Source organism: Paenibacillus litoralis, assembly GCF_046244365.1.
Classification (GTDB): domain Bacteria; phylum Bacillota; class Bacilli; order Paenibacillales; family NBRC-103111; genus Paenibacillus_V.
In genome coordinates, this window is the sequence record NZ_CP176395.1 from 4457839 (window position 1) to 4573181 (window position 115343).

At 50.7% G+C, this 115343-nt stretch carries 94 protein-coding genes and 6 pseudogenes (2 of these 100 only partly in view); 22 read left to right on the forward strand and 78 right to left on the reverse strand.

Annotated features, from left to right (window positions below; translation table 11 throughout):
• On the reverse strand, nt 1-98 hold the 5' end (the start) of the coding sequence (locus ACKGJP_RS18560; protein ID WP_409340313.1) for a PolC-type DNA polymerase III. It extends 565 nt beyond the left edge of the window; the window shows 98 of its 663 coding nt (coding positions 1-98); it begins with the start codon at nt 96-98; its stop codon lies beyond the left edge, outside the window.
• A gap of 365 nt (nt 99-463) precedes the next feature.
• On the opposite strand from ACKGJP_RS18560, the pseudogene ACKGJP_RS18565 reads away from it, so the two are divergent.
• Nucleotides 464-1585 (forward strand): annotated as a pseudogene (locus ACKGJP_RS18565) (IS110 family transposase).
• Between the two features lie 214 nt (nt 1586-1799).
• Here ACKGJP_RS18565 and ACKGJP_RS18570 read toward each other — a convergent pair.
• The 4 genes and pseudogenes from ACKGJP_RS18570 to ACKGJP_RS18585 form a co-directional block, all read right to left on the reverse strand.
• Nucleotides 1800-4271, reverse strand: a complete 2472-nt coding sequence (locus ACKGJP_RS18570) for an excinuclease ABC subunit UvrA (protein WP_409340314.1) — start codon at nt 4269-4271, stop codon at nt 1800-1802.
• 210 nt (nt 4272-4481) lie between these two features.
• The gene (locus ACKGJP_RS18575) at nt 4482-4946 is read right to left on the reverse strand and encodes a VOC family protein (RefSeq protein WP_409340315.1); all 465 of its coding nucleotides are present in this window, start codon (nt 4944-4946) and stop codon (nt 4482-4484) included.
• 79 nt (nt 4947-5025) lie between these two features.
• A complete protein-coding gene (locus tag ACKGJP_RS18580; RefSeq protein ID WP_409340316.1) occupies nt 5026-5457 on the reverse strand; it encodes a pentapeptide repeat-containing protein in 432 nt (143 codons plus the stop codon).
• A gap of 442 nt (nt 5458-5899) precedes the next feature.
• Nucleotides 5900-6664, reverse strand: a pseudogene (locus tag ACKGJP_RS18585) (extracellular solute-binding protein); the annotation flags it as partial.
• Between the two features lie 168 nt (nt 6665-6832).
• Between ACKGJP_RS18585 and cntA the strand changes: the two are divergent.
• Genes cntA through ACKGJP_RS18625 form a run of 8 tightly spaced genes read left to right on the forward strand, consistent with a single transcriptional unit; the run spans nt 6833 to nt 14111 of the window.
• Entirely contained in the window at nt 6833-8440 is a 1608-nt protein-coding gene (gene cntA / locus ACKGJP_RS18590; protein WP_409340317.1) for a staphylopine-dependent metal ABC transporter substrate-binding lipoprotein, read from the forward strand.
• Between the two features lie 46 nt (nt 8441-8486).
• The gene (opp1B, locus tag ACKGJP_RS18595) at nt 8487-9419 is read left to right on the forward strand and encodes a nickel/cobalt ABC transporter permease (protein ID WP_409340318.1); all 933 of its coding nucleotides are present in this window, start codon (nt 8487-8489) and stop codon (nt 9417-9419) included.
• Nucleotides 9420-10313 carry a staphylopine uptake ABC transporter permease subunit CntC gene (gene cntC, locus ACKGJP_RS18600; RefSeq protein WP_409340319.1) on the forward strand — a complete coding sequence of 298 codons (894 nt, stop codon included), beginning with the start codon at nt 9420-9422 and terminating at the stop codon, nt 10311-10313.
• A gap of 7 nt (nt 10314-10320) precedes the next feature.
• On the forward strand, nt 10321-11142 hold the full coding sequence (gene cntD, locus ACKGJP_RS18605) for a staphylopine uptake ABC transporter ATP-binding protein CntD (RefSeq protein ID WP_409340320.1): 822 nt from the start codon (nt 10321-10323) through the stop codon (nt 11140-11142).
• Nucleotides 11129-11872, forward strand: a complete 744-nt coding sequence (locus ACKGJP_RS18610) for an ABC transporter ATP-binding protein (RefSeq protein WP_409340321.1) — start codon at nt 11129-11131, stop codon at nt 11870-11872. Before cntD ends, ACKGJP_RS18610 begins: the two co-directional genes overlap by 14 nt.
• 51 nt (nt 11873-11923) lie before the next feature.
• The gene (cntE, locus tag ACKGJP_RS18615; RefSeq protein ID WP_409340322.1) at nt 11924-13111 is read left to right on the forward strand and encodes a staphylopine family metallophore export MFS transporter CntE; all 1188 of its coding nucleotides are present in this window, start codon (nt 11924-11926) and stop codon (nt 13109-13111) included.
• A 53-nt stretch (nt 13112-13164) separates the two neighbouring features.
• Complete coding sequence (locus ACKGJP_RS18620; protein ID WP_409340323.1) at nt 13165-13518, forward strand: TIGR03943 family putative permease subunit; 354 nt, start codon at nt 13165-13167, stop codon at nt 13516-13518.
• A 14-nt stretch (nt 13519-13532) separates the two neighbouring features.
• On the forward strand, nt 13533-14111 hold the full coding sequence (locus tag ACKGJP_RS18625; protein ID WP_409340324.1) for a M15 family metallopeptidase: 579 nt from the start codon (nt 13533-13535) through the stop codon (nt 14109-14111).
• 75 nt (nt 14112-14186) lie between these two features.
• On the opposite strand, the gene ACKGJP_RS18630 is transcribed toward ACKGJP_RS18625, so the two are convergent.
• The 11 genes and pseudogenes from ACKGJP_RS18630 to ACKGJP_RS18680 all read right to left on the reverse strand — a co-directional run bounded on the left by ACKGJP_RS18630 (nt 14187) and on the right by ACKGJP_RS18680 (nt 23111).
• Nucleotides 14187-14624, reverse strand: a complete 438-nt coding sequence (locus tag ACKGJP_RS18630) for a GNAT family N-acetyltransferase (RefSeq protein WP_409340325.1) — start codon at nt 14622-14624, stop codon at nt 14187-14189.
• Nucleotides 14625-14836: 212 nt separating this feature from the next.
• Nucleotides 14837-15313 carry a GyrI-like domain-containing protein gene (locus ACKGJP_RS18635; RefSeq protein ID WP_409340326.1) on the reverse strand — a complete coding sequence of 159 codons (477 nt, stop codon included), beginning with the start codon at nt 15311-15313 and terminating at the stop codon, nt 14837-14839.
• Nucleotides 15314-15516: 203 nt separating this feature from the next.
• Nucleotides 15517-16017, reverse strand: coding sequence for an AAA family ATPase (locus ACKGJP_RS18640; protein ID WP_409340327.1), 501 nt, complete (start codon nt 16015-16017; stop codon nt 15517-15519).
• Between the two features lie 212 nt (nt 16018-16229).
• The gene (gene ltrA, locus ACKGJP_RS18645) at nt 16230-17603 is read right to left on the reverse strand and encodes a group II intron reverse transcriptase/maturase (protein WP_409340328.1); all 1374 of its coding nucleotides are present in this window, start codon (nt 17601-17603) and stop codon (nt 16230-16232) included.
• Between the two features lie 673 nt (nt 17604-18276).
• Nucleotides 18277-19173: an RCC1 domain-containing protein gene (locus ACKGJP_RS18650; RefSeq protein WP_409347194.1), complete on the reverse strand. Its 897-nt coding sequence runs from the start codon at nt 19171-19173 to the stop codon at nt 18277-18279.
• A gap of 212 nt (nt 19174-19385) precedes the next feature.
• Nucleotides 19386-19811, reverse strand: coding sequence for a hypothetical protein (locus ACKGJP_RS18655; protein WP_409340329.1), 426 nt, complete (start codon nt 19809-19811; stop codon nt 19386-19388).
• A gap of 140 nt (nt 19812-19951) precedes the next feature.
• The gene (locus ACKGJP_RS18660; RefSeq protein WP_409340330.1) at nt 19952-20386 is read right to left on the reverse strand and encodes an NUDIX hydrolase; all 435 of its coding nucleotides are present in this window, start codon (nt 20384-20386) and stop codon (nt 19952-19954) included.
• 103 nt (nt 20387-20489) lie between these two features.
• On the reverse strand, nt 20490-20921 hold the full coding sequence (locus tag ACKGJP_RS18665; RefSeq protein WP_409340331.1) for a tyrosine-type recombinase/integrase: 432 nt from the start codon (nt 20919-20921) through the stop codon (nt 20490-20492).
• 211 nt (nt 20922-21132) lie between these two features.
• Nucleotides 21133-21333, reverse strand: a complete 201-nt coding sequence (locus ACKGJP_RS18670; protein ID WP_409340332.1) for an integrase — start codon at nt 21331-21333, stop codon at nt 21133-21135.
• A gap of 606 nt (nt 21334-21939) precedes the next feature.
• A pseudogene (locus ACKGJP_RS18675) lies at nt 21940-22310 on the reverse strand (HIT family protein).
• Between the two features lie 243 nt (nt 22311-22553).
• Nucleotides 22554-23111 carry a class I SAM-dependent methyltransferase gene (locus tag ACKGJP_RS18680; RefSeq protein ID WP_409340333.1) on the reverse strand — a complete coding sequence of 186 codons (558 nt, stop codon included), beginning with the start codon at nt 23109-23111 and terminating at the stop codon, nt 22554-22556.
• A 339-nt stretch (nt 23112-23450) separates the two neighbouring features.
• Between ACKGJP_RS18680 and ACKGJP_RS18685 the strand changes: the two genes are divergently transcribed.
• On the forward strand, nt 23451-23867 hold the full coding sequence (locus ACKGJP_RS18685) for a VOC family protein (RefSeq protein WP_409340334.1): 417 nt from the start codon (nt 23451-23453) through the stop codon (nt 23865-23867).
• Between the two features lie 79 nt (nt 23868-23946).
• Here ACKGJP_RS18685 and ACKGJP_RS18690 read toward each other — a convergent pair whose 3' ends face one another.
• Together ACKGJP_RS18690 and ACKGJP_RS18695 are read right to left on the reverse strand one after the other, a co-directional pair.
• On the reverse strand, nt 23947-24372 hold the full coding sequence (locus ACKGJP_RS18690) for an SRPBCC family protein (RefSeq protein WP_409340335.1): 426 nt from the start codon (nt 24370-24372) through the stop codon (nt 23947-23949).
• A 76-nt stretch (nt 24373-24448) separates the two neighbouring features.
• On the reverse strand, nt 24449-25405 hold the full coding sequence (locus tag ACKGJP_RS18695; protein ID WP_409340336.1) for a sigma-70 family RNA polymerase sigma factor: 957 nt from the start codon (nt 25403-25405) through the stop codon (nt 24449-24451).
• Between the two features lie 468 nt (nt 25406-25873).
• Here ACKGJP_RS18695 and ACKGJP_RS18700 point away from each other — a divergent pair, with 468 nt between their 5' ends.
• The gene (locus ACKGJP_RS18700) at nt 25874-26077 is read left to right on the forward strand and encodes a hypothetical protein (protein WP_409340337.1); all 204 of its coding nucleotides are present in this window, start codon (nt 25874-25876) and stop codon (nt 26075-26077) included.
• A pseudogene (locus tag ACKGJP_RS18705) lies at nt 26050-26451 on the forward strand (transposase); the annotation flags it as partial. The gene ACKGJP_RS18700 and the pseudogene ACKGJP_RS18705, both read left to right, overlap by 28 nt.
• Nucleotides 26452-26696: 245 nt before the next feature.
• Here ACKGJP_RS18705 and ACKGJP_RS18710 read toward each other — a convergent pair.
• From ACKGJP_RS18710 to ACKGJP_RS18720, 3 genes are all read right to left on the reverse strand, one after another.
• Complete coding sequence (locus ACKGJP_RS18710; RefSeq protein ID WP_409340338.1) at nt 26697-26954, reverse strand: formylglycine-generating enzyme family protein; 258 nt, start codon at nt 26952-26954, stop codon at nt 26697-26699.
• Nucleotides 26955-27113: 159 nt separating this feature from the next.
• The gene (murD, locus tag ACKGJP_RS18715; RefSeq protein WP_409340339.1) at nt 27114-28436 is read right to left on the reverse strand and encodes a UDP-N-acetylmuramoyl-L-alanine--D-glutamate ligase; all 1323 of its coding nucleotides are present in this window, start codon (nt 28434-28436) and stop codon (nt 27114-27116) included.
• A 378-nt stretch (nt 28437-28814) separates the two neighbouring features.
• Nucleotides 28815-29306 carry an NUDIX hydrolase gene (locus tag ACKGJP_RS18720; RefSeq protein ID WP_409340340.1) on the reverse strand — a complete coding sequence of 164 codons (492 nt, stop codon included), beginning with the start codon at nt 29304-29306 and terminating at the stop codon, nt 28815-28817.
• A gap of 435 nt (nt 29307-29741) precedes the next feature.
• Here ACKGJP_RS18720 and ACKGJP_RS18725 point away from each other — a divergent pair, with 435 nt between their 5' ends.
• Nucleotides 29742-30182: a hypothetical protein gene (locus tag ACKGJP_RS18725; protein ID WP_409340341.1), complete on the forward strand. Its 441-nt coding sequence runs from the start codon at nt 29742-29744 to the stop codon at nt 30180-30182.
• A 98-nt stretch (nt 30183-30280) separates the two neighbouring features.
• Here ACKGJP_RS18725 and ACKGJP_RS18730 read toward each other — a convergent pair whose 3' ends face one another.
• The 6 genes from ACKGJP_RS18730 to ACKGJP_RS18755 form a co-directional block, all read right to left on the reverse strand.
• Nucleotides 30281-31930 carry a PfaD family polyunsaturated fatty acid/polyketide biosynthesis protein gene (locus ACKGJP_RS18730; RefSeq protein WP_409340342.1) on the reverse strand — a complete coding sequence of 550 codons (1650 nt, stop codon included), beginning with the start codon at nt 31928-31930 and terminating at the stop codon, nt 30281-30283.
• The gene (locus tag ACKGJP_RS18735) at nt 31897-33132 is read right to left on the reverse strand and encodes a hypothetical protein (RefSeq protein ID WP_409340343.1); all 1236 of its coding nucleotides are present in this window, start codon (nt 33130-33132) and stop codon (nt 31897-31899) included. The genes ACKGJP_RS18730 and ACKGJP_RS18735 overlap by 34 nt, the downstream gene beginning before the upstream one ends.
• Complete coding sequence (locus ACKGJP_RS18740) at nt 33126-33818, reverse strand: 4'-phosphopantetheinyl transferase family protein (RefSeq protein WP_409340344.1); 693 nt, start codon at nt 33816-33818, stop codon at nt 33126-33128. Before ACKGJP_RS18740 ends, ACKGJP_RS18735 begins: the two co-directional genes overlap by 7 nt.
• The gene (locus ACKGJP_RS18745; protein WP_409340345.1) at nt 33815-37462 is read right to left on the reverse strand and encodes a 1-acyl-sn-glycerol-3-phosphate acyltransferase; all 3648 of its coding nucleotides are present in this window, start codon (nt 37460-37462) and stop codon (nt 33815-33817) included. Before ACKGJP_RS18745 ends, ACKGJP_RS18740 begins: the two co-directional genes overlap by 4 nt.
• Nucleotides 37459-39816 carry an SDR family NAD(P)-dependent oxidoreductase gene (locus ACKGJP_RS18750; RefSeq protein ID WP_409340346.1) on the reverse strand — a complete coding sequence of 786 codons (2358 nt, stop codon included), beginning with the start codon at nt 39814-39816 and terminating at the stop codon, nt 37459-37461. The genes ACKGJP_RS18745 and ACKGJP_RS18750 overlap by 4 nt, the downstream gene beginning before the upstream one ends.
• Nucleotides 39817-39890: 74 nt before the next feature.
• On the reverse strand, nt 39891-43751 hold the full coding sequence (locus tag ACKGJP_RS18755; RefSeq protein ID WP_409340347.1) for a beta-ketoacyl synthase N-terminal-like domain-containing protein: 3861 nt from the start codon (nt 43749-43751) through the stop codon (nt 39891-39893).
• 124 nt (nt 43752-43875) lie between these two features.
• On the opposite strand from ACKGJP_RS18755, the gene ACKGJP_RS18760 reads away from it, so the two are divergent.
• Nucleotides 43876-44730, forward strand: coding sequence for a phosphatidate cytidylyltransferase (locus ACKGJP_RS18760; protein WP_409340348.1), 855 nt, complete (start codon nt 43876-43878; stop codon nt 44728-44730).
• A gap of 437 nt (nt 44731-45167) precedes the next feature.
• Here ACKGJP_RS18760 and ACKGJP_RS18765 read toward each other — a convergent pair whose 3' ends face one another.
• The gene (locus ACKGJP_RS18765; protein WP_409340349.1) at nt 45168-46553 is read right to left on the reverse strand and encodes a glycine--tRNA ligase; all 1386 of its coding nucleotides are present in this window, start codon (nt 46551-46553) and stop codon (nt 45168-45170) included.
• A gap of 959 nt (nt 46554-47512) precedes the next feature.
• Between ACKGJP_RS18765 and ACKGJP_RS18770 the strand changes: the two genes are divergently transcribed.
• Entirely contained in the window at nt 47513-47788 is a 276-nt protein-coding gene (locus ACKGJP_RS18770) for a DDE-type integrase/transposase/recombinase (protein WP_409340350.1), read from the forward strand.
• A 187-nt stretch (nt 47789-47975) separates the two neighbouring features.
• On the opposite strand, the gene ACKGJP_RS18775 is transcribed toward ACKGJP_RS18770, so the two are convergent.
• The 11 genes from ACKGJP_RS18775 to ACKGJP_RS18825 form a co-directional block, all read right to left on the reverse strand.
• Nucleotides 47976-48053 (reverse strand): DUF2961 domain-containing protein, encoded by a 78-nt coding sequence (locus tag ACKGJP_RS18775; RefSeq protein WP_409347195.1) that lies wholly within the window; start codon nt 48051-48053, stop codon nt 47976-47978.
• On the reverse strand, nt 48046-48231 hold the full coding sequence (locus tag ACKGJP_RS18780; protein WP_409340351.1) for a DUF2961 domain-containing protein: 186 nt from the start codon (nt 48229-48231) through the stop codon (nt 48046-48048). Before ACKGJP_RS18780 ends, ACKGJP_RS18775 begins: the two co-directional genes overlap by 8 nt.
• A gap of 20 nt (nt 48232-48251) precedes the next feature.
• The gene (locus tag ACKGJP_RS18785) at nt 48252-48533 is read right to left on the reverse strand and encodes an S-layer homology domain-containing protein (protein WP_409340352.1); all 282 of its coding nucleotides are present in this window, start codon (nt 48531-48533) and stop codon (nt 48252-48254) included.
• On the reverse strand, nt 48505-49083 hold the full coding sequence (locus tag ACKGJP_RS18790; protein WP_409340353.1) for a sulfatase-like hydrolase/transferase: 579 nt from the start codon (nt 49081-49083) through the stop codon (nt 48505-48507). The genes ACKGJP_RS18785 and ACKGJP_RS18790 overlap by 29 nt, the downstream gene beginning before the upstream one ends.
• Nucleotides 49084-49106: 23 nt before the next feature.
• The gene (locus ACKGJP_RS18795; protein WP_409340354.1) at nt 49107-51374 is read right to left on the reverse strand and encodes a beta-glucosidase; all 2268 of its coding nucleotides are present in this window, start codon (nt 51372-51374) and stop codon (nt 49107-49109) included.
• A gap of 38 nt (nt 51375-51412) precedes the next feature.
• The gene (locus tag ACKGJP_RS18800; RefSeq protein WP_409340355.1) at nt 51413-51946 is read right to left on the reverse strand and encodes a carbohydrate ABC transporter permease; all 534 of its coding nucleotides are present in this window, start codon (nt 51944-51946) and stop codon (nt 51413-51415) included.
• 95 nt (nt 51947-52041) lie between these two features.
• Nucleotides 52042-52215, reverse strand: a complete 174-nt coding sequence (locus ACKGJP_RS18805; RefSeq protein WP_409340356.1) for a hypothetical protein — start codon at nt 52213-52215, stop codon at nt 52042-52044.
• A gap of 514 nt (nt 52216-52729) precedes the next feature.
• Entirely contained in the window at nt 52730-57514 is a 4785-nt protein-coding gene (locus ACKGJP_RS18810; RefSeq protein ID WP_409340357.1) for an OmpL47-type beta-barrel domain-containing protein, read from the reverse strand.
• A 147-nt stretch (nt 57515-57661) separates the two neighbouring features.
• The gene (locus ACKGJP_RS18815) at nt 57662-58531 is read right to left on the reverse strand and encodes a carbohydrate ABC transporter permease (protein ID WP_409340358.1); all 870 of its coding nucleotides are present in this window, start codon (nt 58529-58531) and stop codon (nt 57662-57664) included.
• 13 nt (nt 58532-58544) lie between these two features.
• On the reverse strand, nt 58545-59444 hold the full coding sequence (locus ACKGJP_RS18820; protein ID WP_409340359.1) for an ABC transporter permease: 900 nt from the start codon (nt 59442-59444) through the stop codon (nt 58545-58547).
• A 99-nt stretch (nt 59445-59543) separates the two neighbouring features.
• The gene (locus ACKGJP_RS18825; RefSeq protein ID WP_409340360.1) at nt 59544-61103 is read right to left on the reverse strand and encodes an extracellular solute-binding protein; all 1560 of its coding nucleotides are present in this window, start codon (nt 61101-61103) and stop codon (nt 59544-59546) included.
• 302 nt (nt 61104-61405) lie between these two features.
• Here ACKGJP_RS18825 and ACKGJP_RS18830 point away from each other — a divergent pair, with 302 nt between their 5' ends.
• Complete coding sequence (locus tag ACKGJP_RS18830; RefSeq protein WP_409340361.1) at nt 61406-63778, forward strand: helix-turn-helix domain-containing protein; 2373 nt, start codon at nt 61406-61408, stop codon at nt 63776-63778.
• 47 nt (nt 63779-63825) lie between these two features.
• Here ACKGJP_RS18830 and ACKGJP_RS18835 read toward each other — a convergent pair whose 3' ends face one another.
• From ACKGJP_RS18835 to ACKGJP_RS18850, 4 genes are read right to left on the reverse strand one after another with little or no spacing between them, the layout of a single operon-like run.
• A complete protein-coding gene (locus ACKGJP_RS18835) occupies nt 63826-64467 on the reverse strand; it encodes a hypothetical protein (RefSeq protein WP_409340362.1) in 642 nt (213 codons plus the stop codon).
• Nucleotides 64464-65297, reverse strand: coding sequence for an amidohydrolase family protein (locus ACKGJP_RS18840; protein ID WP_409340363.1), 834 nt, complete (start codon nt 65295-65297; stop codon nt 64464-64466). The genes ACKGJP_RS18835 and ACKGJP_RS18840 overlap by 4 nt, the downstream gene beginning before the upstream one ends.
• Nucleotides 65288-67243, reverse strand: coding sequence for a hypothetical protein (locus tag ACKGJP_RS18845; protein ID WP_409340364.1), 1956 nt, complete (start codon nt 67241-67243; stop codon nt 65288-65290). Before ACKGJP_RS18845 ends, ACKGJP_RS18840 begins: the two co-directional genes overlap by 10 nt.
• Nucleotides 67244-67254: 11 nt before the next feature.
• On the reverse strand, nt 67255-68163 hold the full coding sequence (locus ACKGJP_RS18850) for an aldo/keto reductase (RefSeq protein WP_409340365.1): 909 nt from the start codon (nt 68161-68163) through the stop codon (nt 67255-67257).
• Nucleotides 68164-68276: 113 nt separating this feature from the next.
• Here ACKGJP_RS18850 and ACKGJP_RS18855 point away from each other — a divergent pair, with 113 nt between their 5' ends.
• On the forward strand, nt 68277-69104 hold the full coding sequence (locus ACKGJP_RS18855; protein WP_409340366.1) for an AraC family transcriptional regulator: 828 nt from the start codon (nt 68277-68279) through the stop codon (nt 69102-69104).
• 19 nt (nt 69105-69123) lie between these two features.
• Here the strand turns inward: ACKGJP_RS18855 and ACKGJP_RS18860 are convergent, their stop codons facing one another.
• The 4 genes from ACKGJP_RS18860 to ACKGJP_RS18875 form a co-directional block, all read right to left on the reverse strand.
• Nucleotides 69124-69732, reverse strand: a complete 609-nt coding sequence (locus tag ACKGJP_RS18860; protein ID WP_409340367.1) for a histidine phosphatase family protein — start codon at nt 69730-69732, stop codon at nt 69124-69126.
• Between the two features lie 294 nt (nt 69733-70026).
• Nucleotides 70027-71109: a HupE/UreJ family protein gene (locus tag ACKGJP_RS18865; RefSeq protein WP_409340368.1), complete on the reverse strand. Its 1083-nt coding sequence runs from the start codon at nt 71107-71109 to the stop codon at nt 70027-70029.
• A 17-nt stretch (nt 71110-71126) separates the two neighbouring features.
• Entirely contained in the window at nt 71127-72869 is a 1743-nt protein-coding gene (locus ACKGJP_RS18870) for an S-layer homology domain-containing protein (RefSeq protein ID WP_409340369.1), read from the reverse strand.
• Between the two features lie 73 nt (nt 72870-72942).
• Complete coding sequence (locus tag ACKGJP_RS18875; RefSeq protein ID WP_409340370.1) at nt 72943-76848, reverse strand: LamG-like jellyroll fold domain-containing protein; 3906 nt, start codon at nt 76846-76848, stop codon at nt 72943-72945.
• A gap of 429 nt (nt 76849-77277) precedes the next feature.
• On the opposite strand from ACKGJP_RS18875, the gene ACKGJP_RS18880 reads away from it, so the two are divergent.
• Complete coding sequence (locus tag ACKGJP_RS18880) at nt 77278-77514, forward strand: hypothetical protein (RefSeq protein ID WP_409340371.1); 237 nt, start codon at nt 77278-77280, stop codon at nt 77512-77514.
• A gap of 210 nt (nt 77515-77724) precedes the next feature.
• Nucleotides 77725-77823, forward strand: a complete 99-nt coding sequence (locus ACKGJP_RS18885) for a YjcZ family sporulation protein (protein WP_409340372.1) — start codon at nt 77725-77727, stop codon at nt 77821-77823.
• 561 nt (nt 77824-78384) lie between these two features.
• On the opposite strand, the gene ACKGJP_RS18890 is transcribed toward ACKGJP_RS18885, so the two are convergent.
• The 8 genes from ACKGJP_RS18890 to ACKGJP_RS18925 all read right to left on the reverse strand — a co-directional run bounded on the left by ACKGJP_RS18890 (nt 78385) and on the right by ACKGJP_RS18925 (nt 88104).
• Nucleotides 78385-79965 (reverse strand): multicopper oxidase family protein, encoded by a 1581-nt coding sequence (locus ACKGJP_RS18890; RefSeq protein WP_409340373.1) that lies wholly within the window; start codon nt 79963-79965, stop codon nt 78385-78387.
• Nucleotides 79966-80148: 183 nt separating this feature from the next.
• On the reverse strand, nt 80149-81048 hold the full coding sequence (locus tag ACKGJP_RS18895; protein ID WP_409340374.1) for an SDR family oxidoreductase: 900 nt from the start codon (nt 81046-81048) through the stop codon (nt 80149-80151).
• Between the two features lie 305 nt (nt 81049-81353).
• Nucleotides 81354-82931 (reverse strand): SagB family peptide dehydrogenase, encoded by a 1578-nt coding sequence (locus ACKGJP_RS18900; RefSeq protein WP_409340375.1) that lies wholly within the window; start codon nt 82929-82931, stop codon nt 81354-81356.
• A gap of 62 nt (nt 82932-82993) precedes the next feature.
• Complete coding sequence (locus ACKGJP_RS18905) at nt 82994-84937, reverse strand: TOMM precursor leader peptide-binding protein (RefSeq protein ID WP_409340376.1); 1944 nt, start codon at nt 84935-84937, stop codon at nt 82994-82996.
• Nucleotides 84934-86850: a putative thiazole-containing bacteriocin maturation protein gene (locus ACKGJP_RS18910; RefSeq protein WP_409340377.1), complete on the reverse strand. Its 1917-nt coding sequence runs from the start codon at nt 86848-86850 to the stop codon at nt 84934-84936. The genes ACKGJP_RS18905 and ACKGJP_RS18910 overlap by 4 nt, the downstream gene beginning before the upstream one ends.
• Before the next feature lie 187 nt (nt 86851-87037).
• Entirely contained in the window at nt 87038-87337 is a 300-nt protein-coding gene (locus ACKGJP_RS18915; protein WP_409340378.1) for a heterocycloanthracin/sonorensin family bacteriocin, read from the reverse strand.
• Between the two features lie 485 nt (nt 87338-87822).
• A complete protein-coding gene (locus ACKGJP_RS18920; protein ID WP_409340379.1) occupies nt 87823-87945 on the reverse strand; it encodes a YjcZ family sporulation protein in 123 nt (40 codons plus the stop codon).
• 33 nt (nt 87946-87978) lie between these two features.
• A complete protein-coding gene (locus tag ACKGJP_RS18925) occupies nt 87979-88104 on the reverse strand; it encodes a YjcZ family sporulation protein (protein WP_409340380.1) in 126 nt (41 codons plus the stop codon).
• A gap of 182 nt (nt 88105-88286) precedes the next feature.
• On the opposite strand from ACKGJP_RS18925, the gene ACKGJP_RS18930 reads away from it, so the two are divergent.
• Complete coding sequence (locus tag ACKGJP_RS18930) at nt 88287-88529, forward strand: hypothetical protein (protein WP_409340381.1); 243 nt, start codon at nt 88287-88289, stop codon at nt 88527-88529.
• 423 nt (nt 88530-88952) lie between these two features.
• On the opposite strand, the gene ACKGJP_RS18935 is transcribed toward ACKGJP_RS18930, so the two are convergent.
• The 8 genes and pseudogenes from ACKGJP_RS18935 to ACKGJP_RS18970 form a co-directional block, all read right to left on the reverse strand.
• Nucleotides 88953-89372, reverse strand: coding sequence for a hypothetical protein (locus ACKGJP_RS18935; protein WP_409340382.1), 420 nt, complete (start codon nt 89370-89372; stop codon nt 88953-88955).
• A 106-nt stretch (nt 89373-89478) separates the two neighbouring features.
• Nucleotides 89479-89580: a YjcZ family sporulation protein gene (locus ACKGJP_RS18940; protein WP_409340383.1), complete on the reverse strand. Its 102-nt coding sequence runs from the start codon at nt 89578-89580 to the stop codon at nt 89479-89481.
• A 999-nt stretch (nt 89581-90579) separates the two neighbouring features.
• Nucleotides 90580-90870 carry a hypothetical protein gene (locus ACKGJP_RS18945; protein WP_409340384.1) on the reverse strand — a complete coding sequence of 97 codons (291 nt, stop codon included), beginning with the start codon at nt 90868-90870 and terminating at the stop codon, nt 90580-90582.
• Nucleotides 90871-91341: 471 nt separating this feature from the next.
• Nucleotides 91342-92004 (reverse strand): L,D-transpeptidase family protein, encoded by a 663-nt coding sequence (locus ACKGJP_RS18950; RefSeq protein ID WP_409347196.1) that lies wholly within the window; start codon nt 92002-92004, stop codon nt 91342-91344.
• 281 nt (nt 92005-92285) lie between these two features.
• On the reverse strand, nt 92286-92837 hold the full coding sequence (locus ACKGJP_RS18955; protein ID WP_409340385.1) for a VanZ family protein: 552 nt from the start codon (nt 92835-92837) through the stop codon (nt 92286-92288).
• A gap of 16 nt (nt 92838-92853) precedes the next feature.
• Nucleotides 92854-93674 (reverse strand): annotated as a pseudogene (locus tag ACKGJP_RS18960) (sensor histidine kinase); the annotation flags it as partial.
• A 4-nt stretch (nt 93675-93678) separates the two neighbouring features.
• A pseudogene (locus tag ACKGJP_RS18965) lies at nt 93679-93879 on the reverse strand (response regulator); the annotation flags it as partial.
• A gap of 220 nt (nt 93880-94099) precedes the next feature.
• Nucleotides 94100-94543, reverse strand: coding sequence for a cell wall hydrolase (locus ACKGJP_RS18970; protein ID WP_409340386.1), 444 nt, complete (start codon nt 94541-94543; stop codon nt 94100-94102).
• A gap of 304 nt (nt 94544-94847) precedes the next feature.
• On the opposite strand from ACKGJP_RS18970, the gene ACKGJP_RS18975 reads away from it, so the two are divergent.
• Nucleotides 94848-96113: an IS110 family transposase gene (locus ACKGJP_RS18975; RefSeq protein ID WP_409340387.1), complete on the forward strand. Its 1266-nt coding sequence runs from the start codon at nt 94848-94850 to the stop codon at nt 96111-96113.
• 399 nt (nt 96114-96512) lie between these two features.
• Here ACKGJP_RS18975 and ACKGJP_RS18980 read toward each other — a convergent pair whose 3' ends face one another.
• The gene (locus tag ACKGJP_RS18980; protein WP_409340388.1) at nt 96513-97007 is read right to left on the reverse strand and encodes an NUDIX hydrolase; all 495 of its coding nucleotides are present in this window, start codon (nt 97005-97007) and stop codon (nt 96513-96515) included.
• Nucleotides 97008-97333: 326 nt separating this feature from the next.
• Here ACKGJP_RS18980 and ACKGJP_RS18985 point away from each other — a divergent pair, with 326 nt between their 5' ends.
• Nucleotides 97334-98536, forward strand: a complete 1203-nt coding sequence (locus ACKGJP_RS18985; RefSeq protein WP_409340389.1) for an IS110 family transposase — start codon at nt 97334-97336, stop codon at nt 98534-98536.
• A 225-nt stretch (nt 98537-98761) separates the two neighbouring features.
• Here ACKGJP_RS18985 and ACKGJP_RS18990 read toward each other — a convergent pair whose 3' ends face one another.
• From ACKGJP_RS18990 to ACKGJP_RS19055, 14 genes are all read right to left on the reverse strand, one after another.
• Nucleotides 98762-98965 carry an HIT family protein gene (locus ACKGJP_RS18990; RefSeq protein ID WP_409340390.1) on the reverse strand — a complete coding sequence of 68 codons (204 nt, stop codon included), beginning with the start codon at nt 98963-98965 and terminating at the stop codon, nt 98762-98764.
• Between the two features lie 29 nt (nt 98966-98994).
• Nucleotides 98995-100188, reverse strand: coding sequence for a winged helix-turn-helix domain-containing protein (locus tag ACKGJP_RS18995; protein WP_409340391.1), 1194 nt, complete (start codon nt 100186-100188; stop codon nt 98995-98997).
• Complete coding sequence (locus ACKGJP_RS19000; protein WP_409340392.1) at nt 100185-100382, reverse strand: hypothetical protein; 198 nt, start codon at nt 100380-100382, stop codon at nt 100185-100187. Before ACKGJP_RS19000 ends, ACKGJP_RS18995 begins: the two co-directional genes overlap by 4 nt.
• 339 nt (nt 100383-100721) lie before the next feature.
• Entirely contained in the window at nt 100722-100940 is a 219-nt protein-coding gene (locus tag ACKGJP_RS19005) for a helix-turn-helix domain-containing protein (protein ID WP_409340393.1), read from the reverse strand.
• Between the two features lie 10 nt (nt 100941-100950).
• Entirely contained in the window at nt 100951-101433 is a 483-nt protein-coding gene (locus ACKGJP_RS19010; protein WP_409340394.1) for a DUF2975 domain-containing protein, read from the reverse strand.
• A 543-nt stretch (nt 101434-101976) separates the two neighbouring features.
• Nucleotides 101977-104256, reverse strand: a complete 2280-nt coding sequence (locus tag ACKGJP_RS19015; RefSeq protein WP_409340395.1) for a glycoside hydrolase family 3 C-terminal domain-containing protein — start codon at nt 104254-104256, stop codon at nt 101977-101979.
• Nucleotides 104257-104280: 24 nt separating this feature from the next.
• The gene (locus tag ACKGJP_RS19020; RefSeq protein WP_409340396.1) at nt 104281-105168 is read right to left on the reverse strand and encodes a carbohydrate ABC transporter permease; all 888 of its coding nucleotides are present in this window, start codon (nt 105166-105168) and stop codon (nt 104281-104283) included.
• Nucleotides 105169-105192: 24 nt separating this feature from the next.
• Nucleotides 105193-106125 (reverse strand): ABC transporter permease, encoded by a 933-nt coding sequence (locus ACKGJP_RS19025; protein ID WP_409340397.1) that lies wholly within the window; start codon nt 106123-106125, stop codon nt 105193-105195.
• 1 nt (nt 106126) lies between these two features.
• Nucleotides 106127-108784, reverse strand: coding sequence for a glycosylhydrolase-like jelly roll fold domain-containing protein (locus ACKGJP_RS19030; protein ID WP_409340398.1), 2658 nt, complete (start codon nt 108782-108784; stop codon nt 106127-106129).
• On the reverse strand, nt 108781-110319 hold the full coding sequence (locus ACKGJP_RS19035) for an ABC transporter substrate-binding protein (protein WP_409340399.1): 1539 nt from the start codon (nt 110317-110319) through the stop codon (nt 108781-108783). The genes ACKGJP_RS19030 and ACKGJP_RS19035 overlap by 4 nt, the downstream gene beginning before the upstream one ends.
• Nucleotides 110320-110340: 21 nt before the next feature.
• Nucleotides 110341-112029, reverse strand: coding sequence for a helix-turn-helix domain-containing protein (locus ACKGJP_RS19040; protein ID WP_409340400.1), 1689 nt, complete (start codon nt 112027-112029; stop codon nt 110341-110343).
• Nucleotides 112004-113788: a sensor histidine kinase gene (locus ACKGJP_RS19045; protein ID WP_409340401.1), complete on the reverse strand. Its 1785-nt coding sequence runs from the start codon at nt 113786-113788 to the stop codon at nt 112004-112006. The genes ACKGJP_RS19040 and ACKGJP_RS19045 overlap by 26 nt, the downstream gene beginning before the upstream one ends.
• On the reverse strand, nt 113785-114411 hold the full coding sequence (locus ACKGJP_RS19050) for a TetR/AcrR family transcriptional regulator (RefSeq protein WP_409340402.1): 627 nt from the start codon (nt 114409-114411) through the stop codon (nt 113785-113787). The genes ACKGJP_RS19045 and ACKGJP_RS19050 overlap by 4 nt, the downstream gene beginning before the upstream one ends.
• 18 nt (nt 114412-114429) lie before the next feature.
• Nucleotides 114430-115343 carry the 3' portion of a pectin acetylesterase-family hydrolase gene (locus ACKGJP_RS19055; protein ID WP_409340403.1) on the reverse strand. It continues 289 nt past the right edge of the window, so 914 of the gene's 1203 nt are visible here — the last part of the coding sequence; its start codon lies off the right edge, out of view; it ends in the stop codon at nt 114430-114432.

The following is a 115343-nucleotide window of genomic DNA, read 5'->3' on the forward strand; positions in this document are numbered from 1 at the left end:
CCCGTTCCTTCTAAATCAAATATGCAAAATGGACGATCATGTATTCGATCAACATAGATATCTTTAACCAGATACTCCGATAAATAATGAATATCCAAGCATTTCACATCCTTCTGTCATATTCACAGAACCTTCCTACCCATAACTCATTTCCAAACTATTCTCCATATCCAGTGGTTTGTCCTTTTTACTAATTAGTAGTTACGTTAATCTGCCCGATCGTATTATGAGGTCACCAGATCTTTCTGGTCGACCTCTTTTTTGTATGGTCGTAAGATTGCGGTAGCCGGGGATCGAACGTATCTGCCCGTGGGACTTGGATCCCGAGAGCTATTCAGTTCATCCCCCCCTACTTGTTCAACCATGGTTAGGCTGGTTGGGACGTTGATCCCGTATCACATGCGATAGTGTGGAAGACAAGAAGGTTAGGGGTTGCCGGTGAAATTACTTCGGGAGTGATGTCATGAATCCAGTCATTGGTTTGGATGTATCCAAGGGAGAAAGCCATGCACAAGCATTTTTAGATCGTGGAGCACCTCATGGAAAGATCTTTAGGTTTAAGCATGATCTTGAAGGATTAGGGTCTTTTCTGAATTATATGAGAGGGGTGGAATCAGCTGCAGGAATGCGTCCCTCCATTGTGATGGAAGCAACAGGCCATTATCATAGCCCCGTCGTTCAGTTTCTAGATGAACATCAGTATCTGAATATCGTCATTAATCCTTTAATCTCACATAACGCCAAGAAAACCAATTTGCGACGATTGAAGACGGATGCCGCTGATGCCCATCTATTAGGAGCGTTGTTTTATAAAGAAAAGTTTGAACCCTACAAAAAACGGGGTCAGCATCTCATGAACTTAGGCTATCTAACTCGCCAGCAAGAATCTTTAACGGGTATGTATGTCCAAGTAAAACTACAATTTCAGGCCATTCTGGATCAGGTTTTCCCCGAATATCATGGTGTGTTTGGTGACCTTTATTCAAAAGTTTCCCTTCGACTTCTGGCCTTACACCCGACGTGAGGAGAGGTTCTGGAACTAGATGAAAAGGAGATTGCAATAACAATCGGGAGCCTTACAGGACGCGGTAAATCGGCTTTATGGTGTCTCGAGCGCGCTCAAATCTTAGTAGCAGCAGCAAGGCGAAATCCCTTTAAAGAGAGGGCTTTTTCAAGTCATCTGATCTCCATGCAGCTGCTCATCAAATTGCTTCTTCAATACCAGGACCATCTAGCTGACCTTAATAAATCGATAGAGGTCCTGGCTGAAGCGTTACTTGAATGTGATTTAATCCAATCGATACCCGGAATTGGAACTAAAATGCTGCAACAATTTTAGCTGAGATCGGGGAAATCGATCGGTTCAATCACGCAAAGAAACTTATTGCCTTTGCTGGTATAGATCCAAGTGTTTTTTCTTCAGGCAAGTTTACAGCAACCATAAATAAAAAAACTAAGAGCTTATTATGATAAGAAGCGTGCTGAAGGAAAGCTGTTCAAAGTAGCGATAATTGCTTGTGTGAATAAACTCATCCACTGGATTTTCGCCATCTTGACTACTAAGGAAGCGTTCCGTTTAGAGTAGGCAGAACAGGATGGAATTATATGGTATGTCTTTCCGTGCTATGTGGGACGGCTCTTTCCCATGTCACAAATCGGCATTCGGAACACATTCTTGTCATTCGTTTTTGACAAGAATGTGTTCCGATTAAAATGAAAACCCGCGATTTACGCGGGATTTAATCGGACTATATTCTTGTCATCCGACACTTATTTTTTGACAAAGCCCATTTCTTAGCCTATACAGCACTTGATGTCTCCTCAGCGACAGATCGTGAGTCATGACACTTATCCTGTACCGGTCGAAAACGTTCGGGCCAATGCTTATTCAAATACGCTCCGATCATTGATGCGGGATACTCGGCGAGCATTTCAGGCGTCCCCTCTGCTATCCGTTTCCCGCCGGCGCTTCCGCCATGGGGCCCCATTTCAATGACCCAGTCGCAGTACGATAGCATCGACGTATCATGCTCGGTAATGACAACGGTATTACCTTGCTCCGTCAACTCATCGAGCAGCAGCATCAGCCTTTCGATATCCGTGTAGCTCAGGCCAGACGTCGGTTCGTCCAGAACGTATAATGTATTTTTCTTCTGTGTTTTGCCAAGCTCCTTTGCCAGTTTAATGCGCTGCGCCTCCCCTCCGCTGAGCGTAGGAGCAGGCTGCCCAAGAGAGATGTAGCCCAAGCCAACCTTGGTCAACGTTTGAAGCATGAGGGAGATCGCCTTGTATTCGCCGAACAACTCCAGCGCATCCTCGACACTTGTCATCATGATGTCGTGGATGTTTTTCCCCTTAAACGTTATTTGTAAAATTTCATCCTTATATCGTGTCCCCTTGCAGGCCAAGCACGGCCGATTGATCAAGCCAAGCGGACCCATTTCCACCGTTTCCACTCCATCGCCCTTGCATGCCTGGCAAGCCCCGTGCTCGGTATTAAAGGAAAAATGACTCATACTAAATCCTTGTCGCACCGCCTCCTGTTGATCCGCAAAAATTTGCCGGATTTTTTCCCAAATGCCCACATACGTCATCGGCATTGACATTTTGAAACGGCCGATCGGCTCTTGGGTGACGATAACGCATTTTTCGATCGACTGCCAGCCCTCGAGTGTACCGATGTCGTTCAGCGCGGATGCAGGAGAATCGAGCTGTTCATCAGATTCCTCCGTTTCCTCTTCCAGTTCCGAATTCAGAAAATGTTTTAGCAGAGGAACAAGGGTATCCGAGATCAACGTGCTTTTACCGCTACCCGAAACGCCGGCTACGCCTACCATGACGCCTAATGGGATAGCGACCGTTACATCTTTGAGATTATGCAAATTCGCATGTCGGATGACCAGGTTGGGTGTCACATGCGTAACGCTTCGTCGCTGCTCGGGCGTCTTGAAGGGCAACCGTTTTCTTCCCGACAAATACGGACTGATGGCGGACAATTCGGACCGCATGTAATCCTTCATAATGCCTTGAAAAATAAGCTGCCCTCCATGTTTACCCGCAGCGGGCCCAAGCTCCACGATATAGTCGGCGCTCTGCATGACGTTGCCGTCATGCTCCACCACGATAACCGTATTTCCGGAGGCGGTGAGCGACTTTATTTTGCGCAGCAGCATTTCTTTTTCGGATTCGTGCAGACCCGCCGTAGGCTCGTCGAACACATAGAGCAAAGAGTCGAATTGAGACTGTAGATGAAACATAAGATAAAGTCGCTGCAGCTCGCCGCCGCTTAATGTCGGAAGGCTGCGGAGCACGGTCAAATGCGACAGTCCCACATCCAGGAACAAATGCAGTTGCTTGACCAGCCACCCGGAGATTTTTCTGCCTTGCAGCGTGAGCTCGTCGCTTTCGAGCAATAGATACTCCATAAACCGCGAAAGATCGGCCATCGTCATGCCGCAAAGCTCTCCGACATGCTTTCCACAAATACGAACATTTCGTGCTATCTCATTGATTCGATAACCACCGCATCGCTCGCAAGTAACGCTTTTGCAATACATTCGCTCCAGATGCAGCCGCTGATTTGGCTTGTTACGGAGCCGGTTCCGGACCCAGGCGATAACGCCTGTAAAACCGTCTCGACCTTTCAAAAAGCCAATCTGGGTCTCTTTCGGCAGCTTCTCATAAGGAACATCCGCCCAATCGATCGCACACTCCTTCGACAACTTCTGGATCTCCCTCAACAGCACCGAGCTGATCGCGGCGCATATTTTTTCCGTTGTTCTGCTCGGGTCGGGGATTACCTTGCCCATGTCAATTTCCGTGATAAACCCGCGACCGTAACAAGCCTCGCACATGCCTGCCTCCAAGTTGTACGCAAACACTTCCGCAGGCAAGTTAGCCCGACTACCATTCAATGACCGGCCTTCAAGCGCAAACAGCATTTTGATATAATCGAGAATTTTTGTCTTTGTCCCAACCACACTACGGGGGTTGGATTGACGGATCGTATTTTGCTCGACTGAGATAGCCGGCGGAAGTCCGGATATGTCGTCGAACGGCTCGATGTCGTCCGTACTGACACCGCCTCGCAAATTCAAGCCGATGGACTGAAGATAACGACGCCTCCCCTCTTCGTACAAAATATCAAAGGCGAGGCTTGATTTCCCTGAACCGCTGACACCGGTAAATACGATGAATTTCCCTTTCGGAAGGGAGACATCGATTTCTTTTAGATGATGAATCCGTGCGCTGCGTACCTCGATCCGGTTCATTCCACACCTCCTAAAACTCCTTTGAATTTATTATTCGGTGCTTATCCACAAATTACCTGCCTTACTAACCTCCCGTTACTTCAATAGGAACAGGGAGCAGCTGCCGCGGCGATCTGCTCCCTGGTTTTTGCGCTCTCGTTCTCCGTTAGGGGAATAATCTGTTAACTTTAGACGGTTGGAACTTCTGTGAAATACCTACACCAGTTCATATTAATTACGTGGTTTTTCAGACTTTATCATTTCATTCCACTCACTTAAATAAATTGCATATCCCACATTTTTAGGTTCAGACGGCAACCATGAAATAAACTCTAATTCGTTACCATCAAGATCGTTAAAATAAATCGCTGCTGCAGGCATCCATGTATGTACAATCGGCTCAATTGGTTCTTTTCCAAAAGCTTTTATGGGTTCAAGCCCTCTTTCTCTTAGCCAGTCAATTGAATCCTTTAATAAATCCAAATCAGTCCCAAAAGCAAAATGCCTTTTGCTAACATCACTTCCCTTCGGAACTTCCCAAAGACCAAGTAATTGACGTTCCTTTCCAATATAAAAAAATGCAATTCTTCTTTCCTCAATTAATAATGAAAGTTCCAGTCCCAACTTTTTATAAAATTCAATAGATGCATTCAAATCTTTAACTTGTAAATGAGTCTCATATAGATTCTTAATCATAGCCCTGCTCCTTATTCGTATGATCGTTCAGACCGGCTGCCGTCATGTTTCCGTTGGCGGAATAGCGCGAATAAGGTATTCAACCGAGGGTCGCCTTGTGCTGCCGCAACAATGCCGCAATGTCGACGCCGTCTATCGTCAACCCTTCGATATCGCAACCTTCAATACTGACACCTCGTAAATTAGTTTCACGCACGACGGCGTCCTCCAAGTTGCATGAAATGATTTGTACTGGAGGTTTCGCTACGGTATGCCCGGCCTCGGGCCGATCCTTGTCCCCGTAGCCGATATGCTTGAAATGCGCGCCGCCCCATTGCGCGCCATCGATTGACATACCGGTCAGATTGGCATCCGAGATCACCATACCGGTCAAGTTGATGTCGTTGAACGTAGCGCCGGCCAAGTTACAACATTGGAAGCTTATTCCCTCCGCCCCAACATTCTTGATGTTAGAACCACTAATGTCCGCATTCACGATGGTAAGCGTCTGTCTGTCATTTTCGATGCGCATTGTTATTCCTCCCATTTTCCATTTATAACCTACTCTATTAATATAGCGAGACCGCTTACTTTTGTAATTAGAAATTATACTATCACTCCACTAAACTGCCCGATAGGTGAGAAAAGGCTGCCATTTTTTCGGCAGCCTTGTTGTTCAGGATGTTGCGCTCTTGTCATCCGTTAGCGCAATGACCCTATAACCTTGATAAAGTCCCTCCCTTAACGGTCATTAGAACAAGCTTCACTTAGCTGCACCTTCGTTATTTAGTATCAATCTTGCTTCAACTGGATAGTAAGGATTTAAGCTCCTGCTCTTGTCCAAATAGGTGCACAGGGACTGAACGAGCGGCTGCTTCATCTACGGCTTTGCAACAAACAGATAATCAACTTCTAGTAGATCCTAAATAAAAGTCCGATGCCACTGCGCCTAATCCTGGTCAATTGCTCTCCTTTTATGCGAACCTTGTCCATGACCGCAGGGTTTGGGACACTTCAGTACCATCGAGAATCATCCTGCGGATGTCTTCATTAATGAGTTGACGTGACGAATTCCACTTCTCACTTAGGTAAAACCCGCTTGACCGTACTTCGTCGAGCTCCTCCATGTAACGTGACCAAAGGCGGTGTTCGGTTAGACCTCGCTCCTTCGCTTGAGAGTGTGTGATCGGAAGCGGCCAAGAATGCCGCTCAATGATATAATGGTGTAGAAACTCCCAAGCAAGACGAGGGTTCTTCGACTTCGAAGTAACTCCGGCCGCGCCCATATAGATCATGTTCGACTGATTGCCTCCCTGCATCTTAGGCAGACCAACCACCCCGAACTTGTCGTCGATCTTGTGATAGATCAAATCGCCGGTAAACCACATAAATCCGAAGATCATCGCAAAACCCTCATGAAGATGTCCTGCTACGGAAGGCTCGTCCGGCTTTCGGATAATCGCGTGTACACGGTACGCGTCAATCACTTTGCGGAACGCCTCAATGGTCGCCGGACTATCGACATACCCCCTAGCAGTTGATCCATTCGGAGACAGATAGCTTCCGCCATTGCGAAAAATAAACGGCTCATACCACTCGATATCTACGCCGATGCCAAAGCCGAACTGCGAAGCGACACCATGCTCATCGCGGATTGTCAATTTTTTACCCATCTCGATAAAATCGTCCCATGTTAAATCCTCGGTCGGATACGCCAGTCCGGCACGATCAAACATCTCTTTATTATAGACATTTTATTACAAACTATGATGGACGAATGAAATACAAGTATGTATTGACGCTTCCCCATATTGTGGGTATAATTTTTTCAGTTATAAATAGTAATAATTACGTATTAAGTTGGAGCAAGGCCAGATTCCATCAAAACCCATACAGGAGGATTTGACATGAAAAGAAATTTAGTTGCATTACTTTCTGCACTGATGGCTGCCCTTGTATTGCTCGCAGGCTGCAGCGGCGGCAAAACAGGAAGCACGGAGGCATCGAACAAAGCACAGGAGCTGATCTATGCCACGGCGAAAGATATCAATGACATGAATCCCCATCTGTATACAGGCTCTATGCCGGCACAAGGGATGGTGTACGAGTCATTGGTGGAGAACACGAAAGACGGCATCAAGCCGCTGCTGGCCGAATCCTGGGACATCTCCGCGGATGGTAAAACGTACACCTTTCATCTGAAAAAAGGTGTGACCTTTCATGACGGTGAACCGTTTAATGCGGAAGCGGTGAAAAAAAACATCGAAGCGATCCAAAGCAATGCAAGCAAGCATTCCTGGATCAAGCTGTCGACCAAGATCGTGAGCGTCAACGCACTCGATGAACATACCGTCCAATTGGTGCTATCGGAACCGTACTACCCGACTTTGCTTGAATTGGCGATGACCAGGCCCTATGTATTCCTTTCGCCGAAAGAATTCAGTAACGGGGGAACAAAGGATGGCGTAAAAGGCTATAGCGGCACAGGTCCCTATAAGCTCGCTGAACATAAAACGGATCAATATGCCATTTTTGACGCCAATGAAAGCTATTGGGGCGGCGCGCCCAAAGTGAAAAAAATTACGGCGAAGGTGCTTCCCGCTGGCGAAACGACGTTGTTAGCGCTGCAAAAGGGAGAAATCAATTTCATCTTTACGGATGATCGCGGCACCGACAGCATCGATGTGGAAGCGATGAATCAACTGGCGGGTTCTAAAGATTACCAGATTGTCAGAAGCGAGCCGATGAATACGAAAATGCTCGTGGCCAATAGCAGCAAGGCGGGTAGTCCCGTACAGGAAACGGCTGTTCGCGAAGCGGTCTGGTATTCGATCGATAGAGAAACGATTAGCAAGCAAATCTTTAACGGTACGGAGACGCCCGCCAATACCCTTTTCTCCTCTAACGTCAACTATGCCGATGTCGAGTTGAAAAAACGGGGCTATGATTTGGAAACGGCGAAAAAGATATTGGAAAATGCGGGCTGGATTCTGGAAAACGGCAGCGAAGTCAGAACGAAAGCCGGAAACAAACTAGCCATGAAGCTTTACTACGACGCCAATTCCGCTTCGCAAAAAACGCAGTCCGAATTCATTCAAAGCAGCGTCAAAAAGATCGGGATCGGTCTGGAGCTTGTCGGCGAACAATCTTCTTATATCGCAAAAAGAAGATCTATGGGGGACTATGATTTGCTGTTTAACCAAACATGGGGGCTTGCGTACGATCCGCAAAGCACAATAGCCGCCTTTACATCCGAATCTGCTTATTACCACACGACCAAAGGTATAGCGAGAGCAACCGAGCTGTATAAAAAAATAAATGAAGTGATGGTATCCTCAGATGAGAATGTACGAAAGTCGTTATTTACAGAAATTTTAAGGATCGTCCATGATGAAGCCGTCTTCATTCCCGTTACAAACGGAAGAGTCACGGTCGTCGCTCCAAAAAGCTTGCAAGGCATCTCCTTTAAACAAACGCAATTTGAGTTGCCGTTTGAGAACATGTATTTCAAATAAATAAAAGGGGGTTTCCCCCTTTATTTATTTGAGTAAGGAGATGGCTATGGGCACTTATTTCATCAAAAGGGTATTGATATCGATTCCGTTGCTCGTGATGATTTCGTTTTTCGCGTTTGTCTTCAATCATTTGTCTCCTTTAGACCCGGCCGAGGTCGTTTTGCACGCACAAGGCGTGCCGAACATTACGGGTGAATTAATCGCCGAAACGAAGGCGGCGCTCGGGATGGACCAGCCCTTCCTGATTCGATATCTGAATTGGCTTATTTCCTGCTTGCAGCTTGATTTCGGCAACTCGTACGTCACGGGAAAACCGGTGTGGTCTTTGCTTGGCCCGGCTTTTCTCAATACGTTAAAGCTAACGCTGGTTTCCGTTATGGCCATTATTGTTTTTTCCATTTCGCTTGGTGTCATTTGCGCGTTAAGAGAAGGAAAAATGCTGGACAAATCGATCAGAGGCGTTTCCTTTTTTCTGACCTCCATGCCCCCCTACTGGCTTGCAGCGCTGATGGTCTGGTATTTTTCCGTAAAGCTGGACTTGCTGCCGACAAGCGGGATGGACTCTTACCGAAGCTACGTTTTGCCGGTTACGGTCATCACAATCAGCTATACCGGCGTTTACTTTAGAATCATCAGAAGCTCCATGCTCAGCAACCTGAATGAAGACTATGTGCTGTACGGCAGAGCTTGCGGCTTGCCGGAGAAGAACATCACGCTGCACCTATTAAGGAATTCGCTGCAGGTAGCCATTTCGATGTTTGGCATGGCGATTCCCATTATTTTGGGAAGTACGGTCGTCGTAGAAAACTTGTTCGCATGGCCCGGGCTAGGATCGCTTAGCGTAAAATCCATCTTAAGCCGGGATTTTCCGATCATCCAGGCGTATGTCCTTGTGCTGGCAGCAGCCTTTGTCCTTTTTAATACCGTTTCTGACATTCTCAATGCTGCGGTGAACCCCAAGTTAAGGAATGATCTTTAAATGAAACTGCTAAAACAAGTATGGAAAGATAAGTTGGCGGTCCTGTCCTTTTTCATTGTCGCAGGCACCCTTGTTGCCTGGATCTTCGCCCCATTCCTTGCGCCGCATGACCCCGAAGAGGTCCATATGGAGCTTCGATTTGCAGCGTCATCTTGGGAATATTGGTTAGGCAACGATCATCTGGGGAGATGCATATTATCCCGAATCATTTATGGTATTCGTCCCAGCGTGCTCTGGGTACTGGTTGCATTGTCCATATCGGTGGGGATTGGAGCGCTTCTGGGCTTTATTGCAGGCTACTTCAGAGGAAAAACGGATGCCTTCTTGATGAGGGTCTGCGATTGCATGCTTTCTTTCCCGGGATATGTAATGACCTTGGCGGTAACCGGCATTCTGGGCGTAGGTCTCGAGAATATTTTAATCGCGTTCGCATTGATGAAATGGGCGTGGTTTGCCCGCATCATTAGAACGTCTGTCATGCAGTATGCGGACTCCGAATATGTGAAATTCGCCAAAACGATCGGTGCCAGCAATATACGCATTATGGCGAAGCACATCGTTCCCGTTGCGCTTCCGGATATTGCCGTCGTCTCCAGCAGTTCTTTCGGTTCCATGATTTTGCAAATCTCAGGCTTCTCCTTCCTCGGACTAGGCATTCAAGCACCAAATGCGGAATGGGGCATGATGCTGAATGAGGCGCGATCCGTCATGTTCTCCAAGCCGGAGATTATGCTGGCTCCCGGTATCGCTATCATCCTTGTCGTATCGGCCGTCAACTTTTTGTCCGATGCGCTTCAGGTAGCTTTAGATCCGAAATTAATGACTTCCCGGCGCAAGCTGCAGGTCCAAACGGTTGCCGCGACCGCGAAGCTTCAGGGGAAAGAGGTGGCCTAATTCGTCTATGAACAGCCTGGAAGTGTCAAATTTGAAAGTATGGGATAGCCGTATGGGCACCGTGATCATCCCGAACAGTTCCTTTCACGTCAAGCAAGGGAGCTGTCTGGCCATTGTTGGAGAAAGCGGAAGTGGAAAGTCTCTGACCTGCAGGGCCATTATGAGACTGAATAAAGCCGGGCTCCGCCAATCCGGCGACATTCTGCTTGGCGGAGTCAACCTGACCGAGCTTCCCGAAAAAGAAATGAGGAAAAAAAGAGGAAAACAGCTCTGCTTGATTGTTCAAAACGGCATGCGCGCCTTTGATCCCTCTTGTGTAGTCGGGGTTCATTTAAAGGAAACGCTTGCCCGGCACTTCGGTTGGAGCCGCGAAGATATCACCGCAAGGATGAAAACGGCGATGGAAAGCGTAATGCTGAAGGACCCGATCGCCGTCATGAACAGTTATCCGCACCAGTTGTCGGGCGGCATGCTGCAGCGGGTGATGATCGCGCTGGCCATTGTGCTGGAGCCCGACGTGGTGATCGCCGATGAACCGACGACGGCGCTTGATACCGTTTCACAATACGAAGTCGTCGAACAGTTTGTGCAATTGCGGGCAAGAATGGGCTGCTCCATGATCTTTGTTTCTCACGATCTGGGCGTTGTCAAACGCATCTCGGATGAGGTGCTGGTCATGAAGGACGGGGAAATCGTGGAAAGCGGAACGACCCGGGACATCTTCTCCGAAGCTCGGCATGAATATACCCGCTATTTAGTATCGGCAAAGCAGGCGTTAAACCGCCATTTTAACAATATCATGGGAGGCGTTAGCATTGTTGACCGTTGACCGTGTCGATAAATCGTACAGGACAGGCGGATTGTTTTTCGGGAAACGGAAGCAGGTGCTTACAAACATTAGCATCGAGTGGAAACAAGGAGAATGTCTCGGCATTATCGGAGAAAGCGGAAGCGGCAAATCCACATTGGGACGATTGCTGCTGGGAATCGAAAAGCCGGATCGAGGAAGCATTTTATGGGAGGGAAAGCCCGCAGAAGATCGAAGAGCGAGACTTGGAAGCATAAGCGCCGTATTCCAGGACTACACCTCCTCTATCAATCCGTTTTATACCGTGGAGAAGGCGCTGATGGAGCCATTGAAGCTGCATAAAAAACTTCAAGAGGATCATCATCACAAAATGGATCTGCTGCTGCGACAAGTCGGACTGGACCCGTCGTATCGAAAAAAATACCCGCATGAGTTGTCCGGCGGGGAAGCTCAGAGGGTGTGCATTGCGAGAGCCGTTTCAACGGAACCGCGATGCATTTTATTGGATGAAGCCATCAGCTCCCTCGATGGATCTGTCCAAATCCAGGTGCTTGAATTGCTGAAAAGCTTGAGAACCATGTACAACATGGGCTATATCTTCATCACCCACGATATGCAGGCCGCTGCCTATATTTGTGACAGAGTGATGATTATCAGAAGTGGCCAAATTGAGGAAATCGTCAACATTGAACAATTAAAGGACGTTCAATCCCCGTATGCAAGGAAATTGCTACACATGGTCATGGCTTAACCATATGACCAAAAAGAGCTATCAAGAAAATTGGAGAAAGGAGCAAGCGTTTTGAGAGGAGCATTGTCATGGCCTTTTCTGAGGCTATATTTATTGACGTTTTTATATTTTAGCGCGAATGCGATACTGAATGTCATTATTCCTTTGAAGGGCGAATCGCTGGGGGCTACCAATACGACAATCGGCATAATCATGGGGGCGTATTTATTTACTACGATGCTTTTTCGCCCGTGGGCAGGCCTTATGATCCAAAAAAATGGGCCCATTCAGGTGTTGCGCACGATTCTTGTGATCAATGGACTGGCTCTCCTTCTCTACACGTTTACCGGATTGGGGGGCTTTTTCGTTGCCCGTTTCCTACAAGGGGTGTGCACCGCTTTTTTCTCAATGGCCTTGCAGCTCGGCATTATCGACGCATTGCCGGACAAGGACCGTTCACAAGGCATTTCGATGTATTCACTCTGCGCTTCCATGCCGGGCATCATCGGTCCCCTGCTGGCTTTGGGCATGTGGCAGGCAGGAGAGATGCACGTTTTTACAACGGCGATGATCGCCATCGCCATCCTTACGGGAGTCGCGGGATATAGCGTCAAAATCGAAAAAAAAATGGACGAGCCTGCTGCCGGTCAGACAAACCAGGTCGAGGCGATGTTGCTGTCCTTCGGCCAGTTAGTGAAAAACCCGCATTTATTCAAATGCAGCGTCCTGTTGCTGACCGCATCTCTTGTATTTGGAGCGGTGACAACCTTTATCCCGCTGTACGCAGCTCAAATCCAAAGCGGCAATGCCGCCATTTATCTTATGCTTCAGGCGGGGACTGTCGTACTGGCGCGCTTTCTCTTCAGAAAGAAAATCCCTTCCGACGGCAAATGGCATTCCTTTTTTATTATGGGAATTATGCTCACACTTGCAACAGCCACACTAAGCGTGAGCTTCTCTATAGCAGGCGGAATTGCCTTTTTCTATGCGGGGGCGGTATTGATGGGGATCGCTCAAGCACTTCTCTATCCTACGTTAACGACGTATTTGACTTTTGTATTGCCGCAGGCAAGCCGCAATATGTTGGTTGGTTTGTTCATTGCCATGGCAGACCTGGGGGTTTCACTGGGCGGAGTCATTATGGGCCCGATAGCGGACCTTTCCTCTTATTCGTTCATGTACATGATTTGCGCGATCCTAGGCGTGTCGATGATCTTTTTTGCTTATGATCGACACCAACGATTTGTCGGATCGAGATAAAACCTCCCGACTTGCACTTTCAGTCTAATACCTCTTAAGTGGAGGAAGGTTTTATGGAAATCGTACAGTCGGTCGATTTGTTTTCGAATAATTTCCTAGGCAAAAAAATCGAACTTAGCGGATTCGTATACCGTGAAAATGATATGAAACCGGAGCAATTCGTCATCGCCCGTTTCGGCGTCTCCTGCTGCTCTGCCGATGCCTCTCCATTCGGCGTCATGGTTGAGTCGGCGATGGCCATAAACTTGCCCAAAGACTCCTGGGTCAAAATTAAGGGGATCATTGGCAAAACGACTTATAATCAAAATGAGATCATGAAGATCGATGCCCAATCGGTGGCGAAAATCAAGGCGCCGAATTCGCCTTATGTTTATCCGAATCCCGACTTCTATGATACTTATGAATAAGGTAAGGGGTTACGATGAACAAAACTATGATTGCCCTATTTATGTCGGTCGCGGTTCTATTGGGCGGTTGCACAAAAAACACATCCGCCTCAACCAAGTCCCCAGCGCCCTCTCCTTCTGCCCTGTCTGCCGCCAGTCCGATTCCTGAAGCGACGACGCAGGCAGAATCAGATACGGCGAAGATTCAAACAGTAACGGATCCCGACAGCATAACCGTGCTGGTTAATAAACACTTTGCACTTCCAGGTGATTATAAACCGATAGACATGGTTTTTCCCGATGTTCCTTTCCTATTCAAGGAGAAAATCGAAAAACGCGAATTGCGGCAAGAGGCGGCTCATGCCCTGGAAGGATTGTTCTCCGCAGCAAATAAAGACGGTGTAAAGCTCGCAGGGGTTTCTGCATACCGGTCCTTTGCTACGCAAAAAGTGCTGTTTGCACACTACGCAGAACAAAGCGGCACGGCCAATGCCACAACCTACAGTGCCGCGCCGGGAACTAGCGAACACGAAACGGGGCTTGCCATTGATATTTCCGGCAGCGACGGTAAATGTGCGGCGCAAGATTGTTTCTCCGATACCAACCGAACCTAATTTAGTTACGGTTCTCCTCAAGACACGTCACTGACTGGTAAAGCAAGAGAGTGCTTATTAGAGTAAGTTCTAGCATCAAATATTTATTGACATATAGTTCTTTCCTTCAACAAAACCAAGACTTTCATACATCGGTTTAGCCATATCAGACGAATGTAGCAGGATCTTTCCAATTCCTTGTGCCTTCAAATCGTCTATTGCTTCAGTAATAAGTTTGGATACAATACCCTGACGACGATAAACCGGAATTGTGAAAACATTAGTCATGTATGCAACTAATCCAGAAGGATTTTCAAATCGTGGTGCAAATCGACATATGCAAAAACATACTGTTGATACAACGACTCCGTCATCATCAGCAACCCATACAACGAGTGACTTGTCTGAAAAGGAGGAATTGAAGTAGTTTCTAAAAGCTTCATCCATACTACTGTTGTCCTCATGATCTAGCAATATCTTACGAAATTTAATTAACTGTGGTATATCATTTGAAATTGCTTTTCGAAACAGCACGATTGACTTCCCCCTGTTCAAATATATATTTTCAAATATTCTCCAACCTTCTCCAGTACAAACACATTTCTTAACATATTTGACGAAACAACATTCAAATCCTGCACTAAACTGCCCGTTAGGTGAACAAAGGTAGCCGGTCATTCTGGCCGGCTGCCTTCGCGGTGACTTATTCAACTCTTGTTATCCGTTAGAGTGTAATGAGTGTGTCATTATACTTTTTCTACTGGGAAATATAAGGATAACTCGCCGTTGTTATCTCTTGGATTATAAAATTCGTGAATTGCTCCCACGATTTTGTAATTGTTTTGAGGTAAATATTCAGCAACCATATGGTGAAAAACATTGTGATACGAATCTTGAGTACATTTCGTTACAACGTACTTGAAGGCTGGAATCACCCACTTTGTCCACCCATTTGGGGCAATAGCGTCGTCTATAACTTCACATCCTGCCAGATACTTACCTTCTTCTTTCCATCTTTCAAACTTCTCATTAACATCACTCATTGCACCCCAAATGCCAACAATGTTACCCGCGTCATCCAACTTTGCTAGGTTGCTTATCTCGGCGAAGTTACTATTCGCTTCTTGCCATAAAGGCGGTATCCACTTTGAGCTTTCAATCGCAATTCCCTTCCCCAGTTTACCAATAACGGCAAAATGCTTCTTTTCAATTATCTCGACCACTATTGCTTCCTCCTGATTAACGAATTTTGTACGTTAGAAGCCTATTTATAGCATATTTTACCATGGGTATGAATTATATTGGTGAAGATTTGATGTTAAGCTATGCTGCCCTTTACTTCAATAAACGAAAAAGGAGCTGCCGCGCGGCAAGCTCCTCACTAACGTACCCGTTTAGTTAAGCGAAATATCTCAAAGCAGTCCGGCTAAGCGTATTGAAGTACCCACTCTTTTATCCGGGAAGCAACTTCGGTCACATTGCTGTTTGTTGTATCTACAATAGGCATGGGTGGAGAATACGCGGTGTCTGCATTATCGATCAGCCATTTTGCAAAGTTTTTATAGTCATGAATCTTATTTTCTGGCCAATCCCTTGCACGCAGTCGCTGTTCTCTCGCATCGTCATCACAGTGCAAGTTTAGATAATAGACGTGGCTGAAACATTCAAAGTCGGCACATTTCTCCATGTCCCAAGGCATGACGGTCCCACACAAGATGGTCATGACGCCGCTCTTTACAATATCCCTTGCAAAACGAACATAAATATTTAATCCTTTTTGCCAATCATTATAATCAATGAAACCCCTCAAGTTGTCTAGATCAAAAGCCACGAATCCTGGCATGATTTTCCGCAGCTCATCCAATACATAAGTTTTACCCGATCCACTTGAACCCGTAACGATAAAAAGAGGCCAATTTCGTTCCATATATACTCCACCTTTTGAAGTAGTGTTTGCATTTTTTCTATTTTATTTTCCACGAAATTCACTCAAGTCAACAAGGTAGAGTTTCTATGAAGTCAATATTTAGTATATAAATAAGATTCCATTTAACTGTCCGTGTTAAGGCTGCCGATAAATGCCGGCAGCCTCGTCTTAATTGATGTAGAGTGGAGGGCTGGTTCCCCAGTCCCCCCTCATCAAACCGTACGAGCGGTTTTCCCGCATACGGCTTTCCGATGTTCTTCACCTTGTGCAATATAACTACCCCAAGCACTAACTCGTTTCAGTTCTGTACGTCCGAGAACCTCTGCTACCTTCCTCGGGTGCAAATGATTTCGTTTATGTTTCTTGTTCCAATACAGTGTCAATCTGCCGATGATATACCAGTCCACTTTTGACAGGAACTTATTGCTCATGCCTGGATCTACGCTACCATAGTAATTCCGCCAGCCTTGTATGATGGGATTGAGCTTGTCTACCATTTGTTTAGGCGACCAGTAGAGTACTGAGCGGGGTGCGGTTGTTTCCTTCACTTTGGCACGCATCTTCTTCATCGCTTTCTTGGATGGGAAACTACGAAGGTCATAGAATTTCCCCGATTTAAGTAATCTTGGCATTCGGCGGTGATGGAATCCCAGAAAGTCGAATCCCTCTTTATCCAACCATAGGTTCACTAACTTGGACTTGTCTGTGTTCATCGTCAGTTCCAATTTCTTGAAAACAGCCTTGAGCACTTGGATGGCTTCAAGAGCATGGGTCTTTTGTTTACACAAAATGACGAGGTCATCAGCATAACGCACCAGTGTGCCGATATGGGAGAACTGCTTCTCCCATATCGAATCGAGATAGTTTAGGTAGATGTTCGCCAGTAATGGGGAGATAACTCCACCTTGGGGGCTGCCGATTTCCGTTTCATGGAACAGGCCTTCTTCCATGACGCCGGCTTTCAGCCAGCTTCGAATAAGTTTTAACACTCTTCGGTCACTCACGCGTTGTTCCACAAGTTTGAGCAATTTGTCATGCGGGATGTTGTTAAAGTACCCGGTGATGTCTACATCCACCGCCCAGTACACTCTCCCGTAGTTCACCGTCTTGTGTATCCGCTCAATTGCCTGCTTTGCGCTTCGCTTCGGTCGAAATCCAAACGAGCAATCCTTGAAGTCTGCCTCGAAAATCGCCTCTAAGACCATTTTCGCTGCCATTTGTACCAGCCTATCCCGGATTACAGGTATTCCTAGCGGGCGCGTTTTCCCGTCGCCCTTTGGTATATCCTTCCTCCGCACTGGCTTGGGGCGATAGGCATTCTCCAGCAGTTGCTGTTGCGTTTCTCTTACAAACGGTTCCTCCCCGTATTCCTGTACAATGTGCTGAATCGTCACACCATCGATTCCTGCACTGCCTCGATTTGCCTTAACTCGTTTCCATGCTTCCCACATCATGTCTGGTCTGCTCACTTTGTCGTACAGGGCATGAAATCTGCGCTCGGCATTCGCCTTCGCCGCAAGGTAGAGGGTTCTTTGAAGTTCTTGAACTTTTACTTTGGTGTAGTTAGCAGATTTCACTGCATTCACTCGTTCTTACCTCCATTGATACCCATGAACAAAGCAAGGGTGCTTTCCTCCCCCAGGTTGTGTTGTCCTGGGTTCACAGGTACTACCACCCTCTCCGACTCCCTTCTCGCCGCTTGCCATTTCACCCTTCAGGCTTATAGGTTTACGCTTTACGACGCTGTCGTGCGAGGTAGGGTCTCCCTAGTTCCAGACAAAACTGTCACTACATGCCGATCCCCATACACCGGAGGGTTCTTCCGCGCTGCTTCTCCAAGTTCTTCACGCGTTCCGTGGCCTTCGCCATACAATACAAAGCTCGGCTCCCTCTTGTCCCTTGCGGGTTCGATATGACGATGCGGCAGGATTCACTTCATGTTACGGCCTGCAGTTTTGCTTCACCCAGTTAGGGCTTTTCACAGGGCTTCATCCTTAGGCTCTCACCACCAGATGCCTGCTAGCTACAAGGTGGCTTGGTCCCTACCTCGATTGGACTTTCACCAACAAGTTATGCCTAGCTTCGCTAGGCGCACTATTGAGCTATCGTGCCCGTTAGTCTAACGGAAAATGATACTATTCCCAATGCTGTCGCTTAAACGGTATGCTATCATAATTATTCAAATAACCATTTTAATTCTGTGTCCCCGACGCATCGGCGCATGGCTTTCATTATTATATGTATTATTAATATTGAAAACTAATTGCCAGGTAGTTGGATGCCGCGCCAGCCGCTTACATCGCATTGGCCATATTCATTATCACCCACAGCAACCACCGTGCCGTCCGATTTAAGACCGACGGTATGGGCACAACCCGCCGCAATCGCCACAATATCGCGCCAATCACTTACATTACATTGGCGATACTCATTCCAACCCACAGCCGCCACAGTACCGTCCGATTTAAGGCCGATGGTATGATTACTACCCACCGCTATCGCCACAATACCGCGCCAGCCGCTTACATCGCATTGGCCATATTTATTATCACCCACAGCCGTCACCGTACCGTCCGATTTAAGACCGATTGTATGAAGATAACCCGCCGCGACCGCCACAATATCGCACCAGCCGCTTACATTGCATTGACGATACCGATTATTACCCACAGCCGTCACCGTGCCGTCCAATTTAAGACCGATGGTATGCCAGTCACCCGCCGCGACCGCCACAATATCATGCCAGTCGCTTACATTGCATTCACCTTCATTATTTCGGCCCACTGCTACCACCGTGCCATCCGATATAAGCCCAATGGTACGACACCAACCCGCCGCAACCGATACAATATCGCGCCAGTCGTTTACATCGCATTGGTCATGCTTATTCCAACCCACAGCCGCCACAGTACTGTCAGATTTAAGAACGATTGTATGAGCATTACCCGTGTTCGTCGCCATATGGACATTACCAGCCGCGACCGCCACAATATCGCGCCAGCCGCTTACATCACATTGGCCATATTTATTATCACCCACAGCCGTCACCCTGCCGTCCGATTTAAGCCCAACGGTATGACGACGACCCGCCGCTATGGTATCCTTAGGCCAGCGTTTCACCTTTAACGCCGCCTGTCCGAGCAAGTCACCTTCAATGTTCACTTGTTTATCACCTTCTATTTTTAATTACATATTCCACTAATCTGCCCGTTAGGTGAACAAAGGCAGCCGATCATTCTGGCCGGCTGCCGTCGTGGTGTCTAATTCAACTCTTGTGCCCGTTAGTGCAGTGAAGGATACGGATTACAGACTTCCGGTGAACCGAAGCCGAACATGGTGTTGTCGGATATTATCGCCTTCTTGAGTTACTATTCAAATATCCAGCGTTCTCCATAATCTTGAATAAGTCCCTTATTCTCAGGTTTTTCTTCAATCGGTTTATCATAAAAGTCTGTTGTTTCTCCTTTTACAGAAAAGATACCGTCTACAGAACGATACCATGCAACTAATTCTCTATTGTTTTTCAAATATTTAATCTTGTAAAAAGTATTTGAATATTGTTTCCTTTTTCCTTTTCTGCTTTCCATAGTATCCAAAAAAGTACTTTCTTCTAGTTTTACTTTATGAATACTTAGTACTTCCCCACCATGTGCTTTAATTACATTTCTTATTTCTTGCTTCGCTATATTACTATTTACAATCCATACAATTCCCAAAAATATAAATCCAATAATTAAACAAGCAAGAGCAATTATACCTCCAATTTTTGACCCTTTTTTTCGAAAAACAGCCATGAGATTACCTCGTATAGATGTGGTTGTTATTGCGTTAATCTTCGATAATGTCTTTACTTATTCACGAGCTTCGCAAATATTCTACTTTGGAGTATTCGCGAAATCCTTGAACTATCTTGCCCGTTAACGTAACAATATAGTTATTTGACTCCTTCAAATGCATAAAAAGCCAACGCCTTGTCATTATCAGAATTTATTCTAAGCATTTCAAATAAGGATGGCATAAGCTCCTTTACCATTTCGATATTTGCCCATTTTACCTCAATAATATCATTATCGGGGTCATTAATGTCTATTTTCCCGCCAACAATTTTTGCATAAAAAGTAACAATTAAGGCATGGTGGCCAGCCTCAGCAAAGAACATTTCTCTTACTGAATTCAAGCCACTTATAACGATGATAAATCCTGTTTCCTCTTTTACTTCACGAATTAAAGCTTGTTCTAATGTTTCTCCATCTTCAGCAGCTCCTCCTGGAAGCCCCCAATAGTAAGAATCTCCCTTTTTATTTTTTACTATTAATATATTTCCGTTATCGTCTTTTACTAAAGCGGAAGCTACATCAACTCGTTTCAAAATTACTCCTCCTTTTTTTGTATAGATATAGGTACCATATGAACCTCTGATACTCTTATTATTTCGGATTACTGTCCTTTAGCTGAGAAGGGGCCGATGGCCCCTAAAAGAAACGCCTATATAATTCCCTTCTCCGTTCGCCGCGCAGCTGGGCGTAGATCTGTGTAGTGGATGCTTTCTCATGGCCTAGCATCCCCTGAATAAAATCCAACGGGGCACCGTTATCAAGCAAGTGACAGGCATAGGTATGACGGAACCGATGAGGGTGCACGTTCGCCGTAACCTCTCCACGGGTTGCGAGCTTTTTTAACGAAAAGCGTATTGTGGGAATTGTCATTCGTCGAACAGGGGGAGTTTCCGTCACAAAGAGGGCTGTACAAGAATCTACACGCTCCTCAAGGTATCTCTTTAACCAGACCTTACACTCTGTCGTAAAATAAACTTCTCTTTGTTTAGAACCTTTCCCATTCACAATAGCGGAGCAGTTTTCCCAGTTGATGTCTTCAACATTTAAATTTGTTAACCTCACCGACACGGCAACCAGTACAATATAGGAATTCTAAGAGTGCATGCTCTCGGGGAGAATCACAGGTAATCTTGAGATGAATAACATCCTCCTCTATCAAAAACTTTGGGATCCGTTTTTCCATCTTTGGTTCTCTCAGTTTTAAAGTTGGATTTTTAGTGATGTGCCCTTCTTCGAATGCAAATCGAAAAAGGGATCTGACGAACCGAATGCGATGGCCTTAGCTACTTGGCTTTAATCGCTCCGACTGTTTGGTCAGATAATCCTTCAGCAAAGTTAGGGAGACTTCTTCGATTTCAAGGTTGCCGATTTCTCGGATCAGAACATTTAACTGAAGGGAGTATGCTTTCAAGGTATGCGGGCTAAATCCCAAAATGCGCTTATCAGCCTCATACAACATCCACAGATCCGTCAATTTCATAAAAGTAACCCTCCCAATGGCTAATTATCCTTAGCTTCGCTTTGTTTGGGAGGGTTTAATCTTTCCTTGTCAAAATAATGTTCTCGCCACTAGCGTACTCCGTTAGCGGTCCAACGGACCTATACCCGATTCTATATCCTCCAGAATTTATGCTACCTGTATTATCAATCCAAGATACATATACCTTATGGGTATGGGTACCATCATTGTATAACTCTTTTCCAATATTACTTTTTAAATCAGACAGGTCAATTGAAATTGAATATTCTCCGTGTACAATATGTCCTTTTGTATCAGTAAAATCTTTTGTATTATTCGCTATATAAGTCATCCCTTCACTCCGTAACCCAAATAATCCTGTTAGCCAGAGAAAAATTATTACAGCAACTGGTATTAGGAAAAAATCAGTCACCAGCATGAATGATTCAACATCGTGGCGTTACGACAATCACATATTCACTTTAACGTAAATGTAAGAATTTAGTTGCACTAAACTGCCCGTTACTTCAATAGGCCGCCGATCGCAGGCAGACTGCTGAATCACCTATTGCGCTCTCGTGCCCGTTATCTTAGTCAACTGTACCAGACCGCCGATAAATGGAACTTTTACATATACCTTATTCCTTTACCAGCTAGTGTTTCATCAGCAAATCTTGGTATAACATGAAAATGGGAGTGGGATATATGTTGTCCTCCAGTTGAGCCACAATTCCACCCAAGGTTATATCCTTGTGGTTGAAAATTATCATCTAAATAATTCTTGACCTCTAGAAGAAGCGACTGAGTTGCATTCCACTCTTCTGGTGTAAGGTCAAATACTGTCTCTCTATGGTTTTTTGGCACAATCACACCAGCACCTTCAAGTTGACTACCCTTTATAAGTGATTCTTCAAGTTGTATAAACATACAATGTTCATATTGTAAAACAACTCTTTGAGATGGTTCTAACTATGGCAAAATACGCATTTCTCTTCCATTTCAAGTCTCCTGTTGCGATTGTTTTTATATAAACTTTACCTATTAGGAAACACGAATTCAATGTATAAATTGGTTAATAATAACTGCCCGTTACTCAAGCGAAAGGCTGCCGATTGCCGGCAGCCCTAGTTGAGCAAACGTACCCATTACTTCAATGAAAAAGCAGCCGATCGTTCTGATCGACTACTTTCGTCCCTTTTATTGCTCAATAGTATCCCGTCCCTCGGTTAAGCGATAAATGCTCAGGTTTTATTCTTTAATATCAATGGCTTTTTTGCATCCACAATAATCGAAACCATCCCTAAGTCTTCGATAGAATTCCTTGTATCAAACCGAAAAGATCTTCCTATCTTCCCATCCACTTCATTCCAGTATGTATAATGAAAATCTCCATTCTCATCACAATACTCCAACAATGATACTTCAAACCCCGCCTTTTCAAATACTTGTACGAATGTTTTTGCATCATAAACTATTTTATGGGTTGCCGCCGGATGGTCCGCTGGTCCAGGACCACCGACTTGAACCATCTGTTGGTACCATTCGTTACGGAAATTTTTATCTGGGACTGCACAACGAATGTACCCACCTGGCTTTAAAAACTCATAACAATTGTTCGCAGCGATAATTCCTTCCTCATAAGTTAAGTGTTCCCACACGTGTTCAGCCAACAGTGCATCTATACTTTTCGGTTTAAATAACCCATTCCAACTTTCTAAAGAAAGTAAATTCAACTCGTCTTCCTGCGTACTGTGCCAACCCTCATACTTTGTCCGCCCTGCACCAATTATTACTTTCATTTAATACCACCAACCAATTATATTCTTAGGCATTCTAGGCAGTCGAGCAATATAACTAAATTGATATTCTTCAGAAGCATACAATTTCCTTTATTTGCAACTAAACTGCCCGTTAGGTGAGAAAAGGCTGCCATTTTTTCGGCAGCCTTGTTGTTCAGGATGTTGCGCTCTTGTTCCCGTTAGCTACGGAATGGCGGGTATCTGAACTCAATACCAAGTTATTTTTCAAAATTTACGCTTCCGAATCCATGAGACCGATGAATTCCCGGATCGGCTGTCGTCTATATAAACGAAGGCATAAATGAACACAAACTAATTTGACGAAGAGGTGTTTTGAAAATGGCATTAACGTCCGCATTCACGAGCTTCAACCTGCCTGTAAAAAACATAGAACAATCGAAAGCGTTCTTCACCGGACTCGGATTCGAGCTCAACCCGCAATTCCCCGAGAACGAGAATTCGGTAGCCATCGTGATCGGCGACAACCTGCAGGTCATGCTGATCAATCAAGCATTCTTTAATACGCTCACGGAGAAGGAATCCGTCGATACGAGCAAGTATGCGCAGATGACGATCGCATTGGCCTTCGAGAGCCGGGAAAAGGTCGATGAAATCGTGAATACCGCGATCTCCTTGGGCGGGAAATTGCACGCTGAACCTGAAGATCATGGGTTCATGTATCATTGGGGCTTCGTGGACTTGGACGGCCATCTGTGGGCCATTAACTACATGAACATGGATGCGGCACAAGGTTAAGGCTAACGGAGAGCACGCTCGTACTAGGGTTCAAAAAGAAAGACGCCGGGCATCTTCCCCGGCGTCTTCTTCGCGATGATTAGTTTTGTTCGGTATAGGCTTTGAAATTGTCCATGATCGCTTGCCAGCCTGCTTGCTGGAACTCGACCGGATTGGAGCTTTCCGCGTCGAACGTTTCAATGACCTTCGTCTCATTCCCTTGATCGACGAAAGCAATATCCACTCTTCTTCCGTCTTCCATGGTGTAGCCGATCGCCTCATGCCGATTCACGACATCGTAGACGCCGCCAAAATCAAAGCCCATGCTGCCATCCTTCGCTTCCATCCGTGTCAGAAACTTGCCCCCGACCCGCAGATCGTTTTCGGCTCTCGGCGCATGCCAGTCCTCGGACGCTTGATTCCACTTCGTGATGTGATCCGGCTCGGTCCAATGGCGCCATACCTTCTCGACAGGGGCTTGAATGACGGCTTGCACGGTTACTTTCGTCGGTTGACTCGTTTCCATTTTAAATAGACACCTCTCTCATGATATTCGTCGTTTGGTTATTCTCAATGATATAGACGTAAGCCAATGACGAAATTCATTGGTCAATTCGCTCAGGCAGCCCAAATCGCGAAAATAATGGCGTATGAATGAAGTTTTGAACGTGCAGGATTTGATTTTCTTTGGTTTCGATGACGTGGATGCCCCAGGGTACCAGGCCAGAGCCCTCTTTGCCCGGCATATACTGGGCCAACGCCGGATAACCGCCATTCACTGTAATGGGCACAAATCGCGAACCTTCGCAATGCCAGCGAGTAAGCGAATAGAAGGCGGACAAATCTTCCTTGCCGCGGATCCACATCTCGAAGGGCGGCATCGACATGCAGCCTTCCTCGTGGAACAACGCGACGAGCGCAGCAATATCGAATTGCTCGAAGGCCTCCACATACCGGGACAGCAACTGCTGCTCCGGTTGAACGTCCATGCTGCTGAGCTCATCCGAGCGAAGCTGCGCCCGGTCCATCGTCTCTCGGGCTCTTTGCAAGGCGCTATTCACCGCTGCCGGCGACATCGCCAACGTTTCCGCGATCTGCTTGGAGGTCCATTCAAATACATCCTTCAAAATGAGTACCGCGCGCTGCCGCGGAGGCAAGGTCTGCAGGAGAGCGATGAAGCACAGTTGAAGGGTATCTCTGCGGACGAGCCGATCCTCCGGATTGCCCCCAAAGTCGGGAGACGGCCAGATCCAGGCAGAGTCCGGCAGCGTGTCGCGCGGCTCGACGATGGCGACGGCCGGGTCGAACAGGTCAACGGGAAGCGCGCGGCGTTTGGATTGTCTCAGCTTGTCCAAGCACAGGTTGGAGGCAATCCGATAGACCCAAGTTTTGAACGAGGAATCCTGTCTGAACGTGCTCCAGCTCTGCCAGACCCGAATACTCGTCTCCTGAACGGCATCGTCCGCATCGTCCATGGAGCCTAGCATTCGGTAACAGAACAAGGTCAAGCCCGGCTTCAAGCTTGCAAATAATGGTTCGTCAAATGCGGTCTCGTTCATCGCGGCCTCCGTTAACGATCTCCCCGAAGGGTGGTACCTTCATTATATGCAATGAAGCGGACAGCCTCAATCCGAATAAATAGGCAAGATTTAGTACTCATGGATAAAAATTTAGCACGATCGTACTAATAATTCAATAACCAATAAATTAACCCTTGTCTATACTTTAGAAATAATTCGCAATACCTCACGCCAGGACCTGAATACTGGAGCTATCCTGCCCGTTCGTATTATGAGGTCACCAGATCTTTCTGGTCGACCTCTTTTTTGTATGGTCGTAAGATTGCGGTAGCCGGGGATCGAACGTATCTGCCCGTGGGACTTGGATCCCGAGAGCTATTCAGTTCATCCCCCCTACTTGTTCAACCATGGTTAGGCTGGTTGGGACGTTGATCCCGTATCACATGCGATAGTGTGGAAGACAAGAAGGTTAGGGGTTGCCGGTGAAATTACTTCGGGAGTGATGTCATGAATCCAGTCATTGGTTTGGATGTATCCAAGGGAGAAAGCCATGCACAAGCATTTTTAGATCGTGGAGTACCTCATGGAAAGATCTTTAGGTTTAAGCATGATCTTGAAGGATTAGGGTCTTTTCTGAATTATATGAGAGGGGTGGAATCAGCTGCAGGAATGCGTCCCTCCAGGCTGAAGAGTTACTTGAATATGATTTAATCCAATCGATACTCGGTATTGGCACTAAGATTGCTGCAACAATTTTAGCTGAGATCGGGGAAATCGATCGGTTTGATCACGCAAAGAAACTGGTGGCCTTTGCCGGTGTTGATCCAAGTGTTTTTTCTTCAGGCAAGTTTGTAGCTACCCAGAATAAAATCACTAAGCACGGCTCCAGGAGACTTCGTACTGCCCTTTACCAAGCTGTACGATGTGGCATTCGTAGTAATAGAAATAAGAAATTAAGGGCTTATTATGATAAGAAACGTGCTGAAGGAAAGCTGTTCAAAGTAGCGGTAATTGCTTGTGTGAATAAACTCATCCACTGGATTTTTGCCATCTTAACTACTAAGGAAGCGTTCCGTTTAGAGTAGTAGCAAGGAATAGAAATATATGGAATTCCCTTCCGTGCTTTATGGGACGGTTCTTTCCCATGCACTTTTTTAAGTATACCACTTCATGAATCTGCTATTAGTAATTAAATATTGACAAGCTATTAGCTGGAATAGCGGCACAGGCTGCCGATTGTGCCGGCAGCCTGTGCATGGTGCTATCGTACCCTTTAGCGGAATGAATGAATTGAAAGAGAATTATATTTCTACTCTTCGTCCTCAAAGGCCTAGGCATTTTGCACAGGGCGGAATCCATGGTCATTAGCATCACGTCTTTCAGGCGGATAAAATAATCGCTGTGCCCCTCGACTTTGATACGCAGGACCAAACCAAGAGCCTCCTCTCAACACTCTGCAAGGTGCTTGACCAGGACGACTTCCGTGTTTTTCTGGTCCCGTAGGATTTTCATGTGGGCTTTGAATATAATAGTCAGGATCGTACCAATCACTACACCATTCCCGGACTTGCCCTGCCATTCCATGCACGCCGCACCAACTTACATCGTTTGGGTAATCATAACAAAATGGGAATAATTGTTATTAATAACGTACCCGTTAACATAATGAATCAATCAGTTGCTGTTAAGAACCATCTATAAATGAAAATACATCAGCGCAATCAACACGTGTCTTATTCAAATCCTTTCACTCCGACCGGTGCAGCGATCCTACCAGCTCTACAAAGTGATGCCCGCGTTCTTCAAAGTTACGGTATTGATCAAACGCAGTGCATGCTGGACTCAGTAGCACAGTGTCGCCCGGTGTGGCCAGCTTGTGCGCCTGCGCCACTGCCTCGGCCAGGCCTTCGCAGCGGACAATAGGCGGACAACTCGGCACTCTGCGCGCCGCAGCCTCGATTTGACTGGTCGCTTCTCCGATCAACAGCAGCACCTTGACATGATCAGGCAGCAGCCTAGCCATCTCGTCAAACGGTACTTTCTTATCTCGACCTCCCGCGATTAGCAGCACTCGGCCCACATGCGCATGCAGCGTGGCGACGGTACGGGCGGGGCTGGAGCCGATTGAATTGTTGTAATATTGCACGCCGTCCACAGTTGCCACCCACTGATTTCGGTGCTCCACGCCGACGAAGTTGCGCACCGTCTCCAGGATTGACTCATCCGACACGGACCCCCGCACAGCAGTCATGGCAGCCATAACGTTTTCCACGTTATACCACCCCGGCAATCGAATGTCACTGATGGGTAATAGACCGTCGATTACGCCATCGTGGACAGTGTGCCCGCCGAAATACTTGGTTTTTCCTCGCCCCCGCAGTGCGGCGGTCGCCGGATTATCGCCGTTTAGGACGGCAAAGTCGTCAGCACTCTGAAAATCCAGCAGGCGACGCTTTGCGGTGGTATATTCATCCATATCGCGGTGCCAGTCGAGGTGATTGGGCGAGAGGTTGGTAATAACCGCCACATGGGGAGAGCGCGTCATGTCCATCAGTTGGAAGCTGGACAGTTCGACCGCGCACGCGTCTAGCGGCGACATCTCGCCCGCGCGCGTCAACAGTGGCGTGCCAATGTTGCCACCCAGATGTACCGTACGCCCTCCGTCAGCCAGCATGTCTGCCATCAGCGACGTGGTGGTGGTCTTACCGTCCGAACCGGTCACGCCGAAAATGGGACAAGGACACAGCGCAAAAAACTCCTCCATCTCACTGGTCACACGGCTACCGCCAGCGCGGGCCGAGTCCAGCGCCGGATGGTCTGGACGCATGCTCGGAGTGCGGAACACCACGTCACCCCCAACGCGATCCAGATAATTCTCCCCCAGATGCAACCTGACGCCTAGATTGTCCCACTCCTCCCGGGGTAGGGCCGGATTGCGGTCACGCACGGTGACGCGCGCCCTGGCCGAGCACAGCATGCGGATCAGCGGTGAATTGCTGACGCCGGCGCCGATGATAGTTACGTCCCGACCGGCCAGCGATTGGATATAGGTGTCGAAAGCAAAATTCATAAGCACCTCCGATTAGAAAATGTCATTTAAATCAAATATACCACATATTGGAACTACCCTGCCCGTTTGTTAAACGAAGTGCAGACATACTAAAACAAGCGATGGATCGGTTCCATCGCCGTGCTGTCGTCCCCAGCAGCATATCGGAGCTTCAACCTACCATTTCGTAGCCATAAATCACTCTTTTGTACACTATCCATTCAATCTATTCAGATGTACGGGCAACCTCCAGATACTTTCCAGAATGACTGCTTCGGTTTGTGCTCTTGATCAAATAAATTGCCCGTTAGCACAGCGAGGCTGCCGAATCCATACCGGCAGCCTCGTCTTAGTTGATTGTTGAGCTATCGTGCCCGTTTGTTCGTTAACTTGAATAATCTATTTCGATATATATGTGCTGTGTTTTATTATGAACTCGGGGTGCGTTACATACTCCATGTAATTTACCGCTCCATTAAAATCCAAATAAGCCTGATAGCGAGCACGAAGAGCTGGATGTGTAATGAAATCAAGAACTTTATCTTTCGCAACCCAGCGGCTATCGATTGTTTCTTCAGTAACAGCTAACAACTCTCCACCGACGGGTTTACATACGAATTCAAATATAACTTGCGTAGGAACCTCAGTCACGCCATCATACCATTTAAAAATCCCTGTGTTCGAACAGACACCAACTAAGTAGCTAACCGAAGCCTCAATTCCGCTCTCCTCTTTGATTTCACGAACCACAGCATCCATCAGATTTTCCCCAACTTCCACTTGCCCACCAGGGCAAACCCAACCACCGTCACGAGTTTTAACTAAAAGGATATTTCCTTGCCCGTCTTCCACATATCCTCCTGCAGATACGATGTGCGTTGGAAAAGGCATATATTACAACCTCCTTAAAAATGGATTGAGTCTTACAAGAGTCCTTGTTCATTTTCGGACGATACCGTCAACAGCTACAATGTGGGTTAGCACTGCCATACACTCATTACCTTTAAAATTTTCACCTGTTCCAATCTATTCCATTTCAGACAAATATACTTTTCAAATCTTGACGTATTATTCCATAATATTGGAATTTAGACAATGAAAAATCACTGATAATTTACTAATAGGAACCTCATTGATCTGCGCTTACATATGATCACGAATCGGTTTAGAACTCAAAATCATCTCTTTAACTATCCTGCCCGTTCGCCCATATCCAGTCTAATATTATATTTTCCGTCTAAACCAAGAAAAGATTGCTGGACTAGTGAGGACGACACTATTCTAGCTCTTACTTACAACATATCCGTACAGGAAGCACACAATTAGTTGCTTTTGAAGAAGCAGGATCTGCTAGAGCGTACATCAGCAGCTTGTGGTTTCCGATGGAATTCTGAAGTTAGAAAGCATTATTCAAAAGAAGTTAAGGAAGCTAAGCATTCGAGAATGCTTAGTCGTAAACTACCATCGAATCAAGACCGCGTTTTTATCAGTTATTTGGATGAGCCTGAGCTCATAAAAAGTCATCCCTTATATCCAGCAATTAAGTTACTCAATAAGTTCATTTCCAAGGATGTTGAGGCAAAGGCCGGCCGCGTTCCTAGGGTTGATGAACTAACAACGATTATTGATGATATGGATCGTGAAATAGAGCGTCTGAACCAAAAACTTAAAGAAGCAAAACAAGCAGAGCTTGCGGTTACTGAGGATTATATGATGTTGCTTCGCATTCTTGAACGCTCAAGAGTGAAAACAAATAATCCTAAGTGAAATTGATTAGAGTCATTCTAATCAATTTTCACTTAGGATTTTTAAGTTACATAATTTGATAACACCCCTAAAGAAAGCCGAACGTGCGATATACCTCCTTAGGACTTGGTCCCGTGCGCCTTCCAGATGACGGGCGCGTACCGAAACGCTTCCCCGGGAACGGGCACTCCGTATGTTCTCAACTGGTGCATTCTCGTCAATCGGGCCGCCCCTTCGAGCAGGTTCAACCCGATTTGGGCCACGGTCCTCGCGCCGAGAGGTTCCAGCTTCGTATTCGCCACCCACGCGTTGAAGGCGCCCATCGCTGGCCCGCACCAAATTTGATAATCCTGCCTTCGCTCTTCACTACCTTGAATCCCCCATTTGCTTGCATTTCCCAAATACCAGCGGAACACGAGCGCCATCCGGTATTTCGGATCCGCGTCGGCTTTGCGGAGCTGCTCCGGGTCTCGGTTCCCGAAGAAACGCGCCGTTTCGTTCCAAATATCGTCGAGACCGGCCCGAAACACGTTAGTTTCCAGCTTCGAGCGGACGTCCTGCGGAATCGCCTCCAGCGATCCGTACTTCCGGTAAACCTCGTACAGCTCGGATGCGCGGGAGCTGAACAACGTCCCTCTTTTCAGCACCTGCACCTTGACCCCGAGCTCGAACATGTCCGCTGAGGGAGCCATGACGACGTCGGCCATTTCCGCTTGCGCGAGCATCCGTTTGCCGGCTTCCGACATGCCGGACTCGACGGCTGCTTGGTTCACTGACCCCGTCACGATATAGGACGCTCCGAGCGCGAAAGCCGAGGCGGCTCCGGCGGGCGAGCCGATCCCGCCCGCCGCGCCTAAGCGGATCGGCCGGGTATAGCCGAATGACGCTGCGAGGCGGTCTCTCAGCTCCGCGATGACCGGGAAAAGAGACGGCAGCGGACGGTTATCGGTATGGCCGCCGGAATCCGCCTCCACCGTGACGTCCTCCGCCAGCGGCACACGGGCCGCAAGCGTGGCTTCCGTCTCCGTCAGCTTACCTTCGGCCACGAGCACTTCCAGCATCGCTCGGGGGGCCGGCGATAGAAAATGGCGCGCCACCTCCGGCCTGGAAAGTTTGACAAACAAATGATGGCGCCGAATGACCCGGCCGCGTTCATCTGCCGCTAGACCCGTGCATGCGTACCTGACGATGGCGGGCGAAAGCTTCATGAAGGCGGAAGCGGAAACGCGTCTCACCCCTTCGTTCATGAGAAGCTCAATCGTCCGCTCTTCCATTGCGGGTTCATGCGGGCTGTGAATGACGTTGACTCCGTAGGGCAAGGAGCGTGGATCGAGCGCCTGCTTGAATTCCCGGACCGCAGCTTCGATACGGGTAAGCGGCATGCCAGCGGCGCCGAGAAAGCCGAGAAAGCCGGCCTCTGCCGCGGCGATTACCATTTGCGGGGATGCGATGCCTTGTGCCATCTCCCCGGTCACGTAAGCGAACCGGACGCCATGCGTTTCCTGAAAGGTCCGGTCACCGAGCCACTCGGGATACATCGCCGGAAGCGTGCCGAGCCAAGGATAGTCGCCGTCCTCTCCGGTTTGCAGAGGAACAGTCTCGCCCCCTGCGCCCAGTCCGATCGCGCCGCTGCCCGGATGGGTGATCAGTTGCACGGGCTCGCGGATACGGCCGGCTAACGCGAGCAGCGATCCTCCCTCGAATACGGCCTCACCGTGCGCGCCCGGGCGCCATTTTATTGCGTATCTTCCCTGATGATTGGCGGACATCCCGCACCTCTCTTTTCCGTTTGATTCGAGCGATTCTGCAGCCGGATCGCCAGCGCCGAGGAAATGGCGAAGCATGCGGCCAGTACAATCAGAATGCCCTGCAGGTAGCCGTCGCGGTCCTGGGACGAAAGGGCGGCGATCGCCGCAAGGGCCGCCGCGCAAAGAACGGCCACGTTATTGATGTTGTTGTATACCGTCAGCACCCAGGCATGCTGCGGGTACGAGCCTATGTTCACCGCGGCTTCTCTTGTTCTCATCCAGAACAGGCCGTACGCTGCGCCTGTTGCGATTCCGAGCACCAATAAATAAGCATACGACCGGGAAAGCGGCCACTGCATAAGCAGAACGGAAGCCAGCATGACCGCCGCTTGCCAAGGCGATCCTGCCGCCCGTACTCGAAGCTTCAGCTTGGCGCCCGCCCACGGTTGAAGGAGAACGGCCGCAATGCCGGCCGCGTTCATGGCCGTAAGCAGAATCCCGCCTAGCAAAACCGCGTTCGGTACATGAAAGTAGTCCCGGACGAGATAGATCGCGTTCGCGGCGAACAATTGGACGGCAACGGCGGCAGTCAGCACGTATGCCAAGAACGAATAGGGGCTGACGCCCGGATCGGAACCGCGCTCCTGCCCCGCGGTCAGCTCCTTTGAAACCGGCAAACCTGTCCGTTCATTCGGCATAGCCGCGATTGTCCCCACAAGAATGACCGTCATGACGACGGCGATGGCTGCATTTAGCCCTTCACGATGAGCGGTCAGCGTAAACAGCACCGGTCCCGTCATGATGCCGATTAGCTGAAACAACGTCGCCCATCGGGCATAAGTCAGCCTTTCCTCCGGCGTCGTCATCGCCGCATATCGGTGATCCGTCCTGTCGTATAACGCCTGGATGACGAAGCGTAGCAGCGCGAACGCGACGATGAACGGAGCCGCTTGCTGCCAGTAAAACAGGGAGAAAAACAAGACAAGGATAACGGAGCCCTGCAGCAGGATTTGCGGCATTCCGCCCTTGCCGTCGTTCCAGATTGTTCCCGGGCGTATAAACAAGGTAGCCAGACTGGCCGCCGCGCCGAGCATCAGGCAGGACGCGAGAAGAGTTTCCTCGCGTTCCGGTGCGATCCGGCCGAACATGAGCTGCGGAATGACATTTTGCAGTCCGACTCCTACGAAGGCGGAGAAGAAGTACAGGTAGCTTCGCTTCAGCATCGCCCTCTCCCCCTACCGCCGAACGGATTGCGGCGACGAAGCCGGCACGGGGCGCCGTCTGTGCATATGGCGGCGAGCCTGCCAGGCTCTGGTTCCCATCGGTATCGGTAGCCGCCCGATCGTTTCCTGCCGGCTCGGCCGGCTCCGGCAAGCCCCGAGCCGTGGCATTTGCCTTCCGCCTCGAGCATTGTCCATTCCCGGAAGAAAAGCCGGAGCGCCTCCACTCCGTCCGTGTCCCGGAGAAATTTCTGCTGCGCTTCCGAAAAATAGCGGTCAGCTATCCACCAAATCCCCTGGATCGGACGTATCGTTTCCAAATCGGCGCCGACACGCCTTCCCCGCGTAACCGCGAGCAGAAGATGGGAGCCCGAATGGCTTATATTGAATTCCAGCCTCTTCGCGGCGTGTCCGGCTTGTTGAACCAGCGACGGTTTCCCGGAAGGACCATACCGGAACCGCAAGCGGCCAGGCGGGATCCCCGTATAGGAAGACAGAACATGCCGCAGCCAGCCCCTTGCCAGCACGAACTCCCGCCGCTTTGACGGCATGATGTAACGTGCTGCCCGGCGTCTCTCGTCCGGCGAGAGGACGGCTGCGTACCGGGCGCATTCGGGGCGCAGGTCTTCCAAGCGGCCGTACCAGAGGTCGATGCCGGCGAAGCCGGAAGGCGATTGATGACATCTCATACGTTCCCTTCTTTCATCAGGCTCAGGACGCCGGTCAGCCACGTATTCGCTATGTCCGTTTCCCCGCGGCGGACGGCGTCGAGCAGGGCCGACGTTTCTTTACTTGGCGCGTCCAGCTCGTTCAAGCATTGCAGAATGACGGCCCACTCCGGCGATATTCCCCGCCCGCCGGTCCATTCGCGAAGCTTGTCCGCCCAGTCGGTAGCCGGCGGATAAGGAAGCTCCTCTTCCAGGTTCGTTCCGAGTCCGTTTATTGCGTCCATCACTGCGCGTTTGCGCTCGGCGTAAGGAAGGGCCTCGAGCCGGTCCGGCATAATCGGTTTTCCGATGAAATAGTCCTGCTTGCCGTAGCCGACCGGGAACTCCTGCCTCTCCCCCGTATCACCCAATGGCAGCCCGCCTGAGAATCGCACCGGCACAATCGCGGTTCGCGACGATACGGCGAGGTCGATCAGCGTGGAGCTCATCGTGCGGACGGGAGTCCGGCAGGAAGTGGCGCGCGTTCCTTCCACGTGAATCAGCACGGAAAGCCCCTCCTCCGTCATCGCGCTTCGCATCTCGTGTAGAAGTTCCAGCATCGAACGGCGATTATCCCGGTCGAACAGCATCATCGTCCGGTAGATGCGAATGCCGGGGTACGAAGCCGCTAGACGGAGCAACTTCCCGATCCAGCTCACCTCATGCTCCGCTTTGGCGAGGCCGACGACGGGCATTCGCAGCAGCCCGCCCGTCAGGTAAGAGAAAAGCAGCGATTCGACGGCCGATTGATGATTGCCGAGGTACAGGACGGGCTTACCCGCGAGCTTCGCCAGGCTGTCCGGATCTTCGACGGCGAATCGGCCGACGAACCGGGAGGCCAGCGCCCGGTATATATCCTCTATCAGCCAGCCGCTCACTCCCGTTCTCTCACTCCAGTATGCGTCGATCACGCTCAGTTCGGGTTGTTCGCGTTCGACAGGGACAGCGGTGACCCCCTCGGCCGTCTCCGTCAGTTCGATGTCGAGCCTTGCGAACGGCAGCTGCCGGCAAGTCGCTGTCACACCGCCGAAAAGGCGAGGAGCGATCTCGATCGCGGAAGGGTGCACCTGCCAGATCGCTGCCGCCGCCTCCTTGGATACGATTGATCGTGTCAGATCGCTGCCCGTGCCGTCCGCGAGATACAGCTGCCGCAGCGTGCCGGGTAGCCAATCGGCCTGCCTCACTTCCGATTCGCTCAAAATCGCATTCCCATTATGGAAGCGCGAAAGCGCCAAGCCGGGCTTATACCGGCGATCCCGCAGAAACTGTCTGCGTTCCTGTCCGTCCGCCATGCCGAGTCGGGTTTGCGGGAACATGATTTCAACCAGCGTTAGCTCGGCAATCGCCATGCCGCTCGCATACAGCCAGGCACGGAACGCGGGATACCGCGACTGCCCGCGATGAGGCCCGAGATAACGGATTTCGCATTCGAGGCGCCCGGCGTCCGGGAACGGGCCGTAGAAGACAATTTCAGGCATCGCATAGGGATAGGCGATGCGGCCGGATGGCAACCCGGCATCCCATCGCTCCAATGCGTCATGCGGGATCGCATGCATCACGGCATCGAGCAGCAGCGCGGGCACCCATTGGGGAAGCATCCGGTGCAGCCCCAGATTCAAGGTCGCGGAGGAGCCGTTGTCACCGTAAACAAGCCGTTCGACGATACGGAACGACTCTCCGTGAAACACGCGCCCGGAATCGTACGGATTCGGCGCGGCCGCTGGATTCGCAAGCGGGGCCGGTCTTTCGGAGGGCTGCGCCGGATAGCCGCTTCCCGTTTCGATGCACGCGGTCATAATCCGTTCGGACCGCGATTCGGAACCGCCGGCATCCATGCGAAAGATCGCTGCCTGACGCCGCCCAGACCCGGCTTCCGGCTTCGCTTCGACGCGCAGCACGGACGGCTGCGCGCAAACGAGCCAGTTAAAGATGCGAACGTCTCTCATAGCGGTCACGCGCATGCCGGGGGCCAGGGAGCCGCGGACGGCGCGAATCATATAATCGGCCAGGAACGTAAACGGCATGACCGGCATGGTATAGGTCGGACAATGATCCTTCAGCCAAGGCTCCCGGCCGATGTCAAGGGGAACGGTGACAGCCACTGCGGAAGTGTCTCCAGTCCGGACTTGAAGCTTCATCCCGCTTGCCGCGTAGATGGCTTTTCCTTCCGTCCATAGCGCGGCCTCGGCCGTCACGACCGCCACTCCGTCCTTCGTTTCGATATCCGCAATGTCGACGACCACCCGTATGGACCGGTTATGCGGCAGCACTTGTCCACGATATTTCCAATTCAAGACGGATTCCGGCGCCATCTCGATCCCGGACACTACCTCCGCAAGTCCGGTCTCATTCATATACCAACGCACGGCTTGCAGCATCGCTTCGATGCCGAGCGAACCCGGCTGAACGGGATCCCGGAAGAAGTGCGCCTTGAAAAACCACTGGTCCGGATGAATCGCCGTCTCCGCGACGATCCGGCCGCGCCCATAGGCGCCTCCATGCGGCTCGAACCGGATGATGCTGCCGATCATGCGCAGCCGCTCCTCGACAGGGGAGCGTTCCATTGCCGAGGCGGAACAGAACGGTTGGACAGGCTCATCCTCGTAAGGGTTGTAAGCCGGAGAGATGGGGCCAGGCAACCCCGCTTGATTGCGGAGCGCCTCGATCGGGAAGTGGCCGAACACGGTCGTCAGCTCGTACACAAGCTCTTCTCCAATATGGCAGCGGATCCGGAACGTTTCGACGAATGTGTCTGACAGCCGGGTCAACCGGGTCAGCTCCACCGTCGTACGAAGCGTGCCGTCACCAGGACGTACTTCCCGGTACAGCTGCGCCCGGCCGTCCAGATTGCGGAAGTAAAGCGGCGTCTCGGTCAACAGCGGGACGCCCATATACGCGGTTAGCCAGCCGCAAGGCTGGAGAGCCGCTTCGAGCAGGACGGCATAGGGCATTCGGCCTCCGCCCTCGGCAAAATACCAGGCATCCGGCGGAATATCGTATTCGGCCGTCACGCTTGTGCCTTCACGCACCTCCCCGATCAGCCCGGTCACTGCCATAATCCGCGAAACGAATAAGAAGGGCGGCGCCGGCAATCGCGGAATTTGGCGGCCGTCGTCGAACATGCGGTACATGTCGCCGAACGCTTCGGAAGCAAGGCCCACGGCACAGTGGAGCAGCGATTCATAGCCGAACCGGAAGCCGTTCAACGACAACGCTGTCCGGTCTTTGCCCGGATCGGCCCCTTCGGCTTGACCGGGTAGTCCGTTTACCGGCATCCTTCTCTCGAAGCCGATATGCCCGTCTTCCGCGAACGACCCAAGGGCGCCGTTCGCGGAGCGCATCGCGGACGCCTCGGGCTTCCGCTGCGAGCTCGGGCGATACGCTTGTAAAAACAGCGAATGCGCCCCGCTCATTCGTGCCGCAAAGCTCCTCTGCGCTTCCGCGAGCAGGTGCATCACTCTTGCGGCGCCACGCTCGCGGCCCGCAGAATTCGCCGCCCGACCTTGCGTACGTCCTGCGGCGCGGGCAGCATGACCGGCCTTCAGGCGGTCGTAGGCATCCAGCGCCGAAGGCAGCCGAGGCGCCTCCTGCATCGTCAAGCCCGTATCGCGATTACAATTGTTCATGAAGTCCCCTCCGATACCCGGAAGCCGGACATGTCCTTCAATTCCGCGATACACCGGCCCTCCTCGTCGTAGAAGGTGATGTTCGCAGTCACACCCAAGCTGCCCTTGGTCCTGCAATTCGCCGCGCACAATATTTTTCCTTCCGCAGGCGGGATTCCGAATGCGGTGAAGCTTGCGAAAGAAACCGGCAAACTCGGGAGCGCGTGTATCGCGATCGACCATAGTCGTCCGAGCTGCAAGCCGCCGTCTAGGGCGGCGGAGTCCGTCCGCTGCCGCTCCTCCTGCTTCCAGCCGAGCGAAATCATTCCGGCGAGCTCGGCCGTAACGCCGTTCTCGGTCAAGCCGAGTCCGCGCGCAATCGTTTGAAACCTCGGCCCGTGGAACAGCAGAGGATCGCCGTACACTGCCTCAGCGGGCCACGGCCAAGTTGCCGCTGCTTCCGGCGTGCCGCCGATCAGCTCCGCATGGAGCTTGTCTGCCTCGCCGCCGCGCCAATACGCGAGCGCTTGCCCGGACAGCCTGCGTTGATACCCGGATCCGGATTCCTCTCCCTTTTCGAATACCGCTTCCGCCGCGTAATGAACCGTCCCGTCCGTCCCGATCAGCCGCATGGCACGGAACCGGCAGCAGTTGCTTTCGGTTAGCGGTCCGGCTTCCAGCCGGAACCGCGCGCTTTCCTCGGGAAAATACGGAAGGACAGCACCCTTGAGTACCTGCAAATTCCGGAGCGTCCTGCATTCGCCATCCTCGCGGAAGGTGCCGGCCATGCGCATTAACCATTCCACTGCGGCGACCACGGGCAGCACGACCTTTCCCTTGATCCGGTGATCCAGCAGAAACGGATACCGCATCTCGTCCACAAGCACTTCGGCTGTTACCGTACCCGTACCTAAACGGCCCAGCAGCGGGTACCCCCTCCGGCCTACGCCTACGAACAGCTCCGTCGACGCGTCCGAAACGCCGCTGAACTCGCGGACAAATCTTGCCGCGCCTTCCGCAAGCGGGATCAACGGAACGCCTTGCTCCTCGAACAGCCTCTTCAGCTCCGGGCCGACCATGCCGCCGTCCCACGGCCCCCAATCGATCGAACGGACATGACATTTACCGCCGCGGCGCCGGTATTCAGCCGCTGCAACTTTATTCAGGATGTCGTTCGCCATCGCATAATCGGCCTGTCCGGCATTGCCGCTGCGGGCGGCGACCGACGAGAAGACGTTCAGCGCCCGCAAGTCGTCCTCCCGAACCGCTTCGAGCAAGGCATACAGTCCCAGCACCTTGGTGTCGAACACTTGATCGAACTGCTCCTCGGTCTTGTCGCCGAGCAGCTTGTCCGCGAGCACGCCGGCACCGTGAACGATCGCCGAGACGGGGCCCCATTCGGCCCGCATCGATACCAGCGCCTCCTTCAGCGCCTTCGCATCCGTCACGTCTGCAGGGACGTAAATCGCTTGCGAGCCCCGGAACGCCAGTTGCTCGAGCGTGCGGCGAACTTCCCGGCTCGCCATAATCCGTTTGATCCGGCCGGCGATGTCCGGCAAGCTGGGCGTGCCGCCGGTCGAACGGACCGATTGTATCAGCCCGGCCCGAAGCTCTTGCTCCGTGTCCAGCCCGCCGCATTCCGCAGGCTCCTCTTCGAGGGCCGTGCGGCCAAGCAGCACGAAACGCAGCCGCTTCGCTTCGGCCAGCCGAACCGCGCAAGCGGCCGTGACTCCGCGCGCGCCGCCGGATACGACGACTACCGCATCCTCCTGTAAACACGCCGCATCCAAACCGCCGGCGAAGTCGTCATCGCCGGAAGGAGCCAGTGCTAGCGTCGTTCGTCCGCCGTCCGGATACAAGCCGACTTCCTTCTCCGGTCCGCCGTATTCGAGCTCCTCAGCGATGCGCAAGGCGATTTCGCCAGGCTCGGTGACGGCTTCCGCCACATCGATCGCTTTGACCGAAGCGGACGGCCATTCCTTACCGGCGGTCTTGACGAGACCGGCGAGCCCTGCGGACCAGGCGCGTTCGGCGTATAAACCGCTCAGGCCGAAATCACCGCCAGTGCGCTGCACCGTGACGAACAACCCGCCTTCTCGGCGCATGCGCGGGGCGGCGGCCGAAGCCGCCCGGAAGGCATCCCGGTTCATCGCCCGAGCACCCTCGACCGTCCACGGCATCGCAAGGGCGCCAAGATAGATGACGCCGTCGGCATCGTCCGCCACCCGGTCCGCCGTCTCCGCCGGCAAGCCCCGTTTGGCAAGCTGCTCCTGCAGCTTGCCGGTAACACCGCTCCCGTCCCCCAGGATGACGATCCGCCGGCAATTTCTCAATCCGGCCATCGCAAAGCCTGACGCCGGGGCGTCCGTCTCCACGACCCGATACCGGCGGACCCGTACGTTATCGCCCGTTTCTTGCGCGTCTTCAGCGGACCGTTCGGGTCCGTCCGCTACTTTTTTCCTTCTGCTCCCCCTCCCGGCCCTTCGGCCTCCATAAACTGAACGATAGAAGCAAGCGTGTTCAGCGACGAGAGCAAACCTGGATCGACATCAGGAAGCCCCGGAACGCGCTCCTCCAAGGCGGCGAATATTTCGACCCGCTTGATTGAGTCGATGCCAAGCCCTGCCTCCAAATCCGCTTCCAAGTCCAGCATATCGGGCGGATAGCCCGTCTTCTCACTGACGATTTCAAGCAAAATCGTTTTCATCGCCGCCCCTTGGGGTCCATAGGTCGAAGGCACGGTTCCCGGCGCATGCGCGGCAGCTATAGCAGCTTGCACAGGCGCAGGCGAAGGCACCGAAGCAGCCGGGGCCGCAAGAACAAGCGAAGGCGCGGCCGGGAACGCAGGCGGTTCGGGAACAACCGCAGACGTCCGCGGGGCAGCCGCCTGCGGCTGCTGAAGCGCTGCCGCCGCTTCCGGGGCAACCGACCAAAGGGCTGGCGCTTGCTCGTACTCTAGCGGAGACTGCTGCCATGCCGCTTCCCAGGCAGACGCGTAACTTCCGGTATCGAGACCGGGTTCCGCCCATTCGGACGCCCCCGGAGCGGGATACGCCCCGGCGCCGGATTGCATCAAGCTCCCAGCAAGGCGCAAAAACTGCATGTGGCTTTCGGTCATCATTTTCATGTACAAATCATGCGTATCCGCAACCTGCTTCTGGATGGCTGCGAAGTCGGCCGCCGGCATGATTGCTGCGGGCGCATGCTGGGCCGCAGGCTGCGGCTTGATAGGTGTCGACATAGAAGAACCTCCTGAATGTATGATTGGCGCTTGCCGGACCGGGCCTGTAAACGGCGTTTCCGCAGCAGCCGCTATTTCCCCATAAGCCGATCCTAAAGCCGAATCGCTTTGGACAATTGACAACGGCGAAGGCGAGAGCCCGGCATTGGATTCCGGATTTGGCGCGGGCAGCGCGGCGCTTCCTCCTTTGGGCGGGTAAGGGCGTCCCGAATTGGCTCCGTTGATCGTAACGGTCATCCTTTTCTTGGCGATTTCCTGCCGTTTCGGCAGCGGATCCTCCTCCTGCCAAAAAGCCGCGAAATCCATCTCCACCCCGGCGGCTGCGAGCCTCCCTAATCCGTGCCACAAACGGTCGATGCCGTTTGCGCCTTTGCTATCGAGCGCTATTGTCTGCACGTTCGCGCTTTTGGCTTTGGCACATTGCCCGATCAATCCGGTCAGGATGTTGCCGGGTCCCGGTTCGATAAACAGTGTGACACCGTCGTCGATCATCGATTCAACCATTTCACGGAAATGGACGGGCTCCGCGATTTGACGTGCAAGTCCGGCCTGCAGATCCGCCAGATCATCAGAGAAGGGAAACGCCGTCAGGTTCGAATACACGGGCGCGGATAAAGCCCGCCACTCCAGTCCACGGATTGCTTCTCGAAACGGCTGTACGGCTGCCTCGACGAGCGAAGAGTGGAAAGCGGCCGAAACCGGCAGGCGGCGGTATGCGACTCCCGCCCTGCGCAGCTCCTGCTCTGCCTCTTCGATGGCCGCCGCCGTACCGGAAAGGACAGTCTGCGAAGGCGAGTTGCGGTTCGCGATCGCGGCAGGTCGGCCTTCGGTAGAAGTCCCCGCGCATAAGAGCCGCTCCAGCTCAGCGGCATCCAGCATGACGGCGCTCATCGCGCCCGGCTCGCCACCGGCCGCCGCCTCCTGCATCGCTTCGCCCCGCATGCGCGCGGCAAGCAGCAGCGTCCGGGTGTCGAGGGCGCCGGCCGCGCACAGCGCGGTCCACTCGCCGAAGCTGTGCCCGGCGAAGCAGTCCGCTTTCACACCGAGGCGCGCGAGCAGCGCGTAGGCTGCCATACCGGCCGCCCCAAGTGCAGGCTGAGCCCATTCCGTCGGCGTCAGCCGCCCAGCTTGTGCCTTCTTCTGCTCGACATCATGGGCTGGTTGCGGAAATACTCGCTCATGCAGCTTCTCGCCGCCAAACGGCATGTCCGCCGCCAAATCCCATACCGCCCTAGCTTCGCCGAACGCCATAGCGAGATCTCCGCCCATTCCGACATACTGGCTCCCTTGCCCAGGGAATACAATCGCGAGCTTGCCGGCGTTTCTCCTACTACCTTCATTCGCGGCGCCCGGCCCGATCGAAGCGTAAATGCCTGACGCCGGATCATCAAAGCTTGAGCCGAGAGCCAGCCGTTCCGCAGCGCCCGCAAGCTTGTGCTGCAGCTCCTCGAAGCCGGCCGCCACGACTGCAAGCCTGCACGGCATCGAGGCGTCGAATGCCTCCTGCGCGCTGCGCGCCGCGTGCTTCAGCCGCCAGTCCGGCACCCGACACGCAAGTTCTCCGGCCAAACCAAGGGCCGCTTCGCGCAGCTTCGTCCCGTCGGATGCCGACAACACGATCAGCTCGCTCGGCATGCTCCGCAACCGGCTCGCCTTACGGCCGGGTCCTTCGTATTCCTCCGCCGTCAGATGAAAATTGCTTCCGCCAAAGCCGAACGAACTGACCGAAGCCCGGCGCGGATGATCCGAACCGCGAATCCAGGGCCTGGCTTCCGTGTTCAAATAAAACGGGCTGCTCTCGATCCCAAGCTTCGGATTCGGCGACGCAATCTTGATCGTCGGCGGCAGCACTTTATGGTGCAGGGCCATTACCGCCTTGAACAGGCTGGCTGCGCCGGCGGCCGCCTTCGTATGACCGATCTGCGATTTGACTGAGCCGAGTGCGCACCAGCCCCGGTCGTCCCGCCCCGATTCGCCGAATACGGCGCGAAGGCCTTCGAACTCCGCCGCATCGCCCGCTTTCGTGCCGGTGCCGTGCGCTTCCATCAACTCGACGGTTTCCGGCCCGTAGCCGGCATGTTCGTAAGCACGGCGGATCGCTCTGGCCTGCCCTTCCGGACGCGGTGCGTACACGCTCTTAGCCATTCCGTCGGAGGAGGTGCCGATGCCCTGGATAACGGCATAAATCCGGTCGCCGTCACGTTCGGCATCCGCCAGCCGTTTTAACGCCAGCATGCCGATGCCTTCCCCGATTATCGTGCCGTCCGCGTCGGCGGCAAAAGGCCGGCAATCCCCCGTCGGCGATAAAGCTGGCGTCTTCGTAAAACACATGTACATGAAAATGTCGTTCAGCGTGTCGACCCCGCCGGTAATGACTAGATCCGACTGACCGGTCGCGAGCTCCATCATGCCGATCGAGATCGCGGACAAGGAACTCGCGCAAGCGGCATCTGTCACGCAATTCGTGCCGCCGAGATCTAGCCGGTTCGCGATACGTCCGGCCACGACGTTGGCGAGAAGCCCAGGGAACGTGCTCTCCTGCCACGGAACGTAGTGGTTCGCGATCCGGTCGCAGATGGCCTGCACCTCTTCCTCGGGCAGCCCGCTCTCCCGCAGAGCCTTGACCCATACCGGACGCTGGATCCGCGCGCCCATCTCAACCACCAGTTCGGTGCCGGCGGCGACGCCGAGAATGACGCTGATCTTGTCCTTGTTCATGCCGGCGAACTGGCCTTCGGCCGCATCCTCCAGCACCTGCTTCGCCATCATCAAGGCGAGCAGCTGGCTTGTGTCCGTCGACGGAATGCTGCTCGGCAGAATCCCGAATTCGACCGGGTCGAATTCGACGTCGGGCAAGAAGCCGCCGCGTTTCGTATAAATCTTGTCTTCCTCCCGCGCATCCGGATCGTAATAATCGTCGATGAGGAAATGTGAGTCCGGGATGTCCTGAATCAGGTCCGCCCCTTCCAAAATATTTCGCCAAAAGCCGTGCTTGTCGACGGATCCGGGATACAGCGCGCTGACCCCGACAACCGCTATTTTCGCGCCTTCCGATTTCGGTTTGCCCATATCGGCCTCCTGTAAATCTAGTAGCCTAAAATTCGGCATTTTGATATAAAAGAATATAAGACTCGCGCCAAGCTGCATCAATGATAACGCTGGCGCCGCCGTCACGTTCGAGAGGGGGGTTCCCGTGCTGTCCGGCTTTTACTTCACCTGTTTGCCTTTTATTCTGCTGTTTCTTGCCATCGCGCTGCTCAATCGTAAGCGGGAAACCGTTCACCGCGCACTCACCCTGCTCGCACTGCTGCACCTGTTCACCGCTGTCATGGCGGCAGGCGTCCCGGCCGTTACAGTTCTTGCCGCAATTATCGGTGCAATCGCGGTCGACGAGCTGCGCAGGGCTTACGGAAAAGGCCGTGCAGCCGTTTATGCCGCCGCGTGCCTCTCATTTGTCGCCTTCGGTCTTTTCCTTGAGCCGCTGCTTCCCTGGAGCTTGATCGGCTACGGCGCAATCACGTTCCTGACCTTCGCCGCAGCCAAGGAAACCATCAGCCATCCCGCATTCGCCGCGCTTTTTGCCGCCTTCATCGTGTGCCTCGGCATCGTTGCTTTCCGGGGCCTGTATGCCATGGAGCCCGGTGCGATGATTGCCTTGATCATGCTCCTTCAGTTCAACGATGCGTTCGGCTACTTGGCAGGTAAAGCGCTAGGCAGAACGAAGCCGTTCCCCCGCCTCAGTCCCGGCAAGTCGGTCGAAGGCTATGCGGGTGGCGTCGCTGCTGTCGTACTTGGGCTCGTCTTTCTGCATACGACGGTTCCTGTACTTGCCGGCAAGCCGCTTTGGAACAGCATCGCGATCGGCCTCTTTATCGTCTTGTTCGGCAATGCAGGTGATTTGCTGCTGTCGGCGGTCAAGCGCAAGCTCGGCCTGAAGGACTTCAGCGCCTTGCTTCCGGGACATGGCGGCATTCTCGACAGGTTCGACAATATCCTGTTCGCTTCGCCGCCGTTCTATTTGCTTTGGCATTGGCTCGTATCGGGATAGCTCCCCCTATCTTCCGAATCATAGCCATCAAGATTATACAGGCAATTGTTTAAAACCCGTTTAAAATCGAAAAAAACCGATGACGACAGATTATCCCCTAACCAAAAAACGCCGCGCTCCCTCGAAAGAAGGAGCACGGCGTTTAAAGTTAGCAAGTCAGTTACCAACTTTATTGTATAGTTACCACTTTAATGACAGTTACCAACAAATCCAGTACTATCAAGCTTTTCGAGGGAAATAACGATTTTTGAGTGACAAATAAAGTTTTGAAATAGTCATTGGAAAGATGGCTTGATTTAAAATTTAAGTTTTGAAATGTGTAACGGATATGAAAAAAAAGGGGAGTTGTCCGCGGGCAACTCCCCTTAGTCGCCCCTCCCCATCGAGAATTGTTGGCAGACATTATAGTTGGTAACTAGTACCCTTTAGTTGAAAAGCTAAAATTTGATACGTTCTACAATGTATGTCTTCAACTCGGCGATCGGCATGCGCACCTGTTCCATCGTATCACGGTCACGAACGGTCACTTGACCGTCATTTTCCGACTCGAAGTCGTACGTGATGCAGAACGGCGTGCCGATCTCGTCATGGCGGCGATAGCGCTTACCGATCGACCCTGCGTCGTCATAGTCCACCAAGAACTCGGACGCGAGGTCCGCGAATACCCGCTGTGCACCTTCGGTGAGCTTCTTCGACAGCGGGAATACCGCCGCCTTGATCGGTGCGAGAGCCGGGTGGAAGCGAAGTACAGTACGGCTGTCGTCACCTTCGAGCTGTTGCTCCTCATAAGCGTCGATCAAGAAGGCCAGCGTCACGCGGTCGGCTCCTAGCGAAGGCTCGATGCAAAACGGCACGTAACGCTCGTTGTTCGCCTCTTGGTCGATATAGTAAAAGTCCTCGCCGGAATGTTTCATATGCTGTTTCAGGTCATAGTCCGTACGATCAGCAATGCCCCATAGCTCGCCCCAACCGAATGGAAATCGATACTCGATGTCGGTCGTCGCGTTGCTGTAGTGAGATAGTTCGTCTCCGGAATGATCGCGCAAGCGGATGTGGTCTTTCTTCACGCCTAGCGAAAGCAGCCAGTCGCGACAGAAGCCGCGCCAGTACTCAAACCACTTAAGATCCTCGCCGGGCTTGCAGAAAAACTCAAGCTCCATTTGCTCAAACTCGCGAGTCCGAAAAGTGAAGTTGCCAGGCGTTATTTCGTTCCGGAAACTTTTACCGATTTGGCCGATGCCAAACGGCAACTTCTTGCGCATCGTACGCTGTACGTTCTTGAAGTTGACGAAAATCCCTTGTGCTGTCTCCGGGCGAAGGTGAATCTCATTTACGCTGGATTCGGTCACACCTTGAAACGTTTTGAACATCAGGTTAAACTGGCGGATGTCTGTGAAGTCATTGTTACCGCAATCCGGGCAAGTGATGTTGTACTCTTTGATCAGAGCCTTCATCTGATCAAACGACAGACCGTCAACGACCATTTCGTTACCCTTATCGGCCAGGGCATTCTCAATAATTTTGTCTGCGCGATGGCGCGCTTTACAGTTTTTACAGTCAATCATGGGGTCGTTGAAATTGCCAACGTGGCCGGAAGCGACCCACACTTGCGGATTCATCAAAATTGCTGCGTCCAGCCCGACATTGTAAGGAGATTCCTGGATGAATTTTTTCCACCAGGCACGCTTGATGTTGTTTTTCAGTTCGATGCCAAGCGGGCCGTAGTCCCATGTATTCGCAAGACCGCCGTAAATTTCTGAGCCGGGAAAAATAAAGCCCCTGTGCTTGGCCAAAGCCACGACTTGTTCCATCGATATATTCATATTTTATTGCCTCCCTCACGTGATTGTTTGAAAAATAATAAAGCTCTCGTCCCTAGGCGTGTATAATGGATACACGCCTAGGGACGAGAGCTGCTTAGCACCCGCGGTTCCACCCTAGTTGGCGTCTTGGCTCAAGACACCCGCTTTTTAAACGTACCGGCTCCGGACTGCCGTTTCCTTGCTGCCTTGTCCGGGCTTGCACCGTCCCCGGATCGCTGGATTCAAAACACTCGCAAGTACTATTCGTCCTTCATGGCCTTACCTATATTTGACAGTCATTTTACCTAAAAACGGAATAAAAAGCAATGAGGGGACCGTAAAAGCAGGCAGCGATTCAGCAATTCTCTTTTTTGATCTCTCTGCCTGTTAGTGGAGAAAACTGCCGATTGTGTCGGCAGCCTGTGTAATGGTGCTACCGTACCCGTTAGTTTAACGCCAACGAATGAAAATGCCATCCAGCGATCAGGAAGGCATTTCCTTGCTATTACTTCTTATTTTCGATCATGCCGTAGTGAACGCCAAGCGGATCGATGATGTAAGCAAGCGCAAAGTCGCCGTTCAAAAAAGTAGGTATAAACCAGCCCTGAATCGTCCATTTACTATCAGGCTTTAGGTAAAGCTTTAAACTTAAGTAATAAAATGATTCAAAGAAAATATTGAACTTTTTACAAAAGAACCCATCGACGATCTTTTTTGTTTACATAACATTATTATTGAAAACTAGATTTCGAGCGGGCTGTCGTTCTGAAATTTTGATGCATTATCTTAGTATAATTGGAATGACAAAAAAGCCGGATCCGACATCAAGATACCGGCTGAATTATTTTTGTTCCCTGTCCCTCAGCTTACTTTACCCTTAACGGCTGCTGTCGGACTGGGACGCAGTGTTTCGGGCTATATTCGATAATATATAAGTTTATTTACGGCGTGAAACATCCCTTTATTGTCGGTTGACTTCGTTGCGCTTGATTTCTTCGCGAATAAATGAAAAAGCTCTGCCTAAAGAAACTTTGATTAGACAGACAAAGTATTTAAACAACATTGTGGAGCAAGATCATCGATTCATAAAGAAAATCACAAAACCGATGCTTGGTTCCAAAACGTTTCACACTGCGGAACAGACGTTAAAGGGAATTGAGGCCATGCATATGATTAGTAAAGGACAGGCGGTAAATAATTCGTCTGTCCTCTCTACTTTTGAATGGCTTAATAAAATATTTGGTATTGTGGCATAGCTAATTTACAATTTGTTGTGTATCTTATATCAATTTTAATTCTTGCACCACTACCACTTTATCCTCGTTAGATCACTTCGAGTTGATCCGCTTCCGGAAGCTGTGGGTACGCTTGATGAGGCTATAGCTGATACCAGAAGGCCACGGATGAAATATCATCCTGCAATGGCAAATATCTTCCTCCGGATCACCATCCAAGCGCCTGAATCGTTATCCTTAACTCCTCCTGGAATCGAATCGGGTCCATGATATGCCATCTATACATGCCAAACCTTCTCCCCTTCCCCCCACCAGCCTGTATGGTTGACTTGCCAGGCAAGGTAGGTGCCGACATAGTGCCCTGCTCCTTTTACGCCGTCCAGAATGAGCAGCTCCGGATTGCCGAGCAAAGCGGCGGCAATCCCAAGCCGCTGCGGTCGACGGAATTCCGACAGCCACCTCAAAGCAATGGCGTACCGCTAAACTATGATGGCTCTATAAAAGAAATCTGACGCAGCATACGGATCAATAACACGGCTGTCTCCGCACGTGTCACCGGTTCAAGCGGGCGCAAACTTTGGCTGTCATCCCCCTGAAATACGCCCATTCCGGACATGCGAGCAACTGACTCCTTCGCCCAATTGCTGATCTCGTAACCATCCCGATAGCCATCAATAATCGACGTGACTTCAAGCGTGTCCGGAAATGAGCGGAACGCGGATTCCCGCGTCGTACGTTCAACGTTTGGCGCGCGGCAATCCTTCACCGTGATCGCTCCATAGCATGACGATCGTATTGTCCGCTAATCCGTCTTCGTCAAGCTGCTGCAGGATGCGTCCCACGTATTCGTCCGCGTTTGCCACATTGTCATAAAGTTTGGCAAGCGCCAGTCGCGATTTAGGCGTGTCGGGTATATAGGGAGGAACGATAACTCGGTTGGGATCGGTCATAAGCGGCTTCTCGCCGCCTTGAATTTTATGCAAAAATTTCGTCATTTCCCCCGGCCACATGCAGCTCTCATGGGTAAATATATAGTAGAATACCGCAAAGAAAGACTGTCCGGGCTCCCGGTTGCGCCAATGCGCCTCCCTTCCGTTTTCGTCCCAAGCCGTTAATGGCACCTCGAACTGGTAATCCGTCTTAAAGTTGTTCGTACAAAAATATCCGTTCGCGCGCATCATTTCGGGAATCGTCTTGACATGAGCAGGCGGAACAGCATAATAAGGGGTCGGCAGTTCCTGCGTATAAGGATTGGTGTGCTCTGTTCGCATATGATGGGTACCGATCGAAGTCGGGTTGAATGGCTCATCCGGCATTACTCCCTACGTTCGAATCTGATTCATGGCCTGCTGTTTATTTCCGCCAACATCTCATCCAAAATCCGCTCGTCGATCTCGCCTTTGCTGAACCAAAGCAATAAGCGAGCCGGCGCGTTCATGAGCATCGCCATCGACATCTCTGCATTTTCTTCGCCCATCGATCCGTCCAGCGGATTCCGCTTTAGCATTTGTGCCAGATAAGATTTGGCGAACGGATCCTTAAGTAAATCGCCGATCGTCGAGTTACGGGTAAAGTGTTGCTTCAAGGTCGTTGTCGAAACGACATGGACCGTCTCCTGAAGCACAACGTCTCGCGAAGATTTGCCGATCAATATCTCGAACTGCCCCGTTTCCACGTGCCAATCCTTTATTTCCGCGTTGTAATAAGCGAAGGAGCGTTTATCGAGCACAAAGCGGACTGTTTTTTCCTCTCCCGGTTGAAGCAGCACCTTGTCAAAGCCCTTCAGCTCTTTGTCGGGACGGATGACGGTGCTGGCCGTATCGCGAACGTAGAGCTGGATAATTTCTTGACCCGCGCGATCGCCGGTATTAGTCACCTTTAGGCTTACGCTAAGTGTCTCTTTGTCTAGCATCTCTTTCTTGGACAGGGTCAGGTCGGAATAGTCGAAGTTCGTATAGCTCAATCCGTAACCGAAAGGAAAGAGCGGCTCGATGTCCTTCGTGTCGTAATAGCGATATCCGACCAGCAGCCCTTCCTTGTATTCGACGCGGTCTCCCTCGCCCGGAAAGTTCGGATGGGAAGGATTGTGCTTCAAGCTGATCGGGAACGTCTCAGCCAATTTCCCGCTTGGATTGGCATCGCCAAACAATAAATCCGCTGCCGCTCCGCCAAGCGCCTGTCCGCCCAGGTACGCTTCAAGTACAGCCTTCGCCTTGCCGAGCCACGGCATCTCTACAGGCGATCCGTTGCTAAGAACAACGATGACGTTCGGCTGCACTTCTGATACGGACTCAATCAATGACACTTGGTTATGCGGGATACGCAAATGCGTGCGGTCGTAGCCTTCCGACTCGTAACGATCGGGAAGCCCGATGAACAAGACCGCGGCCGCCGCCTGTTTCGCAACTGCTTTCGCTTCCTCGGCCAATACCGCATCCATGTCGTCCGATGCAAGCTTATAGCCTTGCGCATAGAGGATTTCCGCCCCGCTGCCCGCCGATTTCGCCATCTCCGAGGCGATATCGTCCAGAATCGTCGGGTTCACGCGAGAGCTTCCCCCTCCTTGGTATCTCGGCGACTTCGCCATCTCTCCGATAACCGCAATCTTGCTTCCCTTCTTCAGGGGGAGGATGCCGCCTTCATTTTTGAGCAGGACCATGCTTTCCCTGGCCACTTCTCTTGCCAGCCGGTGATGGGCTTCCTTATCGTACGCTGCAGCCGTCTTCTTTTGGTCCGCTGTCTTGAATATGACGGTCAGCAGCCGCTCGACCGCACGATCCAGCGTTTCCTCCGCTAGCTTGCCTGTCTTCACTGCATTCAAGATTTTGTCTGTGCCTCTATCGAATGGCATTTCGAGCTCCAAGCCTGCCGCGAGTCCCTTGTCGCGCTCGTTAACCGCTCCCCAGTCGGAGACGACAAAGCCTTCATGACCCCACTCGTCCTTCAAAATATCGGTCAACAGCAGGCTGTTTTCCGAGGCGTACTCGCCGTTTACTTTGTTGTACGCGCACATGACGGTCCATGGCTGCGAAAGTTTGACCGCGCCTTCAAAGCTGGCCAAATAAATTTCCCGAAGAGTGCGCTCGTCGACGATCGTATCGACCGTCATTCGGCGGTGTTCCTGATTGTTGGCCGCAAAATGCTTAAGCGACGTACCGACGCCTTGGCTCTGCACCCCGTTAATGTGATGTGCGGCCATTTCGGAGGACAAATACGGATCCTCCGAGAAATATTCGAAATTTCTGCCGCACAGCGGCGAACGCTTGATGTTCGTGCCAGGTCCGAGCAGAATCCCGACTTCCTCCGCTTGACATTCCACGCCAAGCGCCACACCCATCCGCCCGATTAGTTCACGGTTCCAAGAACTTGCCACGCCGGCGGCTGTCGGGAAGCAGGTCGACGGTACACTGTCGTAAATGCCGAGGTGATCGGCTGCGTTTTTCTGTACCCGAAGGCCGTGCGGGCCGTCGGAAAGCCGAATCGAAGGTATACCAAGCCGTTCGATGCCTTTCATATGCCAGAAATCCGCACCGCCGCACAGGCCGGCTTTTTCCTCCAGTGTCATTTGCGCAATCAATTGTCGAATGTCCCGTTTCGTTCCAATCATCTTTATATTCCTCCTTGTTTATCATCCTTTGAATCAGATTACTTTACGGCACCGATCGTAACTCCTTTGACGAAATACTTCTGAAAGAATGGGTACACGATTAAAATCGGCAGGACACCGCCAACGGCAATCGCCATTCTTACGGACGTACTTGGGAGCTCAGCCATCTTGGATGCGGTACCGCTTGAAGATAAGCTGCTGTTGCTGTTCAAAAATTGAATATCCTGAATGAGCCGGTTCAAAATATTTTGAATGCTGAACAGCTTCGGATCCGTCACATAGGTTAATCCGTTAAACCAATCGTTCCAGTACAAAATGGCTTCGAACAACCCTATTGTCGCGAGGATAGGAAGCGATAAAGGAAGAACGATTCTGCAAAACGTTTTTATTTCGCCTGCCCCGTCGATTTTAGCCGCTTCAATGAGCGCAGGAGGCCCGCCCGAACCGCAGCCTGCAGTTGCAAATGCCAATGCCAGGATTGTACTTAGCAGAGCAACTCTTTTTTCATGAAGATCCCCCATCCTTTCATAGTTACGAATCGATTCTGAACGGATCGCTTTCCTTCCTTTCATCCGATTGTAGCTTCATTATAGGTTCATGCCTTAACGGTCACTACTCCGGATTCGACTTTTCGTTTGCCTGGTTTCGACCAGTTTGCTGCCGATATTCATTTGGCGTCATGTTCGTCATCTGTTTGAATCAATATATGATAGATCAATTGGAGAAAATTATGATGAAATTGAAGCAGCATTCCGGCATTCAACCCTTCTGTTTCGACCATCGTTTTCAAATAATTTTCCGCCTCTGACAATACCTTTCCCATGGAGCCTTCCTTCAGCATGGCCGACCACACCTCCATATCCGGCATCTGAACAGATCGGGAGAGTTGTTTCGCACCGGTTAACATGAAAACCTTATTGTTATAGGCGACATTCTCATCGCGCGTTTTTATGGGCTTTTAATATCTTTGGACGCTTATCAATACAGGGAGAAACCTCATTTCCTCCGAAAAGGGGATTCTCCGGTCAGCCGCAGCCTTACGAATCGCGTCCAGATTGGAAGGGACAACAACTTTATCCCATAACACAAAAAACCGCGATTTACGCGGTACTTAATGAGATTATGTTCTTGTCATCCGACATCTTGTGTCACAATCGACTTCACTCCACTTTTACAACTTCGTTCTGCCGACTCTTTATCCTGCCCGCAACGAGGCTGCCGGTTCATGGCTGCCGTATGCGGCAGCCTCACGCTGTCTCCGGACATATGAGGCAAGGAAAGGATTTTCATCTCGAAAAAAAGTGAAGCGACTTGCCGCAGCAGCAGCTATCGCTTCACCTCCTTAGAATACTCTCTTATTCCCCTAGAGTTTGCTGCATGTACCGCGCATCCCGCACGAGCACCTGGGCAGCCATCGCAGTAATATGCTTGCCGTTCTGTGCCTCCACTTCGTGGATTAGAGCTTCCAGACTCCCGTTCTCAAGCTTATGACGCAGGCTGTTCGCGATTCCCTCATTATCGATCCAGGACATTGCCCTAAACCGCTCGATGAGCGCCTTGACCGAATTCGCATCAGCTCGGGTTCTGAACGTAACCGTAAAGCTTCTACTATTCCCGGCTGCGTCGGAGACGGTTGCGGTTATCGTATGCATACCGAGCGGGAGCGCATACAACGCGATCGGGCCTTCCCCGATCACCTCCTGGTCATCCAATCGCACTTTCATTTGCGCCCGGTCCACTCCGGATGGCCCGTCAAGCAAACCAAACTGAGGAACAAGCTCCTCGCTGTCCGCATACGACTGATCCGCCACAGGCTTCTCAGCCGTAATGACCGGGGGCGTCGTATCCAGACGAATGTTTATCGTATGCGCAGCCTCTTCGTTTCCCGCCCGGTCGGTCGACCGATAGTTGATTGTGTAGCTACCGTCCTGAGCGAACCGGATAGGCGACGAATACGACTGCCAGCTTGCTCCGCCATCCAGGCTGTATACCGTATCCGTTACGCCGGAAGTCACATCGGACGCGGTCAATGTCAACGTTGTCGGAGTGACGTACCACCCGTTCAGCCCGTCCGGCTGCTCCGGGGACAGGGCCGCAGTCGTCGCCGGTGCCGTCCGGTCAAGACGAAGCGTGAGCGCCTGCGCCGTCTCCGCATTCCCCGACAGGTCGGTCGACCGGTAACGAAAGTCGATCGCTCCGCTGTCCTGATCGATCGTGACCGGCGCCGTGTAGCGGCTCCAATTCGCCCCGCCGTCCAGACTATAGACGGTTTGCGCAACGCTGGACGAGCGAGCGCCCGGGCTCAGTCGCAAAGTGATCGGCTGCACGTACCAGCCGTTCGCCCCGTCCGGCTGTGACGGGTTGATTGCCGCCTCCGTCACCGGCTGGCGAAGCTGCGTGACCTCGATATCATCGAACGTCAGACTCTCGAAGCCACCTGCATAAAAGCCGATCGTACCGGACAGATTGTGCGCCGGGTCGGAGGCTCTCAGTTTAAGTTTGCCGTCGACATACAAACCGATGTCGGCACCGTTTACGATCAACTCGACGGTGTATTCGGTGTTCGGCGCCAAATCTTCATAAGGCAGGTCGGATTTCTTCACGGTCGCCCAGGCCCCGTTGTAAAGAATCCATTGCGACGCACCGTCCGTCGTCTTCCGATATCCGATTCGGTCGCCGCTCCCGGATACAAGGCGGTCGAAAATATAGAACGTCGCCGCGCCTGGGATAACCGCTGGCGTCTTCAGCTTAAACTTCAGCTGGTAGTTCGTGAACGAGCGCGGGGAAGTGGCGGACGCCCCCTTGAGCAGCTTATATTTGCGATTGCCGTCCACCGTGACGATGCTTCGGTTCGGATCGACCGGCCAGCCGCCGCCTCCGGATTCGAAATCCGTTCTGAGCAGAATGTCCGACACGACGATGCGGGCAGCCGCCGAGGCCCTGGGATTTTCAACCGAAGTGACAGTAATGACCGTCTCTCCCGGTCCGACAGCCGTAACCAAGCCGTTCGCATCGACAACGGCTGCGGACGGATTGCTCGACGTCCAAGTAACGGAGCGATCGGCGGCGTCGGACGGATCGAAGCTAACCTTCAGTTGCAACGTTTCGTCCGCTCCGAGATTCGCGCTGCTCCGGTCCAGCAGCAGTCCGGCGACCCGACCGGTCGGCACCGACAGCTTGATGTCGTCGAACAGCAGGTAGTCGAAACCGCCCGCATAAAAGCCGACCGTACCGGACGGATTATGCGTAGAGTCCGTCGCCTTCAGTTTCAGCGCGCCGTCGACGTACAAACTGATGTCGGCTCCCTTCACCAGCAGCTTAACGCTGTATTCGGTATCCGGTGCCAAATCCCCGTTCGGCAGGTTCGATTCCTTGACGGTCGCCCATGCCTGATTATAGAGGAGCCATTTGGACGTTCCATCCTCAAGCTTGCGGTATCCGATGCGGCCGCCCCCGTTAGCGCCAAGCCGGTCGAATATATAGAACGTGCCGATATTCGGCATCGAAGGCGGCGTTTTCAGCTTGAACGTCAGCTCATAATTCGTATATTCATTCGGCGAAACGGCGGTTGCGCCTTTCAGCACCTTATACATATGGTTGCCGCCGACGTCGACGATGGACCGGTTCGGATCGACCGGCCAGCTGTTTCGTCCCGTCTCGAAATCGGTATATTCGTAAATCCCGTCCCCGACCTCGACTTCGACCTGAACCTCTTCGTAGAGCAGCGGATTGTCGTCCGAGGCGACCGTGACGACCGCCTGCCCGACATTCACCCCTTTAATCGTCCCCTTGTCATCCACCTTAACCACGCTCGAATTACTGGAGGCAAAATGCAGCTTAGGATTGGTCGCATCCCAAGGCAGCACGGCCGCGTGCAGGTCGTACGTTTTACCGATGCCGACCGTCACGTTCCGATCGTATACCCGGACACCCTGTACAGGAATCGTGTCCGGTGCGAGATACGGCCCGGCTTTCCCCACAATCCCGATTTCGCTGAACGGAATCGGCTTGAAGCCGGGAATTTGCCGGAATACCTCCGCATCGCTCTTCAGATTAAGGTCGCCTGCCGCTAGGTTGACGAAGCCCGGATCCCGATCCGTCACCCAGTTCCCTCCGTACTGCAGCAGATTGAACTTGTCGTACGCACCCTGCGCGTTCGTGATGCTGCTGCGCGTTTTCGTCGGATTGTAGACAACGTTGTTCTGGTATACGTTCGTCCTCGGATAAAACCGGTCTTCCGTGAAAAAGTCGGCCAGCTCCGGATATTTCGCCAAATACGGTGTCCCTGCAAAGTTGTTATTCTGCGCGAACAAAGCCTGCCATCTCGGCATATAGTCCTTGGCGATCGGCTTGTTCGGCTCGCTGCCCAGGTATATATCCGCATAATCGTAAGGCACTTTGCTGTCGACAAACAGATTGTTGCGGGTCTTGATATGCGCGCCCCCGTTATTTTTGACGGCGGAGTTGCCCATTCTGTAAAAAATATTATCTTCGATCGTCAGCCCCATCGTAAAATTGTCCGGATAGACGCCTTCCACACCGGCCTTGCCTTCTCCGATATGGTGAAAATAGTTGCCCCGGATGACCGTTCCCCGCTGCTGCGGCGTGTCACCGGCATTCATATAGATGGCGCCGAGGTCGGAGAACATTTTGCAAACGTCATAAATGTTGTTAAACTCGACCGAATGATCATTGCCGAAGATCAGTATGCCGGGATGCGGCGCATCGTGAATTTCGTTATGCGACACGCGGTTTCCTACGCCGGTCAGGATGACGCTAGGATTGTAAGCCTTATGATAGTAGGCGAAATCGTGCAGATGAGAATTTTCCACATAGTTGTTCCCGGGCTCCAGCGTGGTCCGGCTGCCTCCGTTCAAGACGACCGCCGTGCCGCCGATATGATGAATATGACTGTTCATGACTCCGTGGTAGACGCCCGTCGCCGGTGCAAAGTCGTTGTACAGCCACCGGCTTTGCGTATTGATCAGCACGCCGCCGTTTGTGAAGTTGCGGATGTCGCAATGCTTTATCAGCACGTGATCGCCGCCCATGATGACTACGGCGGAATCGCGGCCGTTCTCCAAAGTCAGATCCTCGAACGTGACATAAGAAACGCCCACCGCATTGATCATCGGCGTCTTCAGCATCGTTACGGTAATGTCGGGATGATCCGCCTCGAACGCCGCCGTAGGCAGGAAGTAAAGGATGCCCTGCGTGCGGTCGATGTAGTATTCGCCGGGCATGTCGATTTCCTCGAGCAAATTTTGCGCGAAGTGGAAATCCGGGTACCAGTTCTTGAACAAGCCGCTCATCTCGCCGTAGCGCAGCGTAATTCGCTTGTTCACCGTGTCGATCGACGCGATCTTGTTGTACGACCATTCCCAACTGTAGCCGAAAATGCCGTCAAGCCAAATATCGTCGGCCTTCGTCCAATATTGCGGCCGATCGTAGGTGTAGCCGAACGTGCCTCCCCGTTCCTGCAAATCGGCATCCTTGCGGGTCGGACCCGGATCGACGATGTCGCCCATCTGGACCGTTCCGTTATTGGGCCAGCGGGCAAGCGTCATTCCTTCGCCGTCCACGTACAGCTCCATCGGGGGAACCTGGCTGACGTCGTTCGCCTTATAGTAGCCGTGGCGGCTCATCACGCCGTAATCGGTAATCCCATGACTGCGCAGATCGGCCCGCAGCACCTTAGTCCGGGCATCGGTGCTGATGATGCGCTGCAAGACCTCTGGGTCCGTGACCGGCGCGAACCAGCTCTTATCGAGCGCCTGGCCGCCGGACAGCCGGACGCTTTCGCCCGGGTAGGCTTTATACGTGATGGAGCTGCCGGCCGTGCCGGAATCCTGCTGCTCCAGCTGAAAGCTCGCGGACCTTTCGTATGTACCGCCCCGCAAATATACGGTCACACCGCCAGCCTGCAAGCCTGAGGAGCTCTTCAGCTGACGGACCGCGTCGCGCGCCCTCTCCAGCGTCCGGAAAGGCGCGTCGATCGCGCCCGAATTGGAATCGCTTCCATTCGGCGCCACATAGAAGGCCGTTTCCGGTGACCCGGACTCGGCCTGAACGGCAGGCAAAGCAAAGACGTTAAGCAGAAGTGCGACGATCACGAGAAGGATTGCCTTGTTTCCGAGCATGCTTCTCCATCCCTTCATAAGGAAAGTTTCAGTCGTCACCGGCCCCAGAAAAACGGCTTCGCCGCCATTCTGAGGCAGTACGTTTTTCAAGAAGTCGAACAATCAACGGAGGCTTTACTTTCTGAGACTTGAGCGGTGTCCGCTCCGCTACCCTTTAACCGAGCCGATCATCGTTCCTTTCTCGAAATAACGGAGCAGGAACGGATACAGCACCAGCACCGGAAACGCGGAAACGATCACCGCCGCCATCTTCAAGCTTTCCGGCGCGGGCGGCACCTCGTTAACGGCCGTCGTAAACGGATCGAGCCGGTTCTCGATCAGAATTTGGCGGACGATCTGCTGAAGGACGAATTTCGTTTGATCGGTCACATAAAGCAAGTTGTCCATAAAGGCGTTGATGTGATAAACGAGCGACCAGAGACCGATCGTCACCAAAACGGGCATCGACAGCGGCAATATAATCCGGGTGAGGATGCGCAGATCGCGCGCGCCGTCGATCCGGGCCGCCTCGATCAGCGCGTCCGGCACCGATCGGAAGAACGAAATCATGACCAGCACCTGGAACGCATTAGCCGCATGCGGCAGCACGTATACCCACCGCGTATTGAGCAGATGCAGCTCCTTCATGAGGAGATAATTCGGCACGATCCCTCCGTCGAATATCATGGTAAACAGCAGCAGCATCACCAGCACCCGCTTCCATGGAAACTCCCTGCGGGACAGCGGGTAGGCGGCGCATATCGTGACGATCAGCGTCAAGAGCGTACCGACCGCCATGCGGAACAGCGTATTCCCGTACCCCGTCCATATAAACGGATAGGTCAGCAGCTCCCGGTAAGGAACGAAGGTAGGCTGCCTCGGAATCCAATGAAAGCCGTTGCGCAGCGCCTCCCCCCTGCCGCTAAGCGATACCGAAAATACGTGGATGAACGGGTAGACGACAATGATTGCTAGTATACCGAGCACAACATAAATCAAGCTGACGGTCAGCTTATCCTGCCAATTTCCGGTTCTCATGCTGCGAATCCTCCTACCATAAACCGCTCTCCCCTCGGCTCAGCCTTCGTACCGTAAAGTTCGCTCCCAGGATCAACAGCAGCCCTACCAGCGACTTGAACAAACCGATCGCAGCGGTGTAGCTGTACTGGAATTGTTGAAGACCGACGCGGTACACGTAAGTGTCGATCACATCTCCGGTTTCGTAGGTAACGGGATTGAGCAGGTTGATGATCTGTTCGAAATTTGCGCTCAAAAATCCGCCGAGGCTGAGAATAAACATAATCGCAACCGTTGGCATAATCGACGGGATGTTGATGTGAACGATCCGCTGCCAGCGGTTCGCCCCGTCGATGGTCGCCGATTCGTGCAGCTCCGGATGAATGCCCGACAGCGCGGCGAAATAGATGATCGAGCCCCACCCGATATCCTTCAGAATGGCCGAAACGACGATGATCGAGCGAAAATACGCCTTCTGCCCCATATAAAAAACCGGCTTTCCTCCGAACCACCCGACGATTTCGGCCACGACGCCCGTCGTCGGCGACAGGAAGTAGATGACAAGCCCTGACATAATGACCCACGAGACAAAATGCGGCAAATACATCGTCGTTTGGATGAAGCGCTGAAAAAAGCGGGACCGGACCTCGTTCAGCAGCAGCGCAAGCAGAATCGGGGCCGGGAAGGCGAACAGCAGCAAATACAGGTTCAGCAGCAGCGTATTTTTCAGCAAACGGTAAAAGTCGGCTGTTTGAAACAAGGCTTCAAAATGCTTCAATCCGACCCACGGACTTCCCCAGATGCCGTCGGCAATGCGAAAATCTTTGAAGGCGATCATCACCCCGTAGATCGGGCCGTACTTAAACACAAGGAAAAAGGCAAACGCAAACAGATAGAGCGCAAACAGCTCCCGATGCTTCATGATGGTCTTCATTCCACTTCGCACATCCTCAAGCCGGATTCGATCCGCCCCCTGCTCGGGAAGAGGCAAGCTGCCTCTTCCCCGGGAGCGTGGAATCGCTTCGCAAGCCGATTATTTTTTAAACTGCTTCTGGTACATCTCGTTCGCTTCCTTGGTCAGCTCGTCTCCGCCCTTCGCTTTCCATTCCGTCACATATTTATCGAAATCGCTGAGCGGAATTTCCCCGCTGATGAATTGGGCGAAATACTTTTGCGTAAGCGCCGTTAGATCCTTCTTATACTTGCCGTCCGACGGCAGCGCCGCGAACAGCAGCGCATCGGTCCAGTTCGGTGCGGACGAGTACGTGCGAACGGCTTCGTTCAGCTTCGGATTCGAATATTTATCGCGGTAGCTGCGCGTCGTAATATTGCCCAGGGAGAACAATCGGGCGCCGATCGAATCGCGCTGCTCCTGCTTCTCGAAGCCGGTCAGAAACTTGGTCGCGCCGGAGGACGCTCCGCTGTCCGCAAAGTCCCAATGCGTCCCTTTCACGCCCATGCTCGTCATATTGATCGTCTCTTCGTCGCTGCTCTCCGCCCGCAGGATCTCGAATATTTTGTTCAGCTTCGCGGGGTCGTCCTTCACCTTGCTGCCGAACACGACATAATTGCTCTTGATTCCCCAGTCCCAGCTGCCGCTGCCGCCGGGGCCTTTCGGATTTTTGCCGAGCGCGAGCTTGGCGTTAGGGTTGATGTCCTTCATGGCGACGATCGTCGCCCCGTCGGCAAGCGCGGCCTTGCCGATCTGCTCCTCGATGACGCCGATCCGGCCGTTATAGAGCTTTTTGCGGTACGAATCCTGCGTATCGGTAATAAATTCAGGATCGATGACGCCGTCGGCGTACCATTGGCGCAGCTTCGCGAGCGCGTCCTTCGCCTCGGGCATGACGGACCCGTTGACGATCTGCCCGTTCTTCTCCTGCCACATGGTGGGCTCGACGCCGAATGCGCCGAATATCGAATAGAAACCGGACGACCAGGTCGACGTCGCCGTACCGGTCAAGCCGTACGTGTCGTTCTTGCCGTTGCCGTCCGGATCGTTCTTCGCGAACGCATAAACGGCCTTCTCGAACTCGTCGAGCGTCTCCGGAAGCTTCGCAATGCCGGCTTTGTCGAGCCAGTCCTTGCGCCACAGCATCGTGAGATCGTAAGGCTTCAAATCGATGAACATCGGAACCGCCCACAGCTTGTCGCCGAACGTAACCGTCTGAAACAACGCCTTAGCCTGCTCAACGTCCTTATAGTATTCCGGCATCTTCTCCTTCACCATGTTCGGGTCGATGCTCATGAGCACCCCTTGAGCTTGGTAAGCGGATACGTTCGAGGGATCGCCAAGCATGAACAGGTCCGGTATTTCGCCGGATGCGATGCTGGCGTCGGTCACCTTGACCGGTTTGATTTTGACATTGAATTTCTGCTCCAGCCACTTCTGCACTTGCGTATCGGCAACGACCGCCGCCGCCTGAAAGTGAATTCCCCACGTAATCTCGATCGGCTTGGCCGGCTTGGCGGAACCGCTCGGCTGGCTCGTTTCGGAACTGTTCTTCTTCTCTGCGGAACACCCGCCGAGTACGCCTGCCGCCATACTGGCAGCCAGGACGGCAACACCTATGGTCTTCATTTTATTAGGCAACGCAAACTCCCCCTGTTTGGCTTGATTGAAAGACGTTCCCCGATGTGCTGTCCCCGGCCGGGATTGGGAACGATTACATCATTTACGTTATCCTGCCGCAAGCGATTTCACAATGATTTCATTCGATTTTCGTTATGTTTTTCCCTTTTGGTGCCGATTTCCGGGCATTATGTTATCCGATTTTTCGTATGTTTTTCGCGTCCCGCCTTTCCGCCCCTTCAATCTATGCTATAATTTGCGTGGTGCCGTGTCTGGTATCCGTACGACCTTGTAAACGCTATCAAACTCGAAGGAGGGTCAGGATGTCCGTTCGTCTGGTGATTCGAAACCGCTCGTTATTCGTCAAGCTGCTGATCTCCTTGACGGCAATCGTCATTGTCACCGTCATCCTCATTTCCTCGATCACGTACACGATCTCCGCCGATACGAACATTCAGAACTCGATCGAATACAACAAGTCGATTTTGGAGCAGCAGCGGGAGCTGATTCATAAAGAACTGCATGCCATGAAAAATATCGCCTCAAGCATGATGATGACCCAGTCGTACCTTTACCACACGATTAACGATAAGCTGAGCGTCGCCTCGCTGATCGATTTGTCCCGTTTTTTGGAGGAGCAGAAGAAGCTGAGTCCGTATATCGATTCCATCTATCTCGCCTACGGCAAGCTGGATCTCATTCTAACCACCCGTTCGGATATGAAAACGTCATCCTTATCTTCGTTCTCCGACCGTTCGTGGCTGCCGGAGGTATACCAAGAAACCGGGAGCCGGACGGTATGGCTCACCGATCGTTCGAGCGGTATTGCTCAGGGCAAGTTTGCCACCAGCTTAATGCAGAAAATGCCGCTCATCGGACCGGTCGAAGGCGCCATTCTCATTAATTTGAAGCTCGACGCGCTTTTTAAAGACTATCTCGGCCATTACCGCAGCAAGAAGGGAACGACGCTTGTCCTCGGGCCGCAAGGCGAGCTGCTCTACAGCGAAAACGATGAAACGGCGTCGCTTATCTCCCAACTAAATATGGAAGCATTGTCTTCGCCCGAAAATGGATCGTACGAAGACGATCGCCGATGGATCGTAACCTATACGACTTCCGATTTGACCGGATGGAAATTCGTCAATTTAACCGAGCGATCCGTCCTGCTTCACGGCCTTAACCGTATTAAAATGATTGTGATAGCCGTTTCCGGACTTTACGTCACGGCCGCCATCCTCTTGTCGTTCTATATCTCGCGGAGGCTGTACCGCCCGCTTAAAAGCGTCCTTGCTTATATCAGCGGCTCCAACGCGGCATCCGGCCCCTCCCCCGGCGAAGGCCAGAGCCCGGAATCCGCCCCGCCGGCCGCTGACGAAGCGAGCTTCATCCGGCAATCCTTCGAACGGCTCAGACACAGCCGGGAAGCCATCCTCAGCGAGAAGGAGCGGGTCGAGACGCTGCTTGGGGCCAACCGCTCGGCGATCAAGGAAAAATATTTGAGCGACCTCATCAAGGGGCGCGCGGTTTCCCCGCAGGGCGGAGGGCAGGAGAAGGACGCATCGGAGCTTCTCGGACTGAAGCTTGATTTCGCGCGGTTTGCCATCCTAACCGTAGAGTTGGAGGAGTTGGAGGAGCAGGCGCTGCTTAACGACTCGACCGGCAAGCTTCATTTTCATCTGTTTCAATATGGCTTGATCGAAGAGTTCGGAGCCGAAGTCGACGGCGAAATTTTCGCCAGGGACGATGAACGGATCGTGATCATTCATGCCGTGCCGTCCGGACATGACGAGCTCCCGGCCGAGCTTGCAAGAAAGCTCCAGCTGCATATGAAAAGCCGTTACGGCATAACCGCGACGATCGGCATCAGCCGCATATGCGCCGGCGTGCAGTCGGTCCAGTCGGCCTATGAAGAGTCGGTCGAGGCGCTCAGCCTCAAAATGTATGTCGGCAAAGGCGAAATCGTGCCTTATGCGATCGTCAGCAGCTGGAAACAGGATGACGAGACCTACTTTTATCCGTATGAGTTGGAGACGAAGCTGCTTCAGGCGCTGTTGCAACTGAACGAGGAGGATTGTGCGGCGATCATCGGGCTGATCACGCAAGAGGTGACCGCACGCAGGCTGGGGAAAGCCAACGTTCAGCAGCTTTTCTTTCAGCTAAGCGGAGAGATCGTGAAAACGCTGGTTCAAACCGGGGGCGATATGTCCATCGTGTTCGGCGACCGGCCGTTCGTGCTATCCGGCATTCAGACGCTTCGCGATATGGAGATGCGCTTGCTGGAGATGTGCGCTCAAATCATCGAGCACAACCGGGAGAAGCGGCTGAAGCTGAACGACGTCACGCTGCAGCTCGCAACCGAGTTTATGGACAAAAACTATAACAACAATATTACGATCGAGACGGTCGCCGGCCACGTGCAGCGCAGCACGTCCTTTTTGAGCCGCATCTTTAAGGAAGCGACAGGCACGACGATCAACGACCATTTGATTCATCTTCGGATCCAAAGAGCCTGCGAGCTGCTGCGGCAGCCGAAATATTCGCTGGAGGACATTTGCCGCGAAATCGGTTACTCCAATGTCAGCTACTTCAACAAGCTGTTCAAATCGCGTATGGGACATACGCCGGGGCAATACCGGCTGCTGCAGTCGGCGGACCGGATCGCAGAGGCAAGCCGCGAGGAGCCGGAATCGACTTAACGAGGAAAAGCCGGCCACTCCGTCTGAGAGTTGGCCGGCTTTCGTATTCAAATAGTCAAAAGCGTATTTATTTTTACCCACAGTTCGGCTCCTTGCTCTCCGTCCTTCCAGGGAATGAAATGCGGCTTCATGATGTCATGCCAGTTCTCAGGTGTGATGGGCGCCGGCCATGTCCTTCGCGTCACTCCGCTCACGTTCGCCGATACCGGCCGTTCGTAATAGGAGAAGATCACCTCCTCGTGCGCTCCGATCATGTAGGTCGGATTGAAGCTGTTCGGCGTCTCCTCTTGTTTCGCGTAATGATAGAAGACGTAACTGCCGTACATCTCCGGGTTCAGACGCGCCAGCGAGCCGATCCGCTCCCGGTCTTCACAGCGGGCTTCCGGCGATTCTCCCTCCCCGTCGTGATAAATATCGAGCATCGGGACCGCCAAGCGGCTTGTGCCGTCGCTTCCCCCGGGCCACGTCTCCAACATCGCCCGGCAAGCTGCCGGCCATTCCCACTCGAAGCTTTCGCCTGCCGTTTCAAAATAAAGAAACAAGCCGTCCCCCTTCTCGAATAGGGAACCGGCGAGCATCCCTTGCCGCTGAAGCTCCTGCCGCCACTCGGAGAGGGATTCCTTCAAAGCCAGGACAAATTTGTCCTTGGTTCTTTCCTTCAGTTGAGCTCTGTACATCCGTCTTTTCATGGTTCGATCCGATAAAATCGCCGGGCGTTGCCCGCGCGAATTTCCCCTTTCTCCTCTTGAGAGAGTCCGTCAGGAAGCAGATCTTCAAACAAATCGACGACATCCCTGTAGCCGCCCGCCTGTAAGGCGACCGGCCAGTCGCTGCCGAATAGCAGCCGATCGCAGCCGAACAGCCGGACCAGCTGCTCGACGTACGGCCGAAGCAGCTCCGGATGGGGACCGCCGGCCATCGTGATCATGCCGGACAGCTTGACCGCCGTTTCCGGGAGCCGGGCTAGCCGTTCCATGCCGGTTCGCCACGGCTCCGTCTGCCGCGTCCGTACGGCCGGGCAACCCAGATGGCCCACGATCGCCTTCAACGCCGGTACCTCTTCCAGGTACGACGCGACGCCGAAGAGATCGTCAGGCTGCACGAGCAGGTCCAGCGTCAACCCGGCCTGCATTAGACTGCCGAGCGCCGCCCGGAGCTTGCTCCGGTCGCCGGCAGACCTACCCTCGCGAAACGCGCTGCCGTTGATCCTGATCCCGGTGAAGCGGGGATGCGCTTGCAACGACCTGAGCTGCTCGGGGAAGCGTTCCGCGAACGGATCAAGCCCGCCGCTTACGCCGGAGATGACCGGCCAGCTCTGCGACAGCTCCAGCAGGAAAGCTGCCTCCTCGGCCGTAGGCGCGGCCTGTACGGCGACAAGCCCCTCGACGCCGAACGTTCGAAGCGCCGGAAGCAGCCGCTCCGGCATATAATCCTGGCAGAGCAGCGCGTTATCAGGCTTCAGCCAGCCGTAATCGCCGCGCGCCGGCTTCCAGAAATGCACGTGGCTGTCTATGTACATGGCGCATCGTCCTCTTGCCCGCTCCGACCGCTCAGCAGCGGATTGCCGGAATACGGGTTCGGCCACGGCATGTCATAGCTTGGCGAATTCGCATACCGTTCCATGCCGAGCTTGAGCCTTATGCCCGCTCCGGGTTTCAGGCCGACCGCCAGCCACTTGCCTTGAACCTCGGCGTACGGGTCTTGCGGAAGGCCGCCTGCGTCGAGCCGCTGCGCGCCGGTGAACCGGTGCTCGCCGAACGTTCCCGCCTGAATGACGACCTCGCGTTCGTCAAACAAGCTGGTGTTGCAGAGCTGAAGCGTCACGCTGTCCGGCGCAAGCGCCTCCACCAGCGCGGACACGCCAGGCGGAAGACCCGGCCGCCGCTCCAAGGCGTCGAAGTAGCGCACCCTCGCATGCTGCAGGCCGCCGTGCGAGATGTGCATCGGGCCGCCCAGCGTCAGCTGTACGAGCGACTCGAAGTAAAGCGGGCACATCTCCTGCCAAATATGAATGCTGGAGTAGTTTCCATCGTGAAAGCCGCTGCTCCAGCCGCGCGGATCGCCCTGCTCCGAGCGCATCCGTTCCAGCTGCCGGCCGACGAGCTCCATATTGGCGGACAGGATGGCCTCCAGATAGTCCGGATTGCAGCCGCGAATATACTGGAACCACGGTTCCGTATTGCCGATATAGTGCTTCGTCTCCCGGCCCGTCCGGCTGTCTCTCCCCGATACGACCGGCACGACGATTTCATTCCAATCGTGATCCTTCGGAATCCGCTCGATCCGCTGCAAGTCTTCTTCGGCCATCGACATCGTCCACAGATAGATCGGATACTTCGGCAGCGGCTTCCGCCAATCGCTCCAGCCGTTATCCCCGTGCTTGTTGGGAACGAGCGCATGGCCGTTCTCGTCTCGGCGCAGCGCCCAGTTCGCGTCGAGCTGGGAACGGGCGAGCGCCAGCCGGCTCATGTCCCCCGTGAGCAGCACGGCGTTCATGCATGCGTTCGTAAGCGGCTCGATGATCGTCATGAATCCGTGCGGCCATCTCCAGCCGTAGTACCCGCCCCACCATTTGCCGCCGTTGTATTCGCCGATCTCGCCGGACAGGCCGATATTGTCCGGGATGATTCCGCCGTTGCGGCCGGTTCTCTCTTCCCAGGCCGCAAGATAATCGGCCACCCATTCGCGGAACGCTTCATCTCCCGTATGCATGTAGGCGTGCGCGACCAATCCGCTGGCGTTCAAATTCAAAGGGACGTCCCCGCGGTTCATCCTCTCGTTCATCATCGCGATCAGCCGCCGGTATACATCGTCGTCCGTCCATGGACATTTGCCCTTTGCGTAATCGACGCCGGGAATGTCTTCATATGGTGCCGGATAATGATCAAGGATGCCGCGATGGGTGATCCAATCCTCGGCCGTCACTTGGAAGCGCGGCCCTTTGCTGCCGTTCAGAGGCGAGCGGATCAGTTGCAACGCTTTGTCATAGTTCGGGGCGTCCGGGTCGTCACCCGTATACATGCGGGCGAAACGAACCGAGCGCTGCCGGTCCTTCAATGTAGCCGGGCCTGCAAGCCCGAGGAAGTACAAAAATAAATATCCTTCGCCATGATGCATCCAATCGTAATATGCATCGAATTCCCGGTGGATTTGACCGTACTCCGTCCATTGCCACGTAATCGCTTCCCATATTTTGCGCGACACGTCGTGCAGCTCCCTGTCTCCCCCGAGCACGTAGAGCAGCGCCAGGTTCATAAATCCTTCGTACGGGTCGTCCGAGCCGTCCATTCCCGGCCATTCCTTCTGCCAGATCAGGCTTCCGTCCGGCTGCGTGTAGCGCTCCACGAACTCCTTCGCCGCCTGATTCAGCGTCTGCAGCAGCCACTGCTCCTGCAACGCCCATGCCGGCGGAACCATCCGCTCCCCCGCTTCGATCCGCGGAAGCCCGCTTCCTTGTGCGTTCATATCACTTCCCCCTATTCCGCCGGAAACAGACTCTTGCCCTGAAACAGGGCATACACCCGGCTAAGCTCGTCTGGCGCAAGCCCTCGCCCGTCGCAATACGCCATGTTCGTACGCAGCACCTCGCAAGTAGCGGCACCGGTCAGCGTAACATGAACGGCCGGCTGCGAAAGACTGAAGCGCATAGCCGGCTCGACGAGTCCGTGCGGCTCCTTCGTTCGCAAAAATCGCAGCTGTTCGATGCGCTGCGCCGCCTCCGTCACGATATCGTCCGTCAGGAACGGCGCCGGCGTGTCCGCAAGCAAACCGAGCCCCAGCACACTGCCATTGATGACCCCGATCCCGGTCTCCGCTGCGAGCGGAAGCAGCTCGTCCTTGGCCGTATGATCGATCAGCATATACCGCGCATAAAATTGTATGCTGTCGAACCGGTTCAGCCTGACGAAGCGCATCAGAAGCGGCAGTATTCTTGTCGAGATGCCGATATACCGGATCTTCCCTTCGTCCCGCAGCTTCTCGAGCGCCGGAAGCGTCTCGTTCACAAGCGTCTCGTACGGCGCCTGCTCGGCATCGTGAATTTGCAGCAAATCGATCCAGTCGGTCTGCAGCCGCTCCAGACTTTGCTCGACGGACCGGATCGTATCCGCATAACCGAACGACTCGTCAGGGCCGACCGCTTTCGAAGCCAGAACGACCCCGTTCCGTTTCCCGTCTCGCAGCGCTTGCCCGATCCGCCGCTCCGATTCGCCTCTATTGTAACGGGGAGCCGTATCGATAAAATTGATGCCGCCGTCGATCGCTTCATGGATCATCTTCTCGACTTCGCGCTCATCGGCGGGGCCGAAAACGCCGGCCAGCGGAGCGCCGCCAAGCCCGAGCTTCGACACGCGAAGCCCTGTTCGGCCAAACGTTGTATACTCCATACTTTCATCCCTCCTACTTTAGATTGTAAAGATCATCCCTTATAATGAAATAGCCAGAGTTCCACATCTTATAGCATATCTTCTCTACAAGTTCAAAAGGGGGAGTGATCCAGGTGGAGTTTATCTATACGGAGCCGATCGGACTGACCGATCTCGCGGTGCTCGAGGTCGGCACGCAGGCCTGCACCCCGGATATGAAATTCGGACCGGGTGTGCGGGATATGTACATCCTCCATTACATCCACAGCGGATATGGCACTTATTCCGCAGAGGGGCGCAGCGAACCGATCGGACCGGGCGGTCTATTCCTTGTCGTTCCGGACACCGTCCATTCGTATTGGACCGATCCGGACGAGCCCTGGCACTATTCGTGGTTCGGTTTCGTCGGTACGTTGGCTGCCCGTTTCAGCAAGCAGGCTGGATTCACCGGGCCCGCTCCCGTCCGTACTCCGGATCCGTCCGTCTCCGTCGATCCGCTGTTTCGGAATGTGATTAGCCTGCGGGAGAAACCGTCCAAAGAGCTCCTTCTAACCGGACTGCTGTACCGGATATTCGGCACGCTTGCCGTCCCGGACGATACGCCTCCGCTGAGAGCCGACGTCGGCCTTCACGTGCAGAAGGCTGTCTCCTTCATCAATGCCCGTTACGCCGATCCCATCGGGCTCGACGACATTGCAAGCCATCTTGGGCTAGACGCCAAATATGTGTGCCGTCTTTTCCGGCAGCGCCTGTCCATGTCCCCTTACCGGTATTTGACTGACGTGCGGATGAGGAAAGCTTGTCGCCTTCTCCGCGGGCAGCTGCACGGGATCGCCGAAATCGCCCGTTCGGTTGGCTATCAGGACCCGCTTCTCTTTTCACGGATGTTTAAACGAATAATAGGCCTATCCCCTACCGCGTACAGAGAAAAGGCCAAACTGGAAAACAGCGGTGAAATATAGCAAAAAGGTTAGGTGAGGATCAGTATTTTAAATGTTCAACTGATGCAAAGTCTTCAATTCTATACTTTCCGCTTTCACAATTAAGCGTTGTTATCGAACACTCAGGAATCAACTCGCTTTGTACGGAGATGAAATTAAAGTGACAAGCATCAAGTTCGTCCTCAGGAAATGTATGAACCAGAAAGTCAGTTATTAATCCTCCATGAGTAACAATTACAATATTACTTTGAGGCGGGTATTGCATTGCTAATTCTGATAATAAAGAGGACAGACGTTGCCCTGCTTGCTTTGCAGAATCACCAACGGGTGGTATATATTCAGGCTCACGTGTACATCTCTCCCACATCGCAACAAACTCATCAAAAGTTTGTCCTGGTGAGTCTCCCCAATTAGCTCGTTCTCGCAAACGGGCATCCACATTTATTGTTGATTTCGTCTCTAATGCTATATACTCGGCGGTTTCTTTTGCTCTTCGAAGTGGGCTTGAAAGGATGACTGCTATCGGCAAATTACAAAAACGTCTAGCTGTCAATTGTGCTTGTAATACGCCCTTAAGGGTTATTGGAACATCTCCAATTGCTTTTTCTTTTAAAGCATGCCTAACAAGAAAGAAAGTCGTCGTGCTCATTTATCGGTACCTCCTGCTAGAGATTAGTGCCCTTACTTCAACGATTACGTACAACCCGTATTGAAGTTATTTCCAGATTACACCTTATAGGAATTACGAACAACGTAAAATATAGTTCAATTTAAACTATGCCTATTAATAACTAAAACCCGCAAGTTATGCGGGTTTTAATCGGGGTAAGATCTTGTCGCTGACAGTTCCGTTCCCCATTTTTTATATAGACTTCTTGCGTTTGGCGTGTCTACTCCGAAAAAATACTAATTTTTGAAGTGGGAAAAGCCAAGCGATCAGCCCTCATTGCAATCTTTGTATCAACCAATAAAATGCCAGTACAAAAATAAGGCAAGACGTTGAGATCATCATTTTACGATACCACGAAAACCTTCGCAACCATATCAAGAGGGGAAGCAACAGGCACAGGATCATGAGCTGGCCTGCTTCCACACCTAAATTAAACGTCAAGAGCGAGCCAATCAAGTTGCTCTTTGGAAGTCCCGTTTCGGCCAAAGCTCCGGCGAAGCCCATGCCGTGAATCAATCCGAATAAGGCAGTCAATATCCATCGCCACTTCGCCTTTTGAACAAAAAGATTTTCCACCGCTACATAACAGATCGACAAAGCAATCAAGGCTTCAACCCAGGACGGGATGACATGAATGCGACCCGTCGCCACTAGGAAAAGGGTAATGCTGTGGGCAATCGTAAATGCAGTCACAATCTTGATTGCATCCTTGAATCGAGCTGCGATTAATACTAAGGATAACAAAAACAGCAAATGATCATAACCGATTAAAATATGTTCGATTCCAAGCACAAAATATTTCCACAGAACGGAGCCAATCCCGGAAGAAACGGAGTCAATCTTGGACTGAGGTAAAGTGACCTGAACATCTTGTGTATTGACATCCAGAATATCCTGATAGAAAAAGTCCCCTGAACGAACTGTGAGTACACTCATATGCACGAGCGCATCTTCAAACGCCAGATTGTAATGAAGATCGAGTTGTTCGATCGCTTCATCGGCGATTAAACGCAGTTGAAGCACGACGCCTCTAGTAGACCCCTTTTCCTCCACATTCGTCGAAAGCAATGTAATCGTCAAGGGCTTCGAATCAACCTCTATACGAAGCCCTTTCTTTATAAACGATTCGATCCCTTCTTTTTGCGAGGACAGTTCATCATTCTCCAGATTATTATCCTTGTTGGCATCGAATTGTGGAAGCAAGTCTCTTTGATCAAGAAAAAGTTCATAGTCAATCTGGTTCCCTTTAACGGTTAACGCCGAGTACCCCATGCTTGCGGTATGCGCATATGACGTTGTAGCAATCCCAAAAAAGAATAAGAGGATGAACAAGGAGAGGAACCTTTGTACATTCATAGCTGCTAAACCTCTTTTTATAAATGATAAATGCTGTACATCAATTTGGCCGCTTCCGCGCGGGTTGTCGTTTCCTTCGGATGAATCCCGCCGCCGTAACCGTCGACCAGCCCCGATTTAACCAGAGCGGCAACGCTATTCGCTGCATAACCGGAAATTTCCGAAGTATCGGTGAAGGAACCGAGTTCAGCTGGCGAAGCGTCGATTGTCAGTTTTTCTATTATTCTGAGCGCCCTTTCCGTCAGCACCATCATATCCTCTCTCGTGATCGAAGCATGCGGATTGAATGCATGATCCCCGCTGCCGTCCGTAATTCCCATGCCTCTGGCAATCCTGGATGCTTCGTCATAATAGGAACCCGCTTCAACATCGGCGAAACGATCGCCAGCCGGTCCTTGCAGATTGAGCGTTCGTACCAGCAGTACGAGAAAATCAGCACGGGTTACTTGCTTTGCCGGACTAAATTGACTGTCTGAGATGCCGTTAATAATGCCTTTGGATGCCAAAACTTCAATCTGCTTTTTAGCCCAGTCCACAGAAGCGATATCGTCAAATGTCCTTTGTACGAACGAAATAGCGTATGTGCTGAAATGTGTCGTCGTGAACGTCACTTGGCCGGTAGCCGGATTATACTTTCCATTCGGAATGGAATGGATATCTCCCTTGCCGTCAATATACCAAACGACGATGTGCTCCGGATCTTTTCGTTCCTCCGCTGTAGGAGAATAAGGGATGCTCACGGTTACAGGCGCTTTCGGGTTATTGAAGGCGATCATTTTGTCTCCTGCTTGAATGCTAAGCTCAATCACCGGATGGGCCCCGACCTTTTTTTGTACACTTTCGTCTAACTTGCCGATATCCGCCCTGGTAATACGAAGCCCGACTTCGCTACCGATAAGATCGTTTTCCTTGAACATGTTGCTCGGAATCACGATAGAGGCAATGGAGGTTTTGATTTCTATTTGATATTGTTTCTTTCCTGTTGAAATGGAAGGAGAAGGAATTTGCTGTACATAGGCGTTTGCTCCTTCTGCTTCCTGTACGTCAATGCTGATCGTTTTCTTACCGCTCGGATCCGATTTCGCTTTGCTTTCAGCCTCTTTCCATGCTGCTGCATCAACGGTTGACGTCACTGTGTTTGTTGCCGGGTCGACCTTCACCTGGGGTACGATTTTAATGACATGACTCCCGTTTCCGCCGGTGTTTTCGTTGTTGCCGCCATTCCCATTGTTGCCATTGTTACCGTTGTTACCATTGTTACCATTGTTGCCGCCATTCGATGCTTTTATATTCACAGACACCATGCTATTGCCCGATACGACAGCAGACTCTATTTTCGAATTCACCAATTTCACGCTGTCCAGTACAATATCGGCCTTTCCCTGACTATCTGCGTGAAATGTCAGCGTAGCCAGTTTTACCTCTCCGTCCTGGCCGGGCGTATTGCCTAATTGCGTATGCGCAAGTTGAATGGCATTCCCTTTGACAACAGGCTCCACGGTAAAGCCGCCGTTGCTTCCGCTAATGCTCTTCACAAACTTCAAGCGGCTGGAATCATAGGTGACATTTACTTCATAGGCGTACAAGTCGGTTACATGTTTTCCGGTCACCGTGACTTGAAAGTCATCGCCTGCGGAAACATTTTTGTCCGAGATCGAGAGAGAAAAGGTCGGGGCTGCGTTGGCATGAACAACAATCTGAGGGAAAACGAATATGGTCAAAAGCAACGCGAGACTAAGCGAGAATCGTTTTTTTAGCATCGTAACATTCCGTCCTTTCTACATGAAATAATCAGGGGGAGAATAGAAGCTCTCCCCCTCTTTATGGTTGCTTTTATTTCAAGATCGCTTTAGCGACAATGACAAGGTCGATTAAGTCAACCCTACCGTCGTGATTCACATCCGCTCTCGCGTTCCAGCCCGCCTGATCGGACTCCTTGCCGTAAACCGCTGCAACGATAGCCAAGTCTCCAATCGTAACACCGCCACCATTGATATCTGCGGTTATTTTCTTGGCATTGAACGCTTGAACTGCCGCTTCCAACGTGGTTTTCGCAATATCCACCTGCTGCTGATCGGCATTCGGATCGTTCGCTATTGCGCTCGCCGCCTCGATTGCCGACTGCAATTGCGCTTTGGAGCCAATCGCGTACAAGCCGTCCCCATTTCCTTCCACTGCAGCATTGTACATCGTCTGAGCGTTTGCGATTAATGCATTCAAGAGCGACTTATCTACAGAATTCATGATCTGGATTTCATGAGAGGCTCCGTTAACTTGCAGCTCATTCCCTTGTCCGCCCGCAATGACTACATGGTCTACAGAAATTGTCGTCGTATGGGCAGCTTGCGTTGCCGTCTTGGCCGTAAATTTGAATGCAAGCAAATCGCCTTGTGCAGGCACGTTCGCTGCCAAGCTGGCAGCCATAATCCGGATTTGTCCCGGCGCCGTCTCCTTCTGATCGATGACTTTGAATCCATCGTTCAGCGATGCAACCGAATCGAACTGTATAAACGCCGGATCAAAATGCAGCGTCAAATCTTGCGCATATACCGACTGGTATACGCTTTGCGTAACGCCGGTCAATCCCATCGTGATTTCGAATGATTGGCCGGCGGCCGCCTGCTGCAAACCTGTCAATGTAGATTGAGGCATGGTTAACGCCGGCAGCACCGTCACGCTGATGCTTGTTGTCAATGCTACGTTGTCCGGATTCAGGACGCCTGCCGGCAAAGTTACGGTTCCATTTACCGTGAAGGTCTGCTCGATCGTAAGAGAATGATCATAATTGGCCGCAGCTACATCCCAAGACACAGCGACATTCTTGTTTCCTTTATCGGTAACCAGTTCTACGGTGGAAGGCAAGCCCAGGGCTTCTGCCGTCTTTACGGTTCCGTTCGCCACTCCCTGGATGGCTGCAGGCGCTGTTATGCTCTTTAACGTCACGTGTTGAACGACCTCAAATGTCTTGCGAGCCACGATCTCATACCCGTCATTGAGCATATAGAGTACATCATACATACCGGGAGCCAGTCCGTTATTTAAACTGACTTTTCCGGATCCGCCCTTTAAATAACCCCATGTTATCGACACACCTGCGCCTGGAGGAACAGCTCCTGCTTTGTAGATACCGACCCAATCTTTCCCATGCGCCGCCGCTCCGGAATAAGACATGGAAATGGCTTCCCCTTGCAGGTACTGGGACTTGTCCAGCGTTAATCGACCGGCAGCTACGCCAGCTGCCTGAACGGTTACGTCAATGCTTGTCGTCAAGGATACGTTGTTCGGGTTTTCCACTCCGAGAGGAAGCGTTACGGTTCCTGGCACCGGGAAGGTCTGCACCGTCTTGATAGCCGGATCGTAGCTAACGCTGCTTAAATCCCAATTTACGCTTGCGTTAATAATTCCTCCGTCGGTTACAATCGTAACGTTTGCGGGCAAGCCGAGAGCTGCCGCCGTCTTGGCCGTCCCGTTGTTTGCAGATACCGCTGCAGGCGCTGTGATACTGGTTAATTTCGCACCCGGGGTTGTAATGTCCACGTCCTGATACGAACGGTTATACATGTCATCGGCAGCGAATATCCGAAGTAAATAGGATGTTTTCGGCATTAACCCTGTAATCTTGTATTGCCTGTACTCATCATAGGGTTTGTCCAGCGGCAGCGAAAGGCTGTTGAACGATTTGTCCACTTCCCCGGTTTGCCTGTTGATCAGTTGAACGTTATATTCCAAACCGCGCACATTGTCAGTTGCTTGCTTGATCGTAAACGTCACTTCGTTGCTTGTCAGGGAATCGACCTTAATCCCCTCGTCAAATTGCGGAGCTATGAGTTCTTTAATTTTGTTCTTGTTATACGTAAAGGCATCTTTGCCTTCGCCAACGTTCACTACACGAGGTGTACCTACAAATTCATTGGTACTGACGTTGTACTGTTTAATGATCAGTTTCGGACCGTAAACCTCCAGGAAATTCAAAATACGAGGCGTGGTTTTATAATTGATATACGCGCCTTCTATATATCCGCCGTACGGACCGTTATCAATATAACTGGAATAAGACGTCGCGCCGGAATCGAGAAACGTAGCCGCGCCTTGATAGAGCGAACGTTCGTCGGTCGGGTCGTATTGCGTATGGCCTGACATATAGAACACCTGAGAAAAATCGTTGCCGGTAAGAAATTGACCGAAATTATTGCTTGCGGCGCTGCTCCATGCCGATCCCCACACCGTTCCGCTTATCGGGTAGTGAGACATGACAAATATCGGTTTGGTCGGATCATAATCCGGTTCGCTTTTAATTTGATTGAGGTAATTTTTCGCTTTCCCTACCGTACTCTCGCTGTTAATATTTGCGTCAAAGCCAATCAGATTATATCCATTAATCTTTACCCTGTAAGCACTGTTGTAGAAATCGTTATCGTACGAATTCGTCGATTCGTTCCACGCGCCCGCCGTACCGACAGGTATCAAGTTTTCGGAGCCGTTCATATCATGATTGCCTTTGACCATATATAACTTCGTCGTGTCAAATAAGCCCTCATTTTTCAGTTTATTGTATACGTCCCTCATGTGCCCCATCCAGACATACTCATTGGCATTGTTGCCGCCGGTAATGTCGCCGGGCATCACCATCACGTCAGCCTGAGGAAATACGCTCATGGCCTTTCTCATATCGGATTCTACGCGCTCGATTGCAGCAGGATTGCTGCTGATTTCCGGGTCGCTGTTCACCGTCATATTCAAGTCTGCGGGAGTCAACGCTTTATTGCTTTTTTGATAGATGAAGATGGCGTTGTCCAGTTCACGCTCGTAATAATTGATCGTTTCCTGCGTATAAAACTTTACTTTTTGCGTTGTTGCGACCGTATTGGCCATATTCGCAACCTTCTTCAACGAATCAAAATCGGTTTCGCTGAAGCCGTTGCCGAGACTACCTGCGATTATTGCATGAGCTTCCGCCAGTTTGGTGGTGAGTGCCTGCAAATCCACGTTATTTCCACCGTAACTATTATAGTTAGCCTGAATGACATCGCTGCTGATGGCGCCTTTCCAAATCTTCAGATCCGCTATATCGAATGAATTGCCGCAGCGATTGCCCAATCCGTCACAGCCAATATTTAACGGGTTCGATGTATCTAACGCTCCGCGTCTGATCGGGGTATCATCCATTTTGTACCCGTCGATATACAACGAAGCGAGCAATTTATCTCTGTCCACTACAAAGGTCACGTAACGCCAATCGGAAGCATCGAACGTGTTGCGCCCGAAGGAAATGTTTTTTACGGATGCGTTCGGGAACCCCAAATTCATTTTGACCGATCTGGCCGATGTGTATATGGCCCAGCCTGCGTTAGAGCCGTTACTGAAATCCTTGTTCGATAAAATGACACTGTTCTGATTCGTGTCGCCCTTATACCAGAAGGATACGGTAAAGCTGTCCTCGCCAAACGGCAAGCTTTTCGTCGTACCGACATAATTGCCGCTTCCGCTTTCCAGATGCAGAGCCTTGGTCCCGGGCATGATTCCGTCTACATAACTATACGCCCCCGTTGCTTTCAACGGATTCTCCGGATCGGCATCGTTCTGTAACTGATTATCGAACATTATCGATGCAATCAGGGGATTGTCATTTCCTGCTGCGTTCGCGAGCATAAGGGGCTGAGGGACTGCGGCTTGTACGGTGGTCGATAACAACATGAATATCATCGTTAACGCTAGGGTAAAAGATGAAATTCTTTTCATGACAGAAAACCTCCATAGGTTGAATTATATATTTGAAGAGCCTGTTCAAGGCTCGAGTAATGGAGTAGAACAATATCCACCACCTGTTCTTAATGAACATCGCCGCTCATGTTGAGACCGATGACGCCGCCATCGATTTCCATTTCATTTTGATTTTCAAAGTATATTCTCCCTTTTATGTTTTTTGTTCAAAAAATATTTAATCTACCTGAATATTCCTTTATTTTTCATCTGTTTTCCCTTTATGTACAAATATTATTGTACGATCATTTTGTCTCTTTTGTGTCAAATGACTGTTAACTGGAATTTAAGATTATGTAAAGCCTTTCTTATATTCGTTCTGGCCTACATGGCGATTTTTTTGCTATATATAGAGGCATCCATTCAAAAAAAAATGAATTTAATAAGCTTCAGCATGAAGTCGATGTTATGACGGAGGCCATTGCTCAAGCGCTTCCCGAGTTAACAGAGCTCATTCTTGAGGAACATATTACCGACGAGGAACGGAAGCTTGCTCTTCAGGATCTGCACAAGTTTAAACATGCGAAGAAGTATTACGAGTGGCTGCAGCAGTTTGTTGACGCGTTGCGGAGCGGAGCGTTTTTCAATGAAGCCCCCGCCGAAGCGGACTCGGCTAGAAACAAAAAAGAGACGCATGACGAGTAATCTTTATCTCGTTACGCGTCTTTTTTTAAAGTCTCAGAACGTATACATGGCATATATACTAGATCTTTCAGCCATTTCACCATTTATATCGTCTACCGTCATATACCCAATCAAAAATAAGCCATGACCATAACATAAGTGTAGACCGACGGATGGGATGGCTTAATGCGGAATACCGCCGAACGGATCACAAACTAGGGAGGGTTTTATATGTCCTTTGGTGGAGCTTTTACATCGACTGGTGCAATTCTTGTTTTGTTCATTCTGTTGGTGATTATTGCCTGCTCCGTTTGTGGATTCGGCTATTGATACTTTTGTAATAGGGATACTAGTCCTTTTCATCCTGTTGGTCTTTGTCGCTTGTGCCTGTGCTTTGAGGTAAAGCAATAGTCATTATTAGGTCGGAAAGCACCTACGAGGGTAAAGCACAGACAACACGTGCGGAAACAGCCGTCATGGTCAAACGTTTTTTGATATAAGCGGAAATTATTAATGTCTGAAATGATGAAGCAACGCCGAGAGCCCACTCACCGGCGTTGTTTTTTTGTCATCATCAAAATTCCGGCATCCTAACGTCCACCGTACGTTTCTGCATACTCGCCTGACGATCTCTATGGACTCGTACCAGCCGAAGGAAGTCGGCTTTTCGGAGAGCACGGGTAGCTTTCGGTCGAATGCCGCAAAATTCACTTGCCGATGAATCATAGGGGAGTTACATTGACTAGGAAGTCCGCTTGAATGGTGACCAAAGCGTTCTCGAGCGAAGTATGGAACGTCACATTATACGGGACGGATATGCTAAGAGCCGAGGCAACCGAATCTGCAAAAAGATCCCCAGAGCATAAGAAAGTTAATGAAAACCACATCATTTCATTGAAACCGTGAAGGGTAAATCACTCTCAATAACAAATTTTTTAAACGATGTTTCTTCTTCACGATTTCAAACGGTCGCATCATCTCGTAATCTTCATGTTCGAGCATGTGACAATGCCATACAAAAATTCCTGTGAAAGGATCAAACCTCGCAATAAAAGAGGTAACGTAACCAGCGGGGGCTCTAATCGTATCTTTAAATCCCCTCTCGTTAGGTTCAGGAGGAACAGCAGGTTTTGTAAATTTCAGTTTTCCTGTGGTTTGGAAATGAGCAACGTCAAAAGGCTGGCGCTCAAGAATTTGCATGTCAACAACATGTAAATGAATAGGATGATCATCAGTTGACAGATTGATTAAGCGCCATATCTCAACAGTTCCTAATTCCATTTTCTCAGACACTCGATCATTCCACATTTTACCATTCAGTAAATTCAACGATCTTCCATATTCATCCTCTACTCTGGTGAGTGTGAGATCTCTTGTCCTTGTTGCCATCTCTCTTGAAAGAAAATCAATTTTCGTTAAATGCTCTGGAAGGTAACTGCCATCTTTGCCTTTTAACGGAGAGGTTACTCTAAACTGCATGACATCGGTTGTTTCGGGGGAGGCTCCCATAAAGACATTTTTAAGATTGACCGTCTTTCCAAAGAATCGAGAAAAATCAACGATCACATCCGCACGTTCGGTCGTTAGAAGGAGTATCTCATTCATTTTCACTGGTTTCTCGAGTAATCCGCGATCAGTTCCAATTTGATAAAATGGCTGTCCAGAGTCCAGTTTGAATGTAATGGCTCGACTATTACAGTAATTTAACATGCGGAATCGGTATTTTCTCGGTTCTATTTCTATATATGGGGAAACTTTGCCGTTTACTAATAAGTAATCTGCGTCAAAAGGTGTGACAATCGAAGGATAAGGAAGACGTGGATTGTTTTTATCCGGAGTAGCGGGATAAAAGAGCGAGCCATCCGGATTAAACGATCGATCCTGAATCATAAGAGGGATTTCATATGTTCCTTTCGGTAAATTTAGGGATTGTTCATGCTGATCACGAATGATAAAAAAGCCTCCAAGCCCCGCATAATTGTTCAATCTCGTAATCCCCATTGTGTGGTCATGATAAAATAACGTAGTCGCTTCAAGGTTGGGGTACTCATATACTTTTCTTTGAAACGAAGGTCCTGTTTGTTCAAAATTTCTCGTAAACCACGCTTCAGGGTACCCATCACTGTGGTCATGCTGTTTTCCCCCATGTAGATGAACCACAGTCCTAACCTGTGGAAGTGTTTTTTCTGCACCGTGAATGGTCGTATCGATGGGGAGAAAATGCTTATCGGGCAGATCATTCATCCATTTGACATATGTCATTTCACCCTTCATCACATCGAAAGTCGGGCCAGGGTACATTCCGTTGTAGCCCCATAAGCGGGTTGGGCCTAGATCACGATGTAATTTTTGGGTAAATTCCCTCATGTTCACTTCATAATAAGAACCTTTCTTGTCTCGCATGATCGGGGAAATGGTTTTGGGAATCGGCAGTTTATCGACGAATTTTTGAAGTTTTACTTTTGCGGGCATATGAGTGGAGTCCTCCTCGCGGTTAATACCTATAAAAAGCGTATGAACGACAGATGTCCCAATATGTCGATTTGTCTCCCTCTTACTTTAAGGTAATGACGGTTCTGAATCGATGCTTATCAATTCGCTGCTGATTCCGATGACAAGAAATTGATATCATAAATGACATGAACTGAAATTTTTTTAGGTTTCTGTCATGATGCCGCCATTGACATGAAGTACCTGCCCCGTCACGAAGGATGAATCTTCCGACGCCAAGTAAATATAGGTGGGCGCTAGCTCGAACGGCTGTCCAGCTCGTTTCATGGGTGTTTCCAAACCAAACGTTTTTACATACTCAGCCGAATAGCTAGATACGATGAGCGGTGTCCAAATCGGGCCTGGAGCCACTGCATTGACTCGGATACCCTTGTCTACCAACTGGAGCGACAGCGAACGAGTGAACGATACGATTGCGCCTTTTGTTGAGGAATAATCGACAAGTAAAGGGGCGCCCGCATATGCGGTTACGGATGCGGTCGATATAATGGTGCTCCCCTGCTTCAGGTAAGGAAGCGCAGCTCTCGTCAAATAGAACATAGGAAAAATATTGGTGCGGTACGTATCCTCGAGCTGTTCGTCAGTAATGTCCGATATACTTTCTTGAGGGAATTGGACGCCTTGATTCAATATAAGAATGTCTAGCCGTCCGTAGCATTCCAATGTTCTTCTTACCACTTCTGATGAAAATGCGGGCTGGCGCAAGTCTCCTTCGATCAGCAGGCAACGGCGCCCGTAACGTTCCACCATCCGTTTGGTCGCTTCAGCATCTTCTCGTTCATATAAGTAGGCAATCGCCAAATCCGCCCCTTCCTTTGCGAAACCGATCGCGACAGCACGGCCGATCCCACTATCGCCTCCTGTGATAATGGCGATTTTCCCAACCAATTTCCCGCTTCCCCTGTATTCGGGATTGTCGGATATCGGAACCGGGTTCATTAAATACTCCAGACCAGGCTGCACATCCTGATGCTGTGGTGGAAAAGTAATCGGTACCTGCCGGCAGCGTGTCTCATAACTGAAGTAAGGATACTTCGGAATCATTGCGAATCCTCCTTTGCTTTTATAGCCAAAACAGAATATTCGCCCAGTTCCCGATTGGTGCCCATTTTTATTGCATGATTCTACTCGTTTAGTTGAGTGAGAGTGGAACAGCCGCTGCTGCACGCTACTCCACTTTCGTTCTCCTTTTTGGATCCTATAACAAAAAAAGCCCGTGTTTTGCACGGACTGGATTCGGACAATATTCTTGTCACCCGACAACAGCGGCGCTAAGATCACCGTAAACCCGATAAATAAATGACAATTCAACAACGATCTGCTCTGATCTGCCCTCTTTTTTAATCGTCCTAACTGTGCAATCCCCCTTCCAAACAAGGACGCTGACGATAGTGGCCGATCGGGATTTGGATGAGACTGGTTTTTCCTTGCTGGGTCAATTTGTAAATCTCGTCACTTACACTCGAATTAAATCCGAGCAGTGGTCGCCCTCCCATTCCTATGGCAGACGCCGCCAAGAGTAAGCGTTGTACAAGCATCCCCGCTTCCATCTGCTGAATTCGGTATCCTCGGTACCCTAATGACGATTTGAGGTGCTCCTTGTCACCAGCCACATGCACGCAGAGCGGTACTTGAAACAGATTAACGTTGCCCAGGGACATTCCCTGCTGCAGTCTTAACCGATGATCTCCGGGAAGTATTCGGTGTAGCATATTCGCTGTACGATCATAGCGATAGGCGCCGTCAGGAACGCCTTGGGCGTTATATAAACAACAATACAAGGACATAAGGGAAACAGGCTTTTCGCGATGTCCCTTCAAATCATTGAAATAGGAGAAGGAAGCCGTCGCCTCTTGCAACAATGAGGCCACTTCCGACGCAGCCATCTTGCTCAATACGAAATCCGTTTCCGGCGAATACCGTTTTCGGCAGATCGACGCAAGATCATACGACAACCGCTCCACACGGGGCATATATACCGCCTGAATCCCGCTTTCAACGTGCTTCTCCACCTTGACGTGTCGAAACGATCCTGTTGAATCCAGCATGGACGCTTCGTTCATCTTGGTCAGCATCGGGTAGTCCTTGACCTTTTTCGACCGTACGTAGTGTTCATGCCGAACGACCGGTAGCTCCCGGCATAAATCGACCGCAGCGACAACCCCTTCTCCATAATTTCTATCATGAAACCAAGATAGCGTAGGCTCCGTCGAAAGCGGAATCACCGCATATACACTTTCCTCCCGATCGGATATCCCAAGCAGATGATTGACTGCCCGATCAAGAAACTGGAAATACACGCCTGATTCATAACCGAACCGTTTCGTCACTTCCAGTAGTTGCCCGATCAATACGCCAGTATCCAGTCCTTGTAGACGATAGGAAAAGTCTCTATACTTATAGAAATTTTTCCAAAACATGACGGAAACAAAAACAGTGCCAAAACAAAGCGACATATCGCATCGGTTACCGAGAGCCCGGGCCAGATAGGAATCAAAATTCCCTTCACGAAGCAATACCAAACGATGGTGAGCCGCATCATAATGGTAAACGCCGACAGGAACATCCGCAGTCTTCAGATATACATATAGCTCGTTTGGATACAACCCGCCGCCGGATGGGACGAAACGCCGGTTCATCTGTACCGGGCCCGCCGATTGGTCCATGAAATTCGCCGCAGAGTATTGGCTCAATTGCGTGAGGCCATATACGTGCCAAAGAAAATGACCGATTGATTTCAGATCGGGATTGGCGCACGATTCACGTCCACCAAGTGTCAACGGTACTTCCGAGGATAAAGGAACGACCGGTAAGCTGCGATAGAGTTTATAGGTAAGCGGTGCGTCCTCCCAATCGATCTCCCCATCCGGCGGTCTGGACTCGTGGGTATCCTCATGGAGATTGTGCAGGAAACTATCCAAGCTCATCCGTCTTCCTCCTGAGGGCTTGCGAAGCAATGCCTGCATCGAAAGCATAATCTTACGCGGTTTTATGGGAACGGATGCGGATGTGGATTGAGTTGTTCCGGAAGCAACGGCTGCTTCGCATACCCGAGTAACGCCGGTACCTTCAACACCCTCTCTAGCCCCATCACACGGGTAAGATGATGACCAAACGTCATCGGTAGCATCCCTGGAATCAGCACCTTCACACAGAACAAATCATTTCGTTTTAATTCCGGAGTTGTCTGATCCACCACGATCACATCGAGGTTCAGCTGGCGAAACGCGTAAAGGACGTCCTTCAGGTCATCGGTCAAATCCGGATGATTCGGTATCCGGTTGAATTCCTCATGAAACGTTCGTATTGGTCGGTTTCTCTCCAACAGAAAGTGCAACCGCTCCTCCGCTTGCGGCAAGCTATACAGCATCGAATGGTCCTCCATCCCGCGCACCAGCGACGGGTCGTGGAACATTTGCTCATACCGCTCCCGGTTCGCATCGAACTTCTCGTTAAGCGTCAGCATCATCCCCGATAATTCATGAACCGCACTTTTCGCCGCCCGAACCGGATCCGGATGTGCACCGGCCGCGCAAATCAGGTTTACTCCCTTTGGTCTCGCGTTTTTCGCCAGTGCCCAAACGCTTGGGATACCGTTCTCCATAGTCGCGTTATACAAATGCACTTCAAATCCCGCCACTGTCTGCAATCGGTTGATCATGAGTTGCAGTTCCAGATCGCCCGCGGAACTTGGATCAAGCCGCGGGAGCGGCAGCTGCGCATACCAAGTCAACAGGAATGAATCTCGCTCCACCACTTCCATAATGCCGTAGAATATGGCCTCCTCCAAGCTTCCTCCGAGCGCGCAGCCGTTGGATGTTTCATAAATAAATCCTTGTCCGCAGCTTGAACTGTAATAGGCGAGCTGTTGAGGAACCAAAATCGGACTTTGTCGCATAAACGAGTAGCCCCAAACCCAGTCGGTTGGGTCGTCAGGATGAAAGGGCTTGAAAGGAAAATTAGGCTGCTCATACTGTTCCTTCGCGTACAAGCCTACCGTGACAGGATTAAGAGCATGATCCGCCAGATTGCGGTAACTGTCGATGATCATCGTCCTTTTGCCGCGGGGGGCCATACCGCAGTACCGCTCCAACCCCTCCATGATGGCAGTCAGCTCGCTTTCCGCATAGGAATGCGTTCGACCTGCCGTTGCCTCGTCATGGTCAAACATCGGAAGATTTACGCTCACATCGGCAAATGGCGATACGAAATCAACCATTTTTCCATTCAAGAAGCCGGTCTTATAATCCAGATAATCTTTGATCAGAAACTCCTTCAGGTCATCCAGCGAACGGCAGCGGTAGCTTTTCTCGCTGATCTTGGGACTTGGCTGCAGTGAAATGCGGGCCGCTGCAGGCGTGTCGTCAAACAATTGGCCGCAAACCGGACATACCGGGTCAGGCAGAAAGAAGTGGCTTGTGCATTTTAGCGTTTTCATGTCTAAGTAAAACATCCGCTCTTCCAAACGGGACCGATAGCCCTGAAGAACCTTCTGCGATTCCGACACGAGCAGGACTGTCATCTGTAATAATCCTGTAAGGGATGCCCAAGCGTTACGCGGAATTTCCCCGGCATCAGCCAGACGCTGTTGCAGCATCCACATCTCCTTGCGGTCACGTCCCGCCAAGAGATGCCGGGTGTCGGCACATTGCGTACAACCTGATAAACCGGGGCGAACCAGGGGTCCGACCACACCCTCGCCGAATGCGACGAATCCTCGCAGCCATGGAATACCTGCTGCCCGGAGTAATTCCTCCGCCTCCCGATGAACGGAAGTATGCCATGCATCGTGCAATACCAAGGCGAAATCCGCCGCTTCTGGTACTCCTGCCTTAAAATCGTTCAGACGTACAATCCGACTTAGAGCGGACATCTCTCTGCATACAAGGTTTGCCAACTCGCCTTCTCCGATAATGGCTACCACTGTGTTCACCGGGACACCTCCTCTCGCAGCGAAACGCCAAACACGCCTTCAAGCTCTTCTTTCAAAAACGGTTCCACGGCCAGATCCAACACGAAGAGTTGCTTTCCGTTCTTTTTCAAAATCTGAAGGGCTTCCCGCAAGACTTTCGGTTGTACCGTTCCTTCACTTGAAGGGATCACAAGGTCTACCGCGACCTCTTTTCCAAGTTGCACGGACGAAGCTTCCAGCACTTGAGCCGCACGACATTCGATATGATTCTGGACTTTAAGCAATGCAGCTTTCAACACCTTCTGGAACGCCATTGTCATATTCAAGCCGACACTGCCATACCAGCTATCACCTGTACCGATCCATACTACGGGGAACCCGGACACTTTCTCCCCTAAGGCGATCATCGGTGTTCCCCTCATAGCGGTCAAAGCCTGTAAATAAAACCGGCATTCTTCATCTTCCACCTTACTTAACTGCACCCGAATGACAGGTTGCTTCCGAACCTTCTGTTGCAAGGCCAACTGCTCGGTTAAATTAGCTTGTAATCCGCGTATAACGCCTTCCGCAGCCGTTTCCCCTACTCCGATTCCGACAATTTCTTTGGTCTGTACCAGTACACCGGCCAATCGTGACACGTACGCTTCAATCCCGGTCAGTCCCGCTTCCCTCCGCGCTTCCTCGTGCGTCAGACCTGTGCAGATCAAGTCCTGCAGAAGCCTGGCCGGTCCCTCCGACAACGGATCAACCGCCTGAACACGGCATTGAGAGAGCGGAAGCTGTCTCAAGTCCCCCTCTTCCCAAATATGGAGAATTCCCGTTTGCGCCGAAGTCAATCGGTTAAAATATGGCAGCAGACGGTTCGATACGCTTTTGTCCGAGCTCCCTTCCATCCACGTATTCGATACTTGAACTCTTTCGGCTGCCGAGTATCCACGTATCATAGGATGCGGCATGAATGGATGCCAGTCTCCTTCCAACGTTTCCAGATCAAGCAGGAATAACGAATTTCTTTGTTCCAATTCTCCGGTAACCGTTTTAAATAGCTCGAACACGATCACATTCGCGAGCATCGCTCCCGCAGTGGAGGAGAAGACATGCTGCTCCGGATCCTTATACACGGCTGACTGGTGTAAGCGGCGCCAAGCCGATTCCCAGCATCCCTCAGACTCCGGATGTACGACCGGACCCGCTATTCCTGTCTGATGCAAGCACATTGCCGGCAGGAAAACCTTCTTCTCCGCTTTGCAAATTGCATGGAGAAGCCGGAGCTCCTCAACATCTCCCTCTTGGGAAACATACAGAATCGATTGGAACGGCTGCACAACGTCTCGCCAACCGCGTGCTCCTTCTTTCTGCAAAGCAATCTCATCAAGTAACACCTCTGGATCCGTTCGGCGGGCTTGATCCGCCAATTCAGCCAGCCTCTGCCGATTCGTCGGCACAGAATCCGTTATCAACATACGAATTTTAGGCAGTCCGGACTCCAATAATGCCGAAATCAACGAAACGAAAAAAGGACCGGACCCGATCGCTAATACGCCGGCCTGTCGATAACACTGAAACCGGTATGCGCCGGAATCGCCGAAGCTGTCTAAAAAGGCTATTTGAGCAGCGTACTTTTGGATAATTCCATTCGACAGCTGATGCGGGCGATCTTGACTCACATCCCGAATAAAGCCCTTTTGGTGCAGTGTGTCCGCGATTTCATACACCCGGTCCCGGTAGGGGTTCGACAATCCGTCAGTCAAATCCGCCAATGTGTGTTCTCCATTGAACATGGGGATCAGTTTTTCAATCCACCGATCGATCATCTCTCCTTCCATACGGAACGTGCCTACGTTATTCCGAAAATACACGCCATCGTTCGGAACTGGAATAAAAAAGGTATCCCCCTTTACTTTCAGTCGCGCAGCAGGGGTTAAAATGGTCATTTCACTCCTCCTTACTGATGGGAATTACCAATTTGTTACATCGATTCTTCATTATTATATGTACGTCTATTCGTCCCAAATGCGTTGCCTATAATTATTAAAAGCCCCTGACAACTTATCGCTGTACAGGGGCGGACGCTTCTCCTCAAGCCGATGCGTGATCTCTAAGAATCTGGGAACGAATGGGTTAACGACAGCGATGGCAAAAACCGCCGCAGCGATGAAAACCGCCACAAAAGCCACCGCCAAAACCACCGCAAAAACCACCGCAGAAACCGCCACAAAAACCACCGCCGAAGCCGCCACAAAAACCACCGCAGAAACCGCCGAAGCCGAAGCCAATGCATAGCCGTGAAGGATCCACCGGGTTTGCTCCATTCGGAAACTGACCCGCCGGGTACTGGCTTTGTTGATTCCAAGGCGTCATCTCACCGGCCTGAAATTGGGAAACGTTCAACTGTTGAATTTCATTTTGAAAATCATTCATTGTAAATACCTCCGATTTTTTAGTAATGGATATTGGCAAAAGGAAAGATTGAACATGATTCCAATCTATGGAAGGGTATCCGCGCTTGTTACTGAGATAAACGCCCATTTAATGGGCCTTTGTACCAAAGCAAGCCATGGCGGCTGGGAAGATGGAAAGATCAGCCTGCAGGTGCAATCTTCGTCACCATATCGGCGCCAGACGTCGGACTGAAGCCGGAATACGAGGATGGCAAGTCCCGGCCGGATAAACCGTAACGGCGTTGCTAAATTTGCTATGAACTTAAAACGATTTCTGTATCGGGAAAACAACGGATAATACTAATCCCCCACTGGCTTAAGCTAGTGGGGGATTAGTTTGTAGAGGCTTGGAAGTATGTAGAAGGGAAGCAACCGGGGCTCCCTCCTGGTAGAAATTCACTTTTTTATATCCAAGCGACGATGACTAACAGGATGAATAGGGACAGAATCACTATTATTAAAGCATTAATAGCCGAATCCACAAACGGAACATGCCACGATAACCAACAGAATAAAAAGAACCAGGATAACTCCAGTAGAAGTAAATCCTCTGTTTCCATATCCGCGAACCTCAGCAACTTCACCCATGTTTATTTCACTCCTTTACAAGTCACATTAGAATTAGTATCCAAATCGACAAACGGAGCAGGCGACAATCACCAACAAAATGAACAATACCAAAATCGTACCAGTCGATGTGAACGCTCCACCAAAAGACATCGTAACACCTCCATAAATGGTGTCCATCTGGCTAATTCCCCTAAAGGTTCATCTCGACCAGCGGTCTGAAAACATATTATGGAATGGAATACTTTTTGACTGGGTATCTGACGATAGTTTTTAATATTAGGGAAAATGACTGTAAAGAAGTGGATGTATGTACCCTGTTCTGGTTCAATCGCTATGCTTTAGAGAAGAGGATGAAGTCAATGTATCAAAATCCATATTATTCACAATCCTATCCCGGTCATTCCAGTTCGCATCATCAATTGGCAATGGAGACCTTAACTGCGATCGACCCATTTGTAAAGCATGGAATGAAAGAAGCTCATGCGACTTCCTATCCACATGCATTAAGGGAAGCCGCGGCAATTAGTTATTTAATGGGAAAAGGATTTGGATATGCAACAGCCCATCAAATTGTAGAGTCGTGGTGGAAAATGGGTTACTAATTTGAGGTTTCTAGTATTCCAGATCACGCGAGACGATATGAGCAGAGAGGCAATTCATCTCTAGAGACTATCGCTGATATCACAACATCTTATTGATATATATCAGGTGATGTCACGGAAAAGCAGTGCTTAAACGGGAAATGTCTTGGCAGCGACGTAGGTTCATCTTTTTCAAAGGCTAACGAGCGAAATGATTCCAATTACACGGCAATCTCGGATTGGAAGGAGCGGTTTGAGTTCGATAATTGTTATTTTAGAGCTGATCGGCGCTTTGGAACAGTTTAATCTTCAGTATCCGGATCGTTCGTTTTGGATCGTTTACCGGGATTTATATTGAACTTATGCATGCGGTTCGATAAAGACTTCAACGTTCATAAAATCCTCGGCACGCAGAAGGCTCCCCGAAGGGAGCCTTCTGTCGTTCTATATAAGCGCGATCGCCAGCAAAGAGAACAGCACTAGCGGTAGAATCGCTCCTCCAAACCCAAACCCGTTGCCATAACCATAGCCGTACCCAAAACCCGATGTTTTGGCTTTCTTGCGTTTGGTCGATAACGTTTCTGCCCGGTAGTCGGGTGACTCAGACATATCTAGATAAACGTTTTGTTCATCAACGCCTACTATTACACCTTCATGTCGTCTTCCGTCTACCGTGATCACGGAGACTCTACGGTTCATGTAACGGTTACAGGTGTGGTATCTTTCATAGATGTCCATCATCATCCCTCCCCAATATGCAATATTGTATTGGGACTGCGGACAATTCGTGACGGCGGAATCCCCTACTGGCTCCGGCTGGTAGGATTGTTCTTCTTGGTTATATAGTATGTAGAAAGGAAGCAACGGTGGCTCCCTCCTGTAAGCTAACTATTGATTTACCTCAAAGCACAGGCACAAACAACAAAGACCAACAGGATGAAAAGGACCAGAATCCCTATTACAGAGAGTATCAATAGCCGAAACCACAAACGGAACAGGCAATAATCACCAACAGAATGAACAAAACAAGAATTGCACCAGTCGATGTAAAAGCTCCTCCAACAAATGACATCTAAAACCCTCCCTAGTTAGGTATCCGTTCGGTGGTATTAAAACATCCCATCCGTCGGTCTACACCTATGATATGGTTATGGCTGATTTTTGATTGGGTATATGACTCTGATGTTATTTACCACCCCGTCCTTTCCATTGAAAGCTACGGCCGTACAGATACGGCGGAAGCTGGCAGCTGCCGCCCTTGTATCCGACGAGATTAAAACGCAACCGGTTTACAGCATGCCCTGATCAATTCGGACGGATGGAAAGATTAGAAATCTTTCCATCCGTAGTTGCGAAACGATAGGTGCAACATCGAACAGCAACTGGAATGGATTATCCAAACTTCGTCTATCAGCACTTTCACTAATATTAATAACTATCATCATTAACCCAATCAAAAAAGACACGATTCCATAATATGTTTTCAGACCGCTGGTAGAGATGACCCGATAGAGAAATAACCAGATGGATACCAAACTAGGAGGGTTTTAGATGTCCTTTGTAGGAGGAGCTTTTACTTCGACTGGAACGATTTTGGTATTGTTCATTTTGTTGGTGATCGTTGCCTGCTCCGTTTGTGGTTTCGGTTATTAACCAATTATATTGTAATTAAAAAAGGAGGAAACGTAGATGAGTGAAGTTAGATTTGATGAAGAAAATCGTTTTGAACGTGATGAATGTCGTGTTGAACGTCGTGAAGAACGTCATGTCCTTGGAGCATTTACAAGCACTGGAGTGATTCTGGTCCTTTTCATTCTATTGGTCATCGTGGCCTGCGCTTGCTCTAGGAGGTAGGGGAATGCGAATAAAGACCATAAGGGGACTATTCACGTCCCTTTGTACATAAACCGTTTTAAACAAGTATTCCCACCTAACATAAACGAAGCCCGTGAGGGTATTATTATGTAACGTCGACGCTTTGCTGCCGTGCAATCATAAACGTAAATAGTGCAAATCTGCACCATAAAGAACCCCCACTGTCTTAAGCTAGTGGGGGTTCCAGTTATACGGTTCATTTAGCGGCCTCGACCGGAACGACGGCGACCAGAGCGGTCCCTACGACCAGAGCGATCTCTGCGTCCAGAGCGATCTCTGCGTTCAGAACGATCTCTGCGTTCAGAACGATCTCTGCGTTCAGAGCGATCTCTGCGTTCAGAGCGATCCCTGCGTTCAGAACGATCTCTGCGTTCAGAGCGATCTCTCCGTTCAGAACGATCTCTGCGTTCAGAGCGATCCCTGCGTTCAGAACGATCCCTACGTCCTGATCTATAATAAGGGTCCGTAAATCTGTCTCCGCAGCCAAAAAAGTTACACTCTGCTGTGTCTTGGATTCTTTGATCCAACATCGAAATTCCCCCTTTCGATTTAATGATTCATTTTATTACTATTTGGGAGGCGTTGCTTGTTTACTAGTTTAGTAGTATAAAATAAGGCTTAGAAAACCCCTCAACTGCCTAAGCCAGTGAGGGATTTTTATTAGTTCATCTCTTGTCCGCTCTCCTTCCAAAGCTCATTACGAGTCAATGCAGATATACTTTTTGTTCTTCAGGAGCTGAATCTACAGCATCGCACTCCACACTGACAATATTTTGGTTTCTGGCGACCCCCGCTTGCCGAATAATGCATCGGTATGACTTCTGCCGTTCTAGCACACTATTCATAAGGACTTAGATTCCCCGTGGCAGCGAGGCTATCGACCGATCCCAGTGAATTCCAAATGCCCCTCATGCGCCATCGGTTTGTAACGATGCTCCCTCTAGAGGAATAACTAACGTTACTCAAGTAATCCAAGTTCCTCATATACCCTCGCTGAGACAACACCATTCTGATCCATATGACGATCGCGTTGAAATTTTTTAAGAGCGGTGGTTGTATCCGCCCGAAACTTACCGTTACAGATTCCATTGAAGTAACCTGCACTCTTCAGGCGAGATTGAATTAATTGAACGTCTCCCCCAACGTCGCCTTCCGCTAGATCCCTTGAATTATGGTTTATATCACCCAATACATGTCCGTATATCGTGATTTTTGTCCCGAGTGGAATCAATTCGAATAATTCAATTACGTCACTGTTACGCATCCGAATACATCCATGACTGAGATGTTGTCCAATAGAATATGGCCTGTTCGTACCATGGATGCCATAATTCCCCCAAGGAACGTTCAATCCCAGCCAGCGGGGCCCAAATGAAGTCCCCCAATTTTCCCCCTTATATACGACTTGGTATTCACCAACAGGGGTCGGAGTGGATGGATTGCCAACGGCAATGGAATACACTTTTATTTTTTGCCCTTGCATTCGAACGATCAATTGATGCTGAACGGGGTAAACTTCAATGGATATAACCTCCTGTCCTGCGACAATCGGCAAGTTAGGATCGGCATATGCGGAATTGGGATCAAATAACCCAAATACGATCGAACTTAACAAAATCATAATGTAGAATTGAGGACCTAAGGTTCTCTTTTTTTGCCTCATTATTAATCACCACTTAGGCTGATATTATCTATGCTTATTCGCAAATTTATTCTGTAACCCATGGGAACATTTTATTCACCAGGTATTGTTAAATAAGAAAATTAGTCTGTAGCGGCGAGAAATCAAAAAAGACCGACAGGAATAAACCTGTCGATCCAAGCAATAAACTATTGTTACAAGAAGCTTACTATCTACGTTCTTTTGAGTAGGATATCTTATTGCATATGCAATAAAGATATTCAGAATCTCATTTTTATCATGAATAAATAATATAATATAACAGGTAATCCTACGATAGTAGATAGTACTGTGAATGAAGTATATACTCTCTTCTCATCTCGTAATATAAATAGTAAAGATTTATACCCTAAAATACCAATCCATCCACCTATACAATTTAGAATTATATCATCAATGTCTGCTGCTCCAATGCCTAAAAGCCCCTGAATGATTTCAACAAATAAACTCACAATAAATATAAACAATAGATTGATTATTACTCTTTTATTGTTCATAAATAATGAAAAATATACACCAAGGGGAATAAAAATAAGTATATTGCCAACCACATTAGAGAAAGCGAATTTTTTTAAATTTGCAGAGTTGCCAGATATGTATTCACCTATGCTATCAAAAGGAATGAGATTGATTGACCTAACTAAAGTCCTTTGGCTATTAAATAGCTCCAAAATCGAAACTCTCGATAAGAAAAATATTTTAATTAACAAAAGTATGTAACAGATGAAAACACCATATAAAAAGACTGTTTCTATTCGTTTTCGTTTATTCATAAATATCTCCTTTTTTTCATCCTTCGCAACAAAAGATATGCTTGAAAGAAAACCACATCTTCGGCAAGTTCATCCAAAACAGAACGCCGTCCGGAGTGTTTTCCAAAGCAAAATCAACGTTCATTGATTCCAACGTTTTACGGACAATGGCCAGTCCCAAGCCACTTCGTTCGTTTTTCCGGCTCCGCGCCTTATCCACGCGGTAGAACGGGTCAAAAAGCTTCGGCAGAACAGTATCGTCAATCCTCACGCCCATGTTCAACACGCAAAGGCGGTATTGGTCAGCGACAGGATCGCTCCATATCCGAATCTCGCCGCCGTCCGGCGTATTCTGCACCGCATTCAATATGACGTTTGAAAGCGCCTTTTCTAACATTTTAGGGTCGGCAAGGCAGGTCTACCCGTTAGGAATATCCGTAACAATACGCTGGCCGTTTGCCTCAGACAATGTATGAAAGTCAGACAGCATGTCGGCAATGGTACGCCTGATGTCCAGTTTTTCAGGAACGGGTACGATTTTCCCGTCGTTCAGACTGACAATCTCCAGTATATTGGAAATCATTTTGCTCTGTGCGTCCATCATCTTCAAGCATTCGCGCAGGTATTTGGAATGGTCTTTGTAATCGCCTATATTTTCAAGCATTCCCTCCAGCAAGACGCTTGTAGCCGCGACAGGCGTTATTACTCGTGAGAAGCTGCAGAGAAGAAATACCTCTGTGTTTCCTCCACCTCGCGCTCCCGCAGGATTTCGTCCTCTAATTGGGAGATGTTTTTTTTCAGCCTGTCGTACATGGAATGAACGTCGCGGGCTAATATGCCAAGCTCATCTTTACGTTCCGGCAAATGGTTTTGTCACATAATCGTCCGCTTCTGTATCAAACGCCTTGATTTGGTTTTCGTCGTCTGAAAGGGCGGTCATCATCAGTACGGGCGTATTATTTAGCTTGCGAAACTCCCGAAAAAGCTCATGGCCGCTCATAACGGGCAACATGATGTCGAGAATGACTAGTTGGTAAATATTATTATAAAATTTTTTATACGCTGCAAGCAGACTTCATTCGACTAATGTTCTTGTCATCCGACATCGGACGGCCTCTCACGTGGGTAAAGTTTCCGAATAATGACCGTGACAACAACTTTATTCCATTAAACCTAAAGAAGCCGCGATTTACGCGGCACTTAATGAGATAAAGTTCTTTTCAACCGACACATGGCTGTGACAAGTCAGGTTAAGAGATCTTGAGCTCTTTTCGTTTATAAAATTAAAACGTAGTATATACACTTTCACATTCTTTTGCGGTCGGTTCATAAAAACAGTGCTTCTTCCATCGTCCTGCGTGCGGCTGATCATACCAAGTTGGCGGACATGGTCCGGGATTTTCGAACGTTCCTGGACGGAAATACCATAGGGAGAATTTGGCTGGCCAATTCCGCTCCCCATTCACAGCCCGTTGCGCCAGACGGCGTTCCCTCTCTCTTGCATTTTGATAGTACAAACCATGTTGCAATGCTTCGAACGCATGCGGCTGGTTGATCATTTGGGGAATTGTTCGGATTCCTTTAAAATCGGAGCAATTCGCTCTTATTCGGTTAATGCCAACATTTCCAACAAGGAGCATGCCCATTTCGCCTTCGGTCTCAGCTTCAGCTCGAAGCAACCTTGCCAACATATTAATATCCTGTTGCCTAGCTTTTACGACTGCCATTGGCTCACCTCTTTAGATTTCTAGACTCATCATATTGTAGGTGAAGCGGATGTGTTACTCTGGCAAAAAAGAGAACGATAATAAATAGCCGTTCCACCACACACTTCTGCCCGTTTGTTGAGAAAGGCAGTCGACCACAAGAAAGCCGGCTGCCTACATATGTCCTTGTTGAGCTATCGTTCTCCATTAGAATTCCTGTGGAACGATTAATTTGGAGTTTGAATACAAAAGAGCGCCTCTGTATGATGGGAGTACGCTACGGGTCTAAAGCCCTTAAAATCCCACATCAGGAGGTCGCTCTACTATGAAGTTTAAAGCACAAGATAAACAAAATCAACTCATTGAAAACATTACCGCTAATCACCTTGTTGTCGGTGTAGATATCGCTCAAGAGAACCACGTTGCTAGAGCCGTTAATTTTCGCGGAATTGCTTTGGGTAATCCATTAGAATTTAGTAATGATGAAGGTGGCTTCCGATCTCTCGATCGCTGGATCCGAGACTTGCTGGCTTCGTACAAGCTAACCAAAATAATCGTCGGCATGGAGCCAACAGGACATTACTGGCTTAGCCTTGCACAATGGCTTAAAGACACTGAGATTAAAGCTGTACTCGTAAATCCTCACCTAGTCAAAAAGAACAAAGAAAACCGCGACAATACACGATCTAAAAGTGACAAAAAGGATGCGCTTGTCATTGCAGACATGGTGAAAAACGGCTACTATTCCCCTGTCCGTTTTCATTCCGCAGAATACGAAGAGCTGCGAGTCCTTATGGCAAATCGAGAGACCGTTGTTAAGCGTCTTGTCAGCGCAGTGAATCAAATCCACCGCTGGGTCGACATTGTGTTTCCTGAACTTAGACAAGTCTTTAAAATCTTAACGTGCAAAGGTGCATTGGTAACTCTTCGGTTGTTTCCTCTCCCCGCTGATCTATGTAAATTAGAGCCTGAAGATGTAATTGCGGGATGGAAAAAGTCCATGAAACGACACTCGGGTGTTCGTAGAGCTAAGCTGCTCATCGATCTTGCCAAGCAAACCGTTGGTTCAATCCAGGCAACACACGCTTACAAGCTCCATCTTAAGCATCTTCTTGAGGAGTATGACTTAGCGAGCACACAGCTGCTGAGAATCGAAGATGAAGCCAAAACCGTACTTAAACGAATCCCCTATGCGGGCAAAATCCTTGCCATTACTGGCGTAAGTGCGATCGCTTTAGCAGGCGTTTTAGGGGAGTCAGGTGATCTCAGCGGTTATATCCACGGAAACGCACTACTGCGTCACGCAGGCCTTAATCTGACCGAGGCAAGCTCTGGGAAATGGAAGGGCCAGATGACGCTCAGTAAACGAGGGCGACCACGCCTGCGACACTTCCTCTACCTCATCACGATGTGCATGGTTATGACTAACAAAGAATTCAAGGCTCTGCATCAACATAATGTTCAGGTTAAAAAGCTGAAAAAAATGAAATCAATTTTGAAGTTATGCGGAAAGTTGGCTCGACTCTTAGTAGGTCTGGCACGTAGCGAGGAAGCCTACAAACCAGATAAAGTTATTGCACTAGCAGCTTAAAAACAAACAATAACACCGCTCACGCAAGTTGGTATATTCGCAGGATGACAAAGAAAGCACGGAGTATCGGGATACGTTACGCAAAAGGGCTCAGACCCGTTCCGTTAGAAAAACCGACCTCCACCCCTTAGATAGGTGTAACGAAGGAATGAAAGGGCTTATGACCCGTTGAGACATGGGAGCGAAAATCGCTAAGGGCTCTGTGGAGTATACGTGCAGTATATGGAATAAATTAGGTAGGGATTCCCCCACCTCTATTCTCGCACGCCTTCTAACGGCTCAACATAGCAAGCCCCGACTATCTTCATTCTTCTACCGAATTTAACAGGGATGAAATCCTGCGAATACACAAGCTTGCGTGAGTAAATTAAATCATATCGAGGGAGCGGAACGAGCTTCTCAATCACACTTTTGATTTAATGACTTCAAGTAAAACATTATCCCTGCTCTGTCTACATTGGAAAACTGCAAAGGGTCATCATCCATCAACCGTCTCAATTCGTCTACTGTAATCCATCGTGGGTTCTTAGTGTCATCACCTGAAGATAATAACTCCCCTTGTACCCTGCAACGGAAATAAACACCAACCGAATCAAAAGGACCATTAATGGTTTGATAAGCTCCAAAAGGTCTTATACATTCCACTTCGAAGTCTGGGTCGATACCTGTTGTATCAACCCGTGTATCCTCGCCTTCAATTTCTACTACATCTAGTCCGGTCTCTTCCTTAACTTCCCTGATTAGAGCCGTTATTAAAGATTCATATTGCTCAATTCTTCCACCAGGAAGTTCTATTCGTTGAGCCTCGCCCGATTTATTCCTTGTCTGCACTACTATTTCTAATGCTCCATTTACTGTTCTTTCAATTATGGCACGAGAATTTACTAAAAACACAAGTATCAACCCCATTTTCACACTATACAAATCAACCATACGCAACGTATTATTCGACGTGAACTTCAACTATCCTGCCCGTTCGTATTATGAGGTCACCAGATCTTTCTGGTGGACCTCATTTTTGTGTGGTCGTAAGATAGCGGTAGCCGGGGATCGAACGTTTCTGCCCGTGGGAGCTAGATCCCGAGAGCTATACAGTTCATCCCCCCTACTTGTTAAACCATGATTAGGCTGGTTGGGACCATGATCCCGAATCACATGCGATAATGTGGACGACAAGAAGGTTAGGGGTTGCCGGCGAATATATTATCGGGAGTGGTTGAATGAACCCTGTCATTGGATTAGATGTATCTAAAGGGGAAAGTCATGCACAAGCTTTTTCAGATCGAGGAACGCCCTACGGAAAGACCTTTCGATTTGAGCACAATCTTGAGGGATTAGCGTCCTTCCTCCGTTTTGCTCAAATCGTGGAGTCTTTTGCTGGGCAACGTCCGGCCATTGTGTTAGAAGCAACGGGTCATTATCATAGTCCAGTTGTACAGTTTCTAGATGATCATCTATATCTGTATATAATTATCAATCCGTTACTTTCACACCAAGCGAAAAAGATGAATTTGCGTAAGGTGAAAACGGATGTGGCTGACGCATACCAGCTGGGTGAATTGTTCTACAAAGAAGAGCTGGAGCCTTACAAAAAACGGGGTCAGTATCTGATGAATCTGCGTTACCTGACACGGCAACATGAGTCACTGACTGAAATGTATGTCCAGGCAAAGCTGCAGTTTCAAGCGGTACTGGATCAAGTCTTTCCAGAGTATCACGGCGTGTTTGGTGACCTTTATTCTAAGGTGTCGCTTCGTTTCCTGGCTCAGTATCCAACGTCTCAATCGGTGTTAGCGATGTCCGAGGAAAACGTTACGGCGAACATACAACGCCTTGTTGGACATGTCGCCTCGAACCGGTGGTCGCTGGAACGGGCACAGAAACTAAGGGCTGCAGCAGAGCGAAATCCCTTCAGAGAGACCGCTTTTCCGAGTCATTTAATCTCATTGGAGCTTTTCATCAATTTACTTCTTCAGTACCAGGAGCATCTAACGAAACTGGATAAATCGATAGAGGCCCTGGCTGAAGAATTACTGGAGTATGATTTAATCCAATCGATACCCGGCATTGGCACCAAAATTGCTGCAACAATTTTAGCTGAGATCGGAGAAATCGATCGGTTCGATCACGCAAAGAAACTGGTTGCGTTTGCCGGTATTGATCCAAGTGTCTTTTCTTCCGGCAAGTTTACAGCAACCCGAAATACAATCACCAAACGCGGTTCCAGGAGACTCCGGACAGCCTTATATCAAGCTGTGCGATGTGGTTTGCGAAGCTCACGTAATAAGAAAATCAGGGCTTATTACGACAAAAAGCGAGCAGAAGGTAAACTGTTTAAAGTAGCCGTGATCGCATGTGTAAATAAACTGATCCAATGGATTTATGCGATTTTGACCAAGAAAGAACCTTTCCGCTTTGACTGAGTAAACAAAGTTTGGACATCGAGGAAAACCTCCCCAAATTCTATGGGGTGGTTATTTGTCATGTGTTTTTACCAGTATAGCACCCTTCGTTTTCTTCATTAATAATTAAATATTGACAGGCTATTAGCTGGTATAGGTAAGAAAAGTCAGCCGATCTGTTGGCAGCCGTGAAGGTGGTTATTGAGCAACCGTACTCGTTTAGTTTAGTCTTTTCACTGGTTGTTCTTAAATAAATACCTGATACCTTTTTTCAGCCATTTTCTCATTGGCATATCTGGGGATTATATGCAAATGAGAATGGAAGACATGTTGCCCGCCCACATGACCACAATTCCATCCAACATTATAGCCGTCAGGTTTGTAATTCCGTTCTAAATACAACTTAACTTCGTTTAACAGCTGATAAGCCCTACTGTGGCTGCCATTCATCTAGCCCCTACCCTTTGCCACTTTATTCATCAGTTCATAGACATTGTCGAAATCGTCTCGCATCCGTTGAATAATGCAAAATTTTGAAAACAATTGTTCAAGGCTGTTCGCAATTGCTTTGTTGGCTTTATGCCGTTCTCGTACCAGATGTTTTTAACAACGAGCGTCCCGGCTTTTCGCTCCGCGATTACCTCGGCTCGTCCGATGAGGCTTTCTCCGTATAATAGAGGCAGCACATAATAGCCGAATTTCCGTTTGATTGCAGGCGTGTAAATCTCCCAGATGTAATCGAATCCAAACAATTCGTTGATCAGTTTTCTGTCCCATATGAAATTATCTAGTGGGGCAATCAGCTCGCAGCGCAATTTCGGCGCCGGATTTTGCAGGACGGCTTCAATAAGCGGCAAATCCTCCGAGCGGCAGTACAGTATATCCTTCATTTGTTTCACGGCAACAGCAACAATGCGAGCCTCGTGCAACAGCTGGCGGAAAACCTCGTTGCGCTGCTCCGCTTTCAATCCCCAAATGTTCAGCCAGGCATCGGATGCGCGATTCCATAAAAGGCCAACAGCGCCGATTCGACGCAGTACCCGCCACTTATGATGCTCAAGCTCGCCCTCCAGCGGCTCCGGCGCATTCAGCAGATTTGGCTGTATGTGCTTCCCGGCGATATCGTAATATTTACGCGTTCCTTTTTTGTGATGGATAATCAACTCGCCTGTCGAATACATCTGCTCCAGCACCGACCGGGATGAATTGTTTCCGCTGCTCCAGTGGATGGCCGATTGCCAAGCGAAATTAACATCCAATTTAAGATCATCCGAACTTAGCGCACCGTGATTTTGGATGTGAGCCCGTACTTGCTCTGTCAACGTTTCCATTTCGGGATAGCGCTTGGCATGTTGTCGGGCAGCCTGCCTGTACCGCTCAAAGTACGGCCAGTCCTCGACAGGGATAATAGCCAGATTCTTGTCGGGATAATCGACCAGGAGTCTATCTTTATACAGCAACTCGTCGAGCATGTACTTGGTAAATCCTTTGATTCGCGACTGCAGCACCAGTTCGGCGTTTTTTCCGCAAACATCGATGGGATCGTATTGAATACAGCCGACCTGCCGCACAAAATCCAATACTCCCTGCTTTCCGGTAAATTGATATTCGCCCAACAGCCCGTGCTTCAATAACAAAAATTGCCGTGCCTGGCGGTTCGTCATTTGGATCATGTACGCATTGGCTCCTTAACGAAACAAACGGGAACCGCTTGCACATGATGATGGATGGCGAGGTTGCTTTTCTCAATAAAGTTACTATTTGCTTCTTGCCATAATGGTGGTATCCATTGGGGAGCTTCATTAGCAAACCCCTTTCCTAATTTTCCAATAACCGAAAATTGCTCTTTTTCATCGATTTCAACCACGCCTATTCCCCCTATCCGTTGGAAAATACACAAAAAAACAAACGCATGTTCCCATGAAATTTTATCATTGTCTGGATCATAAAAACAAGAGCTATTGAAAAATAACTGCCCGTTACTTAAGCGAAAGGCTGCCGATTGTCAGCAGCCCTGGTTGAGCAAATATATCCGTTAATTGAGTTCACTTTGTTGAAATGCATCAAATTAATCGTTCAAATACATAAGGAGATAGTAAAGAGAATTATTGACCTCAAACAAGAATTCGAATTGACAAGCCCCAGAATCAGAATCACTGCTTACTTGCCATACTTTGATGCTATATGTTCCGAAAAAAGTCTGTTTTTATTGAGTGACTTCGTCGCTTTTGTACTCCAAAATATCACCCGGCTGACAATCCAAAGTCTTACATATCGCTTCTAATGTTGAAAAACGAACCGCTTTTGCTTTCCCGTTTTTCAGAATGGAAAGATTCGCCATAGTAATTCCAACCCTCTCCGAAAGTTCTGTTACGCTCATTTTCCTTTTTGCCAACATCACATCAACATTGATGATAATCGCCATGATATTCACCTCAGATCGTTAAATCATTTTCTGATTTTATATTAATAGCTTCTTGTAAAAGTCTTTGGAGAACAGCAGCAAAAACGGCGATCACCATAGAGGCGAAAATAATGACCAATCCGATTGGTATGAAACTTGGAGGGTCAACTCTCTTCGCCATGAGATAGTAGAGTGGCATAGCTAGCAGGTACAAGGTACTTATTGTGATGGCACAGTATTTTATATTCTTTAAAGCCTTGACGGATAATTCCGAGAACGCTTGGTTCTTATCAATATAGCTTAAAAGTTTAAAAGCTTGATACAGAGCGAAGTAAAAAGGTATCGCTGCCGCGTACATATCGATTAAAACGAGAGATTTCATATAAGTAATATCTGGATACAATTCTCCGGCAAAATTCCCGATCTTAGGCAACAAAAATATGCACAATGCAAGAACTGGGATTCCAATAAGAATATTAGCCATCTTCAAAAAGAGTGTTGTTCCCCGTTTCATAAAAAGCACCTCGCTAATTTAATTATAAAATGACTTTAACACACGATATATTGTTTAACAATAAATATATATCGATATATATTATATTGTTATTGTTAATTGAATATCCTTTATATTTTAAGCAAAAAAAATAAGCGAGGCTGAGGCAGTAAAATCCTTTGTGTAAACTCTCGAACTAATAACATAAGAGTTACTAGGAAGGGATTTTCCGCTTGATCTGCAGTTATTGGTGACAGGTTTACAGCGTTCTGTCGAGAATGGGATCAAGTTCTTGTCAATTTCGGGAATGGGATAAAGTTCTTGTCATTAGACTTTTACAAGAACTTTATCCCATAAAATCAAAAAGCCGCATTATATGCGACTTTCAATGAGATATTGTTCTTGTCGTTCGACACCTTCACCTAATTAGAAAACGCTTCCACATCACTGTCTTGACTCCCTTTTCTCAATACTTCATCCTATTTCAAAAAGGGAGCGAGACATAGGGAATGAACTGGAACTCCCCCGTCTCGCTCTCTATAAGGCTTTCGCGGACTGCGTCCGCTAACTGTTCTCCCGCGTCCCTATCGTATTCGCATGGTGCAAAAGCCCCTCCAGCATTTCGTCGGTGAACGCCCCTTTGCTGAAAGCGACTAGCGATCGGAGCGGCATTTCTCGGATAAACACAGCCATCATCTCCGAGCTGTGCTTGTCTTGGGAATCGGACAGTCCTTGCGTAAATTGGCGAATGATAGGCTCAACCCGAGGATCGGCGATCAAATCCGACAAGGATGACTGGCGGTCGTATTGCCTTGCGATCAAAGTTGTCGAGCGGAGGGTTACCGTCTCTTGCAGCATAATATGCCGAGAGGACTGTCCGATCAGAATATCGAACTCTCCCGTCTCCGCGTGCCAATCTTTAAGCTCTGGATCATAATAAGCGAACGCCCTCTTATCCAAATTAAAGACGATTTCTTTGGCTTCCCCGGCAGGAAGCTCGACTTTCGCGAATGCCTTCAGTTCCTTCTCCGGCCGAACCAATCGGCTCACCTTGTCCTTTACATACAATTGAATCGTTTCCTTGCCTGTTCGATCGCTGGTATTCCGAACCCGAAGACGCACGGTGAGCGTTTCTTGATCGCTGAAATCTTTCTTATCGAGATACAAATCGCTGTATTCGAACGACGTATAGCTTAAGCCGAAGCCGAACGGATAAAGCGGCTCGATATTGCGGCTGTCATAGTAGCGGTAGCCGATGAAGAGGCCTTCGCGATATTCGCAGCGATCGCCCTCGCCCGGAAAACCGAGAAAAGCCGGAGTGCTTGGCAGATCGATCGGGAACGTTTCCGCAAGCTTGCCGCACGGATTCGCATCTCCGAACAGAATATCCGCAAGCGCGCCTCCAAAGGCTTGGCCGCCCAAGTAAGCTTCAACGATTCCGCCCACATGCTTCGCCCAAGGCATCTCCACGGGGGAGCCATTGCACAAAACGACAATGACCCGCTCCTGAACTTGCGCTACGGCGCGGATAATCTCGGCTTGGTTAAAGGGAATCCGAAGATGCTGCCGATCATACGACTCCGATTCGCAGCGCTCGGGTAGTCCGACGATAACGATAGCCGCTTCGGCTTCCGCCGCTGCCGCTCTCGCCTCCTCCTCCCACGCCTTGTTGATTGCCTCGCTGTCCAGATCGTAGCCTTTCGCGTAGACAAGCTCTCTGCCTTCGCCCAGCTTGGCGGCAAATGCGGCTTCAACATCGTCCACTTGCGTCGGCTTCATATGCGAACTTCCGCCGCCTTGAATTTTCGGCGAACGGACCATTGCTCCTATAAGCGCGATCTTACGCTGCGCCTTGGACAACGGAAGCAGGCTCGCCTCGTTCTTAAGGAGCACCATGCTTTCCGCTGCGGCCTTCCGGGCAAGATTATGGTGACTCTCGTAATCGCAATCGATCGGCTGCCCGGAACGCTTCGCGGAGAGAACGGCCAATTGCAGCACCCGCTCGACGGCGCGGTCCAGCGCTTCTTCGGTCAATGCCCCGCTTTGCACCGCCTTGATAATGCTTGCAGGACCGTAGCCTTCGCTCGAAGGCATCTCCAAATCAAGCCCGGTCCGAATTCCTTCCGACAGCACGTTCACCGCTCCCCAATCGGAGACGACCGCGCCTTCAAACCCCCATTCCTGCTTCAGAATTTGATTCAACAAATGCGGATGCTCCGAGCAATAAGCTCCATTGACCCGATTGTAGGCGCTCATGATCGTCCACGGCTGACTGCCCTTGACGGCAATCTCGAAGGCGTTCAAGTATAGCTCCCGCAGCGCTCTCTCTTCTACGACAGCATCGGTCGTCATCCGCCGCTCTTCCTTATTGTTGCAAGCATAATGCTTCAACGAGGTGCCAACGTTCTGGCTCTGAACGCCGTTAATGTAAGCTTTGGCCATCTCCCCCGACAAATAGGGGTCCTCCGAGAAATATTCGAAGTTCCTCCCGTTTAGGGGAGAGCGCTTCAGGTTCACGCCAGGCCCGAGCAAAATATCCACTCCCGCCGCATGACACTCCTTCCCGAGCGCAACGCCGATCTCCGTCAGCAGTTCCCGGTCCCAGGAGGATGCCAGCGCGGATGCCGATGGAAAGCAAGTGGCCGGAGCGCTGTCACTCACATCGAAGTTGACTTCAAATTCGTCAAGCTTCCTTAACCCGTGGGGGCCGTTCATCATGACGATGGACGGGATGCCCAATCTTTCCAGCGCGTTCGTTCTCCAATAATCCTTGCCCGAGCACAAGCTCGCCTTCTCCTCCAAGGTCATGAGGGAAAGCCATTCCTTTCCTTTTGTAAGCTTCATCCGTCTGTTCCTCCTCGCACCTGCCTATCCTTTTACCGCGCCGATCGTTATGCCTTTAATGAGATATTTTTGAAAGAAGGGATACATGGCGATTATCGGCAGAACGCCGACTACGGCGACCGCCATCTTCACGGTCGTGCTGGGCAAATTCGCCCCGGCCTCGCCTAATTGCGCGCTGAACTTGCTTTCCGTCAGAAACTGAATGTCCGTCAGCATTCGATTCAGAATGTTCTGAATACTGAATAGCTTGGAATCCGTCACGTAGATCATGCCGTTAAACCAGTCGTTCCAGTAGATGATCGTCTGAATCAGGCCTACGGTGGCCACGATCGGCATCGACAGCGGCAAAATGATTCTCCAGAAAATTTTGAATTCACCGGCTCCGTCTATTTGCGCCGCTTCGATTAAGGCCGGAGGGATCGTCGTCATGAAAAAGGTCCGCATCAGCAGTACGTTAACGCCGTTCATCAGCAATCCGGGCACAATAAGCGCCAGAATCGTATTTTTAATATCGAAAACTTGCACATAGATCAAATAAGTCGGGGTCAGCCCGCCATTGAACAACAAGGTGAAAAAAACGAAAAATGCAATTCCCCCGCGCCATGGAACGCCTTGTCTGGACATCGGGTAAGCGAGCATCGCGGTCATGAGCAAACTCGCCGCCGTGCCGAAAATCGTTATAAACACCGTTACGCCGTATGCCCGCGCGAGTTGATCGGAATGATTCCATAAGTAACGGTAAGCATCCAGCCCCAGCTGATCGGGAAAAAAGGTGTAGCCCTGCCGCAGAATCGAGCTTTCATCCGATACGGATGAGATGACGAGCAGCAGGAAGGGCAGCACGCAGGCCGCTGCTAGGGCAAGCATCGGAAGATGAAGCCAAATCTGTTTTCCCCTGTTGATCGTATTCATGCTTCTCCACTCCAGTCCCAGACCTTAGAACAATGCGCTGTCCTTGTTGAATTTGCGCACCGCGTAATTCGATAGCAGCACCAGTACGAAGCCGACGATGGACTGGTACAGCCCTGCGGCGGAAGACATCCCGATATCTCCGAGATTCATAAGAGCCCGGTACACGTAAGTGTCGATGACCTGAGTCGTATCGTTAAGCGCTCCCGAGCCTAGCGGAACTTGATAAAACAAGCCGAAATCCGAATAGAAGATTTTACCGATAGCGAGCAAAGTCATCATAATGATAATCGGAGACAGCAGCGGGAGCGTAATGCTGCGGATTTGCTGCCATTTGGAAGCACCGTCCAGCTTGGCCGCCTCGTAATATTCCGGGTCGATCCCGACAATCGCCGCCAAGTAAATGACGCACAGGAAGCCGGCCCCCTTCCACAAGCTGATGATCGTCAGGATGAACGGCCAATATTGCGACTCGCTATACCACGAAATGTCGTCTATCCCGAGAAGTGGAAGCACGGTCTTGTTCATAAAACCGGTATCCATGCTCAACAAGGAATAGGCCAAGTAGCTGACGATAACCATCGAGATGAGATGAGGCAGCAACAGCACACTCTGATAAAATCTCGACATGAACCGGCTGCGAATTTCATTAAGCGCAATCGCGATTCCCACGGCGAAGGCCGTATTTAAAATGATGAATGAAAAATTATAAAGAATCGTGTTTCTAGTGATGATGTAGGCGTCCTGCGTTTTGAACAAATATTCGAAGTTTCTAAGGCCGACCCAATCGCTGCCGAGCAGCCCCTTCGCAAAATTGTAATCCTTGAAGGCGATAAGCAGCCCGAACATCGGCAAGTAGTTGTTGATTAGCAAATAGGCCAAGCCCGGAACCATCATGAGCAGCAAAACGCCGTATTTGCGGATGCCGTTCTTCCGGCGGAGCCGATAGGTTTGTTCCATATTACTCCCCGCTTCCCACGCTTATCGCTGATGACCTAAGGAGCCTAACTGGGCCAAGCAGACCGGAGGGCTCCTGCTGAACGAACTTGGAAAACCAATCCTGCTGATCCTTGACCAACGTATTCGTCACCTCGACGATCAACTCGTTCGACCCCTGCCGCCAAAACTCCGAAATATCCCACACATAGGGAGCACATAATCGGACTCCGGCTTCCCGTCCGTTTACCCAAACTTGCGCCGTCTCGTATACCCGGCCCAAATCAAGCCAGACAGGGCCCGCAGCTTCATCGTTCTGCACTTGGCATTCGTACTTAATCGTGCCTGAGAATCTTGGCAGCAAATCGCGAGAGCTTATGTTCCGCAAGCTTGTCAATGTCCCCCAAGGCTTGAACGCAGGGTAGTCCTGTGCCGAGGCCAACGAAACATGCCACTCCGTCGGCTCGATCAGACGGCTTGTCGCTTCCGACGTTGGTGCCGTCTTCCCCGGACCAATCGAATAATTCGCCTCGTCACCGGGCGGAATGCGCAGCAAGACGGCCGATTCATATGCTCTGAGCGTGAGATCATGAGCATATTTATTACCTTCTCCGACCCGATCCAACGTATTGCCGAAAGCGTCGTAGCGCAGCCATACTCCCTCGCCCGGAAGAATGACGCGAGTATTCAACGTCTCTTCGGGATGCTCATTGAACAGCATTACGGTTTCCAGACGGTCATGACGATACTGGTACGCTCGAAGATAAGGCTGTCTTTCGCATGCCTCAAGCTCGTACATGCCCCAATCCCGCAACGTATCGGCAAGCTGAAGCAGAGGCACAACGGTAACTTGTGCCTGGGCTTTCAATTTCCTCAACGGCTCCGCATGCGGCACGGCTTGACTTGCCCGCTTCGGCAGCGAGTCGACAAAGACGACCCGCAAGCCTGACGCGGCTAGCTCGGACAGCTTCGCGATCAATTCAATCGGCAACGCTTCTGCATAGGGAACGATTAAGCAGCGATACCGTTCTTCGTGAACGGCAAGCTCCCCTTGAATAACGCTTGAACGAAGCAAGACGTCCGCCGGCAGAACGTCGCAATCGATTTGACGCTGCATCAGCTGCTTGACAGGCTCTTGGAACAACATCGACTCCCCGGACCATTCCGCTTCCGCATGATACAATACCCCGGCGGTAGCCACGTGCTGTCCGTCGTTCAGTAAGTGGCAAAGCCGGTTCGTATAGGCGTTGAGCAGCCCGTAATGCCTGAACTGCGGATTATATCCCCTTGCATAGAAATGCGGAGGACAGTCCCAATCGGGAAATTCCTTCTGAGAAAAGGCATGGGGAACGAAATGGTTGACGCCTCTAACCAGCATATGATCGGTCAGCCACTTCATCAGCTTCAAGCCTTCCGCCCAGCCGTAAGCTCCGAAAATCTCGCAAAACGTCCGTCCCCGCTTCCGAGGATCGATATGTCCGAGCGATGCCGCCAGCTTGGTCATTCCGTAATGGAAAAAGACGCTGTCCGTCTCGCCGCCCATCCAGGAAAAGGACATTTCATCGAAGCCGGGCACGATCTGCCACAGCACAACGTCAAGGCCCGACATATCCTGGCCCTCCAGCGCGCGGAAGAAGTGTCCGGCTCCGCAGCCGAGTCTGGCGTGGACGTTGTTGTCCTCCATGAGATGACCGATATAGGCTACGCCGCGTTCTTGGCACCAGCGTCCGATTCGGCCGCTAAAATGTTCCGCATACAGCTTGCTGACGACATTCATGTAGGCATAACGGACCGCGAACGTATGCGGACCGCCTTCGTTCCATAGCAAGGGCAGATGCCCGCGAAGATCCGGGCCGTATTCCGCCTCAAGGAGATCTAGGAGATCGTCTCTCCACGGCAAAGCCATCTTGGCATTGCCGAGGCCCGATGCGTAATCGTATGATGCCTTGCTGTTGTAGAAGCCCGGCTCGTCAGAGAAAAAGCCGGCGAACGTTACGCCAAAATCGTCTTTGTAGCGCGAATAATAAGCTTCATAAATCGTATCGATCAAGATTTGCGTCGATTCCGGAACGATCGGGTTCAAATAATCCTTCCTGCGCTCGTCTCCTCCTTCGCGGGTGACGACGAACAAGCAGATCGTCCAAAAGCCTTCAGGAACGGGCCAGTACAGCACGCCATCCTGTACGGAGGCTTCGAGGTCAATGGGAATGAACTCGCCGTCCAACTTGCCCGTGGCCGGATCGCGTCTGGCCGCAGCAGCACCTATAGGTCTTGCTCCATCCAGAACGGACCATGGGCGCAGCAGGAAGGAGGCTTCGAGATCAGGCCCCCTCGCATCGATTCGCCGCTCCGACAGAAACTGCCGCTGATGCTCCGGCGGAGCTTCCTTCACCTTGCCTGCGGCGTGGCCTGTCGGAAAGTGGTCGTCGTCGAACACCCAAATCTGCATGCCGTGAGTCCGAGCCTCGTCCATAATGATGTCCATGTCTCTCCACCATTGCGGACCAAGCATATCGGGATGCGGCCTGGATTCGACGCATACCGCCCGTATCCCCGCTTCCCTTATGCGGGCAAGCTCCTCGCGGATAACGGTTTCCTCTTCTCCGCGCTGCCAGAGGAACGGAAGAATATAGTTCCGTTCCTCTCCGACAAGCAGTTCCTGCAATTTGCTTTTGCCGCTCATCGCTTGCCCCCGGCTTTAGCCCATGCATCCAACTGGCGTTGTTTCTCCGCAATGACTTTATCCAGGCCCGCGGATTTCAGTTTTTGATTCAATTGAGGAAGCACTTTATCCGGGTCGACGGAGCCGGTCTCCAGCACGAGGTAGTATTGCGCGATGACGTTGGAAACCGCGGCGATTTCCGTCTTCACGGACTCGGGGTCCATCGTAAAGCCCATCGCTTTCGACTTGACCGCTTGCTCGTTGAACTCCTTCATTTTCTGCCAAATATCAGGGTCTTCCCCTTCAAACACATAAGCGAGAAATTGATTGCCGAACAGCCAGCTCATATTCAAGTTATAGCCGTTCGTCAGCAACGTTACGCCTTCCGGGTACTTGATCACATTGTCGGACGCTTTGACGTAATGCTTGCCTTCAATGCCCCAGTCCAACAAATTGACGAGCTTCGCGTCTCCGTACATCAAGTCCAAAAACTTCATCGATGCTACCGGATTGTCCGCTTGCCTCGGAATGCCCCACATAATGTTCAAAACATGATCCGTCATCGATACCGGAGTCGATAGCTCTGCGCTAACCATCTTCTTGCCGATCGAGCGGGATTCCTGCGCATCAAAGCCAGGCTTCAGCTTCGAGAGGTAGCCGAAGGCCCGATCCGCCTTCATTAATTCGATCTGGCTCGCCTTGTTCGTAGAAGCATCCTTCAGCAAATAACCCGCCTCATACCAGCTTCTCATCCGTTTCAAGAGCTCGGCATACTGCGGCGACTCATAGCTGTTGACAACCTGCAAGCCGTTGTCGTAGCCCGGAAGGACGCCCATTCCGTTGCCTAACCCGTCGTGCCAGCTATAGCTCGTTAAGAAAGAAAACCCCGCACCGCTTGGAATTAGTGGCGTGATCCCCGGTTCTTTATCTTTAATGATCTTAAGCGCGGCTTCCACGTCGTTCAAGGATTTGATCTTGCTTGCATCGATGCCGTACTTGTCTGCAAGGTCTTTGCGCATCGTGAAACCGTTGGCAGTCGCCAAATCTCTTACCGGCGTTACGCCGTAGATTTTGCCGTCCACCTTGCTTGCGTTCAAATATACGGGATCAAGCGCCTTGCGAATATTGCTCCCATGCTTGTCGAGCAGTTCGTCGAGCGGAAGCAATTGTCCTCGGGATACTTGGGAGCTAAACCCGAACGGCGAGCCTACAACGATGAGATCCAGCTTCTCGTTGCTCGTCAGCATCAGATTGACCTGCTGGGCGTATGCTCCGTAATTGATCGGCATCAAATTGACGGACACATTGATTTTGGCTGTTGTGATTTTGTTGATTTCGGCTTCTACCGCCTTCAGATCGGGCGGCGTTCCCGTTACGCTCAGAAAGGCGACGTTCAGCTCGTCGGTTTTCTGCGGCTTGCCGCCGCCTGACGGAGCTTCCGTCCCGGAAGCGTCCCCCGGCTTCGCCGACTCGCCTGAGCCTCCATTGGAACCGCATGCCGACAACAATAGCAATACGATTCCTAAACTTGCGGACAACCATGCCTTCTTGCTCATTGTATTTCCCCCCTGGCCTCGTTATTTGGCTTTCTCTTGCCATTGTAGCCGGAGACCGCCGCTTTCTTCTGCTTCAGCTTCGACTTTAGCCTGACGTGAATTCGACTTGTCATTGGCGCCTCCGCGCTCGCTTTGCCGAAATTCTACCGGGGTCAAGCCCGTCTGCTGCTTGAACAGTTTGGCGAAATGGGAAAAGTTCGCATAACCGCTGGCCATCGATATGGCGCTTACGGGAAGCTCCGAATGGGTAAGCAGCTGCTTGGCCAGCTTCATTCTTTCGCGCATAATAAACTCCGGAATCGTGCAGCCGAGCTCCTTCTTGAATAAGCGCGTCAAATAATCCGGATGCAAATAAACGTGGCTGGCTGCCGCCTCCCTGGACAGGTTCTGATCCAGATTGGACAAAATGTAACGGGTTGCGCGTTCGACGACATCTCCCATGGAAGACGATTGAGCATACCCCGCCGCTTTCGCAATGATATGCGCAAGCCAGCGCTCCAGATCCGCCAAGGATCGCGACGCCGCTTCCGACAACCGCAAGCTGCCCCCGTCGCAAAACATAAGATGCGCTTGGACACCTTGCTGCTGCAGCACCGCGTGCGTCATTTGCAGGAAATTCTCTTTGAATGCGAGCAAATATCGGCTGTCGATGTCCGACCGATGCCTCAGCTTGCCAATAAACGCTGCCACTTCCTCCAGCAACCTCTCCTTAACGCCCTGCCGGAGCAACGCCGCCCACCCGCTCATATCGGGCAAGGCAATTGAAGCATCGACGGAACGGTTCTCCGAGGCAAGGCTGACATATCCGACTCCGTTCACATTGTTCCGATCCAATCTCAGCAATCTGTGCAGCATCGATGAAACCTCGTGTCCGGGTATGGCTTGCCCCCCGTAACAGGTTAACTCGCAATAGAGGTTTGTTTTGCAAAATTCAACCAATCGACGGCACATGATGGCGAGTCCGCTCTCTCCTACACGCTGATCCGGGGCAACAGACATAATGAGCAGCCAAGCCTCGCTGCCAACCGACACGAATACGCTCCCCGGCCTAAGCCTTCCGATCAGTTCATTGCCCGCATTTTTCAGCGCGTACTCCAACAGCTTTTTGTCTCTAACCCGAAAATCCTGATGCCAATGTCGAACGACCATCAATACCGGGAGCACTTCGGCATCCCTGCAAGATGAAATTTGCCGGACGGCCGCTTCGCGAAGAAAATCTCCACGATTAGCCGGAATCGCCTCGCTCAACAGATCCATCCAAAATCTCTCAAGGTTCAAGTCCTGCTGATGCGACCACCAAAGCTTATTTCGCTGCGCCTCAATCCGCTCTTGCTCCCGATTCGCAATTTGTACCGCTTTATGGATAGCCGTTTCCAGCTCCTCCTTGGACAGCGGCTTGAGCAAATAATCGGAACAGCCAAGACGTACGGCTTCCTGCGCGAACCGAAAATCGGCGTGACAGGTCATCAGAACCGGCACCGTCCGCAGCTCCTTATGCCTCATCCACTCCAGCAGCTCCAGCCCGGTCCTCTGCGGCATTTCAATATCGCAAAGAAGCACATGAATGTCATGCGCCTGAAAAGCCTGCTCTGCGGCAGAAGAACTATAAGCGACATAAACGTTGGCTACGTTTAGCCCCGCCCAATCCACCATACGCTTAACCGCTTCCACAAAATGAATCTCGTCATCGACGATTAATACATTCAGCATCGTTGTCGTCCTCTCCCTTGGGGAACGGCTTCATCGGCAAACGAATCTCAACCCTTGCTCCTCCTGAATCCCGGTTGGCTAACTTCAAGTCGGCATGTCCTTCATACAGCAGCTCCAGCCTGCGCCGCGCATTCCATAAGCCATGCCTGCTTCCGTCCTTGCGCTCCAAGCTCCTCCCCTCTGCCAAGCTTTCCAGCACCTCTTGAGGGAAACCGCTCCCTGTATCCTCCATAACGAGAAGCAAGCGAGGCTCGCTTTCATCCGATTCCAGCTTTCCTCTAAGGGTAAGACGGAACGGCTTTTCCAACGAAAAGGCGTGCTTAACGGCATTCTCCACGAACGTTTGAATAACGAGCGAGGGAACGGCCAGCTCTAATAAATAAGACGGAACCTCGATCTCGCTGCTCAGTTGGCCTGGAAACCGCAGCTCTTGAATCCGAATGTAATTCCGCGTATGCATAAGTTCATCTCCAAGGGAGACGAATGAAGCGCCGCTGCGAAATATATACCGGAAATAGTCCGCCAGACAGCGGGACATTTCCTGAATCAGCTTATAGTCGCCAACGGCGGCAAGGCTGTGCATAATGTTCAAGGAGTTCAAATAAAAGTGAGGGTTAATCGTCGTTTGAAGCTGTCTCAGCTCCGCTTGTTGCTTGCTCAATTGTTCCTCGTAAACATGGATTTTCAGCTCTCTAATCTGGGAGAGCATGTAGTTAAAGTTGTCGTTCACAACGCGAAACTCTTCCGTCGAGGAACTGGATTCGGGAATTCCTTGCATATGACCTTCCCCGATTCGCTTCATCGCGGCGAGAAGCCTCCGAATCGGCAGCAAAATCGTTCGGCGAAGCAGCAACAGGCTCAGCGGCAGCAGCACGATCGAGCCGACCGAAACAACCGTGTTCCATTCCCGGAGATTAAACAGGCCCTTTAAGATTTTTTGTTCCGGTATTAGCGCTGCGAGGCGAAAGTCTCCCTGCTTCGATAACGCCCCCACGGTTAAATAACGCTCTGGCTTCCCGGATAAGCTGTAGCCTCCCTCGGCGAAGCTAAGATCGATTTCATTCTCGCGAATGAATGCGGTATGCATCATCGGCTTTCCTTCTGTCGTGGCGAACAAAGAAAGGCCGCTTTCCCCCAAGTCGATCAGCTTAAGCGGAACTAGCAGGCTGTCCGCCTTCACCCAAGCGCCGACGTAGGTGTTTCGTTCAGCTTGAAGCAGCCGCACAATATAGTATCTGCCATCGATCTCGCGAACGGTCCAATTTCTCGCCTCATGTGGAGACTTCATGGAAGATAAGCTTAGCAATCGGACGATTTCTTCTCCTACCGCAACTCGCTCGGAGTAAGACGGCCGCAAGCTATACGATTCAATAAGAGTGTTGTCGATAGCCGAATATATAAAAAATTCGTCCATCGTTCCGTAACGGGCGATTTCGTTCGTAAGCTGCTTGGAGAGCTGCACCTTTAACAGAGCCGCCTGCTCCTCGGACTGCCGCTTTTCCAACAACGGCAAATTCGGGTCGGAAACGATCATGCCGATGAGGAAGCTGTCGATCTCTTCCAAAACGCCGTCTATTTGATTCATATAAAGTGAAATATAGCTTTGATTGCTCTCGGCTACCTGCGTTCGGACGACTTGCGCGGCGTAATATTGGTTGAAATTAAGAAGGGCGATAAGCGGCACGAGAATAGCAGCTACGCCTGCCACCAGTTTGAAGCGAATCGTGTGCCTTAGCCCGCGACGGCCGCTACCAATCATTGCCCGTTCCACAAGCTGAGCAGAAATTCCTTATAACGAATATTCTGCTCGATTTCCTCGGCTTTCGTCGCATCTTGATTCTGGCGGGAAATTAACACAGACTTCTGCAAATAAATGAAGTAAAGATGCGTCACCATCCGCGTGCGCTCGATCCAAACGAGCTTTTGTCCCGTTTCCTCCGATTGCAAATCCAGCGAAAACGCGCTCACGGATAGATGGGTTTCCTCGCTGATCAATTCCTTGAACGCCGGCAGCTCCGCCGGATTTTTGCCCATGCTGGCAAAATACACGCTGAAGAGTGAATCGTAATACAGCAAGTCCGGGTGGTGCTCCCTCAGAAACAAATATTTATTCAGAATAGCCTCTATTGAAGCGCGAGGCGATTGGAAGTCGAATTCAAGAAGCAGTCTCCCGAACATTTTTTTGAGATTGTCCACGTACACCTCGGTCGCGAGCTGCTCCTTGTCTTTGAAGTGATGGTACAACGTCCGTCTGGACGTACCCGAACGGGCAGCGACGAGAACGAGGTCCGAGCCTTCGATCCCCTTCTCGCAAAACGTTTCCAACGCAGCCTCTTTGATCATTTCCCTCGTAAGCTGGAGCTGCTTCTCTCTAAGCTTCATTGTGCGATCCCCCTTGTTCTAGGCTTGCATTCTAGCTTTCTCTGCATCCGCCGGTTCGGCTTCCTTGAACTGAAGAAAGCGGGAGCCCAGCGAGACGCGCTTGTTCTTGTGTATGATCCCGTCGAGCCACGTTATTAATTTCGTGCCTTCTTCCTCCGCCTCGTAGAAGGCTTTCATAGGCAGCAGAGTATGCGGAGTCGTATGCGTTGTCGAATCGTATTCATGGTCGGTGAGAAAATAATAAAAATTAGGCAATTGTTCATCAAGCCGACGGGTGGACGCTCGGAATTGATGGCTCCATTCCTCCAAGCTTTGCCTATTGATCTCGTCCCCTCTGCCGTTCAGCCTATTCTGAAACGAAGTCAGTACTTTATCGTGGACGGTGCAGGCATGAAGCAGAACCGAATGAGCAGGCATGGCCGTGCCGTTATGCCGGAATGCGGCTCCAATCATATCCGCTTCCATCGGATAAGAGAACGTCCGCTGAAAATCTGCCTTCCAATTGTTGTCCACAATGGTCGGCCACTGATCGGAAACGAGAAAAGAACTGTCCGAGAGATGATAGATTTCGGCACTGGCGTAATGATTCGCGATTTCGCTCCCCCAGAAGGCGGAACCGAAGCCTCCGGCGCTGGAGCCTGCAATGAGCAACTTATCCGGCGTTTCGAAATTCCGGTAAATCCACTGTAACGCTTCCTCTACGTTATTTCTACCGTTGTGCCTGACCGTTCGGGATTTTGAGCCGTTTTGGCTCTCATAACGGGCTGTCGTATGGCCAACATGAAAATCGCCGGACGCATAAGGGATAAACACGACGTTCCATTCCGAGAACGGATTGTCGGGACGTTGGTCGAAGATTCCACGATGCATGGTAAGGATATAAAAAGGAATTCGCGCGAAGTAATAGCCGAATTGTCCTTGCTTGAGATAAG

What these genes read in the sequence shown, in the direction of transcription:
- ACKGJP_RS18570 (WP_409340314.1), bottom strand. Translation starts at nt 4,271, where the DNA reads ATGAACCGGATCGAGGTACGCAGCGCACGGATTCATCATCTAAAAGAA.
- ACKGJP_RS18575 (WP_409340315.1), bottom strand. Translation starts at nt 4,946, where the DNA reads ATGATTAAGAATCTATATGAGACTCATTTACAAGTTAAAGATTTGAAT.
- ACKGJP_RS18580 (WP_409340316.1), bottom strand. Translation starts at nt 5,457, where the DNA reads ATGCGCATCGAAAATGACAGACAGACGCTTACCATCGTGAATGCGGAC.
- cntA (WP_409340317.1), top strand. Translation starts at nt 6,833, where the DNA reads ATGAAAAGAAATTTAGTTGCATTACTTTCTGCACTGATGGCTGCCCTT.
- opp1B (WP_409340318.1), top strand. Translation starts at nt 8,487, where the DNA reads ATGGGCACTTATTTCATCAAAAGGGTATTGATATCGATTCCGTTGCTC.
- cntC (WP_409340319.1), top strand. Translation starts at nt 9,420, where the DNA reads ATGAAACTGCTAAAACAAGTATGGAAAGATAAGTTGGCGGTCCTGTCC.
- cntD (WP_409340320.1), top strand. Translation starts at nt 10,321, where the DNA reads ATGAACAGCCTGGAAGTGTCAAATTTGAAAGTATGGGATAGCCGTATG.
- ACKGJP_RS18620 (WP_409340323.1), top strand. Translation starts at nt 13,165, where the DNA reads ATGGAAATCGTACAGTCGGTCGATTTGTTTTCGAATAATTTCCTAGGC.
- ACKGJP_RS18625 (WP_409340324.1), top strand. Translation starts at nt 13,533, where the DNA reads ATGAACAAAACTATGATTGCCCTATTTATGTCGGTCGCGGTTCTATTG.
- ACKGJP_RS18640 (WP_409340327.1), bottom strand. Translation starts at nt 16,017, where the DNA reads ATGGAACGAAATTGGCCTCTTTTTATCGTTACGGGTTCAAGTGGATCG.
- ACKGJP_RS18655 (WP_409340329.1), bottom strand. Translation starts at nt 19,811, where the DNA reads ATGGCTGTTTTTCGAAAAAAAGGGTCAAAAATTGGAGGTATAATTGCT.
- ACKGJP_RS18670 (WP_409340332.1), bottom strand. Translation starts at nt 21,333, where the DNA reads ATGAAATTGACGGATCTGTGGATGTTGTATGAGGCTGATAAGCGCATT.
- ACKGJP_RS18680 (WP_409340333.1), bottom strand. Translation starts at nt 23,111, where the DNA reads ATGAAAGTAATAATTGGTGCAGGGCGGACAAAGTATGAGGGTTGGCAC.
- ACKGJP_RS18685 (WP_409340334.1), top strand. Translation starts at nt 23,451, where the DNA reads ATGGCATTAACGTCCGCATTCACGAGCTTCAACCTGCCTGTAAAAAAC.
- ACKGJP_RS18690 (WP_409340335.1), bottom strand. Translation starts at nt 24,372, where the DNA reads ATGGAAACGAGTCAACCGACGAAAGTAACCGTGCAAGCCGTCATTCAA.
- ACKGJP_RS18695 (WP_409340336.1), bottom strand. Translation starts at nt 25,405, where the DNA reads ATGAACGAGACCGCATTTGACGAACCATTATTTGCAAGCTTGAAGCCG.
- ACKGJP_RS18700 (WP_409340337.1), top strand. Translation starts at nt 25,874, where the DNA reads ATGAATCCAGTCATTGGTTTGGATGTATCCAAGGGAGAAAGCCATGCA.
- murD (WP_409340339.1), bottom strand. Translation starts at nt 28,436, where the DNA reads ATGAATTTTGCTTTCGACACCTATATCCAATCGCTGGCCGGTCGGGAC.
- ACKGJP_RS18720 (WP_409340340.1), bottom strand. Translation starts at nt 29,306, where the DNA reads ATGCCTTTTCCAACGCACATCGTATCTGCAGGAGGATATGTGGAAGAC.
- ACKGJP_RS18730 (WP_409340342.1), bottom strand. Translation starts at nt 31,930, where the DNA reads ATGTCCGCCAATCATCAGGGAAGATACGCAATAAAATGGCGCCCGGGC.
- ACKGJP_RS18735 (WP_409340343.1), bottom strand. Translation starts at nt 33,132, where the DNA reads ATGCTGAAGCGAAGCTACCTGTACTTCTTCTCCGCCTTCGTAGGAGTC.
- ACKGJP_RS18740 (WP_409340344.1), bottom strand. Translation starts at nt 33,818, where the DNA reads ATGAGATGTCATCAATCGCCTTCCGGCTTCGCCGGCATCGACCTCTGG.
- ACKGJP_RS18745 (WP_409340345.1), bottom strand. Translation starts at nt 37,462, where the DNA reads ATGAACAATTGTAATCGCGATACGGGCTTGACGATGCAGGAGGCGCCT.
- ACKGJP_RS18755 (WP_409340347.1), bottom strand. Translation starts at nt 43,751, where the DNA reads ATGGGCAAACCGAAATCGGAAGGCGCGAAAATAGCGGTTGTCGGGGTC.
- ACKGJP_RS18765 (WP_409340349.1), bottom strand. Translation starts at nt 46,553, where the DNA reads ATGAATATATCGATGGAACAAGTCGTGGCTTTGGCCAAGCACAGGGGC.
- ACKGJP_RS18775 (WP_409347195.1), bottom strand. Translation starts at nt 48,053, where the DNA reads ATGTATAGATGGCATATCATGGACCCGATTCGATTCCAGGAGGAGTTA.
- ACKGJP_RS18790 (WP_409340353.1), bottom strand. Translation starts at nt 49,083, where the DNA reads ATGCCGGATGAGCCATTCAACCCGACTTCGATCGGTACCCATCATATG.
- ACKGJP_RS18795 (WP_409340354.1), bottom strand. Translation starts at nt 51,374, where the DNA reads ATGATTGGAACGAAACGGGACATTCGACAATTGATTGCGCAAATGACA.
- ACKGJP_RS18800 (WP_409340355.1), bottom strand. Translation starts at nt 51,946, where the DNA reads ATGAAAGGAAGGAAAGCGATCCGTTCAGAATCGATTCGTAACTATGAA.
- ACKGJP_RS18805 (WP_409340356.1), bottom strand. Translation starts at nt 52,215, where the DNA reads ATGCTGAAGGAAGGCTCCATGGGAAAGGTATTGTCAGAGGCGGAAAAT.
- ACKGJP_RS18810 (WP_409340357.1), bottom strand. Translation starts at nt 57,514, where the DNA reads ATGCTCGGAAACAAGGCAATCCTTCTCGTGATCGTCGCACTTCTGCTT.
- ACKGJP_RS18815 (WP_409340358.1), bottom strand. Translation starts at nt 58,531, where the DNA reads ATGAGAACCGGAAATTGGCAGGATAAGCTGACCGTCAGCTTGATTTAT.
- ACKGJP_RS18820 (WP_409340359.1), bottom strand. Translation starts at nt 59,444, where the DNA reads ATGAAGACCATCATGAAGCATCGGGAGCTGTTTGCGCTCTATCTGTTT.
- ACKGJP_RS18830 (WP_409340361.1), top strand. Translation starts at nt 61,406, where the DNA reads ATGTCCGTTCGTCTGGTGATTCGAAACCGCTCGTTATTCGTCAAGCTG.
- ACKGJP_RS18835 (WP_409340362.1), bottom strand. Translation starts at nt 64,467, where the DNA reads ATGAAAAGACGGATGTACAGAGCTCAACTGAAGGAAAGAACCAAGGAC.
- ACKGJP_RS18840 (WP_409340363.1), bottom strand. Translation starts at nt 65,297, where the DNA reads ATGTACATAGACAGCCACGTGCATTTCTGGAAGCCGGCGCGCGGCGAT.
- ACKGJP_RS18845 (WP_409340364.1), bottom strand. Translation starts at nt 67,243, where the DNA reads ATGAACGCACAAGGAAGCGGGCTTCCGCGGATCGAAGCGGGGGAGCGG.
- ACKGJP_RS18850 (WP_409340365.1), bottom strand. Translation starts at nt 68,163, where the DNA reads ATGGAGTATACAACGTTTGGCCGAACAGGGCTTCGCGTGTCGAAGCTC.
- ACKGJP_RS18860 (WP_409340367.1), bottom strand. Translation starts at nt 69,732, where the DNA reads ATGAGCACGACGACTTTCTTTCTTGTTAGGCATGCTTTAAAAGAAAAA.
- ACKGJP_RS18865 (WP_409340368.1), bottom strand. Translation starts at nt 71,109, where the DNA reads ATGAATGTACAAAGGTTCCTCTCCTTGTTCATCCTCTTATTCTTTTTT.
- ACKGJP_RS18870 (WP_409340369.1), bottom strand. Translation starts at nt 72,869, where the DNA reads ATGCTAAAAAAACGATTCTCGCTTAGTCTCGCGTTGCTTTTGACCATA.
- ACKGJP_RS18875 (WP_409340370.1), bottom strand. Translation starts at nt 76,848, where the DNA reads ATGAAAAGAATTTCATCTTTTACCCTAGCGTTAACGATGATATTCATG.
- ACKGJP_RS18880 (WP_409340371.1), top strand. Translation starts at nt 77,278, where the DNA reads ATGACGGAGGCCATTGCTCAAGCGCTTCCCGAGTTAACAGAGCTCATT.
- ACKGJP_RS18885 (WP_409340372.1), top strand. Translation starts at nt 77,725, where the DNA reads ATGTCCTTTGGTGGAGCTTTTACATCGACTGGTGCAATTCTTGTTTTG.
- ACKGJP_RS18890 (WP_409340373.1), bottom strand. Translation starts at nt 79,965, where the DNA reads ATGCCCGCAAAAGTAAAACTTCAAAAATTCGTCGATAAACTGCCGATT.
- ACKGJP_RS18895 (WP_409340374.1), bottom strand. Translation starts at nt 81,048, where the DNA reads ATGATTCCGAAGTATCCTTACTTCAGTTATGAGACACGCTGCCGGCAG.
- ACKGJP_RS18900 (WP_409340375.1), bottom strand. Translation starts at nt 82,931, where the DNA reads ATGAGCTTGGATAGTTTCCTGCACAATCTCCATGAGGATACCCACGAG.
- ACKGJP_RS18910 (WP_409340377.1), bottom strand. Translation starts at nt 86,850, where the DNA reads ATGACCATTTTAACCCCTGCTGCGCGACTGAAAGTAAAGGGGGATACC.
- ACKGJP_RS18915 (WP_409340378.1), bottom strand. Translation starts at nt 87,337, where the DNA reads ATGAATGATTTTCAAAATGAAATTCAACAGTTGAACGTTTCCCAATTT.
- ACKGJP_RS18920 (WP_409340379.1), bottom strand. Translation starts at nt 87,945, where the DNA reads ATGGGTGAAGTTGCTGAGGTTCGCGGATATGGAAACAGAGGATTTACT.
- ACKGJP_RS18925 (WP_409340380.1), bottom strand. Translation starts at nt 88,104, where the DNA reads ATGGACACCATTTATGGAGGTGTTACGATGTCTTTTGGTGGAGCGTTC.
- ACKGJP_RS18930 (WP_409340381.1), top strand. Translation starts at nt 88,287, where the DNA reads ATGTATCAAAATCCATATTATTCACAATCCTATCCCGGTCATTCCAGT.
- ACKGJP_RS18940 (WP_409340383.1), bottom strand. Translation starts at nt 89,580, where the DNA reads ATGTCATTTGTTGGAGGAGCTTTTACATCGACTGGTGCAATTCTTGTT.
- ACKGJP_RS18950 (WP_409347196.1), bottom strand. Translation starts at nt 92,004, where the DNA reads ATGATTTTGTTAAGTTCGATCGTATTTGGGTTATTTGATCCCAATTCC.
- ACKGJP_RS18955 (WP_409340385.1), bottom strand. Translation starts at nt 92,837, where the DNA reads ATGAATAAACGAAAACGAATAGAAACAGTCTTTTTATATGGTGTTTTC.
- ACKGJP_RS18970 (WP_409340386.1), bottom strand. Translation starts at nt 94,543, where the DNA reads ATGGCAGTCGTAAAAGCTAGGCAACAGGATATTAATATGTTGGCAAGG.
- ACKGJP_RS18975 (WP_409340387.1), top strand. Translation starts at nt 94,848, where the DNA reads ATGAAGTTTAAAGCACAAGATAAACAAAATCAACTCATTGAAAACATT.
- ACKGJP_RS18985 (WP_409340389.1), top strand. Translation starts at nt 97,334, where the DNA reads ATGAACCCTGTCATTGGATTAGATGTATCTAAAGGGGAAAGTCATGCA.
- ACKGJP_RS18990 (WP_409340390.1), bottom strand. Translation starts at nt 98,965, where the DNA reads ATGAATGGCAGCCACAGTAGGGCTTATCAGCTGTTAAACGAAGTTAAG.
- ACKGJP_RS18995 (WP_409340391.1), bottom strand. Translation starts at nt 100,188, where the DNA reads ATGATCCAAATGACGAACCGCCAGGCACGGCAATTTTTGTTATTGAAG.
- ACKGJP_RS19005 (WP_409340393.1), bottom strand. Translation starts at nt 100,940, where the DNA reads ATGGCGATTATCATCAATGTTGATGTGATGTTGGCAAAAAGGAAAATG.
- ACKGJP_RS19010 (WP_409340394.1), bottom strand. Translation starts at nt 101,433, where the DNA reads ATGAAACGGGGAACAACACTCTTTTTGAAGATGGCTAATATTCTTATT.
- ACKGJP_RS19015 (WP_409340395.1), bottom strand. Translation starts at nt 104,256, where the DNA reads ATGAAGCTTACAAAAGGAAAGGAATGGCTTTCCCTCATGACCTTGGAG.
- ACKGJP_RS19020 (WP_409340396.1), bottom strand. Translation starts at nt 105,168, where the DNA reads ATGAATACGATCAACAGGGGAAAACAGATTTGGCTTCATCTTCCGATG.
- ACKGJP_RS19025 (WP_409340397.1), bottom strand. Translation starts at nt 106,125, where the DNA reads ATGGAACAAACCTATCGGCTCCGCCGGAAGAACGGCATCCGCAAATAC.
- ACKGJP_RS19030 (WP_409340398.1), bottom strand. Translation starts at nt 108,784, where the DNA reads ATGAGCGGCAAAAGCAAATTGCAGGAACTGCTTGTCGGAGAGGAACGG.
- ACKGJP_RS19035 (WP_409340399.1), bottom strand. Translation starts at nt 110,319, where the DNA reads ATGAGCAAGAAGGCATGGTTGTCCGCAAGTTTAGGAATCGTATTGCTA.
- ACKGJP_RS19040 (WP_409340400.1), bottom strand. Translation starts at nt 112,029, where the DNA reads ATGCTGAATGTATTAATCGTCGATGACGAGATTCATTTTGTGGAAGCG.
- ACKGJP_RS19045 (WP_409340401.1), bottom strand. Translation starts at nt 113,788, where the DNA reads ATGATTGGTAGCGGCCGTCGCGGGCTAAGGCACACGATTCGCTTCAAA.
- ACKGJP_RS19050 (WP_409340402.1), bottom strand. Translation starts at nt 114,411, where the DNA reads ATGAAGCTTAGAGAGAAGCAGCTCCAGCTTACGAGGGAAATGATCAAA.